The sequence below is a fragment of the Streptomyces sp. NPDC028711 genome, assembly GCF_055565415.1.
This window is the reverse complement of record NZ_JBVHUJ010000002.1, coordinates 678,098-790,629: the sequence shown is the minus strand read 5'-3', so window position 1 is coordinate 790,629 and position 112,532 is coordinate 678,098. Positions and strand designations below refer to the sequence as shown.

99 protein-coding genes and 1 pseudogene (2 of these 100 running past the window's edge) are annotated in these 112,532 nt (G+C 72.7%); 44 read left to right on the top strand and 56 right to left on the bottom strand.

From position 1 onward, the window contains the following. Positions 1-1,310: the 5' portion of an NAD(P)-binding domain-containing protein gene (locus tag ACZ4VK_RS09325; RefSeq protein WP_468350150.1), read on the bottom strand. The gene continues 103 nt to the left of window position 1, outside the view; only the first 1,310 of its 1,413 coding nucleotides appear in the window; it begins with the start codon at positions 1,308-1,310; its stop codon lies beyond the left edge, outside the window. 147 nt (positions 1,311-1,457) lie between these two features. Here ACZ4VK_RS09325 and ACZ4VK_RS09320 point away from each other — a divergent pair, with 147 nt between their 5' ends. Beyond that, entirely contained in the window at positions 1,458-1,820 is a 363-nt protein-coding gene (locus ACZ4VK_RS09320; protein ID WP_468350148.1) for an ArsR/SmtB family transcription factor, read from the top strand. Between the two features lie 17 nt (positions 1,821-1,837). Then, on the top strand, positions 1,838-2,317 hold the full coding sequence (locus tag ACZ4VK_RS09315; RefSeq protein WP_468350810.1) for a GNAT family N-acetyltransferase: 480 nt from the start codon (positions 1,838-1,840) through the stop codon (positions 2,315-2,317). 30 nt (positions 2,318-2,347) lie between these two features. On the opposite strand, the gene arsB is transcribed toward ACZ4VK_RS09315, so the two are convergent. Further along, the gene (gene arsB / locus ACZ4VK_RS09310) at positions 2,348-3,430 is read right to left on the bottom strand and encodes an ACR3 family arsenite efflux transporter (protein WP_468350146.1); all 1,083 of its coding nucleotides are present in this window, start codon (positions 3,428-3,430) and stop codon (positions 2,348-2,350) included. After that, the gene (locus tag ACZ4VK_RS09305; RefSeq protein WP_468350144.1) at positions 3,427-3,735 is read right to left on the bottom strand and encodes an ArsR/SmtB family transcription factor; all 309 of its coding nucleotides are present in this window, start codon (positions 3,733-3,735) and stop codon (positions 3,427-3,429) included. Before ACZ4VK_RS09305 ends, arsB begins: the two co-directional genes overlap by 4 nt. A gap of 71 nt (positions 3,736-3,806) precedes the next feature. Between ACZ4VK_RS09305 and ACZ4VK_RS09300 the strand changes: the two genes are divergently transcribed. The 3 genes from ACZ4VK_RS09300 (at position 3,807) to ACZ4VK_RS09290 (ending at position 6,588) form a co-directional block, all read left to right on the top strand. Continuing rightward, the gene (locus ACZ4VK_RS09300; RefSeq protein WP_468350142.1) at positions 3,807-4,220 is read left to right on the top strand and encodes an arsenate reductase ArsC; all 414 of its coding nucleotides are present in this window, start codon (positions 3,807-3,809) and stop codon (positions 4,218-4,220) included. Positions 4,221-4,348: 128 nt separating this feature from the next. Next, complete coding sequence (locus ACZ4VK_RS09295) at positions 4,349-5,695, top strand: nicotinate phosphoribosyltransferase (RefSeq protein ID WP_468350140.1); 1,347 nt, start codon at positions 4,349-4,351, stop codon at positions 5,693-5,695. Next, positions 5,692-6,588, top strand: coding sequence for a potassium channel family protein (locus ACZ4VK_RS09290; RefSeq protein WP_468350138.1), 897 nt, complete (start codon positions 5,692-5,694; stop codon positions 6,586-6,588). Before ACZ4VK_RS09295 ends, ACZ4VK_RS09290 begins: the two co-directional genes overlap by 4 nt. Before the next feature lie 17 nt (positions 6,589-6,605). On the opposite strand, the gene ACZ4VK_RS09285 is transcribed toward ACZ4VK_RS09290, so the two are convergent. Further along, a complete protein-coding gene (locus ACZ4VK_RS09285; protein WP_468350137.1) occupies positions 6,606-7,814 on the bottom strand; it encodes an acyl-CoA dehydrogenase family protein in 1,209 nt (402 codons plus the stop codon). 204 nt (positions 7,815-8,018) lie between these two features. Further along, positions 8,019-8,219, bottom strand: coding sequence for a hypothetical protein (locus tag ACZ4VK_RS09280; RefSeq protein ID WP_317874403.1), 201 nt, complete (start codon positions 8,217-8,219; stop codon positions 8,019-8,021). 329 nt (positions 8,220-8,548) lie between these two features. Here ACZ4VK_RS09280 and ACZ4VK_RS09275 point away from each other — a divergent pair, with 329 nt between their 5' ends. Both ACZ4VK_RS09275 and ACZ4VK_RS09270 read left to right on the top strand, forming a co-directional pair. Further along, a complete protein-coding gene (locus ACZ4VK_RS09275; RefSeq protein ID WP_468350134.1) occupies positions 8,549-10,633 on the top strand; it encodes a SpoIIE family protein phosphatase in 2,085 nt (694 codons plus the stop codon). 11 nt (positions 10,634-10,644) lie between these two features. Continuing rightward, on the top strand, positions 10,645-11,670 hold the full coding sequence (locus tag ACZ4VK_RS09270) for a PHP domain-containing protein (RefSeq protein ID WP_468350132.1): 1,026 nt from the start codon (positions 10,645-10,647) through the stop codon (positions 11,668-11,670). Positions 11,671-11,750: 80 nt separating this feature from the next. On the opposite strand, the gene ACZ4VK_RS09265 is transcribed toward ACZ4VK_RS09270, so the two are convergent. Both ACZ4VK_RS09265 and ACZ4VK_RS09260 read right to left on the bottom strand, forming a co-directional pair. Continuing rightward, on the bottom strand, positions 11,751-13,148 hold the full coding sequence (locus ACZ4VK_RS09265) for an NADP-dependent succinic semialdehyde dehydrogenase (protein ID WP_468350130.1): 1,398 nt from the start codon (positions 13,146-13,148) through the stop codon (positions 11,751-11,753). Positions 13,149-13,275: 127 nt separating this feature from the next. Next, positions 13,276-13,959, bottom strand: a complete 684-nt coding sequence (locus tag ACZ4VK_RS09260; RefSeq protein WP_468350129.1) for a ThuA domain-containing protein — start codon at positions 13,957-13,959, stop codon at positions 13,276-13,278. Between the two features lie 127 nt (positions 13,960-14,086). On the opposite strand from ACZ4VK_RS09260, the gene ACZ4VK_RS09255 reads away from it, so the two are divergent. Continuing rightward, positions 14,087-14,911, top strand: coding sequence for a DUF3626 domain-containing protein (locus ACZ4VK_RS09255; protein ID WP_468350127.1), 825 nt, complete (start codon positions 14,087-14,089; stop codon positions 14,909-14,911). A 184-nt stretch (positions 14,912-15,095) separates the two neighbouring features. Further along, entirely contained in the window at positions 15,096-15,902 is an 807-nt protein-coding gene (locus tag ACZ4VK_RS09250) for a class II aldolase/adducin family protein (RefSeq protein ID WP_468350125.1), read from the top strand. On the opposite strand, the gene ACZ4VK_RS09245 is transcribed toward ACZ4VK_RS09250, so the two are convergent. Continuing rightward, positions 15,866-16,522 (bottom strand): TetR/AcrR family transcriptional regulator, encoded by a 657-nt coding sequence (locus ACZ4VK_RS09245; protein ID WP_468350123.1) that lies wholly within the window; start codon positions 16,520-16,522, stop codon positions 15,866-15,868. The two genes, ACZ4VK_RS09250 and ACZ4VK_RS09245, sit on opposite strands and share 37 nt — an antisense overlap. Positions 16,523-16,624: 102 nt before the next feature. On the opposite strand from ACZ4VK_RS09245, the gene ACZ4VK_RS09240 reads away from it, so the two are divergent. The 3 genes from ACZ4VK_RS09240 to ACZ4VK_RS09230 are packed head-to-tail and all read left to right on the top strand — an operon-like array spanning position 16,625 to position 21,181. Next, positions 16,625-19,369 carry an FHA domain-containing protein gene (locus ACZ4VK_RS09240; protein WP_468350121.1) on the top strand — a complete coding sequence of 915 codons (2,745 nt, stop codon included), beginning with the start codon at positions 16,625-16,627 and terminating at the stop codon, positions 19,367-19,369. Between the two features lie 4 nt (positions 19,370-19,373). After that, positions 19,374-20,186, top strand: a complete 813-nt coding sequence (locus tag ACZ4VK_RS09235; protein ID WP_468350119.1) for an SH3 domain-containing protein — start codon at positions 19,374-19,376, stop codon at positions 20,184-20,186. Next, positions 20,186-21,181, top strand: a complete 996-nt coding sequence (locus ACZ4VK_RS09230) for a serine/threonine-protein kinase (protein ID WP_468350117.1) — start codon at positions 20,186-20,188, stop codon at positions 21,179-21,181. Before ACZ4VK_RS09235 ends, ACZ4VK_RS09230 begins: the two co-directional genes overlap by 1 nt. A 9-nt stretch (positions 21,182-21,190) precedes the next feature. Here the strand turns inward: ACZ4VK_RS09230 and ACZ4VK_RS09225 are convergent, their stop codons facing one another. Next, positions 21,191-22,564, bottom strand: a complete 1,374-nt coding sequence (locus tag ACZ4VK_RS09225) for a streptophobe family protein (RefSeq protein WP_468350115.1) — start codon at positions 22,562-22,564, stop codon at positions 21,191-21,193. 158 nt (positions 22,565-22,722) lie between these two features. Here ACZ4VK_RS09225 and ACZ4VK_RS09220 point away from each other — a divergent pair, with 158 nt between their 5' ends. Then, complete coding sequence (locus ACZ4VK_RS09220; RefSeq protein ID WP_468350114.1) at positions 22,723-24,003, top strand: DUF6777 domain-containing protein; 1,281 nt, start codon at positions 22,723-22,725, stop codon at positions 24,001-24,003. A gap of 64 nt (positions 24,004-24,067) precedes the next feature. Here ACZ4VK_RS09220 and ACZ4VK_RS09215 read toward each other — a convergent pair whose 3' ends face one another. The 3 genes from ACZ4VK_RS09215 to ACZ4VK_RS09205 form a co-directional block, all read right to left on the bottom strand. Continuing rightward, on the bottom strand, positions 24,068-25,237 hold the full coding sequence (locus tag ACZ4VK_RS09215; protein WP_468350112.1) for a hypothetical protein: 1,170 nt from the start codon (positions 25,235-25,237) through the stop codon (positions 24,068-24,070). Between the two features lie 38 nt (positions 25,238-25,275). Continuing rightward, positions 25,276-26,340, bottom strand: coding sequence for a ferritin-like domain-containing protein (locus ACZ4VK_RS09210; protein WP_468350110.1), 1,065 nt, complete (start codon positions 26,338-26,340; stop codon positions 25,276-25,278). Positions 26,341-26,425: 85 nt separating this feature from the next. Further along, positions 26,426-27,133: an AfsR/SARP family transcriptional regulator gene (locus ACZ4VK_RS09205; protein ID WP_468350108.1), complete on the bottom strand. Its 708-nt coding sequence runs from the start codon at positions 27,131-27,133 to the stop codon at positions 26,426-26,428. A 315-nt stretch (positions 27,134-27,448) separates the two neighbouring features. Between ACZ4VK_RS09205 and ACZ4VK_RS09200 the strand changes: the two genes are divergently transcribed. Beyond that, positions 27,449-28,159 carry a hypothetical protein gene (locus ACZ4VK_RS09200; RefSeq protein WP_468350106.1) on the top strand — a complete coding sequence of 237 codons (711 nt, stop codon included), beginning with the start codon at positions 27,449-27,451 and terminating at the stop codon, positions 28,157-28,159. Here ACZ4VK_RS09200 and ACZ4VK_RS09195 read toward each other — a convergent pair. Both ACZ4VK_RS09195 and ACZ4VK_RS09190 read right to left on the bottom strand, forming a co-directional pair. Continuing rightward, positions 28,146-29,264 (bottom strand): NAD(P)/FAD-dependent oxidoreductase, encoded by a 1,119-nt coding sequence (locus tag ACZ4VK_RS09195; RefSeq protein WP_468350104.1) that lies wholly within the window; start codon positions 29,262-29,264, stop codon positions 28,146-28,148. The two genes, ACZ4VK_RS09200 and ACZ4VK_RS09195, sit on opposite strands and share 14 nt — an antisense overlap. Before the next feature lie 20 nt (positions 29,265-29,284). Next, on the bottom strand, positions 29,285-32,266 hold the full coding sequence (locus tag ACZ4VK_RS09190) for a LodA/GoxA family CTQ-dependent oxidase (protein ID WP_468350102.1): 2,982 nt from the start codon (positions 32,264-32,266) through the stop codon (positions 29,285-29,287). A gap of 259 nt (positions 32,267-32,525) precedes the next feature. Here ACZ4VK_RS09190 and ACZ4VK_RS09185 point away from each other — a divergent pair, with 259 nt between their 5' ends. Next, positions 32,526-32,873, top strand: coding sequence for a hypothetical protein (locus ACZ4VK_RS09185; RefSeq protein WP_468350101.1), 348 nt, complete (start codon positions 32,526-32,528; stop codon positions 32,871-32,873). A gap of 499 nt (positions 32,874-33,372) precedes the next feature. Here the strand turns inward: ACZ4VK_RS09185 and ACZ4VK_RS09180 are convergent, their stop codons facing one another. From ACZ4VK_RS09180 to ACZ4VK_RS09170, 3 genes are read right to left on the bottom strand one after another with little or no spacing between them, the layout of a single operon-like run. Continuing rightward, complete coding sequence (locus ACZ4VK_RS09180; RefSeq protein WP_468350099.1) at positions 33,373-34,218, bottom strand: ABC transporter ATP-binding protein; 846 nt, start codon at positions 34,216-34,218, stop codon at positions 33,373-33,375. A 1-nt stretch (position 34,219) separates the two neighbouring features. Continuing rightward, positions 34,220-35,275: a FecCD family ABC transporter permease gene (locus tag ACZ4VK_RS09175; protein ID WP_468350097.1), complete on the bottom strand. Its 1,056-nt coding sequence runs from the start codon at positions 35,273-35,275 to the stop codon at positions 34,220-34,222. Beyond that, positions 35,272-36,345 (bottom strand): FecCD family ABC transporter permease, encoded by a 1,074-nt coding sequence (locus ACZ4VK_RS09170; RefSeq protein ID WP_468350808.1) that lies wholly within the window; start codon positions 36,343-36,345, stop codon positions 35,272-35,274. The genes ACZ4VK_RS09175 and ACZ4VK_RS09170 overlap by 4 nt, the downstream gene beginning before the upstream one ends. A gap of 209 nt (positions 36,346-36,554) precedes the next feature. Between ACZ4VK_RS09170 and ACZ4VK_RS09165 the strand changes: the two genes are divergently transcribed. Together ACZ4VK_RS09165 and ACZ4VK_RS09160 are read left to right on the top strand one after the other, a co-directional pair. After that, positions 36,555-37,556 carry an ABC transporter substrate-binding protein gene (locus ACZ4VK_RS09165; protein WP_468350094.1) on the top strand — a complete coding sequence of 334 codons (1,002 nt, stop codon included), beginning with the start codon at positions 36,555-36,557 and terminating at the stop codon, positions 37,554-37,556. 58 nt (positions 37,557-37,614) lie between these two features. After that, positions 37,615-38,118, top strand: coding sequence for an FBP domain-containing protein (locus tag ACZ4VK_RS09160; RefSeq protein WP_468350092.1), 504 nt, complete (start codon positions 37,615-37,617; stop codon positions 38,116-38,118). Positions 38,119-38,152: 34 nt separating this feature from the next. On the opposite strand, the gene ACZ4VK_RS09155 is transcribed toward ACZ4VK_RS09160, so the two are convergent. Then, positions 38,153-38,941, bottom strand: a complete 789-nt coding sequence (locus ACZ4VK_RS09155; protein WP_468350090.1) for an alpha/beta fold hydrolase — start codon at positions 38,939-38,941, stop codon at positions 38,153-38,155. 103 nt (positions 38,942-39,044) lie between these two features. Next, positions 39,045-40,172 carry an acyl-CoA dehydrogenase family protein gene (locus ACZ4VK_RS09150; protein ID WP_468350806.1) on the bottom strand — a complete coding sequence of 376 codons (1,128 nt, stop codon included), beginning with the start codon at positions 40,170-40,172 and terminating at the stop codon, positions 39,045-39,047. 241 nt (positions 40,173-40,413) lie between these two features. Here ACZ4VK_RS09150 and ACZ4VK_RS09145 point away from each other — a divergent pair, with 241 nt between their 5' ends. From ACZ4VK_RS09145 to ACZ4VK_RS09135, 3 genes are all read left to right on the top strand, one after another. Further along, complete coding sequence (locus ACZ4VK_RS09145; RefSeq protein ID WP_468350088.1) at positions 40,414-41,619, top strand: CaiB/BaiF CoA transferase family protein; 1,206 nt, start codon at positions 40,414-40,416, stop codon at positions 41,617-41,619. Positions 41,620-41,687: 68 nt separating this feature from the next. After that, positions 41,688-42,359, top strand: a complete 672-nt coding sequence (locus ACZ4VK_RS09140; protein WP_468350086.1) for a GntR family transcriptional regulator — start codon at positions 41,688-41,690, stop codon at positions 42,357-42,359. 141 nt (positions 42,360-42,500) lie between these two features. Further along, a complete protein-coding gene (locus tag ACZ4VK_RS09135; protein WP_468350084.1) occupies positions 42,501-43,391 on the top strand; it encodes an alpha/beta fold hydrolase in 891 nt (296 codons plus the stop codon). A 209-nt stretch (positions 43,392-43,600) separates the two neighbouring features. On the opposite strand, the gene ACZ4VK_RS09130 is transcribed toward ACZ4VK_RS09135, so the two are convergent. The 6 genes from ACZ4VK_RS09130 to ACZ4VK_RS09105 all read right to left on the bottom strand — a co-directional run bounded on the left by ACZ4VK_RS09130 (position 43,601) and on the right by ACZ4VK_RS09105 (position 47,494). Then, complete coding sequence (locus ACZ4VK_RS09130) at positions 43,601-44,368, bottom strand: SDR family NAD(P)-dependent oxidoreductase (protein ID WP_468350082.1); 768 nt, start codon at positions 44,366-44,368, stop codon at positions 43,601-43,603. After that, positions 44,365-44,523, bottom strand: coding sequence for a hypothetical protein (locus ACZ4VK_RS09125; RefSeq protein WP_468350080.1), 159 nt, complete (start codon positions 44,521-44,523; stop codon positions 44,365-44,367). Before ACZ4VK_RS09125 ends, ACZ4VK_RS09130 begins: the two co-directional genes overlap by 4 nt. 196 nt (positions 44,524-44,719) lie before the next feature. Beyond that, positions 44,720-45,250 (bottom strand): cyclophilin-like fold protein, encoded by a 531-nt coding sequence (locus ACZ4VK_RS09120; RefSeq protein ID WP_468350078.1) that lies wholly within the window; start codon positions 45,248-45,250, stop codon positions 44,720-44,722. 20 nt (positions 45,251-45,270) lie between these two features. Further along, a complete protein-coding gene (locus tag ACZ4VK_RS09115) occupies positions 45,271-45,936 on the bottom strand; it encodes an SDR family NAD(P)-dependent oxidoreductase (RefSeq protein WP_468350076.1) in 666 nt (221 codons plus the stop codon). 104 nt (positions 45,937-46,040) lie between these two features. Then, positions 46,041-46,448: a (R)-mandelonitrile lyase gene (locus ACZ4VK_RS09110; RefSeq protein WP_468350074.1), complete on the bottom strand. Its 408-nt coding sequence runs from the start codon at positions 46,446-46,448 to the stop codon at positions 46,041-46,043. A 29-nt stretch (positions 46,449-46,477) separates the two neighbouring features. After that, entirely contained in the window at positions 46,478-47,494 is a 1,017-nt protein-coding gene (locus ACZ4VK_RS09105; RefSeq protein WP_468350072.1) for a zinc-dependent alcohol dehydrogenase family protein, read from the bottom strand. Positions 47,495-47,695: 201 nt separating this feature from the next. On the opposite strand from ACZ4VK_RS09105, the gene ACZ4VK_RS09100 reads away from it, so the two are divergent. After that, positions 47,696-48,580, top strand: a complete 885-nt coding sequence (locus tag ACZ4VK_RS09100) for a helix-turn-helix transcriptional regulator (protein ID WP_468350070.1) — start codon at positions 47,696-47,698, stop codon at positions 48,578-48,580. A 241-nt stretch (positions 48,581-48,821) separates the two neighbouring features. Here ACZ4VK_RS09100 and ACZ4VK_RS09095 read toward each other — a convergent pair whose 3' ends face one another. The 4 genes from ACZ4VK_RS09095 to ACZ4VK_RS09080 form a co-directional block, all read right to left on the bottom strand. Continuing rightward, positions 48,822-49,460, bottom strand: coding sequence for a P-loop NTPase family protein (locus tag ACZ4VK_RS09095; protein WP_468350068.1), 639 nt, complete (start codon positions 49,458-49,460; stop codon positions 48,822-48,824). After that, complete coding sequence (locus ACZ4VK_RS09090) at positions 49,457-50,497, bottom strand: DUF6083 domain-containing protein (protein WP_468350067.1); 1,041 nt, start codon at positions 50,495-50,497, stop codon at positions 49,457-49,459. Before ACZ4VK_RS09090 ends, ACZ4VK_RS09095 begins: the two co-directional genes overlap by 4 nt. Before the next feature lie 207 nt (positions 50,498-50,704). After that, the gene (locus ACZ4VK_RS09085; protein WP_468350065.1) at positions 50,705-50,908 is read right to left on the bottom strand and encodes a hypothetical protein; all 204 of its coding nucleotides are present in this window, start codon (positions 50,906-50,908) and stop codon (positions 50,705-50,707) included. 90 nt (positions 50,909-50,998) lie between these two features. After that, positions 50,999-51,445, bottom strand: coding sequence for an ATP-binding protein (locus ACZ4VK_RS09080; protein WP_468350063.1), 447 nt, complete (start codon positions 51,443-51,445; stop codon positions 50,999-51,001). Between the two features lie 161 nt (positions 51,446-51,606). On the opposite strand from ACZ4VK_RS09080, the gene ACZ4VK_RS09075 reads away from it, so the two are divergent. Further along, positions 51,607-52,473, top strand: a complete 867-nt coding sequence (locus ACZ4VK_RS09075) for a helix-turn-helix domain-containing protein (RefSeq protein ID WP_468350061.1) — start codon at positions 51,607-51,609, stop codon at positions 52,471-52,473. Continuing rightward, positions 52,470-52,655: a DUF397 domain-containing protein gene (locus ACZ4VK_RS09070; protein ID WP_468350059.1), complete on the top strand. Its 186-nt coding sequence runs from the start codon at positions 52,470-52,472 to the stop codon at positions 52,653-52,655. Before ACZ4VK_RS09075 ends, ACZ4VK_RS09070 begins: the two co-directional genes overlap by 4 nt. A gap of 27 nt (positions 52,656-52,682) precedes the next feature. Here the strand turns inward: ACZ4VK_RS09070 and ACZ4VK_RS09065 are convergent, their stop codons facing one another. Then, entirely contained in the window at positions 52,683-54,098 is a 1,416-nt protein-coding gene (locus ACZ4VK_RS09065) for a hypothetical protein (RefSeq protein ID WP_468350057.1), read from the bottom strand. Between the two features lie 170 nt (positions 54,099-54,268). Here ACZ4VK_RS09065 and ACZ4VK_RS09060 point away from each other — a divergent pair, with 170 nt between their 5' ends. The 3 genes from ACZ4VK_RS09060 to ACZ4VK_RS09050 all read left to right on the top strand — a co-directional run bounded on the left by ACZ4VK_RS09060 (position 54,269) and on the right by ACZ4VK_RS09050 (position 57,925). Beyond that, entirely contained in the window at positions 54,269-55,015 is a 747-nt protein-coding gene (locus ACZ4VK_RS09060) for a hypothetical protein (RefSeq protein ID WP_468350055.1), read from the top strand. Between the two features lie 115 nt (positions 55,016-55,130). Further along, entirely contained in the window at positions 55,131-55,724 is a 594-nt protein-coding gene (locus ACZ4VK_RS09055) for a TetR/AcrR family transcriptional regulator (RefSeq protein ID WP_468350053.1), read from the top strand. A gap of 137 nt (positions 55,725-55,861) precedes the next feature. Next, positions 55,862-57,925, top strand: coding sequence for a galactose-binding domain-containing protein (locus ACZ4VK_RS09050; protein WP_468350051.1), 2,064 nt, complete (start codon positions 55,862-55,864; stop codon positions 57,923-57,925). Between the two features lie 101 nt (positions 57,926-58,026). Here the strand turns inward: ACZ4VK_RS09050 and ACZ4VK_RS09045 are convergent, their stop codons facing one another. After that, a complete protein-coding gene (locus ACZ4VK_RS09045; RefSeq protein WP_468350049.1) occupies positions 58,027-59,325 on the bottom strand; it encodes a YncE family protein in 1,299 nt (432 codons plus the stop codon). Positions 59,326-59,491: 166 nt separating this feature from the next. Here ACZ4VK_RS09045 and ACZ4VK_RS09040 point away from each other — a divergent pair, with 166 nt between their 5' ends. After that, complete coding sequence (locus ACZ4VK_RS09040) at positions 59,492-60,121, top strand: CBS domain-containing protein (RefSeq protein WP_468350047.1); 630 nt, start codon at positions 59,492-59,494, stop codon at positions 60,119-60,121. A 199-nt stretch (positions 60,122-60,320) separates the two neighbouring features. On the opposite strand, the gene ACZ4VK_RS09035 is transcribed toward ACZ4VK_RS09040, so the two are convergent. Next, a complete protein-coding gene (locus ACZ4VK_RS09035; RefSeq protein ID WP_468350045.1) occupies positions 60,321-60,620 on the bottom strand; it encodes a DUF1876 domain-containing protein in 300 nt (99 codons plus the stop codon). Positions 60,621-60,782: 162 nt separating this feature from the next. Between ACZ4VK_RS09035 and ACZ4VK_RS09030 the strand changes: the two genes are divergently transcribed. The 3 genes from ACZ4VK_RS09030 to ACZ4VK_RS09020 all read left to right on the top strand — a co-directional run bounded on the left by ACZ4VK_RS09030 (position 60,783) and on the right by ACZ4VK_RS09020 (position 64,692). Further along, positions 60,783-62,570 carry an NlpC/P60 family protein gene (locus tag ACZ4VK_RS09030; protein WP_468350043.1) on the top strand — a complete coding sequence of 596 codons (1,788 nt, stop codon included), beginning with the start codon at positions 60,783-60,785 and terminating at the stop codon, positions 62,568-62,570. Positions 62,571-62,957: 387 nt separating this feature from the next. Continuing rightward, positions 62,958-63,656, top strand: coding sequence for a type 1 glutamine amidotransferase domain-containing protein (locus tag ACZ4VK_RS09025; protein WP_468350041.1), 699 nt, complete (start codon positions 62,958-62,960; stop codon positions 63,654-63,656). Positions 63,657-63,738: 82 nt separating this feature from the next. After that, positions 63,739-64,692 carry a LysR family transcriptional regulator gene (locus ACZ4VK_RS09020; RefSeq protein ID WP_468350039.1) on the top strand — a complete coding sequence of 318 codons (954 nt, stop codon included), beginning with the start codon at positions 63,739-63,741 and terminating at the stop codon, positions 64,690-64,692. Here ACZ4VK_RS09020 and ACZ4VK_RS09015 read toward each other — a convergent pair. Beyond that, positions 64,646-66,817 (bottom strand): HAD-IC family P-type ATPase, encoded by a 2,172-nt coding sequence (locus ACZ4VK_RS09015; RefSeq protein ID WP_468350036.1) that lies wholly within the window; start codon positions 66,815-66,817, stop codon positions 64,646-64,648. The two genes, ACZ4VK_RS09020 and ACZ4VK_RS09015, sit on opposite strands and share 47 nt — an antisense overlap. 97 nt (positions 66,818-66,914) lie before the next feature. Here ACZ4VK_RS09015 and ACZ4VK_RS09010 point away from each other — a divergent pair, with 97 nt between their 5' ends. Beyond that, the gene (locus ACZ4VK_RS09010) at positions 66,915-67,286 is read left to right on the top strand and encodes an ArsR/SmtB family transcription factor (RefSeq protein WP_468350034.1); all 372 of its coding nucleotides are present in this window, start codon (positions 66,915-66,917) and stop codon (positions 67,284-67,286) included. Positions 67,287-67,391: 105 nt separating this feature from the next. Here the strand turns inward: ACZ4VK_RS09010 and ACZ4VK_RS09005 are convergent, their stop codons facing one another. The 15 genes from ACZ4VK_RS09005 to ACZ4VK_RS08935 form a co-directional block, all read right to left on the bottom strand. Continuing rightward, positions 67,392-68,309, bottom strand: coding sequence for a DUF2382 domain-containing protein (locus ACZ4VK_RS09005; protein WP_468350032.1), 918 nt, complete (start codon positions 68,307-68,309; stop codon positions 67,392-67,394). Between the two features lie 161 nt (positions 68,310-68,470). Next, complete coding sequence (locus ACZ4VK_RS09000) at positions 68,471-69,178, bottom strand: class I SAM-dependent methyltransferase (protein ID WP_468350030.1); 708 nt, start codon at positions 69,176-69,178, stop codon at positions 68,471-68,473. Positions 69,179-69,260: 82 nt separating this feature from the next. Further along, on the bottom strand, positions 69,261-71,396 hold the full coding sequence (locus tag ACZ4VK_RS08995; protein WP_468350028.1) for a SpoIIE family protein phosphatase: 2,136 nt from the start codon (positions 71,394-71,396) through the stop codon (positions 69,261-69,263). A 287-nt stretch (positions 71,397-71,683) separates the two neighbouring features. After that, positions 71,684-73,672 (bottom strand): AAA family ATPase, encoded by a 1,989-nt coding sequence (locus ACZ4VK_RS08990; protein WP_468350025.1) that lies wholly within the window; start codon positions 73,670-73,672, stop codon positions 71,684-71,686. 256 nt (positions 73,673-73,928) lie between these two features. Beyond that, on the bottom strand, positions 73,929-75,923 hold the full coding sequence (locus ACZ4VK_RS08985; protein WP_468350023.1) for an ABC transporter ATP-binding protein: 1,995 nt from the start codon (positions 75,921-75,923) through the stop codon (positions 73,929-73,931). Continuing rightward, positions 75,920-77,659 carry an ABC transporter ATP-binding protein/permease gene (locus tag ACZ4VK_RS08980; protein WP_468350021.1) on the bottom strand — a complete coding sequence of 580 codons (1,740 nt, stop codon included), beginning with the start codon at positions 77,657-77,659 and terminating at the stop codon, positions 75,920-75,922. The genes ACZ4VK_RS08985 and ACZ4VK_RS08980 overlap by 4 nt, the downstream gene beginning before the upstream one ends. After that, entirely contained in the window at positions 77,656-78,855 is a 1,200-nt protein-coding gene (locus ACZ4VK_RS08975; RefSeq protein WP_468350019.1) for a SagB/ThcOx family dehydrogenase, read from the bottom strand. The genes ACZ4VK_RS08980 and ACZ4VK_RS08975 overlap by 4 nt, the downstream gene beginning before the upstream one ends. Before the next feature lie 168 nt (positions 78,856-79,023). Further along, positions 79,024-80,403, bottom strand: a complete 1,380-nt coding sequence (locus tag ACZ4VK_RS08970) for a YcaO-like family protein (RefSeq protein WP_468350018.1) — start codon at positions 80,401-80,403, stop codon at positions 79,024-79,026. Further along, positions 80,400-81,881 (bottom strand): CocE/NonD family hydrolase, encoded by a 1,482-nt coding sequence (locus ACZ4VK_RS08965; protein WP_468350016.1) that lies wholly within the window; start codon positions 81,879-81,881, stop codon positions 80,400-80,402. The genes ACZ4VK_RS08970 and ACZ4VK_RS08965 overlap by 4 nt, the downstream gene beginning before the upstream one ends. Further along, positions 81,878-82,804, bottom strand: coding sequence for a hypothetical protein (locus tag ACZ4VK_RS08960; protein ID WP_468350014.1), 927 nt, complete (start codon positions 82,802-82,804; stop codon positions 81,878-81,880). The genes ACZ4VK_RS08965 and ACZ4VK_RS08960 overlap by 4 nt, the downstream gene beginning before the upstream one ends. A 91-nt stretch (positions 82,805-82,895) precedes the next feature. Further along, the gene (gene amiA, locus ACZ4VK_RS08955; RefSeq protein WP_243900507.1) at positions 82,896-83,009 is read right to left on the bottom strand and encodes a streptamidine family RiPP; all 114 of its coding nucleotides are present in this window, start codon (positions 83,007-83,009) and stop codon (positions 82,896-82,898) included. 56 nt (positions 83,010-83,065) lie between these two features. Beyond that, on the bottom strand, positions 83,066-83,887 hold the full coding sequence (locus tag ACZ4VK_RS08950) for an ABC transporter ATP-binding protein (protein WP_468350013.1): 822 nt from the start codon (positions 83,885-83,887) through the stop codon (positions 83,066-83,068). Positions 83,888-83,905: 18 nt separating this feature from the next. Beyond that, entirely contained in the window at positions 83,906-84,913 is a 1,008-nt protein-coding gene (locus ACZ4VK_RS08945; RefSeq protein WP_468350011.1) for a FecCD family ABC transporter permease, read from the bottom strand. Beyond that, positions 84,910-85,938, bottom strand: coding sequence for a FecCD family ABC transporter permease (locus ACZ4VK_RS08940; protein ID WP_468350805.1), 1,029 nt, complete (start codon positions 85,936-85,938; stop codon positions 84,910-84,912). The genes ACZ4VK_RS08945 and ACZ4VK_RS08940 overlap by 4 nt, the downstream gene beginning before the upstream one ends. Positions 85,939-86,096: 158 nt before the next feature. After that, positions 86,097-87,074, bottom strand: coding sequence for an ABC transporter substrate-binding protein (locus ACZ4VK_RS08935; protein ID WP_468350803.1), 978 nt, complete (start codon positions 87,072-87,074; stop codon positions 86,097-86,099). Between the two features lie 83 nt (positions 87,075-87,157). On the opposite strand from ACZ4VK_RS08935, the gene ACZ4VK_RS08930 reads away from it, so the two are divergent. Then, positions 87,158-88,375: a YncE family protein gene (locus ACZ4VK_RS08930; RefSeq protein ID WP_468350010.1), complete on the top strand. Its 1,218-nt coding sequence runs from the start codon at positions 87,158-87,160 to the stop codon at positions 88,373-88,375. 234 nt (positions 88,376-88,609) lie between these two features. Next, entirely contained in the window at positions 88,610-88,960 is a 351-nt protein-coding gene (locus ACZ4VK_RS08925) for a hypothetical protein (protein WP_468350008.1), read from the top strand. A gap of 75 nt (positions 88,961-89,035) precedes the next feature. On the opposite strand, the gene ACZ4VK_RS08920 is transcribed toward ACZ4VK_RS08925, so the two are convergent. After that, positions 89,036-90,223, bottom strand: a complete 1,188-nt coding sequence (locus ACZ4VK_RS08920) for a S8 family peptidase (RefSeq protein WP_468350006.1) — start codon at positions 90,221-90,223, stop codon at positions 89,036-89,038. 501 nt (positions 90,224-90,724) lie between these two features. Beyond that, on the bottom strand, positions 90,725-91,369 hold the full coding sequence (locus ACZ4VK_RS08915; RefSeq protein ID WP_468350004.1) for a carbonic anhydrase: 645 nt from the start codon (positions 91,367-91,369) through the stop codon (positions 90,725-90,727). Between the two features lie 226 nt (positions 91,370-91,595). Between ACZ4VK_RS08915 and ACZ4VK_RS08910 the strand changes: the two genes are divergently transcribed. Together ACZ4VK_RS08910 and ACZ4VK_RS08905 are read left to right on the top strand one after the other, a co-directional pair. Further along, the gene (locus tag ACZ4VK_RS08910) at positions 91,596-92,285 is read left to right on the top strand and encodes a 2-phosphosulfolactate phosphatase (protein WP_468350002.1); all 690 of its coding nucleotides are present in this window, start codon (positions 91,596-91,598) and stop codon (positions 92,283-92,285) included. A gap of 164 nt (positions 92,286-92,449) precedes the next feature. Beyond that, positions 92,450-92,785 (top strand): hypothetical protein, encoded by a 336-nt coding sequence (locus tag ACZ4VK_RS08905; protein WP_468350000.1) that lies wholly within the window; start codon positions 92,450-92,452, stop codon positions 92,783-92,785. 111 nt (positions 92,786-92,896) lie between these two features. On the opposite strand, the gene ACZ4VK_RS08900 is transcribed toward ACZ4VK_RS08905, so the two are convergent. From ACZ4VK_RS08900 to ACZ4VK_RS08885, 4 genes are all read right to left on the bottom strand, one after another. Continuing rightward, positions 92,897-93,310 carry a VOC family protein gene (locus tag ACZ4VK_RS08900; RefSeq protein ID WP_468349998.1) on the bottom strand — a complete coding sequence of 138 codons (414 nt, stop codon included), beginning with the start codon at positions 93,308-93,310 and terminating at the stop codon, positions 92,897-92,899. Then, a complete protein-coding gene (locus ACZ4VK_RS08895; RefSeq protein WP_468349996.1) occupies positions 93,307-93,891 on the bottom strand; it encodes a dihydrofolate reductase family protein in 585 nt (194 codons plus the stop codon). The genes ACZ4VK_RS08900 and ACZ4VK_RS08895 overlap by 4 nt, the downstream gene beginning before the upstream one ends. Before the next feature lie 238 nt (positions 93,892-94,129). After that, positions 94,130-95,272 carry a lytic polysaccharide monooxygenase auxiliary activity family 9 protein gene (locus tag ACZ4VK_RS08890; RefSeq protein WP_468349995.1) on the bottom strand — a complete coding sequence of 381 codons (1,143 nt, stop codon included), beginning with the start codon at positions 95,270-95,272 and terminating at the stop codon, positions 94,130-94,132. 524 nt (positions 95,273-95,796) lie between these two features. Continuing rightward, entirely contained in the window at positions 95,797-96,819 is a 1,023-nt protein-coding gene (locus ACZ4VK_RS08885; protein WP_468349993.1) for a LacI family DNA-binding transcriptional regulator, read from the bottom strand. A 348-nt stretch (positions 96,820-97,167) separates the two neighbouring features. Here ACZ4VK_RS08885 and ACZ4VK_RS08880 point away from each other — a divergent pair. Together ACZ4VK_RS08880 and ACZ4VK_RS08875 are read left to right on the top strand one after the other, a co-directional pair. After that, positions 97,168-99,405, top strand: a pseudogene (locus ACZ4VK_RS08880) (glycoside hydrolase family 9 protein); the annotation flags it as partial. Between the two features lie 62 nt (positions 99,406-99,467). After that, the gene (locus tag ACZ4VK_RS08875) at positions 99,468-100,859 is read left to right on the top strand and encodes a cellulase family glycosylhydrolase (RefSeq protein ID WP_468349991.1); all 1,392 of its coding nucleotides are present in this window, start codon (positions 99,468-99,470) and stop codon (positions 100,857-100,859) included. Between the two features lie 124 nt (positions 100,860-100,983). On the opposite strand, the gene ACZ4VK_RS08870 is transcribed toward ACZ4VK_RS08875, so the two are convergent. Then, positions 100,984-102,264, bottom strand: a complete 1,281-nt coding sequence (locus ACZ4VK_RS08870; protein WP_468349989.1) for a glycoside hydrolase family 6 protein — start codon at positions 102,262-102,264, stop codon at positions 100,984-100,986. A gap of 94 nt (positions 102,265-102,358) precedes the next feature. Beyond that, positions 102,359-103,324: a glycoside hydrolase family 6 protein gene (locus tag ACZ4VK_RS08865; protein ID WP_468349987.1), complete on the bottom strand. Its 966-nt coding sequence runs from the start codon at positions 103,322-103,324 to the stop codon at positions 102,359-102,361. A 361-nt stretch (positions 103,325-103,685) separates the two neighbouring features. Here ACZ4VK_RS08865 and ACZ4VK_RS08860 point away from each other — a divergent pair, with 361 nt between their 5' ends. The 7 genes from ACZ4VK_RS08860 to ACZ4VK_RS08830 all read left to right on the top strand — a co-directional run. Beyond that, on the top strand, positions 103,686-104,699 hold the full coding sequence (locus ACZ4VK_RS08860) for a LacI family DNA-binding transcriptional regulator (RefSeq protein ID WP_468349985.1): 1,014 nt from the start codon (positions 103,686-103,688) through the stop codon (positions 104,697-104,699). 370 nt (positions 104,700-105,069) lie between these two features. After that, positions 105,070-106,380: an ABC transporter substrate-binding protein gene (locus ACZ4VK_RS08855; RefSeq protein ID WP_468349983.1), complete on the top strand. Its 1,311-nt coding sequence runs from the start codon at positions 105,070-105,072 to the stop codon at positions 106,378-106,380. 116 nt (positions 106,381-106,496) lie between these two features. Continuing rightward, the gene (locus tag ACZ4VK_RS08850; protein ID WP_468349981.1) at positions 106,497-107,501 is read left to right on the top strand and encodes a carbohydrate ABC transporter permease; all 1,005 of its coding nucleotides are present in this window, start codon (positions 106,497-106,499) and stop codon (positions 107,499-107,501) included. Between the two features lie 13 nt (positions 107,502-107,514). Next, a complete protein-coding gene (locus tag ACZ4VK_RS08845) occupies positions 107,515-108,432 on the top strand; it encodes a carbohydrate ABC transporter permease (protein ID WP_468349979.1) in 918 nt (305 codons plus the stop codon). A gap of 64 nt (positions 108,433-108,496) precedes the next feature. Next, on the top strand, positions 108,497-109,942 hold the full coding sequence (locus ACZ4VK_RS08840; protein WP_468349978.1) for a GH1 family beta-glucosidase: 1,446 nt from the start codon (positions 108,497-108,499) through the stop codon (positions 109,940-109,942). Positions 109,943-110,038: 96 nt separating this feature from the next. After that, positions 110,039-111,589: a sigma-70 family RNA polymerase sigma factor gene (locus tag ACZ4VK_RS08835; RefSeq protein ID WP_468349976.1), complete on the top strand. Its 1,551-nt coding sequence runs from the start codon at positions 110,039-110,041 to the stop codon at positions 111,587-111,589. Between the two features lie 292 nt (positions 111,590-111,881). Next, positions 111,882-112,532, top strand: partial view of a non-reducing end alpha-L-arabinofuranosidase family hydrolase gene (locus ACZ4VK_RS08830; protein ID WP_468349974.1) — the 5' end (the start) only. The gene runs 1,713 nt beyond the window's last position; only the first 651 of its 2,364 coding nucleotides appear in the window; its start codon is at positions 111,882-111,884; its stop codon lies off the right edge, out of view.

Genomic DNA, 112,532 nt, shown 5'->3' with positions numbered 1-112,532 from the left:
GCGTCCGTCCCCGCGTCCGTCCCCGTGTCGTCGCCGGGCTCGTCGAAGAGGCCCGCGCCGCCGCAGACCCCGGTCTCGGGGAGTACGAGCTCGACGCGTTCCGCCGACTCGCGGTCGCCCGCGAGGGCGGCGACGACGGAGCGGACCTGCTCGTAGCCGGTGAGCGCCAGGAAGGACGGCGCACGGCCGTAGGCCTTCATGCCGACCAGATACACGTCCTGCTCGGGGTGGGACAGTTCCTTGACGCCGTGGGGGTAGACGGTGCCGCAGGAGTGCTGGTTCGGGTCGATGAGCGGCGCCAGCACGACCGGGGCCTGGAGCCGCTCGTCGAGGCCAAGGCGGAGTTCGTCGAGGAACGTCAGGTCGGGGCGGAAGCCGGTCAGGACGATGACCTCGTCGACCGGGTCGAGCCGGCGCCCGTCCTCGGAGACCAGGACGAGGCGCTCGCCGTCGCGCTCGATCGCGTCCGTACGGAATCCGGTGACGGCGTCCGCGTACCCCTCGTCGACCGCGGCCCTCGCGGCGAGCCCGAGCGCGCCGCGGGCGGGCAGCTGGTCGGCGGCACCGCCGCCGAACGTGGAGCCGGAGACGCCACGGCGCAGGATCCAGAAGGCGTGCGTGCCGGCCCCGTCCTCGGCCGTGGCGACGCCGGCGAGCGAGGTGAGCGCGGTGAAGGCGGAGGCCCCTGAGCCGATGACGGCGGTGCGCCGGCCCGCGTAACGGGCCCGCACGGCGGGGTCCTTGAGGTCGGGGACGCGGTACGAGATCCGGTCGGCCGCCGCGCGTTCGCCGAGGGCGGGCAGGCCGTCGCCGCCGGCCGGGCCGGGCGTCGCCCACGTACCGGAGGCGTCGATGACGGCGCGGGCGAGGACCCGCTCCTCACGCCCGTCGCCGTACCGGATGTGAACGGTGAAGGGCTGCTGCTCACGGTCGGCGTCGACGATCCGGTCGCGGCCGGCACGGGAGACGCCGGTGACCCGCGCGCCGAGGCGGACCCGGTCGCCGAGGACGTCCGCGAGCGGCTGGAGGTAGTCGGCCGCCCACTCCCCTCCGGTCGGGTAGGTGCCCGCGGCGGGCCTCACCCAGCCGGTCGGTGCGAGCAGCTTCTCGGCGACCGGGTCGGTGACCTCGGCCCAGGCGGAGAAGAGCCGCACGTGGGACCACTCCCGGACGGCCGCGGCGACGACGGGGCCGGCTTCCAGGACCAGCGGCTCAAGGCCGCGGTCGACGAGGTGTGCGGCGGCGGCCAGGCCGGTGGGACCGGCCCCGACGACCACGACGGGCAGCTGGTCGGCGGTGGTGACGTTCACGGGGATCCCCTTTTGATTCGACGTTCGTCGATCTCTTGAGCCCTCAGCCTCGCATCTGATTAGACGCGCGTCAACATAGACATTCATCTAAGTTGAGAAAACAGAGAGCCACTTGGGGGCTGGTTCGACATGTGTCAACATAGATGGATGTCGAACGTGAAGGCGCTGCCGCTCCTGGAGCCCGTCGTCGAGCCCTGCTGTCCGCCGCTGAACGAGCGACCCCTGACGGCGGAGGAGGCCGAACGGACCGCCCTCATGTTCAAGGCTCTGGGCGATCCGGTCCGGCTGCGGCTCTTCTCCGCCGTCGCCTCGCACGAGGGCGGAGAGGCGTGCGTCTGCGACATCTCCGACGTCGGCGTCTCCCAGCCGACCGTCTCCCACCACCTGAAGAAGCTCAAGGAGGCCGGACTGCTCTCCTCCGAGCGGCGCGGCACCTGGGTCTACTACCGCGTCGAGCCCGCCGTGCTGGCCGCCATGGGAACCCTCCTCACCAAGGCGGCCACCGCGTGACGGCGTCCGCCCTGGTGATGCCGCTCACCGACGCCCACGCCGACGAAGTGATCGCGATCTACCAGGCCGGGATCGACGAGGGCAACGCCACCTTCGAGACCACCGCTCCCACCTGGGCGGAATTCGACGCGGTCAAGCTGCCCGAGCACCGCTTCGCGGCCGTCGACGAGACCGGCCGGGTACTCGGCTGGGTCGCCGCGACCAGGGTCTCCGACCGGTGCGCGTACGTCGGCGTGGTCGAGCACTCGGTGTACGTCCACCCCGACGCACGCGGGCGGGGCGTCGCCTCCGTCCTCCTGAAGGCACTGGTCGATTCGACCGAGGCGGCCGGGATCTGGACCATCCAGTCCGGCATCTTCCCGGAGAACACCGCCAGTCTCGCCGTCCACGCGCGCGCGGGGTTCCGGGTCATCGGCACGCGTGAGCGCATCGGCCGCCACCACGGCCGCTGGCGGGACACCGTCCTCGTCGAACGCCGCAGCCCGCTCGTCGGTTGACGGAACGGGTACCGCGCGGGCGCCGCCCGCCTACCGCTCGGCCGGCGCGAACCTCCGGCGCCAGGCCAGCGACACGTACACGAGCGCGACCAGGACGGGGACCTCGATGAGGGGGCCGACGACGCCGGAGAGGGCCTGGCCGCTGGTGACGCCGAAGGTGGCGATGGCGACGGCGATGGCCAGCTCGAAGTTGTTGCCGGCGGCCGTGAAGGCGAGGGTGGCGGTCCGGTCGTAGTTCAGGCCGATGGCCTTGCCGAGGGCGAAGGTGCCGAACCACATCACCGCGAAGTACACGAGGAGCGGCAGCGCGATCCGCGCGACGTCAAGCGGCTGAGAGGTGATCGTCTTTCCCTGCAGCGCGAAGAGGATGACGATCGTGAACAGCAGTCCGTACAGCGCCCACGGGCCGATCTTCGGCAGGAACGTCGTCTCGTACGTCTCCCGGCCCAGCTTCTTCTCGCCGATGCGGCGGGTCAGGAAGCCGGCGAGCAGCGGGACGCCGAGGAAGATGACGACGTTGAGCGCGATCTTCCCCATCGAGATGTCGAGCGTCTCGCCGTCGCCGAGGCCCAGCCAGCCGGGCAGGAGGTCGAGGTAGAACCAGCCGAGCAGGCCGAAGGCGATGACCTGGAAGACCGAGTTCAGCGCCACCAGGACGGCCGCGGCCTCGCGGTCGCCGCAGGCGAGGTCGTTCCAGATGATGACCATGGCGATGCAGCGGGCGAGGCCGACGATGATCAGGCCGGTGCGGTACTCGGGCAGGTCGGGCAGGAAGATCCAGGCGAGGGCGAACATGAGCGCCGGGCCGAGGATCCAGTTGACGACGAGCGAGGAGACCATCAGCCTGCGGTCGCCGGTGACGGCTTCCAGCCTGTCGTACCGGACCTTGGCCAGGACCGGGTACATCATGATCAGCAGGCCGACGGCGATCGGGAGCGAGATGCCGCCGATCTCGACCTTGGCGAGCGCGTCGTTCAGCCCGGGGATCAGCCTACCGAGCCCCAGCCCGAGGCCCATGGCCAGGAGGATCCAGACGGCGAGGAAGCGATCGAGCGTCGACAGCTTCGCGACGACCGAGGGCTCCTCGGTCGTCGCGGGAGCGGTGGGGGTCACGGACAGGCCCTCTTGTTCTCGGCGGCGGTACGGGCGGTGGCGGCCAGGACGGCGAACTGACCGGCGAGCTGCTCGATGACGTCCGGCTTCAGCCGGTAGTAGGTGAAGCGGCCGCAGGGTTCGGTCTCCACGACCCCGGCCTCGCGCAGCAGGCGCAGGTGGTTGGAGAGGTTGGTCTGCCGGGCGCCGGTCTCCTCCACCAGGTGGGTGGTGCACAGCGTCTCGTGGGCGAGCAGGGTCACGATCCGGAGCCTGAGGGGGTCCGCGAGAACCCGCATCAGGTCAGCGTCGACTGACGTCATCATGGACTGATACTGTCACATCACGTGACGCTGATACCAGCCAGGGCTGACCTCTTGGCAGCAGAGGAGAACCGATGACCACCGCTCCGCTCGCCACCGTGCTCTTCGTCTGCGTCCACAACGCGGGCCGCTCCCAGATGGCGGCCGGCTTCCTGGACCACCTGGCCGGTGACCGCGTCGAGGTCCGCTCCGCCGGCTCGGCCCCGGGCGACCGGGTCAACCCGGCAGCCGTCGAGGCGATGGCCGAGGCCGGGGTCGACATCTCCGCCCGGAAGCCGAAGGTGCTGACCACCGAGGCGGTCCAGGCCTCGGACTACGTCATCACCATGGGCTGCGGCGACGCCTGCCCCGTCTTCCCCGGCAAGAAGTACCTGGACTGGGCCCTGGAGGACCCGGCCGGTCAGGGCGTCGAGGCCGTCCGCCCCATCCGCGACGAGATCAGGACCCTCGTCGAGGGACTCATCGCCGAGATCGACGCCGGGCGCTAGAGGGCCCTTGCGACAGGCCCGGCCCGCGACGCCTGGCCTGATCGCAGGACACCCTCAGCCGGACGCGGTACACACCGCACCCCCACGGCCCCCGTGCGGGGCACCCGTCGGGCGTGCATGCTCGAAGCATGTCCGAGGTGACCAGCACCGATCTGTACGAGGTCACGACGGCGCTCTCGTACCTGCGGGAGGACATGCGGGCCCCCGCCACCTTCAGCCTCTTCGTCCGCGATCTCCCGCCGGGGCGTGGGTTCCTCGTCGCCGCCGGGCTTGAACCGGCCCTCGACTACCTCTCCCGCTTCCGGGTGGGCCGCTCCGACCTCCAGGCGTTCGCCGAGGCCCTCCGGCGGCCCGTCGAGGATCTCGAACCCCTGCACGGCCTGTCCTTCGACGGGCAGGTCAGGGCCGTCCCCGAGGGGCGTCTCGTCCTCGCGGGCGAACCGCTCCTCGAGGTCACCGCCCCCCTGCCGCAGGCCCAGCTGGTGGAGACGTACCTGTTGTCCCTCGTCTGCCATCAGACGGTGATCGCCTCGAAGGCGGCCCGGTGCGTGCTCGCCGCCGGCGGACGACCCCTCGTCGACTTCTCGCTACGGCGGAGCCACGGCCCCGAGGCCGGCCTGCGGACGGCCCGGCTGTGCGCCCTGGTCGGCTTCGCGGGCACCAGCAACGTCGCCGCCGCGAACCGGTACGGGATTCCGGCCGCCGGCACGATGACCCACGCGTACGTCGAGGCCTTCCCCTCCGAGGAGCAGGCGTTCCGTGCCTTCGCCCGCACCCACCCGGGTCCGGTCACCCTCCTCGTCGACACCTACGACACCGATCACGGCGTCACCGTCGCCGCGCGCGTCCTCAGGGACCTGGGGCTCGGGCAGGGGTGCGCGATCCGGCTCGACAGCGGCGACCTGGGCGCGCTGGCCCGCCGGGCCCGTACGGCCCTCGACGCGGCGGGCCTCGCGGACGTGCGGATCATCGCGAGCGGAGGCCTCGACGAGTACGGCATCGACCGGCTCGTACGGGAGGGCGCGCCGATCGACGCGTACGCCGTGGGAACGAAGGTGTGCACGTCCGCCGACGCCCCGTATCTGGACGCGGCGTACAAGCTCGTCGAGTACGACGGGCGGCCCGTCATGAAGCTCTCCCCCGCGAAGGCGACGGCGCCCGGCCCGAAACAGGTCTTCCGCCGTCCCGGCCTGCGGGACGTCGTCGGCCTGGCGAACGAGGAACCGCCCGAGGGAACGGAACCGCTGCTGCGGACCGTGATGCGCGGAGGGCTGCGGGTGGAGCCGCCCGACACCCTGGCCGCGGCCCGCGCCCGCTTCGAGGCCGACCTCGCCGCGCTGCCGGAGGAGGCGCGGCGCGTCGAGAGCCCGGTGGCGCCCGTACCCGGCGCGTCGACCCGGCTGACGGTCCTGACCACCGTCGTCCGCCACCGGATCGAGGCGCGGACGGGCGCCGGACGGACGGTGCGGGGATGACCTGGCTCCCGGTGCTCGCGGGAGCCTTCCTGGTGCTGGTCATCCTGCGGGACGTCTTCCACACGCTCTGGCATCCGACCCGGCACGGCGGGCTGAGCGGTCTGGTGATGCGGAGCGTGTGGCGGCTCTCGAGCCACCGCGGGAGGCGGTGGCGTCCGGCCGGGCTCGCGGGCCCGGTCGGCATGATCACGGTCGTCGGCGTCTGGGCGCTGACCGTGGCCGTCGGATGGGCCCTCGTCTACTGGCCGCACATGCCGGACGACTTCACGTACGCCACGGAGCTCACCCCCGCCGAGCACGCGGGTCCGATCGACGCGCTGTACGTCTCGCTCGTCACCCTGGCCACGCTCGGTCTCGGAGACATCGCACCGACCTCGGGGCCGCTGCGGGTGCTCGCCCCCCTGGAGGCCCTGGTGGGCTTCGTGCTCCTGTCGGCCACCGTGGCCTGGATCCTCGGCGTGTATCCGGCCCTCGCCCGCCGCAGGGCACTCGCCCTGCGCCTCTCCCACGTACGCCGCAGCCGGGCCACCGCGGGGGCGCTCGACTCCGCCGGCGGGGCGGCGCTGCTCGACGGACTCGCCTCCGCCCTCTCCACGATCACGGTCGACTTCCTGCAGTACGCGGAGTCGTACTACTTCTTCGACGGGGACGAGAACACGTCCCTGCCCGGGCAGCTCGGTCACACCGCGGGTCTCGCGGACCAGGCCGCGGAGGCACGCCATCCGGACGTCCGGCTCTCCGCCTCGGTGCTGCGCATGGCGCTCCGGGACCTCGCCACCGTGCTCGACGAGCGGTTCCTCCACACGGGAGGACCCCCTCAGGTCGTCTTCACGGCCTACGCCCACGACCACGGACGCTCTCCGGCCGTGGCGGCTGAGGCCGAAACGGATTGACGTGATCAGGCCAACCCCTACCGGCGGACCCTGGGCATGCCCAGGCCGAGCCAGGAGATGATCTCGCGCTGGATCTCGTTGTTGCCGCCGCCGAAGGTGAAGATGACGGCCGAGCGGTAGCCGCGTTCCAGTGCGCCGTGGAGGACGGCGCCCGCCGAGCCCTCCTTGAGGGCGCCCGCCGCGCCGACGACCTCCATGAGGGCCGCGTAGGCGTCGCGGCGGGCCTCGGAGCCGTAGACCTTCACGGCCGAGGCGTCCTGGGGGGTGAGGGTGCCGTGCTGGACGGCGCTCACCATCTGCCAGTTGAGGAGCTTCATCGCGTCGAGCCGGGCGTGGGTGCGGGCGAGGGAGCGGCGGACCCAGGGGAGGTCGAGGACGCGGCGGCCGTCGGTGAGCGGGGTGGCGGCGGCCCAGCGCTGCGTGTCGTGGAGCGCGCGAATCGCCATCGTGCCGTGGGCGGCCAGGGTGACGCGTTCGTGGTTGAGCTGGTTGGTGATGAGACGCCAGCCCTTGTTCTCCTCGCCGACCCGGCGGGAGACCGGGACCCGGACGTCGTCGTAGTAACTGGCGGTCGTGTCGTGCGAGGCGAGGGTGTTGATGATCGTGCAGGAGTAGCCGGGGTCGCTCGTCGGGACGAGGAGCATCGTGATGCCCTTGTGGGGCGGGGCGTCGACGTCGGTGCGCACGGCGAGCCACACCCAGTCGGCGGTGTCGCCGTTCGTGGTCCAGATCTTCTGGCCGTTCACCACGTACGTGTCCCCGTCCCGCACGGCACGGGTCTTCAGGGCCGCGAGGTCGGTGCCCGCGTCGGGCTCGCTGTAGCCGATGGCGAAGTCGATCTCGCCGGAGAGGATCCGGGGCAGGAAGTACGCCTTCTGCTCGTCGGTGCCGTACCGCATGATCGTCGGTCCGACCGTGTTCAGGGCCATGAGCGGCAGGGGCGCCCCGGCCTGCGCCGCCTCGTCGAAGAAGATGAACTGCTCCATCGGGGTCAGCCCTCGGCCCCCGTACTCGGTGGGCCAGCCGACCCCCAGCCAGCCGTCGGCTCCGAGTCGGCGCACGGTCTCGCGGTAGAAGCGCTTCTGCGCTGCCGGGTCCGCGCCGGGGGCACCTCCCATGCCCTTGAGGCCATGGGGGGTGTGGACGTCGTCGGGGACCAGCTCGGCGAAGTACGCCCGCAGCTCGGCGCGCAGACGGTTCTGGGCGGGCGTGTACTCGAGGTGCATGGGGCCTCCCGTGACGGCGGGTCCTGCGGCGGTCCCGCGCCACCCGGGGTGCGGTGCGGCGCGTGACGGCGGCCACGGTAGAACGTGTTCCATAAATGCGGAAGCCCCGGGGCGGCCCGGGCAGCCCTCGGCCCCGGATCGACAGCTGCGGATCCGGGGCCGACGGGTACTGCGGGAGGATTCCGGGACGGGGCTCGGGCCGGTCTACGGCAGGAGCTCGTCCATGGAGGCGCGACCCTTCTCCGCCATGCGGCGTTCCGCCCAGGCGAGATTCTTCGGATTCACGTCACGGCCGGAGGCGAGGACCAGGTCCTCGGCCGTGAACTCGCCCTCCGAACCGGCGTGCAGCAGCCGGTCGGGCGTCGGGAAGTCCCCCAGGGACGTCTTGTCGGGCTCAGCGTTCATGCCGCCTCCTTGTTCTTCCAGCACTGGCCATTCTCGTGTCCGGCCACCGGGAGCGCATCCGGGGCGGTCGCCGGGGGCCACGGGAGGGGCGCCGCGGAGCCCTGGGTGGGGCGCCGGGACTCGGCGGCAGGGGCGGGCCCTCCCGTACCGCCGTACCGCCTCCAGGAGAGGCCCGGCCCGCCTGCGCCCCCCGCGGCCTGCCACCTCACCCGCACCACCCGCCCCGTCCACCCCCTCCGCCCCGCGGTCCCCTCTCCCCCGGGGCGAACTCGCGCCACGCCGTGTCATCGCCATGGCGTCGGCGGGGTGCTGGTTCGACAATGGGGGCGATGACCGATGACGACCGGCATGAGCGCAATGGCGAGATCGGGCCCGCCGAGTGGCTCGCCATGAACCGGACCGGCAGCTTCGACTGGGATCTCGACACGGGCACCATCGATGTCGACGAGTCCGGGCTGCTGATCTTCGGGCTGACCCCGGACGCCCACGACGGCAGGCCGGCGACGCTGGTCGAGCGCCTCGCCCCCGACGAGCGGGCCAAGCTGGAGGACGTCGTACGGCAGGCCGTGCGCGGCGGGGAGGTCTCGTACACCGCGCACTTCCCCATTCCGCAGGCCGACGGGCCACCCCATTGGACGCATGTGCAGGCGCGGATCCTGCGCTCGCCCGACGGATGGGCCCGGCGGATCGTCGGCATCGTGCGGGACACGACCGCCGAGGTGACCCGTTTCGCCTTCGTCCAGGAGCTGGAGAAGCGGCGTGAGCTCCAGACGAGCATCGTCGAGCGGACGACGAACGCCCTGTCGCGCGCGGTGACGGTGGACGACGTGACGGCCGCGCTGACCGGCGCCGGCGGTCTCGCCCGGCTCGGCGCGGACGGGCTCGCGCTCGGACTCGTCGAGAACGGCTCGCTCAACATCATCGCGCTCAGCGGCGAGTCCCTCGACGTGCTCAACGACCTCCGTGTCCGCCGCCTGGACCGGGAACTCCCGCTGGCGGAGGCCGTACTGAGCGGGCGGCCACGCTTCGTCTCCTCGTTCGAGTCGCTGGGGCGGGACTTCCCCGAGCTCGCCCCCTATCTCGGGCGTCTGCGCTTCCGCGCCGCCTGCTATCTGCCGCTTGTGGCGCAGGCGCGGCCCCTGGGCGGGATGGCACTGTTCTACCGGGGCCGTACCTCGTTCAACGCCGACGAGCGCAACCTCGCGCTCGGTCTCGCCGCGATCGTCGCCCAGTCGCTCCAGCGGGCGATCCTCTTCGACGAGGAGCGGGAGCTCGCGACGGGGCTCCAGGCGACGATGCTGCCCCGCCGCATCCCGCAGATCACGGGCGGTGAGATCGCCGTCCGCTACCACGCGGCGTGGAGCGGCCGGCAGGTCGGCGGCGACTGGTACGACGTGATCCCGCTGCCCCGGGGCAGGGTCGGGATCGTGGTGGGCGACGTGCAGGGACACGACACCCACGCCGCCGCCATCATGGGCCAGCTGCGGATCGCCCTGCGCGCGTACGCGGGCGAGGGGCACGCCCCGTCGACGGTCCTGGCCAGGGCCTCCCGGTTCCTCGCCGAACTGGACACCAACCGCTTCGCCACCTGCACGTACGCCCAGGTGGATCTCGGGAGCGGCACGCTGCGCGCGGTGCGGGCCGGGCATCTGGGGCCGATGATCCGGCACATCGACGGCCGTGTCGGACAGCCCAAGCTTCGGGGCGGGATGCCGCTGGGGCTCGCGACGGTCTTCGGGGACGAGGAGTTCCCGGAGACCCGGCTCGACCTCGTGCCCGGGGAGACGCTCGTGCTGTGCACGGACGGTCTCGTCGAGCAGCCGGGTTCCGACATCGAGACCGGTCTCGCCGCGCTCTCGGAGGCGATCAGGAGCGGCCCGCCGCAGGCGGAGGCGCTCGCCGACCACCTCTCCGAGCGGCTGTGGGAGCGCTGGGGCTCGGGTGACGACGTGGCGCTCCTCGTGCTGCGCCGGAGCCCGGACCCGGGTACGCCGAAGGCGCCGCGCATCCACCAGTACATCCACCAGGCCGATCCGCAGGGCCTCTCGGACGCGCGTGCGGCGGTCGGGCAGGCGCTGCGGGACTGGGGCATGCCGGAACTGGCCGACGACGCCGAACTGATGACGGGTGAGCTGCTGGTCAACGTGCTGCTGCACACGGAGGGCGGTGCGGTCCTCACCCTCGAAGTGCTGCCCGAACCGGTCCGGCGGGTACGGCTCTCGGTGCAGGACCGGTCGAGCGCCTGGCCCCGGCGGCGTACCCCCGGGGAGGCCGCCACCTCGGGGCGGGGGCTGCTGCTGCTCGACGCGCTCGCCTCCCGGTGGGGCGTCGAACCGCGCGGCGAGGGCAAGGCGGTGTGGTGCGAGATCGGGCCGGTGCAGGTGCCGGCCGACTCCGCTCCGAACGGTGCCTGAGGAGGTACGTCATGGATCCCGTGGCCGCGCTGAACCGGATCGCCTACCTCCTGGAACGTGCCCAGGCGCCGGGCTACCGGGCGAAGGCCTTCCGTACGGCCGCCGACGCGGTCGCCGCCCTCCCCGAGGGCGAGGCGGCACGGCGGGCGGAGGCGGGCACCCTGGAGTCGGTGAAGGGGCTCGGGCCGAAGACGGCCGCAGTGGTGCGGGAGGCGCTGGCCGGGGAGGTGCCCGGGTATCTGGCCCGGCTGGAGACGGAGCTCCAGGAGGCGCTGGCGTCCGGGGACCCGGCGGCCGGGGGTGACGCGCTGCGGGCCGCGCTGCGCGGCGACTGCCACCTCCACTCGGACTGGTCGGACGGCGGCGCCACGATCGAGGACATGGGCCGTGCGGCGGCGGCGCTCGGCCACGAGTGGGCCGTGCTCACCGACCACTCGCCCCGGCTCACGGTGGCGCGGGGTCTTTCGCCGGAGCGGCTGCGGGAGCAACTGGACGTGGTGGCCCGGCTGAACGAGGAGTGGGCGCCGTTCCGTCTGCTGACCGGCATCGAGTGCGACATCCTGGAGGACGGTTCGCTCGACCAGGAGCCCGAGCTGCTCGACCGCCTGGACCTGGTGGTCGCCTCCGTGCACTCGAAGCTCCGGATGGACGCGAGGCCGATGACCCGGCGTCTCGAACGGGCGGTGCGCAACCCGCTGATGGATGTGCTCGGGCACTGCACGGGCCGTCTTGTGGCGGGCGGGCGGCCGCGGCCCGAGTCCGAGTTCGACGCGGAGCGGGTGTTCGCCGCGTGCGCGGAGGCGGGGACGGCCGTCGAGATCAACAGCCGCCCGGAGCGGCTGGATCCGCCGCGCCGGCTGCTGCGGCTCGCGGTGGCGGCGGGCACGTACTTCGCGGTGGACACGGACGCGCACGCGCCGGGCCAGCTGGAGTGGCAGATCCTGGGCTGCGCGCGGGCCGAGGAGTGCGGTGTGCCGGTGGACCGGGTGATCAACACCTGGCCGGCGGAACGGCTGTTGGAGTGGACGCGGGCCTGAGCCCCCGACGGGCCCCGCCGCCGGGATCAGGCGCGCCGCCGGGATCAAGCCCGCCGCCGGAATCAGGCGCGCTGCCGGGATCAGGCGCGCTGCCAGACGGTGGTCGCGTTGCAGAACTCGCGGATGCCGTGGCCGGCGAGCTCGCGTCCGTATCCGGAGCGCTTGACCCCGCCGAAGGGCAGCGCCGGGTGCGAGGCGGTCATGCCGTTGACGAAGACGCCGCCGGCCTCCAGGTCCCGGACGAAGAAGGCGAGGTCCTCCGGGGAGCGGGTCCAGACGTTGGAGCTGAGGCCGAAGGGTGAGTCGTTGGCGACGGTCACGGCCTCCTCGATGTCGTTGACGGGGTAGACGGTCGCGACCGGGCCGAAGGCCTCCTCCCGGTGGATCCGCATCTGCGGGGTGATGCCGGTGAGGACGGTGGGCCGGTAGTACCAGCCGTTCGCGAGGGCGGGGAACTCGGGGCGGTGGCCGCCGCACAGGACGGTGGCGCCGCGCCGTACCGCGTCGTCGACGAGGTCCTCCAGGTCGGTCCTGCCCCGCTCGGTGGCGAGGGGGCCGACGTCGGTGGACTCGTCGAGGGGGTCGCCGACGGTCAGGGCGTTCATGGCGGCCGTGAACCGCTCGGAGAAGTCGTCGTACACGTCCCGGTGGACGATGAACCGTTTGGCGGCGATGCAGGACTGGCCGTTGTTCTGTACGCGCGCCGTGACGGCGGTCTTCACGGCACCGACGATGTCGGCGGAGGGCATGACGATGTACGGGTCGCTGCCGCCGAGTTCCAGGACGGTCTTCTTCACCTCGTCGCCCGCGACGGAGGCGACGGCACGGCCTGCCGGTTCGCTGCCGGTGAGGGTGGCGGCGACCACCCGGGGGTCCCGCAGCACGGCCTCGACGTCGCGGGAGCCGATGAGGAGGGTCTGGAAGCAGCCCTCGGGGTATCCGGCGCGGCGGAAGAGGTCGCCCAGGTAGAGGGCGGTCTGCGGCACGTTGGAGGCGTGCTTGAGGAGGCCGGTGTTGCCGGCCATGAGGGCGGGCGCGGCGAAGCGCATCACCTGCCAGAGCGGAAAGTTCCACGGCATGACGGCGAGGATCGGGCCGAGGGGCCGGTAGTGGATGCGGGCCACGTCCGCGCCGGAGTCCTGGACGTCGCTCTCGGCCGGGTGCTCGTCGGCGAGGAGTTCCTCGGCGTTGGCCGCGTACCAGCGCATGGCCTTGGCGCACTTGCCGGCCTCCGCGCGGGCGGCGGCGATCGGCTTGCCCATCTCGACGGTGATGGTGCGGGCGATGTCCTCGGTGTCCTCGTCCAGGAGGGCCGCGGCGGCGCGCATGAGGCGGGCGCGCTCGGCGAAGGAGGTGGTGCGGTACTGGCGGTACGCCTCGTGGGCGGCGGTGATCCGCCGCTCGACCTCCTCGGGCCCGTGGGCCTCGTAGGTCCGCAGCGTCTCGCCGGTCGCGGGGTTCACGGTGGCGATGCCCATGACGTGTCTCCTCCTGCCATCGGCCCCCGTCTGCAACCTTCCGCCAAGCACGGCGGAACGCAACAGGGGCGGGGCGGTGGGGTGACCCGGGGCGGGGGCCGTGGGGCCGAGGGAACGCGGTCGCGTGTCAGGCGGTCAGCCAGGACAGCGCGCCGGAGAGGTGGGCGCGGAAGACGGGGTCGCGGTACGTCTCCGAGGCGTGGCCCAGGGCGGTGAAGAAGACGCGCCCCCGGTCCACCTCCCGGCACCAGACGAGCGGGTGGTCCTCGCCGTGGGTGCCGCCCCGGTACGTCGACTCGTCGGCCCGGGCGAGGACCCGTACGGCCCCGGTGCCCGGCGGCGTCGCCCCGGTTCCCCGCAGGTCGGAGGTGAAGTTGTACCACTCGTCGGTCCAGTCCCAGCGGGCCGGGAGCGGGGCGGTCGCGGGGTGGTCGCGGTCGTCGACGAGGACGAGGCCCGGCTGGATCTCGGGGTGGCCGTCGAAGCGGGTGCCGAGCAGTTCGCCGTAGAAGGGCCAGTCCGGCTCGGCGTTCGCCGCCGCGTGGACGGCGAGGAGGGCCCCGCCGCCCCTCAGGTACGCCTCGAAGGCGACGCGCCCCTCGGGCGTCAGGACGTTCCCGGTCGTGGACAGCAGGACGACGGCGGCGCGGCCGGCGAGGCTCCCCGGGGTGAAGACGTCCGGGTCCTCGGTGACCTCGGCCGAACGCCCGAGGTCATGGGCAAGCTCCGTGAGCGCGGCGGCGGCGTCGGGGATCGAGTCGTGGCGATAGCCCGCGGTGCGGGTGTAGATCAGGACGTCTGCGGTGGGCACGCGGTGGACTCCAGGGGAGGGCCGGTCGGGGCGGAGCAGCGGGACGGCAAGCGCTTTCCGCCCGGCGCCGACCGTAGCCACCGAAAACCCCGGGCCGCAACCCCGGCCGCTCCGGCACACTGCCCGGATGACGCCGCTCGACGCCGCCCACGCCCACGCCCGGAAAGCCCTCGCCCACGTGGCCGACCGTTCCGCCGGGGACCCGCTCGACCCCTCCCTGCGGGTGACCCTCAACTTCCATCCGCACTTCCTCCACCGGCTCGCGGACGAGGGCGTCTACCGCTCGCAGTTCGTCACCGGCACCGGCAACGGCGGCCTCACCGCGCACCCCGGCGGGGACCGCTGGCGCTGGGAGAGCCGCATCTTCGGCGGGGTGTACGACGAGGCCCCCGCGTACGCGCGCCCGGTCTACGGCGCCCTGAACTTCCGCCGCCGCCCCTTCGGCGCCGCTCCCCGCTTCGGCTCCGCCCATCTGCGACTGACGGCCGCCGCCCTGGAGCGGGCGACCTTCTGCTACCCGGACAGCTTCCTGGAGCCCACCGACTTCGGCGTGGCGTCCCGCATGGGCCTGATCGCCCTCGCCGAGGCCGACGACGCCGACCCGATCGACGACTACATCGAGGCGCAGATCCACGGCCCGGTGGCCATCGCACGGGATGTGGAGGCGCTGGTGCTCGACCCGAGCCACCGGGGGACGGAGGTGGAGGCGGCGGCCGCGCGGCTGCCGTGCCCCGTCGAGTGGCACGGCGGGTTCCGGCTCTCCGTCGCCGAGCTGCGGCGACACCCGGGCTTCCGGGGCCCGGAGTACGTGGAGCTCGGCGCGCTGCTCGCCGTCGACGGGTGGCTCGATCCCCGGATCGTGCAGGAGGCGGCGGGTTCGGGGCGGTACGACCCGCAGGACGTGAAGAAGGTCTGGCACTACCTGGCCCGGTTCGGCGCGCCGGCCGTCTGAGCCGGTTCTGGGCGGCGTGTGGCCCGGTTCGGTGCGGCGGCCGTCTGAGCCGGTCGGGCAGACCTGGCTCGGTACGGCGCGCCGGCCGACCGCGCCGAATTCTTCGGCGGCCGTGATCCGTTGTCGTATCGGATACGCGCCTGTATCTTTTGGCGCCGCCCCACCCGCTCACCGAGGAGCCGCCATGAGCACCGTGCCTCCCGCGCTCGCCGCCGTCGTCGGGCCGTTGCCCGACGGGGTCGTCCTGCCGCTGCCGCCCACCTTCGGCTCCGTCGAGGAGGAGCGCCGGTACCGCAAGGAGCAACTCGCGGCCGGGTTCCGCATCTTCGGAAGGTTCGGCTTCTCCGAAGGCGTCGCCGGTCACATCACCGTCCGCGACCCCGGCGACCCGAACGCCTTCTGGGTCAACCCGTTCGGGATGAGCTTCGGTCAGATCAAGGCCTCCGACCTGATCCTGGTCGACCACGAGGGGACGGTCCTGGAGGGGCGCCGGCCCGTGAACCGGGCCGCCTTCGTCATCCACTCCCGGGTCCACGCCGCCCGGCCCGACGCGATCGCCGCCGCGCACTCCCACTCCCTGCACGGCAAGGCGTTCTCCAGCCTCGGCATCCCGCTCGACCCGATCACCCAGGACGCCTGCGCGTTCTTCGAGGACCACGGGATCTACGACGACTACCGGGGCGTGGTGAACGAGACCGACGAGGGCGAGCGGGTCGCCAAGGCCCTCGGCGACCACAAGGCGGTCATCCTCAAGAACCACGGGCTCCTCACGGTCGGCCACTCCGTCGCCGAAGCCGTCTGGTGGTTCGTCACGATGGAGCGCTCCTGCCAGGCGCAGCTCCTCGCGATGGCGGCGGGCACCCCGCAGCTCATCGACCGCGAGACGGCACTGCTCACCCGGGGCCAGGTCGGCGGTCACCTGGCCGGCTGGTTCCAGGCGCGTCCGCTCTGGGATCAGATCACCGCGTCGGACCCGGACCTCTTCGACTGACCTTCGGTTCCGGGGATCGGCCGCGTCGACGCCTCCAGGAGCGGGGCGAGGAACTGCCGTTCCAGACTGCCGGGCGGCAGGACGTCCGGTTCCACGTAGCTCTGCGCGAGGCCGCCCTCGCGCAGGGCGATGAGGAGCCGGGCGAACCGGTCGGCGTCCACGGTCAGTTCGCGCCCCGCGCGGCGCAGGACGAGGGTGATGCCGCGCGCGATCTCGGCCCGCAGCCGCTCGTCGTGGCGCGCGAGGACCCAGGCGGCCTGCGGGTCGCGGATGGCGTGCAGGGTGAACTCGGTGGTGACCAGGTACCAGTCGCGCTCGTCCGGTTCGACGCGGGCGGCGAGCTCCGCGAGCCGGCTCAGGGTGTACTCCTCCGCCGACAGCGCGTCGATCGACTCGGCAAGGCGCCGCACGGTCCGGTCGCTGTGCTCGTCGAACAGGGCGAGGAAGAGCTCCTCCTTGCTGGCGAAGTTCGAGTAGTACGCGCCCCGCGTGAAACCGGCGCGCTCGCAGATCTGCTCGATCGTCGTCGCGTGGAATCCGTGCTCCGCGAAGGTCTCCAGGGCGGCCTTCAGGAGCGCCGCGCGGGTACGGGGCCGCCTCCTGGTGACACCTTTCGGCACGGGCACTTCCTCCTTCGTCGGGGCCGCGTCCTGCGGCGGACGCCCACCCTACCGGCGCCCTCATCCCGGGCACGGACGAGCACCGGCGGATAAAATTCAGCCATGGGAGAGCGACCCGTCGCGCCCGCGGCGCCAGATCTGGTCCTCGAGATCGAAGGGGACGCGACCCGCATGGACCCGCACCGCGTCTACCGCGTCGGTCGGGACCCCACCAGCGACATCGTGCTCTCGGACGCGCGGGCGTCCTGGCACCACGCGGTGCTGAGCGCCGCGGACGGCCATTGGACCCTGGTGGACGAGGGCAGTACGAACGGCACCTACGCGGACGGCCTGCGGATGGCCGGGCGGCGGGAGGTGGGCCCCGGGACGGTCGTACGGTTCGGACATCCGGAGGAGGGACCGCGCGCGGTGTTCTCCGCGGTGGCTCGAACGGACCGGGAGGAAGGCGCGGGCCCGGCGGACACCGGCCCGGCAGGCCGTGCCGAACCCCCGGCCGCCCCTTCGAGCCCGGAACCCCCGCCCCTTGCGGAACCTCCGGTCCGGCCCGAGCCGCCCGCCGCACCGGAACCCCAGCCCGTCCCGGAACCGCCCGCCGTCCCCGAATCGCCTGTCGTCCCGGTCCCCCTGGCCGTACCGGAACCCCCGCCGTCCCGGCCCGAGCCCCCGCTCCCCCGGCCGGAACCTCAGCCTCAGCCTCAGGCGGAGCCCCACACAGAGCTTCAGCCTCAAGGTCAGCCCCCACCGGACGCCCGGCCGGACCCCGGACCCGCCCCCGTAACCCCGGACGCCGCCGCCCCCGACCGCCTGCCCCCCTCCGGGACCCCGCGGCCCCCCTCCGTCTCGTATCCCGCCGCCACCGGCACCTTCCGGCAACCGACCTCCGTGCGGCCGCTGCCCGCCCACAGCATCCGGATCGGCCGCGCCCCCGAGAACGACGTCGTCGTCCCCGACCTCATCGTCTCCCGGCGGCACGCCGAGCTCCGCGCCCATCCCGACGGCACCTACTGGATCCACGACCTCGGCAGTCACAACGGCACCTTCCTCAACGGCGCTCCGGTCGTCGACGCCCGGGTCACACCGGAGGACATCGTCGGCATCGGCCACTGCGCGTTCTGCCTGATCGGCGGGCAGCTCGTCGAGTTCACCGACACCGGCGAGGTCTCCCTCGACGTCCAGTCGCTCGCCGTCACCGTCGACCACGGCCGCAAGACGCTCCTCGACGAGGTGTCGTTCCCGGTGGGTCAGAAGTGTCTGCTCGGGGTCGTGGGGCCGTCCGGCTCCGGGAAGTCGACGCTCCTCGGCGCGCTCACCGGCCAGCGCCCCGCCGACCGGGGCACGGTGTTCTACGACGGCCGTGACCTGTACCGGGACTACGCCGAACTGCGCCAGCGCATCGGGCTCGTCCCGCAGGACGACATCCTGCACCTCCAGCTCACCGTGCGACGGGCCCTCGGTTACGCCGCCGAGCTCCGCTTCCCCGAGGACACCGTGCCGGCCGAGCGCCGGGCCCGGGTGGACGAGGTGATCCGCGAGCTGGGTCTGGTGGAGCGCGCGCGGCAGCCGATCCACAGTCTCTCCGGCGGCCAGCGCAAGCGGGTCAGCGTCGCCCTCGAACTCCTCACCAAGCCGTCGCTGCTCTTCCTCGACGAGCCGACCTCCGGTCTCGACCCGGGCATGGACCGGTCCGTGATGCACATGCTGCGCGGGCTCGCGGACGACGGGCGTACGGTCGTCGTGGTCACGCACAGCGTGCTCAGTCTTGACGTGTGCGACCGGCTGCTCGTGCTCGCGCCGGGCGGAAGGGTCGCCTACTACGGGCCGCCCGGGGAGGCTCTCGGCTTCTTCGGTTTCGCGGAGTGGCCGGAGGCCTTCGAGGCCTTCGAGAACGACCGGGACCGCGACTGGGCCGGACAGTACCGGTCCTCGCGCTTCCACCGCCGGTACACCGCGGAAGCGACGGCCCGCCCGAACGTCCCCGTCCCCGCCGGCGCCTCCGCGCAGCCCGCGCCGGAGCCGGCCCCGCCGCCGAAGGCGCAGAGCTGGGGCTCCCAGCTGCGGACGCTCGTACGCCGGTACGCGGCGGCACTCGCCGCCGACCGCACCTTCCTCGCCATCATGGTCGCCTTGCCGTTCGTGATGGGCGCGATGGCGCGGGCCCTGTCGGAGGGAAGTCTCAACCCCGAGTCGACGCTGAACGTCCTGCTCATCCTCTGTGTCGGCGGCGTCCTCACGGGCGCGGCGAACGCCGTGCGCGAACTGGTCAAGGAGCGCACCATCTACCGGCGCGAGAGAGCCGTGGGCCTGTCCCGCTCCGCGTACCTCGCCTCGAAGATGGTCGTCCTCGGCCTGATCACGGTGGTGCAGGCGGTCGTCCTGACCCTGGTGGCCCTGATCGGCGTGCCGCTGAACGTGCCCGGCGGCAAGGGCGTCCTGCTGCCCCCGCTCGTCGAGATCACGCTCGCCGTCGCGCTGCTCTCGTTCACGGCGATGATGCTCGGTCTGCTCGTCTCGGCACTCGTCCGCAAGGAGGAGGTGACGATGCCGCTGCTCGTCCTCCTCGCGATCGTGCAGGTGGTGTTCTGCGGGGCGCTCCTGACCGTACGGGGCACCCTGGTCCTGGAGCAGCTGGCGTGGCTGGTGCCCTCGCGCTGGGCGTTCGCGGCGATGGGCGCGACGATCGACATCGGGAAGGTCGCGCCGAGCGACAAGACGACGGATCCGCTGATGCGTCACACGGCGGAGGCCTGGCTGTTCGACATGGGCATGATGGTGCTGCTCTGTCTCGTCCTCGGGCTGGTCGTGGCCCGGCTGTTGCGCCGCCACGAGCCGGTCGTGATGCGGAGGTAGGTCCGTGACCGTTCCCGTACCCGAGTTCGTGCCGGACTTCCGGCCCACCCACGTCGTGCCGCGTGACGGGCTCGCCGCGTGGGAGGCGCCGGACCCGGCGCTGCCCACGGTGCCGCTCGACGCGTTCCTGCCGGTGCGTCTGGAGGAGCGGGCCGGTGACTGGGGGCGGGTCCTGTGCTCCAACGGCTGGACGGCGTGGGTCGACGCGCGGCTGCTCGTCAGCGTCCCCGAAGACCCTCCGGCGGCGGGCGGCCCGCTCACCAGGACCGCCGATCCTCGCCCGCTGATCGCCCGCGCCGAGGACGCGCTCGGCCGCTACCGGCGGGCAGCGGAGGAACTGGGGTCGGGGCGCCTCGACGGCGAGCACTTCCGGCTGCGGACGCGCGGCCTGCGGGTGGGCATGGTCGTCGACGGCGAGTCGGTGTGGCTGTACGACGCGGAGCACGAGCGCTGGGTGTACTGCGACGGGGTGGGGCTCAGTACGTACGCCGCTTCGGCCGCGCCCTCGCTCGCCGCCGCCTCCCCCGCCTCCCCCGCCTCCCCCGTCGGCGCGGCCGCGCGCCCCGGGGAACGCGCCGAAGCGCGGCCTGAGCAGCCCGGTGGCGCACGGCCCGACGAGCACGGCCACGCACGCCCCGATGAGCAGGGCGACGCGTCCGCGCGGCCCCGGGAGCACGGTCGCGAAGAGGCCGGTCCCCCGCCCCCCGGGCACGAGCCGACCCAGGTGGTGGTCCTCGGCGACCCGTCCGCGGCTGCCGGGCCACCGCCGCCGACCCAGGTCGTGGAACGGCCGCCCGGCCCGGCCGGTGAGGACTGATGGCCGGCGGACCGCTCGACGACCCCGACCTCCCGGCAGGCAGGCCCTCGGGGCTCCTCGGCAAGGAGATCGCGGGCTACCGCGTGGAGGGCGAGATCGGGCGCGGCGGCATGGCGGTCGTCTACCGGGCCCGTGACCTGCGGCTCGGCCGGACGGTGGCGCTGAAGCTGCTCGCCCCCGAGCTGGCCCGCAACGACACCTTCCGCAAGCGCTTCGCGCACGAGTCGCGGGTCGCCGCGTCGATCGACCACCCCCACATCGTGCCGGTCTTCGAGGCGGGCGAGACGGAGGGCGTGCTGTACATCGCCATGCGGTACGTGGCGGGGCAGGACCTGGTGGCCCTGCTCGACCGGGAGGGCCCGCTGTCGCCCGTGAAGGCGGGGCGGATCGCCGTACAGGTGGCCTCGGCCCTGGACGCGGCGCACGCGCACGACCTGGTGCACCGGGATGTGAAGCCCGGCAACATCCTGGTCGCCGAGGGCACCGACCGCGACCACCCGGAGCATGTGTACCTCACGGACTTCGGGCTGACGAAGAAGTCGCTGTCGCTCACCGGCTTCACCACGGTGGGCGAGTTCGTCGGCACGCTTGACTACGTGGCGCCTGAGCAGATCTCCGGGAAGCCGGTGGACGGCCGCTGTGACGTGTACAGCCTGGCGTGCGTGGTGTTCGAGACCCTGGTGGGGGCGCCGCCGTTCCGCCGTGACACCGACTGGGCGGTGCTCTGGGCGCAGCAGTACGACCCTCCGCCGCCGCTCTCCGAGGTGCGGCCGGGACTGCCGGAGGCGGCGGACGCGGTGTTCGCGAAGGCGCTGGCGAAGACGCCAGAGGAGCGGTACGGGACGTGCCTGGAGTTCGTCGCCGAGCTGCGCGGTGCGCTGGGCGCGGGCGGCGGCGGGAGCGGTCCGGGGCCTGTGGTGACGAAGGGTCCGGAGCCGCTCGGTCCGCCTCCGGACCCACCGGCGTGGGCGCGGCCGGTCTTCCGCGAGCTGTAGGGACTCGCTCTATCCGCGGGGCGGCGAGGACGGCCGGGACGGCGGCGGGGGCGGCGATTCCTCGACCTCGCCCCTGCGGCGGACCCGGGTGGCCAGGAGCCCGCCGAGGAAGCCGAAGAACAGGCCCCAGAGGAGGGCCAGGCCGACCGTCTTCCAGATGTGCGGGCGCAGGAGCACCTCGCCGCCGAGGGAGCCGAGATCACCGATGCCGAGGATCGAGAGGCCGAAGCGGGCCTCGACGAGCGTGAGGGGGGCGATGACCAGCACGGTCAGCGCGAACGCGACCCCCAGGTGCACGGCGTGCTGCCACGGCCGGATCCTGGCCGGTGTGCGGACCGCCGCGGCGAACGCGACGGCGAGCACCAGGACGGCGGCGACGGGGAGCAGCCACCAGGCGCGCCCGTCCCGCGCGGCGAGCGAGTTCAGGTCGACGGTCGAGAGGTCCGGGGTGTCGCCCGTGCCCCCGCCCCCGCGCAGGACGGCGTCGAGGATCTGCGGCATGGGCAGGCCGAAGGGGCCTTCGGCCCGGCCCTCCCAGGAGCCGCCGATGCCGACGCCGAGGGCGAGCCAGGTGACGTTCGGCAGGCCGAGCAGGAGGACGGCGAGGGTCTCGGCGGCGTGGCCCCTGGTCGCGGCGACGACCAGGCCGATGACCAGGCCGACGGCCACGTACGCCAGGAGCAGCTGGAGCATCGCGTGGGCCGCGGGCCGGACGGGTTCCTGGTAGCGGACGAGCCGGGGCGGCAACGGGGTCCTGCGGGAGACGAGGAGCGCGACGACGAGCACGCCCAGGATCCACAGGAGGCCGTAGAACAGCGTGGGCGCGAGATCGGTGCGGAAGCCGACGGTGGGGTTCACGGCGTCGAGGAGCTCGCCGAAGAGGTCCTCGAGGCCGCCCTGTTCCTCCCCGCCGCCGAGGGTGATCCGGAAGTCGTGCCGGGCGAGCGCGGAGGTCCCCGCGAGCGCGATCAGCCAGAGGACGACGGTGGCCGCGGCGCGCAGCAGGAGTTCACGGGTGCTGGTGACGGCGTGGTGGCGCAGCGGGCGGAGAAAGCAGTAGCCGGTGACGAGTGCGCCCACGAGGGTGACGGTGAGCGGCATGGCGGTGAGGTCGGCCTGGGTTCCGGCGAGGGCTCCGGCGTCGCCGGAGAGTTCGACCTTGCCGCCCGCGGCCATGACGACGACGGCGGCGAGGACGGCGGCGAACCCGCCGGGCAGGTCGGCCGCGCCCGCGGCCCAGAGGCCGAGGCCGGCCGTGACGCCCATGGCGAGGTACCCGGCGACCACGGCCGCCAGGGCCTGGAGGCAGATGCGGGCGAGGAGCCCGCTGGAGGTCGCGGCGGGTCGCGTGGAGGTGGGGAGCTGACTGCTCACGCTGACCACGCTAGTACCGGTGCGGGTCGGCCGCTTGCGGACGGTGGAGCTGCCGTACGCGTACGTCCACCGGAGGGCTGCCGCGTACGTCCAGTGGTGTTCCTCCGCTTGCGGGAGGGCACCGCCCGACGCACACAATGGGCGCGGAACGGAAGAAAGGGAAAAACGTGACTTCCCACCCGCCGTCCGGCCCCCCGTCGGTTCCCCCCGCAGGTCCCCCCTCAGGCCCCTTGTCGGGCCCGAGTACACGCCCCGGGACCGCCGGCCCCCCGCCTCCCCCCGGACCGCCCCACGGCGGTTCGGGGGGAGGCGGGGGCGGCGGCGGTCCGTCCGGCGGGAGCGGCGGCGGAAGCAGCCGTGCGGAGCCTCCCGGCAACGGCGGCGGCGGGGGCCCCTGGTGGCGCTCCGTCCCGAAGGTCGCCTCGGTCACCGCCGTCGTGGTGGCGGCCGCGGCCCTGGCCGTCGTCCTCACCAACCGCCCCGACGGCGGCGGCTCCGCCGGGTCCGGCGGGGGCGAGGTCTTCCTCCAGAACGCCGCCGCGTCGGGCCCCGACCCGTTCACCAAGTCGACGGCCCGCAACGGCGACGCCTCCGCCTCACCGGCCTCGCTGCCGCCGCGTACCGCTCCGGCGACGACCGAGCTGTCGGGTTCGACGCCCGGCCTGTACGGCGGGACGCGGTCCGCGGCCAGCTGCGACGTGGAACAGCAGGTGCGCTTCCTCTCGGCCGCGCCCGCGAAGAACGCGGCCTTCGCCTCGGTCGCGGGCGTCTCCGCCGGCGACGTACCGCGCTATCTGCGCTCCCTGACGCCGCTGCAGCTCCGCGTCGACACCCGGGTGACGAACCACGGCTTCCGGGACGGCTCGGCCACCTCGTACCAGGCGGTGCTCCAGGCCGGGACGGCGGTGCTCGTCGACGGCCGGGGGCTGCCCCGGGTGCGCTGCGCCTGCGGCAATCCGCTGACCGACCCGGTGCCGCAGAAGGCCCCGCGGACGACGGGGACGCCGTGGCAGGGGTACAGCTCCTCCCGGCAGGTCGTGGTGACACCTTCCGTGACGGTCGTGAACGTCTTCGTGGTGTACGACCCCGAGGACGACGGCTGGTTCGCGCGGAAGCCGGGCGACACCGGCCGGCACGACAAGCCGACCCCGCCGCCTCCCCCGCTGCCGTCCGTGTCCCCGTCGACCTCGGCGACGCCGACCTCGCTGTCCCCGTCCACCTCGGCCTCCCCGTCGACGCCGACGTCCTCGCCGCCGACGTCGCCCTCCGACACCTCGCCGTCGACCGACACGTCCCCGCCCGATTCGTCACCCTCGACGGAGACGTCGGCGCCTAAGTCGGCGCCCGAGTCGGCGCCGGAGTCCGCGCCGGTGACGGACGGCACGAACGGCCCGGCCTCGGTGAGCTCCCCGGCGAGCATTTCGCCGTTGTCTCCCCCGGCGGGCTAGGGCGCGTCTTGTCGGCGCGCTGCGGGGTGACGTCGCTGCCGCTGGACCCGGAGGAGCGGGGGGTCTAGAGCAGGTTGAGGTCGAGGTAGTCGAGAACCCAGGAGATGGGAGTGGCGAAGGATATCTGGGTGAGGGGGTGTCCTCCGACCAGCAGACCCACCGGGTTGACGGTCGAGTCGTAGGCCCAGACGACCGCACCCGAATCGCCGTGCGTGGAGAAGGTGTAGCCGGGGTTCCTGATGGCGATCTGCCCGTCGAAGGGCAGTCCGTTGATCAGGCCGCCCCAGTAGGTGTCCTCGACCTTTCCGTGGGTGGTCTGTGTGATGCAGCCGGTCTTACCGACCCACATGTTCATCGTGGCCGCCTGGGCTACGCTCCCTATGCCGTAGAACTGGGGGCCGAACCCGGGCACCATGTGCACCTGGAGCTGGCTCTGCACCACCTGATCGGGGTAGCACCAGGCCCGGGCGCAGTCGGCGTAGTTGTTGACCGTGAACGTCAGGTCGAGGCGGTAGACCTTGTCCAGTATCGCGATCCGGTCGTCAGGGCAGCGGCCACCGTCGGCACCGGAGGGCTGCACGATGCAGGAACCGCTGGCGGCAGAGTTCACGTTGGCGATGATGTGGTTGTTGCTGACCAGGAAGATCTTGCCGGCATCCGCCGGGGAGCGGCCCCGGCCGAAGAACCCCAGAGTGCCCTGCACCCCGGAGTGATGGCTGATGGAGACTCCGCCCCCGGCCTTCCGCTGCCGGTGCGTGAGGTTCTGCAGGCTGATGATCCCGCTGTGGACGACGTGCAGGGGTAGGTCTCCGGCCGCGCGGACCCCGAGGCCGTCGACGACGAGTGCCCGTGCCGTATCGGCCGACACCGGCTCCGCCACGTAAACGCGCAGCACCTCCGTGCCCGGCACGACCTCGTCCTCCGGCTCGCTCAACCCCCAGCCGAGCCCCTGGACGTTCCCCACGCCGACCAGATGGTCGGCGGGACGTGGCTGCCCCGGTCGCTGCCGGCTTCTCGCCCCGGCGAACAGCGCCTCCACGGCTTCGTCCCGCACGCTGCGGATTCTGAAGTCGCTCAGACCGCTCGCCCGTTCCACCGCCGCCCTGCTCGCCTCCGACGGCGGGTACGGTGCCACCTGGAAGCTCTCCGGTTCCTGGCCAGGGCTGCCCTCCGGAGGCAGATCCGGCGGGACCTCGAAGGGCCGTTCACCCGAGCCCAAGCCCTGCTCACTCATGGCACTCGTTCCTCACCGGGCCGGCCTGCCGGTCGGTCCTAGTCGTCGATGTACCGGAACTCCGGCCCGTAGGTCTTGCCGTCGCCGCCCGGGACTTCGCGGAGCATCAGGGCCCGAGCCGGTCCCTTGAGACCGACCATCTTGAAGACGGCTTCGTCGAGGAGGCCGGTCGCCGTGTCCGGGTCGTTCGCCCGCCAGGCGTCCTCCAGCAGGTCCAGCATCCGGCTGTACGCCTGGTTGCCCTGGTCCAGCAGGTCCTGTGTCCCGGCGTCGGGGGTCGGCTGCCCCGGCGCTCCCCAGCCACCGTCGGGCACCGTGCCCATCGGGCGGGTGCCGGGCATCGCGATGACGTCCCCGGTGAACTCCCACCGGTCCGGGTTCTCGGCGACCTTGACCAGCTTGCGGCCGTGGAAGAGCTCCCGGAAGACGTAGAAGTGGGCGAGCTCGTCGGTCACTCCGGGGTGCGGGTTCTCCGGCGAGGCGGAGGTGCCCTCCCCCTGCTCCTTGATCACCTCGATGGCCGCCTCGACATCGGCGAGCGAGTTGAGTGCCACGAGGCTGTTTCCCGCGCCATGATGCTGCATGTCCCGTTCGAGCTGGTGAGCCCCGGTGATCAGCTCCGCGTGGTCCTGGAACGCCTCCAGGATCGCGGTGTAGAACGCGCCGATGGAGGTGTGCGACCGGGCCTCCGCGATCGGGTCGTCGGGCTCCTCGATCTGCGCGAACAGATCCAGGGACTCCTTCGACAGCCCGCTCAGGAAGACGGTCAGCGACGGACGTACGCCGCCGGGCAGCGGACCGGGGTACTTCGGCACCGCGTGCACGTCGCCGAGGCGAGGGACTCCGCCGATGCTGGTGAGCATGTTCCCGGCGAGGCCGAGGTGGGACATCTCGTCGAAGACGATCCGCTTGAACGCCTTCAACACGTCCCCGCTCTGGGGCTCGATGGACCACATCGCGGACAAGTACGGGGGAAGGGTGGCGAGTTCCAGCATCATCGCCTGCTGAAGCGACTCCTTCAGCCAGTCGGCGTCGCGGCGCTCGGCGGGCTCCTCCATCAGTTCGACGATCCGGTTGCTCCGGTATTCGAGAAGCGACGTCATGGATAGCCCCTTCTGTGCCGCTTTTGCACCTTTTTTCCCATGAAAAAGGGTAGACCGGTGCCGTCAGCGCCTTGTCATTGCGTCGTCATCGGTGGGCCGCCGGAATCATCCGGGCGAGCTGAGCGGACGGCTCCAGGCCCAGCTCGTCCCGGAGCAGCAGCCGGTACGCGCGGTAGTGCCGTACGGCCTCCATCACATTGCCCTCCGACAGGTGCGCCGCCACGACCGCCCGGTGCGCGCTCTCCCGGAGCGGCTCGATCCGTACGCTCGCAAGCGCCGCCTCCAGGGCCAGAGCCGGGCTGCCCTGCCGGGTCAGCCCGTCCGCCAGGGCGTCCAGCGCGTGCAGCCGCAGCTGACGCAGCCGCTCACGCTCGAGGAGCACCCACTCCTCGTCCCAGCCGGGCAGCAGCTCACCGCCGCCCAGCAGGACCGGTGGCGCGGGGCCGCGTGGGGGCGGAGCCTCCGCGCGCACGACGCTGAGCGCCGTCTCGGCCATGGCGTGGGCGTCCACCCGCAGGGCATCGGTGAGCGCCACGGACTCCCCGGTGCACCGCACGAGCGGCCGGTCGCCGTGCGGCAGCTTCCACAAGGTGGTGCGCAGGCTGCCCCGAGCATGCTCCTCGGTGACGTCCGGCCACAGCGTCCCGGCGAGGACGCTGCGACTGACGCGCCCGCGCAGCCCCACGAAGGCGAGGAGCCGCTGCGCGTTGCCGCACAGATCGACCGGCCCGGCGGTGGACTCCAGACGGAACTGGCCGAGCAGTCGCAGCTGAGGAAGAGTGACGGTCGACATCTGCCCTTCTCCCAGGGTGCGTTGGCGGGCACGACCGAGCCGAGCAGGCGTCTTCCACAGTATGACAGGAGACCGGTGGCGGCGCGCCGAGCCCGGGCGGCGCCCCGCGCGGACCGCGTTTGCGGGCCCCGGCGCCCAGGGCGAGACTGGGAGTGACCGCACCAGGAGCGCCCCAGCGCAGGCCGCCGCCGTAGACCTCAAGTCGGCCGCCCTGCCCGGCCCTTGGCGCGTCCCCGCCCGGCCCGCCTCGGACGACCGCCGCGCGCCCGGGCCCCTCCTCCTCCAACCGGTACACCTTTCAACCAGGAGCTGGCGATGGTGAACCAGAACGCCGGCGCGTTGCAGGGGTCCTTCGAGGCCCGGCTGCTGACGGCCCACCCCGAGACCGCGCTCATCTACGAGCTGGGTGCCCAGCTCCGCGGCCTGCCCATGCCCATCGTGGACTGGGAGGACCTCCTCAAGAAACTGCAGACCCAAGAGATGGACCCCGGCACGCTCGGGTTCCCGCCCCTCGACAACCTGCCGGACGAGCCATGCGTGCCCCCCGAGCTCTTCCCCGTCCACGACGAGGGCGACCTCGCCGTGAAACTCACCGCGTTCGTCCGGATCTCCCTGCGCCAGGCCGAGGGCCACGGCTCGACCGCGCGGCTGCGGAACCCGATGCACAAGCGGTTCGCCGCGGTCGCGGAACAGGCCACCGGCAGCGGGCGCAGGAGCGGAGTCTTCGAGGAGGGATCCCTGCTGGGGGCCCAGCGGGGCGACACCACCGACGTCCACTTCCCCTGGGTCGTCACCCTGGTCCTGCGGGACTGCGCCAACGAGCAGCTGCTGCCGTGGTCCTGGATCACGGACGGGTTCAACACCTACACCTTCGACGCGAACGCCCAGTTCATCGCCCTCATCGACGGCATGTGGGTGGCCTACTCTCTGCTCGTCATGCGCGAGGGGTACATCAACCGGCTCGTCGTCCTGGACCAGGCGACCATGGCCGGCACCACGCAGAACATCTGCCTCAACCCGGCGTGAGGACCCCGGACAGGGCCGTCACCGCCGGGCGGCGCCGCGCCCAGAACGGCGACGACACCCAGCGGGCTTCGTCGGCGTAGGCCCGGGCGTGCAGGGCGAGGTAGCGCGCCGCGATCCCGTCGACGAAGGCGCAGTACGCGGCCAGGGCGCCCGCCTCGCCGCGGAGGGAGCCGTCGACAGCCGCGGCCGCGCGGGCGCCGGTGTGCAGGGCCGTGAGGATCCCCTGGGAGGAGAGCGGGTCGCAGGCGAGCGCGGCGTCCCCGGCGGCCACCCAGCCCGGCCCGGCCGGCGGGGCGAGACGCTGCCCATGGGCCGGCGCCCATCGCGGTTCCGGCAGCCGCCCGGCGGCGTAGCCGTCCAGCCGGGTCCGTACGTGCCGGGTGCCGGCCGCCCCCTTCAGGAACCCGGCGGCGGTGCGTAGCCAGGGCTCGACCAGGTCGAGGTCGGTGAGGTGGGCGACCAGCCGCCCGGTCGGCACCCGCGCGGTGTACCACCAGCCGCCCGGCGCCGACTCGACGAGCGTGCGCAGGTCCTGGTCGGCCGGTACGGGGCCGGTCAGCAGGGCGTACGCGGCGACGAGCCGGTCCTGCCGCAGCCGTACGGCGCCCTGCCGGGCGATCACCGCGCGCCGGCCGGTGGCGTCCACCAGCCACGCGCAGGGCAGCTCCCGCTCCACCCCGCGCTCGCGGACCACCAGCCGCCACGCTCCCGGCCGGCCGGTCCGGCGCACAGCGACGCCGCACTCGGGCCGGGCCCCGGCGTCCTCGGCCGCGCCGCGCAGGAACGCGTCGAAACGGACGCGGTCCAGATGCCAGCCGTGGCCGTGCGGGTCCATGACGTGACCGCGCCCGTGCAGCTGCTCCGAGCCCCAGGCGGCGTCGGTGCCGGTGCAGGGCAGGTGACCGTCGGCGTCGAGCCCGGCCAGCAGCCCGAGGTCGCGCAACAGAGGCCGGGCGGCGGGCGGCAGGGTCTCGCCGATCCGGTACGGGCCCGCTCCCCGCGACCCAGGGAGGTCCCGCGGCCGGGGATCGAGGAGCAGGACCCGGCGGCCCGCGCGGGCCAGGCACAGCGCCGCGACCGACCCGGCCGGCCCGGCGCCCGCCACGACTGCGTCGCAGCCGCCCGTCACCGGCGGCCCGGGAAGCGGGTCATCTTGTTGATGAAGCCGGCCGAGACCTCCTCGTCGGGCGGCTCGGCCATCGCTACGGCCGCGGCCACGGCGTCGGCCCGTACCTCCGGATCGGCGGCCTCCGGCACGTGCACGGTGATCAGATTGCGTTCGCGGGGCGGTGCGGGCTCGGGAGCGAAGGTCACTTCGGACTCCACCAGCATGGTCTCCGGGAGCCCAGGGGCGTCCTGCGGTCCGGGACGGCGTTCGACGATCCCGAGCTTGCCGAAGTCCCGGACCATGTCGTTCATCTGGGTCTCGTAGCCGGTGGGCAGCCAGCGCAGCCACACGGACCTGCGCTCGAAGGCGAGCCGGCGTTCCTCCTGAGGCCGCGCGGGGTCCATCGCGATCGTGTACTCCTCCTCGGCCAGGACGTGATTGGGAACCTTGGCCGGCCAGAACGTGGGCAGGTACGGGTCGTAGCGGGGCCCGAAGCCCTGGTCGTAGCCGGAGCGGCAGCTCGCCGTGTCGGTGTGCCAGGGGACGGCCATCCACCGGGTGAGGTGGCCGGGCCCTTGCGCGTACAGCGGGCCGTCGACCCCGAGCGCGGCCTGGGGCGTGAGGACTCGGCCGTAGCTCTGGTCGGGCAGACCCGGGTCGCGGTGTTTGATCCGGAAGGGCGCCGAGTACATCGTGGCGTGCCGCATCGGCCAGGTGAGCTCGCAGCCGGGGTGGAAGGCGTCGGCGAGGCAGAACGACAGCGCGGCCCGGTCCAGCGTCGCGGGGCGCTCGGCGAGCGGAACGTCCTCCAGCCTGGTCACCGGCGTGGCGGCCGGATCGAAGTCCTCGACGAAGGCGCCGTCCATCCAGCGCGTCAGCAGGTCATACTGCAGGGGCGAGAGGGCGAGGTGCTGGCGCGGGGAGACCGGCGGCAGATTCACGGCGTCGCCGTACACCGAGGGCCAGGGGACGGTGGACAAGCCGTCGCGGTCGAGGTGCCGCAGCGATGCCCAGACCTGGCGCCGCAGCTCCTTGTGGACCGGGTCCTTGCTCGCCAGCCGGGTGAGCCGCTCGGGCGCCAGCAGATGCTCGCGGCCGCCGTGGCCGAACTGGACGGCGAGTCCGCGGTTGACCCACTGCAGGTCGCACAGCCGCCTCAGCACCGGCAGCACGTCGTGGGTGAAGGAGACCCGCTGCGGGCGTGGCAGCAGCCCGGCTGTCACGTAGGTGTCGCGGAGCAGGTCGTGGAGCGTGCGGACGGACTTGAGGCCGGGCGCGTAGTCGGGGGGCGCGACGACGACCCAGGCGGGCTCGACGGGGATGGTCCGGCCTTCGATCCGGACCTCGGCCCGCACCGGCCCGTCGGCGATGTCGTCGTGCCAGCCGTCGTTGTTGGCGTAGTCGGTGGCGGGGAGGTTGTCCGCCGAGGCCGCCTTGCCGCGGCCGCCGAGGAAGAGGAGCCGGCCGGCCCGATCGGTGCGCAGTTCGCCCAGGTAGACGGGGGTGCCCATGAACGTGCCGGTGTCGAACCGGAGCTCGGGCAGCCCGGCCCGGTCGCGGCCGCGCACCGACCGGGAGCCGGGGTCGATGACCAGCCGGCTGCGGGGCCGGACGGTGGCGTTGCGCAGTCTGCTCTCCGGTGCCTGGGCGGCCTCCGGGATGTCCAGGGCGAGCTGGAACTGGTACCAGGCGGCCTTCTTGTTGGCGACATGCACGGTCCACCGCAAGTCGGCGTTCTCCGCGGTCAGCTCGGCGACCGGCTCCCCGGCGGCGTTGAAGCCGTACACCCGGAAGCGGACCGCCTGCCGCTTCAGGGCCCCGGTCGCGTCCTTGTACGACGCCTCGGTGGGCGCGTCGTCGACCTCGGGGGCGAGGAAGAACCCCTCGGCGCTGTCGCCGACCCGGGCCACGCCGATCGCCGGGTGGATGGCGGCGCGGACGATCCGGGTGTCACGGCCGGGCGGCTCAGTGGAGGCCGGCCGGGCGGGGCCGGGCTCGGTCGCGGGGACGCCGTTGGCGTCGCGCCGCCGGGCGGCCGAGGCGAGGTACACGACCCGGCGGGCCTCGGCGATGCTGCCGGCCGGGCGGTGCTCGGGCAGGGAGTGCCAGGGGTTGAAGGCGAGGTTCTCGCCGTACGCGGCCTGGCCGCGCGCCTCGGTGTTCTGCTGATGCAGGGTCAGCCTGGCCACCCGCACCGGAGCGCTCGCCGCCTCCTCCCAGCGGACCGTGGCCCGGTCCAGAGGCATACCGTCCGGGTCGGTGCGCAGCTGTACGAAGAGGTCGAAGGCCGCCTCCCCGGCGGCCAGCCGGTGTCGCAGGTCGCCGCGGAAGAAGGATGGGTCCTCGTCGGGCGGCACGGCCTGCGGATCGCCGTCCGGGCAGCCCGCGGGGACCAGCTTGTACTTGACGTGCCGCTCGTCCCCGAAGCCGTACGGAAGCACGCTCCAGTACGTGGCCGTCAGCGTGCTCTTCTCGGCCTTGGCCATGTCCTGGAGGACCGTCCGGGTGACCGGATGGCTGTCCAGATAGGCCTGGAGGGTGTTGTCGACCACCCCGGCCCGGGTGAAGTCGCACATGTCGCGGGCGGTGTCGACGAAGAACACGTCGTGGTTCTGGAGCAGCAGGTCTTGGGTGTCCGCGGCGCTGTCGTCCGCCAGGAGCTTCACACCGGGCACCCCGAAGAGCTTGATCCCGATGCCGAGGGTGGTGCGCAGGTCGGACCGGGTGGGCACGGTGTCGCTGGAGAACCGCACCCAGGCGGTCAGCCCGCCCTGGGCGCGGGCGGCCTCCAGGAAGCCGACGCGCAGCTCCTCGGGCATGTCCGCGTCGACGGTGAGGACGCCCCGGGCGGAGCCGTGGGCCTTGAGGAAGACGGGCCGCAGCGCGGGTTCCTGCCCCTGTGCGATCCGCCTGCCCTGCACGAGGTCCACGAACATGGCGCGCAGTGCGCCGGTGGGGTCGTCGGCGCAGTCGGGCAGGGGTTCCATGGGTCCGGACATGGGTGGCAGGCCTTCCTGGGCAGGGTCTTTCTGCCACTGTCCGTGGGGGGCCGCGAGGGCCGCCAGCCCGCCGGGCCCAGGGGAGTGAGGGACGGCTTCCGCCGTGCGGGGCAAACGAGTTGCGCATACGGTGGAACAGGGGCAAGAAGGAAGATTCGGGTCTGTTCATGGCCGGCTTCCCCGCACCGGTTTCTCCGTCGCGTCCGACGTAGGCCGCTGTGCGCCCAGCCATCCGTCCCATGGGCTTCGAGGAGACACCATGGCCACGTACGCCAAGCCCGCGCTCAATCCGCAGACCTTCGAGGAGCTGATCCAGCGGCTGAAGCAGGACGAGCAGGAACGCCGCAGGGCGATCGGGATCGTCCAGGACGACGGCGTCCTGGCGTTCGGGGACGAGTACTTCGCGCTCACGGACAAGCAGCGCGACATGCTGGTGGAGGTCATCTCCGACCCCGCGCAGGCCTTCCGGTGGAAGGCGCTGATCAGCCAGGGACTCGCCGACGGCATACCGATCTCCATCGTCCCGGTGGAGACGGAGTCGTCCATCGACATCGGCATCCACACGGGGGGCGTGGACATCGACATCCACATCGAGTGCCCCTTCTGAGCCGCCCGCCCGCCACCTGGCCCCGTGGGGCAGACTGACCCACGGCCATCCACGAGATCGTGGTGTTCGCGCCAGGGGTCTTCCAACCGCTGCCGATCCCTCGCGAGCAACACCCTGTAGCGAGTCCTCCGGTCTGCAAGATCATCCCGTGGCAGGCTTCTGGCGTATCTGGGTCATGCCCCCAGCCTTGGCGCTGCCACCATCCGATCCCGGCAGCACCGGGTCGTCGTACCGCCGTAAATGCGTACACCTCGCCCCGGCGGCCGGATTCGTCCGCCGCGTCGCGGTGATCACGGGGGGCCGCTGCCGCGCGGTAAATCCGGTATTTACTGCGGCAGTTGTGAATACGTCTCCGCGATCGAGTAACCGCCCGAATGCGCCGACCGGCGGGTGGTGGAAGGCGTGCAAGGCGCCGCCGTAGACCGCCAGGGACGAACTCGGCCTCGGGCTCCGTCTCGTTTCCGGCACCGGTCCTGAGGCCGCGCCGGCGGTCCGGCCGTCAGCCCTTGGTCTGAGGGCCGGGGACACGCGGCCGGCGTCCTCCTTCGGGGATGACGAGGGGCGTCCCGGCCACCGGGCAGGTGATGACGGTGGCCGGCAGGTCGAAGACCTCCTGGACGAGGTCCGGCGTGACGATCTCGCCGGGCGGCCCCGTGGCGACCACCCGGCCCTCGCGCATCGCGACGAGGTGGTCGGCGTACCGGCAGGCCAGGTTGAGCTCGTGCAGCACCATCACGACGGTGCGTCCGTCGGCCCGGTTGAGCGAGGCGACGAGTTCGAGCACATCCACCTGGTGGGCGAGGTCCAGATAGGTGGTCGGCTCGTCCAGGAGGAGGACGGGGGTGTCCTGGGCGAGGGCCATGGCGATCCAGACGCGCTGGCGCTGGCCGCCGGACAACTCGTCGAGGCCCCGCTCGGCGAGCTCGGTGGTGCCGGTGGCGTCCAGGGCCCGGTCGACGACGGCTTCGTCGGCCGAGGACCACTGGCGCCACCAGCGCTGGTGCGGGGTGCGGCCACGGGCCACGAGGTCGCGGACGGTGATGCCGTCGGGCGCCGCCGGGCTCTGCGGCAACAGCGCGAGCTTGAGGGCCAGGTCGCGGGAGCCCAGCTCCGCGATGTCCTCCGAGCCGAGGTGCACGGTCCCCGCGGCGGGCTTGAGGAGCCTGGCGAGGGCGCGCAGAGCGGTCGACTTGCCGCAGGCGTTGGGCCCGACGAGGGCGGTGACGCGGCCCGCCGGGATGTCGAGGTCGAGGTGCTCCGCGACGGTCCGCTCGCCGTACCCGAGGCGGAGCGCCGTGCCCGTGAGGGCCGCTCCGGTCGTCGCGGGGGTGGTGGTGGCGGTCATGTCAGCCTCCCTGGCCCGAGCGGTTCGCGCGGGCGAGCAGTAGCAGGAGATAAGGGGCTCCGACGGCGCCGGTGATGATGCCGACGGGCAGTTCGACGGGTGAGAAGAGGAGCCGTCCGGCGAGGTCGGCGAGGAGGAGCAGGGCGGCGCCGGTGAGTCCGCTGAGGACGAGCGGGACCCCGGCCGTGCCGGCGAGGCGGCGGGCGATCTGCGGGGCGCCGAGCGCGATGAAGGCGACGGGTCCCGCCGCGGCGGTGGCGAGCGCGGCCAGACAGGTGGCGAGGACCAGGAGCCCGACGCGGGCGCGGTGCAGCGGGACGCCGAGGCCGCGCGCGGTGTCGTCGTCGAACTGGAGGAGCTGGTACGGCCTGGCGAGCGCGAGGGTGAGCGGTACGAGGACGAGGAGGGCGAGTCCTGCCCAGCGGACGTGCTCGTCACCGCGCCCGTTGAGGCTTCCGGTGAGCCAGACCATGGCGCGCGAGGCCTGGTCGATGTCCGCCTGGGCGAGCATCCAGCGGGTGAGGGCGGCGAGGGCTCCGTTGGCGGCGATGCCGACGAGGACGAAGCGGTAGCCCGTCACGGTGCCGCCCCGGTAGGCGAGGACGTAGATGACGGCCGCGGTGGCGAGCGCCCCGGCGAGCGCGCCGAAGGGGACCGCCCCGAAGCTGCCGGCACCTGCGGCGGTGGCGCCGCCGACGAGGATGGCGCCGACGGCGCCCGCGCCCGCACCGGCGGAGATCCCGATGAGGTCGGGGCTGGCGAGGGAGTTGCGGGTGACCGCCTGGTACACGGCTCCGGCGACGCCGAAGGCGGTGCCGACGAGGAGGGCGGTCAGGGCGCGGGGCAGCCGGAGTTCCCGCACGATGAGGTCGGCGTCGCCCGAGCCGGTGCCGAGGAGCGCGCCGAGCACGTCGGGGACGGGAATCGCGTACGTACCGAGGGAGACGGAGGCGACGACGCCCGCGAAGGCGACGAGGGCCAGGCCGGTGACGGCGAGGACGACTCGGGTCCTCAGGCGTGTCCCGAAGGGGCCGAGTTCGATGCGGAGGCCGCTCATCGGGTGTGCTCCTTGAGCTTGCCGCGCTTGACGAGGAAGGCGAGGAAGGGAGCGCCGATCAGGGCGGTGACGACGCCGGCCTGGAGTTCGCCGGGACGGGCGACGATCCGGCCGACGACATCGGCTCCGAGCATCAGGACGGCTCCTCCGAGGGCCGAGCAGGGCACGAGGAAGCGGGCGTCGGGCCCGGTGAAGGCGCGGACGACATGCGGAACGACCAGTCCGACGAAGGCGACGAGACCGCAGGCGGCGACCGCGGAGCCGGTGAGCACGAAGACGGCGAGTGCGCCGAGGGCGCGGGTGGCGGCGACCTTGGTGCCGAGGGTGGCGGCCAGGTCGTCGCCGAGGGCCAGGGCGTTGAGCCGGCCGCTGAGGGCGAGGGCGAGGAGGAGCCCGGCGGCGATGAACGGCAGGAGTTGGAGGCCGAGTCCGGCGTCGCGTCCGGCGAGGGAGCCGACGGCCCAGGAGCGGTACTGGTCGAGGGTGCGGACGTCGAGCAGGACGAGGGCGTTGGTGCCCGCCTCCAGGAGGACCGTCACCGCGGCTCCGGCGAGGGCCAGTTTGGCGGGGGTCGCGCCGCCGCGGCCGGTGCCTCCGACCAGGTAGGCGAGGAGCCCGGCGAGGGCTCCGCCCGCGAAGGCGAACCAGATGTACTGGTAGGAGTTGGTGAGGCCGAACACCCCGATGCCGGCGGCGACGGCGAAGGCGGCTCCGGCGCTGACGCCGATGAGTCCCGGGTCGCCGAGGGGGTTGCGGGTGATGTCCTGGGCCACGGCCCCGGCGGCGCCGAGGGCGAGCCCCGCGAGCAGGCCGAGGAGGGTGCGGGGCATCCGCAACTCGCGGACGACGACGGCGTCTCCGTCCGTCGAGCCGCCGAGCGCGGCCAGGACGTCGGCGAGGGGCACGGACTTGGCGCCGATGGCGAGGGAGGCGGCGAGCGCGAGGACGAGGAAGGCGGCGAGGACGAGCGGAACGAGGAAGGCACGACGGCGCGCCGCGTCGGAGCGGGACGGTCGGGGCGGCGGGGGCGGGCCGGGCGGTGTGGCGGCGGACGCGGCCGAGGACTTCACAGGCACGCGCCTCAAGCTAAGGGATGCCTAACCTCATCGGCACGCCACCCCCCGTGTTCACGCCGTGGCGCGATGCCGTTATCCTCACACAGGATTTACCAAGGCAAGCCTTCCCTAAGTGCCCTTTGCCTTGGGCTTCGCGCGTGCCATGTCACCCCGTTCGGGCGCGGTTCCGCCCGGACGTCGCCCCGCTCAGTGGAGGAACCCCCGTGACCACCCTCAATCGGAGCCGCCGCACCCGGCGCCTCGGCGCCTTCGTCCTCGCGGCGGCCCTCGCCGCCGGACTCACCGCGTGCGGCGGCGGGTCGGGCGAGAAGCCGGCCGCTCCGGCCTCCTCCGACGCCAAGGCCGAGGCGGGCTTCCCCCGCACGATCGAGCACGACAAGGGCAAGACCGAGCTGAAGGCCAAGCCGCAGCGGATCGTGGCCCTCGACAACAGCCTGGTCGAGGCCGTCGTGGCGCTCGACGCGCCGCTGGTCGGCGGCATCGGCTCGTACCGTGACCAGAAGGGCTTCCCCCCCTACCTGGGCGACGCCGTCAAGAACACCAAGGACGTCGGCCCGCTGGAGAGCCCGAACCTGGAGCAGATCGCGCTGCTCAAGCCCGACCTCATCGTCTCGGCGACCGTCCGCCACGAGGATCTGTACGAGAAGCTCAGCCAGATCGCGCCGACCGTCTTCGTGAAGACCACCGGGCCGATCTGGAAGGAGAACATCGGGCTGCTCGGCAAGGCGCTGGGCGAGGAGAAGGCGGCGACCGAGAAGGTCGCCGCGTACGAGACCCGCGCCAAGAAGATCGGTGACGCGGTCAACGCCAAGGCGGGCAAGCCCACCGCCTCCGTCGTCCGCTTCCTCGACGGACCGACCCGCATCTACCTCCCGGCCACCTTCACCGGCGTCATCCTCTCGGACATGGGCATCGCCCGGCCCGCCAACCAGCGGGACCCGAAGGAGTTCAACATCGAGATCAGTGAGGAGCAGATCGCCCAGGCGGATGCCGACGTGATCTTCTACACCACGTTCTCCGGCGGCGAGGAGCGCAAGGCGAAGTTCCTCGCCAACCCGCTCTGGAAGCGTCTCAAGGCGGTCCAGGAGGGCAACGTCCACGAGGTCAAGGACGAGATCTGGATGACCTCGGTGTCCCTCCAGGGCGCGCACATGGTCCTCGACGACATGGCCCGCGTCTTCAAGGTCGACCCGGCCAAGGCCTGAGAGCGCGCACACGCTTATTCGGATGCCCGACCGCAGGGATCCGTGTACGGTCCACCGAGTGGAACCATTGACCGACAAACAGATCCGCTCGTCCTTCGTGAACTGCACCAAGGGCGAGGCGGCACGCCTCAAGCTGCCGCTCGACTTCGCGGAACTCCCCTGGGAGGACCTGGACTTCCTCGGCTGGGTCGACCCGGGTGCGCCGCTCCGCGCGCACCTGGTCGTCCCCCGCCCGGACGGTCCGGTCGGCGTCAGCCTGCGCGTGCCGGCCTCGGGGCGGACCAGCGCCGTGAAGTCGAGCATGTGCCAGGTCTGTCTGACCGGTCACGCCTCGTCGGGCGTCACTCTCCTCGTCGCGCCCCTCGCCGGGAGCCGTGGGCGCGAGGGGAACACGGTCGGGATCTACCTCTGCGCCGATCTGGCCTGCTCCCTGTACGTCCGGGGCCGGCGGCAGCCGAAGCTGCGCGGCCGGCGCCATGAGGAGTCCCTCACGCTCGACGAGCAGGTCGCCCGTCTGACCGGCAACCTGGACGCGTTCGTCGCCCGGGTGACGACGGGCTGACCTCCTCGCAGCGCGTAGTGCTTCGATACACGCTTCAGGAGTGGGCGTGACAGAAGTCGCGTACCGAGCGGTTGAACTCCTCGGGCCGCTCCAGGTTGCTGACGTGCCCCGCGCCCGGGAACACGACCAGCTCGGCGTCCGGGATCGCTTCCTGGAACTGCCGTGCGACGGCAGGCGGCGAGCGCACGTCCAGCTCTCCCCAGAGCAGCAGGGTGGGCACCGAGACGGTGGGCAGCAGGTCCCTCTGGTCCGTCTCGGCCATGAGGGCCAGCTGCGTCCGCATGCTCTCCGGGCGTACGTCGGCCGCCATCGCCTCCAACAGCGGTCCGTACGCGGCGGGCGGCTCGCCCGCGAACAGTCCGGGCAGGGTCGGATCGAAGGCACCGGGCGGCGCCGCCAGCATCCGGCGCGCGCCCTCGACCCGGGTCCGCACCTCCTCCGCCGGCAGAGAGCCCTTCCAGCCGGCGTAGGTGTCGGCCAGGATCAGCGTCCTCACGAGGTCCGCGTGGCGGCGGTAGAACTCCAGGGCGAGCGTGCCGCCCCAGGAGAGTCCCGCGATGTGCGCCGGACCGAGCCGCAGCGACTCCACGACGGCGGCCAGGCAATGGGCGTAGTCCGCGAGCCCGAAGGACTCGGGGATGCCGGAGGAGCGGCCCGCCCCCGGCTCGTCCCAGGCCACGACCGTGAAAGCGTCCGCCAGGGCGTCGAGTTGGGGCCGCCAGACGCGCGCGTCGTACGCCGCACCGTGCAGGAACACCACAGGCGGCCCTTCACCCGCGCGGTCGTAAGCGACTCCCAGCCCCTTGACCCGCACCATGGCCATGACTTCAGGGTAGGCCCGCCACCCGGCGCTGTCGCGGGTGAGCTCGGGGGCGGTCGCTCGCCCCCGGAAAGCACCCGGAGGCACGCCCCCGTACGCCTCAGGATCAGCGGAAGGCCTGTTCGCCGGTGAGGGCCTTGCCGATGACCAGGGAGTGGACCTCGCTCGTGCCCTCGTAGGTGAGGACCGACTCCAGGTTGTTGGCGTGGCGCAGTACCGGGTACTCCAGGGTGATGCCGTTGGCGCCCAGGATCGTGCGGCACTCGCGCGCGATGGCGATGGCCTCGCGGACGTTGTTCAGCTTGCCGACGCTGACCTGCTCCGGGGTGAGCGCACCCGCGTCCTTCAGGCGGCCCAGGTGAAGGGCGAGGAGCATGCCCTTGCCGAGTTCGACGGACATGTCGGCGAGCTTCTGCTGCGTGAGCTGGTACGAGGCGAGGGAGCGGGAGAAGACGATCCGGTCGCGGGCGTACGAGATGGCCGTCTCCAGGCAGTCGCGGGCGGCGCCCAGCGCGCCGAAGACGATGCCGAAGCGGGCCTCGTTGAGGCAGCCGAGCGGGCCGGAGAGGCCGCGGGCCTCGGGCAGCATCGCGTCGGCGGGGAGGCGCACGTCCTCGAAGACCAGTTCGCTGGTGACGCTCGCCCGCAGCGAGAGCTTCATCTTGATCTCGGGGGCGCTGAAGCCGGGGGTGCCGGCCGGGACGAGGAAGCCGCGGACGCCTTCGTCGGTGCGGGCCCAGACGACGGCAACATCGGCCACGGAGCCGTTGGTGATCCACATCTTGGTGCCGTTGAGGATCCAGTCGGAGCCGTCGCGCTTGGCGTGGGTCCGCATCGCGCCCGGGTCCGAGCCGGCGTCGGGCTCGGTGAGGCCGAAGCAGCCGATGTACTCGCCGGCCGCCATCTTCGGCAGCCACCGCTGCTTCTGCTCCTCGGAGCCGTACTTCCAGATGGCGTACATGGCGAGGGAGCCCTGCACGGAGACGAGGGAGCGCAGTCCGGAGTCGACGGCCTCCAGTTCCAGGCAGGCGAGGCCGTACGCGACGGAGTTGGTGCCCGCGCAGCCGTAGCCCTCCAGGTGCATGCCGAGGACGCCGACGCCGCCGAGGGTGCGGGCGAGTTCGCGGGCGGGGATCTCGCCCTTCTCGAACCAGCCGGCGACGTGGGGGCGCAGCTCGCGGTCGGCGACGGCGCGTACGGTACGGCGGATCTCCCGCTCCTCGTCGGTCAGCAGTCCGTCGACGGCGAGGAGGTCGAAGGGGTGGACGGGAGCGGAGCTGGACTGCGACGGCTGCGACTGCGACTGCGACTGCGACTGCTTCGACTGCTGCGACTTCACGGACGGCCTCCTGGCGGCTGTGGCGACTCGGCGTGCCGAAGCGTAGCGCCAGATCGGATATTGGATCCAGTATTGAAAATCCGATGCCCTGGCCATACGGTCCGATCGGATCCGATCGCCAGCGAGGGAGAACGGAATGCGCGCAGACCAGCGACACACACCGACGCCGGAGGGCGGCGGCGCCCTCTCCGGGATCGTCGTCGCCGACTTCGGCCGGGTGCTCGCCGGGCCGTACATGACGATGCTCCTCGCCGACCTCGGCGCCGACGTGATCAAGATCGAGCGGCCCGGTTCAGGCGACGACACGCGCGCGTGGGGACCGCCGTTCGCCGGCGGCGAGGCCACGTACTTCCTCGGGGTGAACCGGAACAAGCGCTCCGTCGCCCTCGACCTCACGGACCCGGAGGACCTGGCCGCGGCGCGGGCGATCGTGGACCGCGCGGACGTCCTGGTGGAGAACTTCCGGCCCGGCACCATGGAGAAGCTCGGCCTCGGCTACGAGGACGTACGGGCGGCCAACCCGGGGCTCGTCTACTGCTCGGTGACCGGTTTCGGCACCGCCGAGGGCGCCCACCTGCCCGGCTACGACCTGCTCGTCCAGGCCATGGGCGGCCTCATGAGCGTGACGGGCGAACCGGGCGGCCAGGGGACGAAGGCCGGGGTCGCGCTCGTCGACGTCATCACCGGGCTCCACGCGGGCCTCGGCGTCCTCGCCGCCCTCCGCCACCGTGAACGCACCGGCGAGGGCCAGCGGGTCGAGGTCTCCCTCCTCGGCTCGCTCCTCTCGGCGCTCACCAACCAGGCCGCCGCACACCTCGGCGCGGGCGTCGTGCCGCGCGCGATGGGCAACCGGCACCCGAGCATCGCCCCGTACGAGGTGTTCGAGGCCCAGGACCGGCCCCTGGTCCTCGCGGTGGGCAACGACCGGCAGTTCGGTTCCCTCTGCGCACGGCTCGGTCTGCCGGAACTCGCCCAGGACCCCCGCTTCGCGACCAACACGGCCAGGGTCGCGCACCGGGAGGAGCTGGTCGCGGCCCTGGCCGCGCCGCTGGGGACCCGTACCGCCGACAGCTGGTTCGAGGAGCTCACCGCGGCCGGGGTGCCGTGCGGGCCGATCAACGACCTGGCCGCCGCCTTCGACCTCGCCGACCGGCTGGGGCTCGCCCCCCGGGTCCCGGAGTCCGCGGCCGGTCCCGGTCAGGTCGCCCACCCGATCCGGCTCGACGCGACGCCGCCCACCTACCGCGCCGCTCCCCCGCGCCTCGGCGAGCACACGGAGGGCCTGCTCGCGGAGCTGGGACGGGTTGTCCACAGGGGCTCAGCGGCGAACGGCCGCGCGTAGGAAGATGGTCGCCACCGGTGCGGAGACGCGCGACGGGTGGCCCACGAGGGAACGGAAGGTCACAGGCGATGAGCAGCGCGGTGCAGAAGAGGCGGCCGCAGACCGCCCAGCAGTTCGTCCTGGAGGAACTGCGGCGCGCCATCACCACCGGAGAGCTCCGGCCCGGCGGACAGATCCGCCAGGACGCCCTCGCGGCCCGCTTCGAGGTGAGCCGGGTGCCCCTGCGCGAGGCCCTGAAGTCCCTGGAGGCCGAGGGTCTGGTGGTGCATCACATCCACCGCGGCTACTTCGTGGCGGAGCTCTCGCTCGACGACCTGGAGGAGATCTACCGGATCCGGCAACTCCTGGAGACGGAGGCCGTCCGCATGGCCGTAGGGCGGATGCCGGACGGCACGGTGGCCACCCTCGAACGCATCCAGCGCACGGTGGAACGGGCCGCCGATGAGGGCGATGTACCGGCGATGGCGGCGGCGAACCGGCTGTTCCACTTCACCCTGATCGAGGCGTCGGGCATGCCGCGCCTGGTCCGCCTCATCGCGACCCTGTGGGACTCCACCGACGCGTACCGCTCGCTCTACTACACGGAGGGACCGCACCGGAAGCAGGCGGTGCGCGAACACCGCGCCGTCATCTCCGCCCTCCGCCACGGCGACGAGGAGGCCGCCGTCCGCTGGCTCGACGAACACCGCGCCCACGCGGTGGCGGCGCTCCGCGAGGTCCTGGACCTGGAGCGGGGCTGAGATGCGGTCGTGCACCGGCATCCCCGGGCCGGTCCCGCAGCTCAGCGACACGCCGCTGCATGGATGAAACCGGGCGCGGCACCGAAACCGGGCGCCCCGGGCGCCGGTTACGTAAGGATGAACCACGATCTCAGCGTCCGAATGACCGACCATCAGCTGGAGTACCACGGTTTCCGGTTCGTGGCCCGCACGGCAACCGCAGGTGCCGGCGCCATCGAGCCCATCGTGATCATTGGTGGCTCCTCCCAGAACCGCTTGTCCTGGGTGCGGTACGAGCAGCAGCTTCTGGCACACACCAGCGTGCTGACCCTGGAGCTGCCCGGCTACGCGGACGCCGACCCGCTGCCGGCCGAGTACGGCATGGACTTCCTGGCCGACGCCGTCGGCCACGCCATCGACACGCTCGCCCTTGGACGCGTCAACGTGTTCGGCGGCTGCTTCGGCGCCTCCATCTCCTTGCACCTGGCGAAGCGGCAACCGCACCACATCAGCCGACTGATGCTGTTGGGCTTTGCGGCGAGCATGTCACCCCAGTACGTCGCCTCCGCACAGCGATGGCGGCAGATGTGGCAGGACGGCCGGCTCGACGAGATGGTGCAGGACATGATCGAGCGGTTCATGGCACCGCCGCACCACGGCGTCGTCCGGCGACGGGCCGCCGTGGAACGCCTCATGCGCCGCAAGTGGACCACCCGCGGCGAACGTGCGCTGGCCATGGACTTCACCCACCGCGACCGGCTCCTGTCCCATCCCTGGTGCCCGCCCGGCCTCGCGGTCACCGCCCCGGTCCTCGTGGCCACCGGCGAGCACGACATCCTCACCCCGCCGGACGCGGGGCGGCAGGTCGCCCGTGCACTGGGAGCGCGCTTCACCACGATCAGGGAAGCCGATCACCTCGTGCACCTCGAACGCGACGCCGAAGTGGCCGACCTGATGGCCCGCTACTTCACTGATCAGCCCCTCGATGACCTGCCGTACCTCACCGCTATGGAGTCCATGGCACCACCGGCCGCGCAGGCGGCGCTTTGTTGACGGCGTCCTGGTCGACGCTGTGAGATCTCGCGGCTCTTGTCATGACGCAGCGTGCTGACCGCAGGTTCTGAGGCAGTTTCAGAGTGTGTGTCGGCAGCGTGTCTCAGATCCATGGTCGTCGTCACGCAGGCGCCCCACTCGGGTGAGCAGCCGAGGCGAGTGGCAACGGCCTCGCTCCCCCCATCCGGCTCGACGCACCCCTGGTCCGGTTACTGGGCGGTGTAGCCGCCGTCGACGGGCAGGGCGATGCCGGTGACGTAGCTGGATCCGGGGCTGCACAGCCACAGGACGGCCTGGGCGATTTCGTCGGCGGTGCCGAGGCGGTCGATGGCCTGTCCGCTTTCAGCTTGGGAGCGGTCGAGCTCTCCGCCTTCAACCATGGCGTCGACCATGGGGGTGGCGATGGTGCCGGGGCAGACGGCGTTGATGCGGACGCCGCGAGCACCGTATTCGAGGGCGGCGCTCTTGGTCAGGCCGATCACGCCGTGCTTGGTGGCGTGGTAGGCGGCGCGGCCGGGGTTGCCGACCAGGCCGCCGAGAGAGGAGCAGTTGACGATGGCGCCGCTGCCCTGGTCGCGCATGTGGCGCAGTTCGTGCTTCATGCCGGCCCAGATGCCGCGCAGGTTGATGTTCTGGACGCGGTCGAACTGCTCGGCGCTCTCGTCGGCGGCGTCGGTGGGCGCGGACATGATGCCGGCGTTGTTGTAGGCCATGTCGAGCCGTCCGAAGGTCTCCGCGGTGCGGTCGACGGCCGCGGCGACCTGGTCCTCGTCGGCCACGTCGCAGACCAGGGCGAGCGCCCGGTGGCCGGCGTCGGTGAGGTCCTTCACCGCCTTGGTGACGGCGGCCTCGTCGATGTCGGCGAGGCCGACAGCGGCGCCCGCTTCGGCGAAGGCGCGGGCGGTGGCCAGGCCCATGCCCGAGGAGGCGCCGGTGACGAAGGCGACCTGGCCGGTGAAGTCGTAGGTGGGGTTCATGGCGGTTGCTCCCCGAAGTCGTACGGATGTGGTGTTCGGAGTGTGGTCGTGGTGGTGACTGGTGTCTGCCGCGGGGCGTCGGCGTCGGTGGTGTGACGGGCGACGATCCGCGAGGGGCCGCCGGTGCCGCGCAGCGCGAGGGCGATCAGGGGCATCAGGGTGAGCGCGGCGAAGACCGCGCCGACCAGGGCCGGCCCGGTCGGGCCGAGGGAGGAGCCCAGGGCCCGCCCCGCGACGAGCGAGCCTGCGGCGATGCAGGTGGGGGCGTCGCCGGCGATACGGACGGCGAGAGAGCTGACAACGGGGTTGACGGTGAACCCGGCCTCTGGGGAGTTCGGGCAGCCGCCCGGGTCAGGGGGCGGCTTCGATGGTGATGCGCGTCGCCCGGCCGAGCTGGTCGGCGCTGACGTCGAGGTGGCCGAGGACGAGCAGGTCGGCGGAGGGGGCGGGCCCGTCCTGGTAGAAGAGGGCCAGGTTGCCCCAGGGGGCGTAGTAGGCGATGTCGCCGGCCTTGGCCGCGACCGGTTCGGGGGCACCGGAGGTGTCCAGCTTGCGCGGCAGGTCGGCAACCCGCTCAATGCCGTGGAAGTCCTCCAGGTCCAGGGTGAGCGGGAGCAGCCCGGCGAAGTCGCGGGCGGCGGGGCTGTCGTTCAAGGTGGCCTCGACAGGGCGGCCGTCGAGAGTGACCCGGATGCCCATGGCGGTGCTCCTCTCGGAGGGGGATCGCGGGGTGGAGGCCGTCGTCTCCTGCAGACCCGGGGAGGCGGAGGAGGGGGCGGCCGGGGTGGTTTCCTGCGCGTCGCTGGAGCAGGCGGCCACGGCCAGCAGCAGGACGGCTGCCGGAGCGGCGCGGAGCAGACGGCGACGGACTGCGGAGTTCATGGAAGGGATCCCCGGGATGGTCATGCGGGCATGGGCTCGGCGTAGTGCCGGAAGGGACCGCGCTCGCTGTGGATGGCGTGCAGGCGCTCGGCCAGGGCCTTCGGGCTGGAGTGCTCGGCGTCCGGGCGGATCGCGCCAGGGACGATCAGCTGCGCGACGTGGATGTTCTCCGGCGCGAGGGCGTCGTGGAGCATCGAGACGTAGGCGCTCTCGGCGGCGAACGCGATCGAGGTCCCGGCCCGCTCGGGGTGGGGGCGGACGGCGCTGCCGCCGTTGACGAACAACAGCGTGCCCCGGCCCAGCTCCCGCATCCCGGGCAGGACGGCGTTCACACAGGTCACTGGGCCCTTGACGGAGAAGGCCAGCGGGTCGTCCAGGTCGGCGGCGGTGGTGTCGAGCACCGGCTTCATGAAGTCGCCGCGGGGCACCGGGCTGAACTGGAGAATCTCGATGGGCCCCAGCGTGTCGGCGGCTTCGTGCAGGGCCGAGGTGAGGGAGGCCGGGTCAAGGACGTCGGCAGTGAACCCGCGGGCCTGGACATTCCCCCGGGCCAGTTCGGCCACCAGGTTGTCCTGGTGCTGGATGCTGCGCGAGACGAGGGCGACGCGGTGGCCGGCGGCGCCGAAGCGGCGGGCGGCCGCGAGGCCCAGGCCCGGGCCGGCTCCGACGAGGGCGAACGTGGTCACGGTGGTTCTCCTCAAGGACGACGTGAGCGGGGCAAACCGTTTTCGGGACCGCCCGAGCAAAAAAAGGGGGCAGGCAGATGGGCGGGGCCGAGGACCGTCCGAGGTCAGACGGCCGGGGCTGCGGCGTACTCCTCGTCGGTGACGGGGGCCAGCCAGTGCACGACGTCGTGGGTCTCGTCGCCCTCGTTGATGGCCACGTGGACCATCAGCCGGTTCGGGGCGGCACCATGCCAGTGCTCCTCGCCGGCCTCGAACAGCACGCGGTCGCCGGGCCGGATGACCTCGACCGGTCCGCCGCGGCGCTGGCACAAGCCGACGCCCTCGGTGACGAAGACGGTCTGCCCGAGCGGGTGGCAGTGCCAGTGGGTGCGCGCGCCGGGCATGAAGTGCACCAGGGCCGCGGTGACCCGGGACGGGGCGGGGGCCGCGGCGACGGCATCGATGTAGACGTCGCCGGTGAACCAGTCTGCCGGTCCCTTGACGGTGTCGATCGAGCTGCGGGTGATCTGCATGATCGCTCCTTCAGATGGGGGGGGACGGTTCAGGGGGTGAGGAGAGTCTTGATGGCGAGGCGCTCGTCCATCGCCTTGTAGCCCTGGGCCACCTCGGCCAGGGGGAGAGTGAGGTCGAAGACCTTGCCCGGGTCGATCCGGGCGGTCAGGACGCGGTCGATGAGGTCGGGCAGGTAGCGGCGTACGGGAGCGGGCCCGCCGCGCAGGCCGACGTGGGAGAAGAACAGCTCCTGCCCGTCGACGGCGACGTCGTGGGGGACACCGACGAAGCCGACGCTGCCGCCGGGACGGGTGGAGTGCAGTGCCTGGCTCATGGCCTCGGCGGTGCCGACGCACTCCAGCACGCTGTCGGCGCCGATGCCCCCGGTCATCTCCTTGATCCGGGCGACGCCCTCCTCGCCACGCTCGGTGACGATGTCGGTGGCGCCGAAGGCCAGGGCGAGCTGCTGGCGGGACTCGTGGCGCGACATGGCGATGATCCGCTCCGCGCCCATCTCCTTCGCCGCGATCACACCGGACAGGCCCACCGCGCCGTCGCCGATGACCACGGCGGTCGAGCCGGGCCTCACCTCGGCGGCCTCCGCCGCCCACCAGCCGGTGCCCATGACATCCGACAGGGCCAGCAGGCTCGGCCACAGCGACTCGTCTGGGGTCTCGTCGAGGGAGACCAGGGTGCCGGCGGCGTTGGGGATGCGGACGTACTCGGCCTGGCAGGTCGACATGAACTCGCGGTGCAGACAGTTCGACGGGAACCCGTTCTTGCAGTTCGCGCAGGTGTTGTCCGAGGTGGCGAACGAGCCGACGACGAACTGGCCCGTCCGCAGGCCGGTGACCTCGGGCCCGACCTCCTCCACGAACCCGACGTACTCGTGGCCCATCGGGTGCGGGTCGCCGATCGGCTCCGCGCCCCGGTAGGGCCACAGGTCGGAGCCGCACACACAGGTGACGGCCGTCCGGATGACCGCGTCGGTGGGCTTGAGGATCTGCGGGTCGTCCAGGGTCTCGAAGCGGACGTCGCCGGGGGCGTGGATCACTGCTCCGCGCATGAGAGGTCTTCCTTACGTACGAGAGGGCCGAACTGTCCAAGAACAGCCCGCGTGCCGGCGTTCCCGCCCTGCCGGAAGAGCAGGGGGAGGAACCATCACGTCATCCAGGTAACCGGTACTTCGAACCCGCAGCGAGTCACCGACAAGGGGTGTACCAGCAGTACATCCCTCCGGCGCCGACCAAGCCGTACCGTCGAAAGCGTGGACAACCAAGCAGATGTCCGCGAGTTCCTCACCTCGCGGCGAGCCAAGATCACCCCCGAGCAGGCCGGACTGCCCGCCGGCCCCCGGCGCCGGGTCCCTGGCCTGCGCCGCAGCGAGGTCGCCGCCCTGGCCGACGTCAGCGTCGAGTACTACGCCAAACTGGAACGCGGCAACCTCGCCGGGGTCTCACCGGCCGTCCTCGAAGCCGTCGCCCGCGCCCTGCGGCTCGACGACGCCGAACGCGCCCACCTGCTCCACCTGGCCCGGACAGCCGACGGCTCCGACGCCCTCACCCGCCGACGACGCCGCACCACCCGCCAGTGGAAGCCACACCCGAGCCTGCAGTGGACCCTGGACGCCGTCACCGGATGCCCCGCCTTCGTCCGCAACGGCCGCATGGACCTCCTGGCCACCAACAGCCTGGCCCGCGCCTTCCACCACGATCTCTACGCCAACCCGCACAACCAGGCGAACTTCGCCCGCTTCCAGTTCCTCGACCCCCTCTCACGCCGCTTCTACCCCGACTGGGACCTGGCCGCGGACATCACCGTCGCCATCCTGCGCACCGAGGCCGGCCGCAACCCGCACGACAAGGCGCTCCACGACCTCGTGGGGGAGCTGTCCACCCGCAGCGACGCCTTCCGCACGCGCTGGGGAGCCCACGACGTCCGACTCCACGGCACCGGCACCAAGCGCTTCCACCACGATGCGGTCGGCGACCTCACCCTCGCCTACGAGGGGCTGGACCTGCGGGCCGACCCCGGCCTCGTCCTGACCATCTACACCGCCGAGCCCGGCTCACCCTCCGACGAGAGCCTGCGCCTGCTCGCCTCCTGGGCGGCCACACAGTCCGCTTCCACCGCGGAACCGGTAACCCGCTGAACGGACGGGCACCGCAGTAAGGGTCCATGGGTGTACCCGCTCGGTATACGGGCTCGCGTGAGCCTGTCCCGAGGGGAGGCCGCGCTATTTCGCCGTCAACCCAAAGAGCGAACAGGCCAGCCGGGAAGTCTCAGCTTCGTGGCCAACCGGCCACGAGGTGGCCATGGGCCGTGAGATTTGGCCACGCCATTTGAGATCCCACAGACGCGACGCGAGGTGCCCGGAGGCCCTCGAAGCTCGCTCACGACTCCCACGGGATGGAGGCCTTGTACGGGACGGGCCCGAAGCGGTCCTTGACGACGAGGACGTCCGCGCTGTCGGGGCTCGTCCGCTCCAGCAGGGCCAGGACGTCCGCGTGGTAGACGAGTTCTGCGGAAAGCCCCAGGTCAGCGAGGCGCATGGGTTCCGCTGCCGGAGGCGTGCGGTCGATCGGGATGAAGAGGAACACCGTCCGGTCGTCGGCGAGACGCTTCAGGCGCCTGCCGGCATCATCGATCTGCTCGGGCTCGCGCAAACGATCGCCGTCGGCGTCGCAGAGCCGGCTGAAGTCCTCGACGACGACCAGGTCCACCGGTCGCCGAGTGCCTGCGAACGACTCGACGTCCTCGACGATCTGCTGCGCCGTCAAGGCGGAGCGGAGCACCCGTCTGGCTCCGAGCTCGTGCGACGTCGGGGAGCTGGGATAGAGCAGGGTGCGAGCGTCGTGGGCCTGGGCGTGGTCGGCGAGTGCCGTGCTCAGTCGCGCCTCGTCGTCGGCCGGCACCCCCAGGGCGATCAGATGACCTACCCGGAAATGCAGCAGGGGGATGAGCTGTGGCCAGGGCGCGGGGACTCGGCTGTCCGCGAAGGCGCCGTCGTCCCTGGTGAAAGCCATGGTCACGGCGTGTTCCTTGGGGCGCGGGGCGGGACGGGATGCTGTCGAGGGGGGTCCTCTTCCACCGGCTCGATGAAGTACTGCCAGCGCCGATGAACACGGGCGCGGCGCCTTTCCGTGCGCTCGCAGCTCCAGCACAGCCAGCCCTCGTCCATTTTCCCGAGCGTGGCGTTCCGGCAGCCGTCGGCCGCGCATGTCGTGACGTCCTTGGCGGGCCCATCGTGGATGACGAGCTGATCGCCTTTCGCGGTGCGCTCGTAGCCTTCCGGGCGGGTGGTGAGGATGTAGTCGGCGTGGATGAGCGGATGGAACTGCGCGAGCTCGAACTTCACGTGATCAGGCTGGGAGGACCGGAAGCAGTCACCGCAGCGCTGCTTCCACCACCGGCGCAGGAACTCGAAGTCGTTGATGGTCCAGACCCACATGCGGCCGCCCGTCATGGACAGGATCTGCTGGCCCTGCCGACCAGGGGCATGGGGGATGTCGACCTCCTCCCATTTCCCTTCGTCGAGGTCGAAGACGCCGCCTTCGCACCGCTGCCCGGTCCTCGCGTCGGTCGCGATGCACTGGAGATCGTGGACCTCACCCGGCGCGATCCTCAGCGTGCCGTAGTACGAGATGACGTGCCGGATGTCCTCGACAATGTCGGGGTCGGCGGTCTCCGCTTCCGCTTCCTCCACCGGTTCGAGATAGGGAGAGAACTCTCCCCGCTCGATCCGGCCGCGCATGCGCACCGCGAGCCGTGCCACCACATCCTGAAGCTCGTCCGGGAGGTCGGGATGAGTGACGGCCGGGCAGATCGCGGGATGCGGGATCCTGCAGAACGCCGTCTGAGGGTCCCCGCCGGGGTAGGCGACGCCCTTGCTGAGGTGCCACCGCATCTTCGGCGGGATCAGCGGCGCGGGGAACTCCGTGGTGAGGGGGATCCGGAGGGTGTCGTACCGCTCGAACCACTCGATCGGTGTACCGCAGTACTTGCACCTGTCCACGGCCTTGCGGCGCAGAAGTCTGGTCTGGTTCGAGCGGTGCAGATACAGCGACACGCCTCGTGCCTCGTTCCCTGGTGCCCGGTGGATCTGGTCGAACTCCCAGAATACGGCAGGCCCTTGGGGGACGAGAGGCGCGCGGGACGCTTGGTGTCGGAGCGTCATACATCTCCGCAGCCGACAAGGGTCGGTGGGCTTCTGCGATGCAAGCCTGACACGGCGCAGTCCTACGATCGGCCCCGCAGGCGTCACTCTTTCGTGGGCTCAAGGAGTCTGGCCCGGCTTGAGGGTGCGTACGTCATCGGCCGACGGGCTGGGCGCGGCCTGGACGGCGGCGGTACGGTCCGTGGCCCCGCCCTCCGTTCCGCCGGCGGCCCATTCCGACAGCAGTGCGGCACCTGTCGCCGCCGCGACACCGATGGCCGTGAGGCGTGCGAGCCCTTGAGGGCGACCCGGGTTTCCTCCCATGGCGACGGCTCCTTCCGCGCGCGCCGCCGCATCCAGCTTCCTCCCGGGCCACGCGGACCGCAGGTCGGCGGGGCGTCGGGCCGGCGGCCCTCACGGACCGGGGGGCAGGCCGGGGCCGAGGGTCGCCCATACCGTCTTGCCGCCGGGTGGGTACGGCTCGACCCCCCAGTCGTCGGCGAGGGCGGCGACCAGCGGCAGTCCCCTGCCGCCGTCGCCGTCTCCCCCGCCCGGCCGGACCATGGCGGGCAGCCGGTCGCCGCGTGCGTCGGTGACTTCGATGCGGAGGCCGCCGTCCGACGGGTCGAGCGCGAGACCGAGCCGGAAGTCGCGTCCGGGAAGCCATCCGTGGAGTACGGCGTTCGCCGCGAGCTCCGCGACGACCTGCTCCGCACGTTCCGTGACGTCCCCCGGGGCGTCCCAGGCGTGGAGCTGTGCCACCGCCAGGAGCCGGGCGAGGCGCGCGCCACGCCGCGTGGACGAGAGGAGCTGGCTGAACCTGTGAGTCGTAGGCCTCAGTTGAGGCTTCGTCGCGTTCATGAGGCCACAGTGACGCCGTCCCGCCGCGCTCCGCGAGAGCCACACCCCGTACGCGCTGTCAGCGTACGGGCACCCAGGGTGGACAGTACGGTCCCTCCGCCGTCACGCTGAGTAGGCCGAACCGCGGGAGCTGCCGCGGGTGTACGTGGAGGTGGCGGCGTATGAGCATGGTCGAGGCCGAGAGCGATGACGGCGTACGGGCCCAGGAGTGGGAGCGGGAACCCGATCCGTCGGACAGTCTGCGGACGTTCGGCGCCGTCGTCCAGGCCCTGCGCGAGCACGCGGGCCTCAGCCGGGTGGAGTTCGGGGCGCGGGTCGGGTTCTCCAAACACACCGTGGAATCCGTGGAGTTGGGTCGCCGCATGCCGGACGAGGCGTTCGTCGAGCACGCGGAGGAGGCCCTCGGGAACACGGGCGCCCTCCGGAAGGCGGCCCGGCACCTGACGCGCGGCGAACCGGGGCTCGCGGCGTGGTTCCGGCGGTGGGCGCGGCTCGAGAAGGTGGCCGTCAGCCTGTGCACGTACGAGTGCCGGCTCGTGCCGGGGTTGCTGCAGTCGGCGGCGTACGCGCGGGCGGTGTTCGAGGGCACGATCCCGTTGCTGACCGATCAGCAGCTGGAGGCACAGCTCGCCGCCCGCCTGGAGCGGCAGCAGATGATGCGCGAGCGGCCGACGGTCCCGTTCAGCTTCATCGTGGAGGAGCACGTCCTGCGGCGCCGGTTCGGCGATGCCGAGCAGATGCGGGAGATGCTCGATCGCGTACTGGAGCTCAGTGCTCCGCGCAATGTGACGCTGCAGGTGGTGCCGCTGGAGGCAGGGTTGCACGCGTGCCTGGACGGGCCGGTGCGACTCCTGGAGACTCTGGAGGGGAAGCGGCTTTGTTACTCCGAGGGCCAGCAGAACGGGCGCCTGATCACGGACCCGAAAGAGGTGAGCCTCCTCTGTCAGCGCTATGAAACACTGCGGTCGCAGGCCCTGAACCCCATGGAATCGCGGGGCCTGCTGGAGCGACTGCGAGGAGAGCTATGACCACCACGACGGAACTCGCCTGGTTCAAGTCCAGCTACAGCGGCAGCCAGGGTGATGACTGCGTAGAGGTCGCCGTAGCCGAACAGGACGTGCACGTCCGGGACTCCAAGGACGTGAGCCGCCCCGCCTTCGCGGTCGGACGCGAGGGCTGGGGCCGGTTCGTGCGGTACGCGGCGGAGTAGCAGCCGGGACTCGTCCGCCGCGCGCGGTCAGTCGGAGGTCGGGCCCGGTGTCCCCGTGCCCGCGCGGCGGGCGGCGCCTCCCAGGAGGAGGAGCGCCGACACGACGGCGATGGCCCAGGGGGCGCCGCCGGCCGAGTGCTCCGGGTCGACGAACATGCTCGCGGAGACCAGGCCCAGGAACACGCCCGAGACCACCAGGCCGGTACCGGCGGGCAGCGAGCCCGCCGTACGCCACCGCCTGCGTGGGACCCACAGGCGCAGCAGGTCCGCCAGCATGGCCAGGGCGGCGAGGCGGGCCGTGATCCTGAACCACAGGGGGTCGGTCGCGTCGGCGCCCGTGCCGAGGACGGCCGTCATGCCGAAGAACGCCATGGGGACGAGCCAGCCGAGTTTCGCCCGGACTCCGTCCAGAGCGGCATGGGCGTCCGGCGCGGCTGCGGCCGCGTCGGGGGTCGCGCTCGCCGGGTTCGGACGCGGAGCGGCCTCCGGAGCGCGGGGAGCCGGGATGGCGGGCGCCGCCGGGACCGGTCTGAGCGCACGGGAGCGGGCCCTCCGGTCGCGGAGCCCCAGGTCGCCGAAACTGTCCACGTGCGCCGCGAGTTCGGCCTGGAGGTCGCGCAGGCGCTCGGCCATCGTGTCGAACTCCGCCCTGCGCCGCGCTGCTTCCTCCGCCGCCTCCCCCTCGGTGACGGCAAGGCGTTCCAGGGCCTCGGTGTGTACGTCGACCGCTTCGGCGCGGGCCGTCGCCGCGAGCTTCGGGGCTTCGTCCAGTTCGGCCTTGAGCCGGGTCCGCTCGTTCTCGATGATCTCGGCGATACGGTGCCGCTGGTCCGCCGGCAGCTCGTCGGGCGCCCGGGATTCGGCGCGGGCGAGGGCCGCCTGGCGCCACTCCATCAGCGGGCGGCCGCGATGTTCGCCGATGCCGTTGATGTGGACCTTGCGGCCCTGTGTGCGGTGGATGTAGAGCACCTCCCCGCCCTTGCCGTTGGGGGCCTTGCCCCAGGAGACGCGTCGGAAGTCGGCGGCCGTCCTGACGCCCTGGGCGGCGAGGTCGCGGACGAGGCCGCTGCCGATGCCGTTCACCTGGCTCGCGGTGAGGTGCGTGCTCCGGAGCGCCTGGTCGACGGCCTCGCGCCGCAGCACGGCGAGCGCCCTGCGCTCCTGGCTCTCGCGCTTCCCGTCGAGTCCGTTCAGCTTCCCCGTGAGCGACCGTTCGCTCTTGACCTGCTTCTCGTGAATGCGCTGAAGCGCCTTCCCGTGACGCGCCTCGGCACGGTCGCGCTCCCTGGCCTCGCGGTTCAGTCGCTGCCGGTCCGCGACCTCGAACGCCCGCCGTTTCGAGAGGATCCGCCGGTGCGCCTGGACGGACTCGACGATCCGCCGGCGCTCGGCGCGTATCTCGGAGGGGGTGGTGTCATGCGGAGAGGTGGTGCTGTCGATCACGAGGAGCTCACTCAGCGGTTCGGTTGTGGTGGGGCCGGATACGCATGATGCCAGTGCGTCTTCACCCGTCGAAGGCGCGGGCCGGGCGTCCGCAACCGCGGTACCCGGTGGCGCGTCTTCGACCCTGCCGTTCTGCGCATGGACGGCGGACACACAAGGGGGAATCTGCGATGTTCGGAACCACCGGAACCACCGGTAGCACCGGAACCATCGGGACCAGAAGAGCGGCGGCGCGTGGAGCGGGGCTGGTCACGGCTCTCGCGCTGGCGTCGCTCACGGTGGCGTGCCAGGGCCCGGAGGACGGCGGCGAGGGGTCGGGCTCGAAGCCCCGGAAGCCCGCCGCCACCTCGAAGACTCCCGGCGGCAAGCCGACCGGGGGTAAGGAATCGGCCAAGCCCTCGCCGACCGGGTCGAAGAAGCCCGGGAAGGGCACCCCGGCGGGCACGCTCACCTGTGACCAGCTGCGGAACGCCCCGCTCCAGGGGCCTTCCCTGCGGCTGCCCGACGCCCCCGAGGGGGGCATCGCCCTGACCGACGGCCGGTGGGAGGGCGACGGTGTGGTGATCGAGCTCCAGCCGCAGTGCGGCATCGGCGATGTGACGGGCGATCCGGCGGCCGACGCCGTGGCCGCCGTGAAGGTCACCACCGGTGGTACGGGCCGCTTCTACGCCCTCGTCACCTGGCGCAACGAGGCCGGGACTCCCGTACCGGCCGCCGCCGCCTCGCTCGGGGACCGTACGCCCGTGGTGTCGATCGACGCCTCCTCGCCTGCGCCGCGGCAGGCGACCGTCGTCTACCTGACCCGCGGGGAGACCGACCCCGCCGCCATCGTGACCATCCGGCGCACCGCCGTCTACCGGGTCACGGAGCCCGCCATGACCGAACTGCGCCGCAGCGACACCCCCTACACCCCCTGACGCGTACGCCCGTCCCGCCCCCGCCGTGCGTCGCCGGGCTCGCGCGGCGGGCCGCTCCCGCGCTGTCACCCGGCGTGGCTCTCGCCTACCCTTGCGCCGGACGCGAGGAGGAACCATGGGGCGGATGCCGTCGGCCGAACGACGCAGGCAGCTGGTCGAGGCGGCGATCAGGGCGATGACCAGGGACGGTGTCACCCGGACCACCACCCGGTCGATCTGCGCCGAGGCCGGTGTCTCGCTGAGCGTCTTCCACTACTGCTTCGATTCCAAGCAGGCCCTCCTGGAGGCCGCGATCGAGACGATCACCGGGAACTACGTGGCGCGGGTGATGTCGGCGGTCGAGCCGGGTGCCACGCTGCGGGAGACCGTGCGGGGCGCGCTCCAGACGTACTGGGACCATGTCACGGCCCACCCCGGCGAGCACATGCTCACGTACGACCTCACCCAGTACGCCCTGCGGGAGCCCGGGTTCGAACATCTGGCGCGCGCCCAGTACGAGCAGTACGTGGTGTCCGCGGGCGCCCTGGTCGAACAGGTGCGGGCGCTGAGGGGCCTTGAGCCGAGGGTGCCGGTGGAGACGATCGCGCGCTACCTGGCGGCCGTGATCGACGGTCTCACGTTGCAGTTCCTCGTCCTCGGCGACGAGAAGGCCGCCGCCGGACAGCTTGATCTGACAGCCGATCAGCTGGTGGCGATGATCGAGGGCTGACCGTGGCACCGGTGGTGTGTCCGGCGTCCCTTCGAACCGTCAGCAGGTCATCCGTCCCGGACTCTTGACTCACAGCACCGACACCGCGATCCTCGGGGCGCCCGGTACACCCCCACCGACCGGAGGCATCGCTGACCATGACTCGACCCCATTCGCGCGGGACCGGCGGCCGATCCGCCCTCCTGGCGCTGTTCCTGGCCCTGGCCGCCGTGCTCTTCGGCTCCGGCCCCGTCCCCGCCGCCGACGCCACCGGTCCGTGGTGGGAGCCCACGGCCCGGCCGGCGGCCGACTCGCGGATCAACGTCACGGGCGCGCCGTTCACCGGGACGGACGCGCAGGGGAAGGTGCGCGGCTTCGTCGACGCGCACAACCACCTGATGTCCAACGAGGGGTTCGGCGGCCGGCTCATCTGCGGCCAGACGTTCGCCGCGGGCGGTGCCCCCGAGGCGCTCAAGGACTGTCCCGAGCACTACCCCGACGGTTCGGGCGCGCTGTTCGAGAACATCACCGGCGGCGCCGACGGCCACCACGACCCGGTCGGCTGGCCGACGTTCAAGGACTGGCCCGCCCACAACTCCCTGACCCACCAGCAGAACTACTACGCATGGGTGGAGCGCGCCTGGCGCGGCGGGCAGCGCGTGCTCGTCAACGACCTGGTGACGAACGGCCTGATCTGCTCGATCCTGCCCCGGGACCGCAGCTGCGACGAGATGACGTCGATCCGCCTCCAGGCCCGCAAGACGTACGAGCTCCAGGAGTACGTCGACGGGTTGTACGGCGGTCCCGGCAAGGGCTGGTTCCGTATCGTCACCTCGGCCGCGCAGGCCCGTTCGGTGGTCGAGCAGGGCAAGCTCGCCGTCGTCCTGGGCGTCGAGACCTCGGAGCCGTTCGGCTGCAAGATGATCCTCGACGTGGCCCAGTGCGACAAGGAGGACATCGACCGCGGCCTCGACGAGCTGTACGGGCTCGGCGTGCGGAGCATGTTCCTCTGCCACAAGTTCGACAACGCGCTCTGCGGCGTGCGCTTCGACTCGGGGGCCATCGGCACGGCGGTCAACATCGGCCAGTTCCTGTCCACTGGCACGTTCTGGGCGACCGAGAAGTGCGCGGGACCGCAGCAGGACAACCCCATCGGGCTCGCGGCCGCCCCCGTGATGGCCTCCAAGCTGCCGCCCGGGGTGAGCGTCCCCTCGTACGCCTCCGACGCGAAGTGCAACACCCGGGGCCTGACGAGGCTCGGCGAACACGCGCTGCGGGGCATGATGGACCGCGGCATGATGCTGGAGCTCGATCACATGAGCGTCAAGGCGGCCGGCCGGGCGCTCGACATCCTGGAGTCCGAGGAGTACCCGGGCGTCCTCTCCACCCACAGCTGGATGGACCTGGACTGGACCGAGCGGCTCTACCGCCTGGGCGGTTTCGTCGCCCAGTACATGCACGGCGCGGAGGGTTTCATCGGCGAGGCCGGACAGAAGGCGGACCTCCGCGAGAAGTACGGGGTCGGTCTCGGGTACGGCACCGACATGAACGGGGTCGGCGGCTGGCCGGGCCCGGTCGGTCCTGACGCGCCGAACGCCGTCACGTACCCCTTCCGCAGCTTCGACGGCGGGTCGGTGATCGACCGCCAGGTGACGGGCGAGCGCACCTGGGACCTCAACACCGACGGCGCCGCGCACAACGGCATGGTGCCGGACTGGATCGAACAGATCCGGCTCAGCGGCGGCCAGGGCGTCGTGAACGAGCTGGCGCGCGGCGCGGAGTCGTACCTCACCACGTGGGGGGCGACGGAGAAGCACGAGCCGGGCGTCAACCTGGCCGCGGGCGCCGCCGCTTCGGCGAGCTCATCGGAGTGGAACCCGTTCACGAGCTACGCCCCCGGCCGGGCCGTCGACGGCGACGTGGGCACGCGCTGGGCGAGCGACTGGTCGGACGACCAGTGGATCGGCGTGGACCTCGGGGCGGTCCGCCGGATCGGCCGGGTCACCCTCGACTGGGAGCGGGCGTACGCACGCCAGTACCGGATCGAGGTGTCCGAGAACGGCACGGACTGGCGGACGGTGTGGTCCACGGACGCCGGGGACGGCGGATACGACACGGCGGAGTTCGCGTCGACGCCGGCCCGGTACGTACGGATCCACGGCGAACGGCGGGCGACCGAGTGGGGCTATTCGCTCCACGAGGTCGCGGTCCACAGGGCCTGAGGGCCTGAATGGCTCTGACCTGAGGGCCCGAGGGCCTGAGGGTCTGCTGCGGCGGGACCGGGCGGGTCGGTACTCGATCCGGCCGGTCCCGCCGCCGTCGCTCAACTTCCCGCCGCTCCGGTCCAGTCGGCCGGGATGCGGGCGAGCCGTACGCGCTGGGGATGGTCGCCGACGTCCACGGAGGCCACGCGCCGGCCGGTGGCGAAGTCGATCGCGGTCACCCGGTCGGCACCGCTCTCGGAGATCACACAGGACCGTCCGTCGCCGCTCACCGTCGCCCAGTACGGCTTGGACGCCTCGACGAGCGGGCCCTCCTGGAGCGTGGCGCGGTCGACCACCGTGGCGTAGTCGTCCATCGTCCCCGCGACGCAGAGCTTGGTGCCGTCGGGGCTCATCGAGAGGCCGTGATGACGCGAGTCGTTGACCCAGGTGGTGCGGTCGGGGTCGGTCGCCGGGTTGCCCGGGAGGGACTTGACCCGGGTGATCCGGTCGGTGGCGAGGTCGTACTCCAGGAACCCGTTGAAGAACGACACCTGGAAGTACAGCTTCTTCTCGTCCGGCGTGAAGACGAGCGGGCGGACGGCGTCGGAGAGGTCGCCGCGCCCGAAGGCGTCGAGGCGCTCGCGCATGTCGATGACGCGGACGGTCTCGAAGGTGCGGGCGTCGACGACGGTGATGCGGCGGTCGCCCTTGGTCCAGTCGAGCCAGGGGGCGTCGAGGGCGGTGGTGACCTCGCCGATGGACATGTTCCAGAGGAGTCCGTCGGAGGTGAAGACGTTCTCGTGCGGCTTGTCGCCCGTCTTGAAGGAGCCGACCTCGCGGCCGGTGGTGATGTCGAGGACGTGGACCGTGTTCCCCGTGGACGCGGAGACCGCGACGCGGGTGCCGTCGGGCGACACGGCCATGTGGTCGGCGCGGAAACCGGCCACCGGGAAGCGCCAGTTGATCCGCCCGGTGCGCAGGTCGAGGGAGACGACGTCGGCGAAGCTGGGCCGGGAGACGACCATGGCCGAACCGTCGGGGGTCGCGTACATGTCGTCGACGAACTGGTCGTGGCCCTCCCCCGGTCCCGAGCGGACACCGAGGAAGAACGCGAGCTTGACCGGATTCAGGTAGATCTCCCGGAGGCGTTCCTGCTTGTCGGGGATCACATCGAGGCGGCCGATGCGGTGGAAGTCGCCCTGGGCGGCGATGACGTCGGCCGTTCCGTCCCAGTTGTTGCCGACGAACATCGCCTCGCGGAGCCCGGCGGAGGCCGGCCCCTCGGGTGCGGCCGCTCCCGTGCCGCCGGCGGTGGCGACGAGGGTGAGGGCGACCGCGACGGCCGCCGCGAGGTGGCGGCCGCGGCGCGGGCGGGTGGGGTGGCGGAGGGGGCTCGGCGTGGGCGTGGGAGACGGCATGCAGGGTCCTTCTTCCGGCTCGCGGGGCTGGGCTTACCCGAAGTAACCATGTACATGTCAATTCTTGCAAGCCCTTTCCCGCCCCTGGTTTCGCGGGCCTCCCGTCCCATTCCGGCGCTCGGTGGGGGATCATGGAATCCGGGACCCAGAAGGGACGGAACGGACGATGAGGCACCGCAGCGTGGCCGACCTGATGACGCCGACCGCGGTGGTGGTGCAGCCCGGGACCTCGTTCAAGGAGATCGCGCGGCTCCTCGACGAGTACGGCATCACCGCGGTCCCCGTCGTCGACGAGGAGAACCGGCCCGTGGGCGTGGTATCCGAGGCCGACCTCCTGCGGCGGCACACGGCGAAGGGCGGGCCGAGCACCGCGGAGGCCATGATGTCCAGCCCCGTCGTGACGGCCCGGCCCTCGTGGACGGCGGTCGAGGCGGCCCGGCTGATGGAGCGCCACCGGGTGAAGCGGCTGCCGGTCGTGGACTCGGACGGACGGCTGGTCGGGGTGCTGAGCCGGAGCGATCTGCTCCAGCTGTTCCTGCGGAGGGACCGCTCGATCCAGGAGGAGATCCGCGAGGACGTCGTCGTCCGCATCCTGCGCCTCTCCCCGTCCGCCGTGCACATCGACGTCGACGAGGGGCACGTCACCCTCAGCGGCACGCTGGACCGCCCGGGGATCGGGCCGATCCTCGTGCGGCTGTGCGAGACGGTGGACGGGGTGGTGGAGGTCGAGGACCGGCTGACGTACGAGCAGGCGGAGGGGGCGGAAGGGGTTGAGGGGGCCGAGGGGGTGGTCTAGGAGGCAGTCCCCGTCGGGCCGAACCAGACGCACTCGGGCCAGACGCACTCGGGCGGGCTACGACGCCATCCGGCGCGAGCTGTCCACGACGCCGTCCCGCGCGGGCCGCCCGCCGCCACACCGCGCGCGGACGCACACGGTTCGAGCCCGGCCGGTGCCTCACGCCCCGCCGGGCCCTCGCCTTCGGGTGGCGGTCCCGTCAGGTGACCGCCTCCGGCCAGCCGTATCCGGGTCCGGTGTGCTGGGGTACGGTCCCCGCGCCCACCGCCTCCATCTCCCGGTTGGCCTCCCGCATCAGCTTGCCGGCCAGGTCCTTCATCGCCCGGCTCGCGGCGAGCTCGTCACCGATCGCCGGCACGTCCACGTCCGCCGGGTTGCACCGCGCGGAGCCGTGGCCCGTGATCGTCGAGTGGCCGGTGCGCAACCGGGCCTCGGCCCTGGTCGTGCCGCTCTCCTCGACCAGTTCCACGCCGACCGTCCACTCCAGGGTGCGGGTCATGGCCTGCCTCCTCGTACACCGAGCCGCGCCGAAACGAACCGCGGCCCCTTTCGATACCTCCAGGATCCACCGGCCGGGACCGGAACGCACGGGGGAACCCACGGGGGCCGGAAGAGCACCCTGCCGCACGACGCGGGCAGGGGCGTCAGCATGATGTCTGTCATGATCCATACATCCCGCACCGCCGGCACCTCCCGGCGCAGCCTGCTCACCGCCCTGACCGCCACCGCGGCGGCCGTTCCCCTCGCGTCCCTGACCGCCACCCCCGCTCGCGCCGCGCAGGCCGCCGCCCCTGCCGCCGCTCCCGCCCTGGCGCCTCTCGCCGCCCCCCCGCACGGCCTCGGCACCCCCAGGTCCTCGGTGACCGTGGCCGGCCTCGGCGCCGACTGGTTCAGCGGTGTCACCCTCGGCACCCTCGGCGTCAGCGTGCTGCCCGGCACCCCCGCCCGTACCGAGGTCACCTCCGGCGGCAGACGCGTCGCCCTCCTGACGCACGGCGCGCGCACGGTGCTCCTCCCCGGCCCCGAGCGCACCTTCACCGAGAACAAGCGGCCCTTCGCCGACGACTTCCAGCGCACGCTGCCGAACCTCGCGCTCCCCGAGGCCGACCGCGTCTACTGGGGCACCGCCCCCGGCGGCGGTGGCTGGACCACGCTCGGCGGCTCCGCCACCGACTTCTCGGTGACCCCCGGCGCCGGCGTGATCAGCCTGACCACGGACTACGCGAGCCGCCACGCCAGCGTCCGCGACGGCGAGATCACCGACGTCGACGTGTACGCGGTGGCCAGGTTCGACAAGGTGCCCACCGGACAGGCGTGCTCGTACGCCCTGTCCTTCGGCTACCAGGACTCGCACAACAACTACCGGGCCCGGCTGTCGTTCACCACCGCGGGCGCCGTCGAGCTCCGCGTCGAGAAGGAGGTCGCCGACGCCGTCACACAGCTGGCACCGGCCGTCTCCCTGGCCACCGGTGTCGCCGCCGGCACCGACTGGACGATACGGGTCCGCCGCGAGGGCACCAGGATCCAGGCCAAGGCCTGGCGCACGAGCTCCGCCGAGCCCTCCGCCTGGACCACCGAGGCCACCGACGCCACCTTCGTCAAGGGCCGGGTCGGCCTGCGGGCCCTCGCCAACGACGGCTGCACCAATCTGCCCGTCAAGCTGACCGTCAGCCGCTTCGAGGTCACCGAGGCGACCTGGGAGGCCCCGCCGACCGTCACCCACAGCGACTGGGTGCGCGTCCTCGACCAGCCGTTCGACGGCACCTGGACCGCGGCCCTGGAGAGCCAGATCCGCGCCTGGGCAGGCTCGACCGCGCCCGACGTGCTCGCGTACGCGGCGATGTTCCTGCCTGGCGCGCCGGCCGTGACCGCCGGTGCGGGCGCCGCCGCGGGCAAGCAGGTCCTCGGACGGGCCGGCTACGGCTACCTCGACCCGCAGGGCAACCGCTACGAGGGCGCCGACTTCCACGAGTACATGAACCTCGGCTGGACCTTCCCCGACGGTACGTACACCGGCCCGTCCAGCAAGCAGGTGGGCAACCTGGACTGCTCCGGCTACACCCGCATGGTGTTCGGCTACCACCACAAGGTCCCGCTCGCGGCCGGCGCCGACACCTCGGGGACGCGGCTGCCGCGCAAGTCCCGCGACATGGCGGACCACGCGCCGGGCGTCCGCATCGACCGGACCGCCGGTGGCACCCCGCCGGCCGCGACGCTGCTGCAGCCCGGCGACCTCGTCCTCTTCAACGCCGACTCGGGCGACGACGGCACGACCGTCACCGTCGACCACGTGGGCATCTACCTGGGCGAGGACACGAACGGCAAGCGCCGCTTCCTCTCCAGCCGCAAGACCGGTAACGGCCCGACCATGTCGGACCTGGGCGGCTCCTCGACGCTCGACGGCACGGGCACGTACGCCACGAAGCTCCACACCGTGCACCGCATCTGACGCCCCGCAGGACGTCACGCGGGACCACGCCGCGCCGGCCCGGCCGTACGCCCATCGGGGTCACTCCGCTCCCCCATGGGCGTACGTTCCCGGGCCGGCGCCGGCGGCGGTGGCGGGTAACGGCGGGCGTCCCCGTCTTCCCGGTCCTTCCCGGTCCTTCCTGGTCCTTCCCGGTCCCCCGGGCTTCTCGCAGTGCGGCGGCGGGCGTCTATTCCCCGGGACCCATCGGAGTTCCCATGGCAGCCATTGGATTCCTCATTGGAAAGCTCTCCGGCGCGGGACTACGTTCGAGGACATCGCCACACCGACGGTCTCGGACCGAGGCGCCGGGTGAGCGATCACGCCCTGAGGGCCGTACCCCGGCCCGTACCTCCCGGGAGAGACCACATGCGCAAGATCCTTTTCGTGATGACCGGCGCCGACCACTGGACCCTGGCCGACGGTACGAAGCACCCGACCGGCTTCTGGGCCGAGGAGGCCGCCGCCCCGTACGAGGCGTTCACGGCCGCCGGGTACGAGGTCGTCGTCGCCACCCCCGGCGGTGTCGTCCCGACCGTCGACAAGAGCAGCCTCGCCCCGGAGGTCAACGGCGGTCAGGAGGGCGCGGACAAGGTCGCCGCCACCCTCGACGCGTTCACCGGGCTCCGGAATCCGCTGCGGCTCGAGGACGTGACCCCGGGCGACTACGCGGCCGTCTTCTACCCGGGCGGTCACGGACCCATGGAGGACCTCGCCGTCGACGAGACCTCCGGCAGGCTCCTGATCGACGCCCTGAACTCCGGCAGGCCGCTGGCCGTCGTCTGCCACGGCCCGGCCGCGCTCCTCGCCGCCACCGTCGCCGACGGCACGAACGCCTTCGCCGGGTACCGGATCGCCGCCTTCACCAACGACGAGGAGACGCAGTCCGGCTTCGCCGACAAGGCGAAGTGGCTCCTGGAGACCCGCCTCGTCGACGCCGGTGTCGACGTCCAGGTGGGTAAGCCGTGGGTGCCGAACGTGGTCGTCGACCGCAACCTCATCACCGGCCAGAACCCGGCCTCTTCCGCTCCGCTCGCCGCCGAGGTCCTCAAGGCGCTGGACGCCTGAGGCGACCGCGCGTCGCTGGGCGCCGGACCGTACCGGTCCGCGCGCCCGGCACCCTGCCATAGGCGAACCGTAGGATTTCCGTGTGAGACATACGGATCCTGATGGGCTCGGTCCGGTCGGCGGGACACGGTCCGGCGCGCCCGTCGCGGACCTCAATCTGCTGCGTACCTTCCTCGCCGTGTACCGCTCCGGGTCCTTCACCGCCGCCGCCGGGCTCCTGGGCCTCTCGCAGCCCACGGTGACCACCCAGATCCGCGCCCTGGAGCGGCAGACCGGCCGGGAGCTGTTCGAGCGCCTGCCCCGCGGTGTCGCCCCCACCGCCGTCGCCCACGACCTCGCGGCCCGCGTCGCCGCTCCCCTCGACGCCCTCGCCGCCGCGGCCGGCCACGAGACCGCGCCCCACGAGCGGGCGGCGCCCGTCCATCTCGCGGGCCCCGGCGAACTGCTCTGCACCCGTGTCCTCCCGGCCCTGGCCCCGCTGACGGCGGAAGGGGTACGGCTCCGCGTCACCCCGGGGCTCACCGAACCGCTCCTCGACGAACTGCGCGCCGGACGCCACGACTTGGTGATCGCCACGTTCCGGCCGCGCGGGCGCGCCCTGACGTCCGTACCGCTGATGGACGAGGAGTTCGTCCTTGTCGCCGCCCCCGTCTGGGCGGAGCGGGTGAAGGAGCGACTGGCCGAGGAGGGGCCTGCGGCGCTGCACGGCGTCCCTCTGGTGACGTACGCCGAGGACCTGCCGATCGCCCGCCGTTACTGGCGTCATGTCTTCGGCACCCGGTTGTCCTGCCCGGCGGCGGTCACCGTTCCCGATCTGCGCGGTGTCCTGGCGGCGGTGACCGCCGGAGCCGGTGTCACCGTCCTGCCGCGCTACCTCTGCGGAGCGGAACTGGCCTCCGGCGCCCTCGTCCCCCTCCACCGCCCGGACGATCCGCCCATCAACACCGCCTACCTCGCCCAGCGCCCCGGGCGCCCGGCCAACCCGGACGTCACCCGCGTGCGGGATCTGCTGATCGAGACGGGACGGGAGTGGTGACCCGCCCGCCGACGGCTTCGGCGGCGGCGCGGCGCCAGGCGGCGTCGCGGAGCAGCCGCAGCCCGTTGAGGCCGACGAGGACCGTGGAGCCCTCGTGGCCGAGGACGCCGAGGGGCAGCGGCAGGGTGCCCAGGAGGTCCCAGAGCACCAGGACGGTGATGAAGAACCCGGCGATGGCGAGGTTCTGGACGACCAGGGCGCGGGCGCGGCGGGAGAGCGCGACGACCGTGGGGACGGTGGCGAGTTCGTCCCGGACGATCACCGCGTCGGCGGTCTCCAGGGCGAGGTCGGATCCGGCGCGGCCCAGGGCGATGCCGGTGTGGGCGGCGGCCAGGGCGGGCGCGTCGTTGACGCCGTCGCCGATCACCATCACCTTGTGTCCGGCCCGTTCCTGATCCTGGACGGCGGCCACCTTGTCCTGCGGCAGGAGGCCGGCGCGGACGTCGGTGATGCCGACGGCGGCGGCCAGGCGGGCGGCGGCGCGCGGGTTGTCGCCGGTGAGCAGCATCGGCGGGGTGCCGGTGAGGCCGGTCAGGGCGGCGACGGTGGCGGCGGCGTCCGGGCGCAGCCGGTCCTCGATGCCCAGGACGCCGGCCGGCACCCCGTCCACCACGACCAGGACGGCGGTGTGTCCGGCGGCCTCGAGTTCGGCCGCCGCGTCGGCGGCGCGGGCGGAGGCCGGGTCCTCGGCGCCGTGCAGGAGCCGGGCGGGGGCGCCGACCTGGACGGACCTGCCGTCGACGGTGGCGGTGACGCCGACGCCGGGGGTGGAGCCGAAGTCCTCTGCCGCCGCGAGGCGGTGGCCGCGGGCCTGGGCGGCGAGGACGACGGCGCGGGCCAGCGGGTGTTCGCTGGGGTGCTCGGCGGCGGCGGCGAGCGCGAGCAGCCGGTCCTCGTCGAGTCCCGCCGGGTACGAGCCCTCCGACCGGCTCCCGGGGTGTCCGTCCTCGTCGTCGGCCGCCGTGTACGAGCCCTCCGGGCCGCTCGCGGCGCGACCGTCCCTGACGTGGTCTCCCGGCCCGCTCCCGACGCGCTCCTCCTGGGCTGATCCGGGCAGCACGCGGACGGCGGTGACGCGCGGGGTCCCCTCCGTCAGCGTGCCGGTCTTGTCGAGGGCCACCGCGTCGACCTGTCCGAGGCGCTCCATCACCACGGCGGACTTCACGAGGACGCCGTGCCGGCCGGCGTTCGCGAGGGCGGAGAGCAGCGGCGGCATGGTGGCCAGGACCACGGCGCACGGCGAGGCGACGATCATGAAGGTCATCGCGCGGAGCAGCGAGGCGGTCAGTTCCGCCCCGAACGCCAGCGGGACCAGGAACACGGCCAGGGTCGCGGCGACCATGCCCAGCGAGTACCGCTGCTCGATCTTCTCGATGAACAGCTGCGTGGGCGCCTTGGTCTCGGAGGCCTCCTCGACCATCCGTACGATCCGGGCGATCACCGAGTCCGATGCGTCCCGCCCGACCTCGACCCGCAGCGCTCCGGTGCCGTTGAGGGTGCCGGCGAAGACCTCGTCGCCGGTCTCCTTGAGCACCGGAAGCGGCTCGCCGGTGATGGTGGCCTGGTCGACCTCGCTCGCCCCGGCCAGGACACGGCCGTCGGCCCCGATCCGCTCGCCGGGACGGATCACGAGGACGTCGCCGACCACGAGGTCGCCGGTCGGCACGCTCTCCTCGGTGCCGTCCTCCCGGACACGGGTGGCGGTGGCCGGGGCGAGGTCGAGGAGCCCGCGCACCGAGTCCTCGGTACGGGCGGTGGCCACTGCCTCCAGGGCGCCTGAGGTGGCGAAGATGACGATCAGGAGGGCGCCGTCGAGGACCTGCCCGATGGAGGCGGCGCCGAGCGCGGCGACGACCATCAGCAGGTCGACGTCGAGGGTCTTGTCCTTCAGCGCCTTGAGGCCCTCCCACGCCGGCTCCCAGCCGCCGGTGAGGTAGGTGGCGGCGAAGAGCGGTCCCCAGGTCCACGCGGGGGCCCCGAGGAGGTCCAGGGGGAGGGCGATCAGGAACAGCACGAGGGCGGCGAGGGCCCAGCGGGCCTCCGGCAGCGCCAGGACGCGGGTGCGCCGCCGGGCGGCCGCGGTGCCCCCGGGGGCGGGTGCGGGCTTGGTCAGGGTGGTGGCCATGACAGAGGGAGTCCTTCACGGGGAGGAGACGACGCCTCACACCGTACAGGAACACTTGAACATCCATTCATACGTCTACTTCCGTAGGATGCTCCTCATGGGCCACGGAGTGAACGCACCGGACAGCAGTACGACACCGCGCACCCGGCTGACCACGGAGAACGCGCAGCAGGTCGCCACCACGCTCCAGGCGCTGTCCACGCCGTCGAGGCTCCTGATCCTGGCCCGCCTCCGCGAGGGCCCCTGCGCGGCGACCGAACTGGCCACGGCCGTCGGCATGGAGCAGTCCGCCTGCTCCCACCAGCTGCGCCTGCTCCGCAACCTCGGCCTGGTCACCGGCACTCGCGAGGGCCGCTCGGTCGTCTACGCGCTCCATGACGACCACGTCGCCGGTCTCCTCGACCAGGCGCTGTACCACGTGGAACATCTCCGACTCGGCGTCACCGACACGGCCCCCGGGACGCGCTGAGCCGCGCCGCCAGACCGTCATCGCCTGGCGGCGCGGTCGTCCCGCTCCGTTGTTCTGCCCGGTTCCGCCCGGCTGTTCCGCCCGGCCGGCAGATCTGCCGAGCGGTCAGATGCGGCCCTCGTCCGTGCGGCCTCGGCGCTCGGAGAGTTCGTCGGTCATGTCGGCCTCGTCGGTCTCGATGTCGATCCGCTCCTTGCGGACCTGGCCGGTGACGGTCTCCTCCTCCGTGACCTCGTCCGTACGCAGGCTCACCCGTTCCTTGGGGACGGCCCGGGTCTCGACGACGGGGCGCTCCTCGTGGAGGGTGACCTCGTGCTCGGCCTCGGAGATCTCGGGTCCGGACAGGGCCTCGTCCCGGTTCGCCTCGGTGATGGGCTCGCGCTCCAGGCGGACTTCCTCGTGCCTGACCGGCACGGTCTGCTGGACTTCCTCGGTGACGACGTACTTGCGCAGCCGGATGCGGCCGGTCTCCACCTGCTCGGTGCCGACGTGCATCTCCTCCTCGGAGCGGGTCATGGCGTCGTCACCCGTACGCGACATGGTCTCGTCGCCCGTACGCGCCATGCCCTCGCCGCGCGTGCCGCCCATGCCTCGGGCGCGGTCACCCTCGCCGAGCCCCGCGGCGCCCGCTGTGCCCGCTGCGCCGGCGGTGCCGTGCGCCCAGCCGCCCTCGCCGGGCTGGTTCGCCCGCTGCCAGGCCTCGTCCCAGGCGATGCCGTAGTACTCGTACAGCCGCCGCTCCTCCTGGTTCGACAGATGGCCGCCGCCGTCCACGTCGACGTGGGGGGCGTCCTTGATCCGGTCCTTGGGATACGGGACCTCCAGGTGGTCGTCGACCATGGACGCGTCCTTGATGGGCACGAACGACTCGCTGGTGCCGAACAGCCCGGTCTTGACGGTGACCCATTCCGGGCGGCCGGTGACGTCGTCGATGTAGACGTGCTTGGCGTCGCCGATCTTCTTGCCCTGGGCGTCGTACACGGGGTGGTCCACCACCGCGGGGATCTGTTCCTGGGCGATCATGATGGCCCTCCATATTCTGTCGCGGTACTCGCGCGACTTACCGCCTCCCCGCGAGGAAAACGCGTGGATATCGGAGGGATTGCTTTGATTCTTGACCGGTTGAGCGCTCAACTCCCGCCCCGGGTACGACCGGTCGGTTCACAGGCCGTCGGTCGGAGCGCTCAGCGCAGTCGGCGCGCTCGCAGTACCAGGTCGTCGGTGTGGTGCGCGCCGGCGCCGCCGTCGGGTGCCACGCGGGGCCGCTGCTCGTCCACCTCCACCACCCAGTCGTCGTCGAGGAGAGCCCTGACCATCGACGGCCAGACGTAGTCGGCGGGGTCGAAGCCGCTGTCGTGCGCCTGCGGACTGTCCATCCCCGCGTGGTGGACGAGCAGCAGCACACCGCCGGGCGCGACGGCCGCGAGCAGCGCACGCTCGGCCGCGGCGTCGGGGGTGCGCAGCAGGGCCGGGTACTGGGCGGAGACCAGATCGAAGGAGGCCGGCGGGAGCGCCGCATCCGTCAGGGCGGCGTGCACCCAGCGCACGTCGACGCCGGCGTCCCGCGCGTGCCCGGCCGCCCGCTCCAGGGCCACGCCCGACACCTCGAGCGCGGTCACGTCCCAGCCGCCGCGCGCGAGCCAGACGGCGTCCGCGCCCTCGCCGCAGCCGACGTCGAGCACGCGTCCCGGGGTGAGGCCGGCGACCTCGGCGACGAGCGCGCCGTTGGGCTCCCCGCTCCAGAGCTGTCGCCGCTCGGCGTACCGCTCGTCCCACTCCGCTCGCACGGCGGGGTCTCCGACGTAATCGTCGGGGGTAGGGCCTCGGCGGTGGCCGTCGGTGGGTGAGGGGGCGTCGGACGCGGGCGGTCCCGCTGCGATGTCGTCTGTCACGGGCCCACCGTCACCCACCGCGGCCCGCTCACGCCACCGCTGTTGCCGGACCGGCAAAACCGACGCCCCTGACCGTGCGGCATCAGCCGCTGTCAGGGCCCCGGGCTTCGACGAGGAGCAGGGCGACGTCGTCCGGGTCGTCGGGCCTGCGCATGGCGTCGACAAGGCGGGCGCAGGTGGCGTCGAGGTGCGGGGAGGCGGCACCGAGCGTTCCGAGGAGCAGGGTGAGGCGTTCGTCGATGGGGTCACCGCGGGTCTCGACGAGGCCGTCGGTGTACAGGAGGAGCTGGTCGCCGGGGTCCAGGGGGACGGTGGTGGTGGAGAAGGCGACACCCCCGACGCCGAGCGGGGCTCCGGTGGGCAGGTGGAGCAGTTCGGGCAGGTGTCCGGGGCGGGTGAGGACCGGCGGGAGGTGTCCTGCGTTGGCGATGCGGCACTGCCCGGTGGCGGGGTCGTAGGTGGCGTAGAGGCAGGTGGCGATGTAGTGCTCCAGGCCGTGGGTGAGCCGGTCGAGGTGGTGGAGGATCTCCTCGGGGGGCAGGTCGAGGGCCGCGTAGGCGCGGGCGGCGGTGCAGAGCTGGCCCATGGCGGCGGCCGCGTCGATGCCGTTGCCCATGACGTCGCCGATGACGAGGGCGGTCCTGTCGTCGGTCAGGGGGATGACGTCGTACCAGTCCCCGCCGACCTCGTTGGCCGCCCGGGCCGGCTGGTAGAGGGAGGCGATCCGCAGGCCGGGGCGCTGGGGCGTGGCGGGCGGCAGGAGGCTGCGCTGGAGGGTCTCGGCGGCGGTGCGCACGTTCTGGTGCCAGCGGGCGTTGTCGATGGCGACGGCGGCCCGTGCGGCGAGTTCGCGGGCGAGGAGGACGTCGTCCGCGTCGAAGGGGTGGGGGTTGCGGAAGCGCAGGAGGTCGAAGGCGCCGAGGATCTCGTCCCGGGCGATCAGGGGAACCGCGAGGTAGGAGTGGGCGCCGGCGCGGGCGAGGGTCTCCGCGGCCTGCGCGTCGCGGGCGATGCGCCGCAGGTCCTGTGCGTCGCAGTGGGCCACGAGGACGGGCTGTCCGGTGCGTACGCACTGAGTGATCAGCCGGTCGGGGCCGTACGCGGCGACCTCGCCGACCGGGTCGGCGGCGGCGGTGATGTCGGTGGGGAAGGCGGAGGCGACGGCGAGCGCCCGGAACAGCTCCGGGCCGTTCGGGTCCCGGGTGGACGTACGCCAGGACAGCACGTCGTTCAGGACGTCGACCGCGGTCAGGTCGGCGAGGTCCGGGACCGCGACCTCGGCGAGTTCCCGGGCGGTCTGCTCGACCCCGAGCGTCGTGCCGATCCGGGCGGAGGCGTCCGCGATCAACGCGAGCCGTCGCCGGGCCCGCTCGGCCTCGGAGGCGGCCAGGTGACGCTCGGTGACGTCCACGACCGAGGAGGCCACCCCGATCACCCGCCCCCCGGGCCCGTGGATCCGGTAGTACGACACCGACCAGGCGTGGTCGTGATCGGGGTCGGCGCGGGTGCGGCCCAGGATGTACTGGTCGACGAGCGGCGTGCCCGTCGTCAGCACGTGGCGCAGGGCCCACTCGACCGTCTCCACCCCGTCGTAGGGGTGGATGTCCCGGGGCCGGCGGCCGATGTGCTCGGCGGCCGGCACTCCGTTGATCTTCTCCAGGGCGGGGTTGACCAGCCGGTAGCGCAGATCGGTGTCGAGGAGCGCGAAGCCCACCGGCGCCTGGGACACCAGCTGCTCCGACAGCGCGAGCCGGCTCTCCACCTCGTGCAGGGTCGTCTGGTCGACCGCCATCCCCAGCGCGTACACGTCGCCCAGATCGTCCAGGAGTCGCACGTTGCGGAACTCCACCTGCCGCGTCGCGCCGTCCCGGTGCCGGACGGGGAACACTCCGGCCCAGCTCTGCCCGGTGGCCATCACCCCGGCGAACAGCTCCGCCGCGAGCTGGCGGTGCTCCTCGCTGAGCAGCAGCCGCGCCGCGTACTGCCCCAGGGCCTCCGCGGCGGTGTAACCGAAGGTGACGGTGGCCTGCGGACTCCAGAACACGATGCGCCCGCCCGCGTCCACCACGACCGCCGCGACGTTCAGGAAGTCCAGGAGGCTCCCCGGGCCCTGCCGGCCCGCGCCGGCGTCGGCCTCGGCGGTCCCGGCACCGTCGGCGGCCGTGCCCGTCCCGGGGGGCTCGGCGCCGCCGGCTTCGGGCGGTGCGTCCTGGGCCATCGCCTGCTCCCTCCACCCCCGGACCCCGGCGGTGCGCGGAACACCACCGGCTGGACGTTTCCCTCCATGCTGCGCCCTGGACGGGGCGGTGGGCATCCCGGAGGGGCGGAGGGTCCGGTGCCGCGCTCCACCGGCGACGGGCTGATGCCTGGGCTACGGGGCACGCCGGGGCTCCGGTGTCCGTGGCCCGCCGGCAGCGGTCCGACGCCCTGGCTCGTACGGGGCACGCCACGGCTCCGGTGTCCGTGCCCCGCCATCAGCGGCCCGATGCCGGGGAGCCCGGCCGGTCACCCCGTCGGGCGTCCCTCCTGGCGGCGGTGTTCGCTCGGGGTGCCGGGGTCCGTGCGCGGGGCGGGCAGGCGTACCCGGGGACGTGGAGAGGGCGGAGTACCCGGGTCGACGAGGTCGAGCAGGCTGCGCAGGGCGGTCCGTGCCTGAGGGGCGTCGAGCCGGGCGTCGAGGTAGCCGAGCGCACGGCGTGCCCGGTGGCGGGCGCGGCCGGTGTGTCCGGCGCGGTGGTCGGCGACGGCCAGGGCGTAGTGGGCGAGGGCCGCGGCCCAGCTGTCGTGGCCCCCGGCCCGCTGGGCGAGGGCCCTGCGTGCGGTGCGGGCGGCCAGGGCGGGGGTGGAGTGGGTCCGTACGACGGCCAGGGCGGCGAGGCTGACCATCGGACCGGGACCGCCGGGGGCGTCCTCGGGGATGGTGTCGGCGGCCTGCCGGTAGTGCTCGGCGGCCGTGGCGAGGTCGTGCCGCCTCCAGGCGAGTGTGCCGTGGGCGTGGGCGATACGGCCGACGAGGGCGTCGTCGCCGGCGAGGACAGCGGCGGGCCAGGCGAGGTCCAGGAGGCGATGGGCCGTGGCCGGGTCCTGGCCCGCGGCGAGCCACGCGGCCAGCCACTGGCCCCGTGGGGTCAGGGGGCTGTCCGCGGGCAGGAGGGGCAGCAGGGCGAGGAGATGGCGGGCGCCCTCCTCGCCGCGGTTGCGGGTCGCCCACCAGAACCACAGGTGGAGGAGCGTCTCCAGGGCGATCTCGGCGTGGTCGCGGGGGTGGGCGGCCCGGCGTACGAGGTCGGTCAGGTCGTCGTACGCGTCCTGGACGAGCTGTACGGCCTGCTGCTGCAGTCCGGTGTTCCAGAGCGTCTCGGCGACGGCGGCCACGCTCCGGCAGTGGCGGGCGTGCCGCGCCCGGGCCGCGAGCGGTTCACCGGCCGCTTCGAGGCGTTCGGCGCCGAAGTCGCGGGCGGCCCGGGCCATCCGGTAGCGCGGCTCACGTACCTCGCCGGGTTCGCCCCGCCGCACGAGCACGCCGATCGCGGTCAGCTCGGCGAGCGCGGGAGGGATCTCCGTGGCGGCGAGGTCGGTGCCCTCGCAGACGAAGGCGGCGGCCTGCTCGGTGAAGGTGTCCGCGAACACGCTGAGGCGTCGCCAGACCTTGCGTACGGCCGGCTCGCAGAGGGAGTGCACGGCGCCCATCGACGCCCTGACCGACCGGTGGCGTCTGATGGCCGCACCGGGAGCCGGGCCGGTCAGCCAGCACTGGCCGCTCTCCAGGCGGGCGAGGAGCCGGCTCATGGTGCTGTCCTCCAGCTGGGCGGCGGCGAGTTCGAGGGCGAGGGGCACGCCCTCGACCAGCGCGCACACCCGGTCGACCGCCGCCCGGTCGGCTGCCTCCCGGTCGAGCGGCTCCCGGTCGAGCGGCTCCCGGTCCGCCGCCGTAGTCGGGCCCCGCCGGGCGGTCAGGGCGTGGAAGAGTTCGGCCGCCGGTGACAGCCCGTCGGGTGGGGTGGCGGTCGCCAGGGGTGCGAGCCGCAGCACGTGCTCGTGACCGAGTCCGAGCGGGCGGCGCGCCGTGACCAGGACCCGCAGGGTCGGCAGCGTCGTCAGCAGGGACTGTGCCAGCCGGGTGCAGTCGGCGTGCACGGGGTCCATGTCGTCGAGGAGGAGGAGCAGTTCGCCGTCGGGCAGGGACCGCATCGCGGTGGCGAGGTCCGGGGTCGCGGAGCGGCCGTCCACACCTGTCGCGGCGTCCAGGGCCCGGGCGATCCGCGCCGCGAGGGCCCAGGGGCCGGCGGGGACGCCGTCGTGCCAGCGGACGCGGACCATGGCCTGCCACGGGCTGTCCTGCGGGCAGGCCACGGTCGCCAGGGCTAGGCGGCTCTTGCCGACGCCGGCCGCGCCCGTCACGGTGACGAGCCGGTGCGTGGCGAGGGCGGCTCTGAGGGCGGCGAGTTCGGCGTCCCGTCCGACAAGACCGGGGTGCCCGCGGGGACGGTCCATGAGCCGGACACCGTCTCCTTGGCCTGCTGCCCGCACGTTTGTCGCTCCCATCGGTCGGTTCACCTTCTCGGCCGCGACGCCACGAGCCCGGCCCGGCAGGCACCGCTTCCGGAAACCCGCAGGTCCTGGTTGCAGAACCGTCACTGCACTGACGTCACCGCACCTCAACGTCGCAAGGGGGCCCGAGGTAGCGCCGGCACCCCGTACATCACCCGTCACGGTGACGAGGAGACCGGCCTGATCGGCAAGACACCCCCTAGGGGGCGATGTCGGCGAGGCTGCGGTTGAGCGCGCTGTCCGGGCGGCCGGTGAGCTCCTCCCAGGTGCCCTCCTCGACGATGCGTCCGGTTTCGAGGACGGCGATGCGGTCGGCCCGGCGGATGGTGGCGCGGCGGTGGGCGATGACGACGGTCGTACGGCCCTGCTTGCGGAGCGCGGCGGCGAGCTGGGCGTCGCCCGCGTTGTCGAGGTGGGCGGTGGACTCGTCCAGGATCAGGACCCTCGGCTGCGCCAGGAGGGCGCGGGCGAGGGCGATACGGGCCCGCTGGCCGCCGGAGAGGGTCGCGCCGCGCTCGCCGACCAGGGTGTTCAGCGGGGCGATCCGGTCGACGCCGCACGCGCGGGCCGTCTCGGCGAGGAGGCCGTCGTCGGCGTCGGGGGCCGAGAGCCGCAGGTTCTCGGCGAGGGTGCCGTGGAAGAGGGGCGTCTCCTGGCCCACCAGGGCGACGGCACGCCGGAGTTCGGCATCGTCGACCTCACGCAGGTCGACCGGGGACCCGTCGTCGGGTACCAGCTGGATCTCGCCCTCGGACGGGTCCCAGAAGCGGGCCAGGAGGTGGGCGCAGGTGGACTTGCCCGCACCCGAGGCGCCGACCAGGGCGAGCGTCTGCCCCGCGCTGACGGTCAGGTCGACGCCGTCGAGGACGGGACCGCCGCCGTAGGCGAACCCCACCCGGCGGAGCCGGACGCCCAGCGGGCCGGCGGGAAGCGGGCGGGGCACGGCGGGCGGCGGGGCGAGCGCGGGGGCCTTGACGGCCGCTCCGACCCGCGAGGCGGCGGCGCGCAGGGACACGGCCTGACTCAGGGACCTGGCCGACTCCGCGACGGGGCCGAGGACGGCCAGCGCGAGCGCCATCGCCGCCGGGGCCCACGCGCCGTGCAGCCGCCCCGAGGCCACGGACTGTGCCGCCCCCGCCACGACGCCGAGGACCGCCACCACGATGAGCAGATCGCGGGCCGCGGCGGCGCCGGCCTCCCAGGTGGCCTCGGCCCGCTGGGCGTCGCCCACCTGCCGTCCGCGCTCCGCGAGCCGGCGCCTGCGTCCGGCGAAGGTGCCGAAGGCGAGCAGCTCACGCAGTCCGTCGACGGTCTCCACCGTGTCGGCCGACAGCGTGGCGCCTGCCGCCCTGGTGCGGGCACCTCGTACGGCACGTCCGCGCGCGTCGGCGAAGGGCGCCGCGGTGAGCAGGGCCGCGACGGGCAGCACGGCGACGAGCAGCCACGGCTCCACGGTGGCGAGGAGCGCCGCACCGCCGGTGAAGACCGTTCCCGCCGCGAGGAGCTGGGCGGTGGTGTGGGCGTAGAAGAACTCCAGTGCCTCGACGTCGGCCATGGCGGTGGCGGCGAGGTCCCCGCTGCGCCGGCCCGCCACGCGGGCGGGCGCGCTGCGGGCGAGCCCGTCGAAGACGCGTACGCGCAGCGCGGCGAGAACCCGGTAGGCCAGGTCGTGCGAGAGGTCCATCTCGCGCCAGGTCGTCAGGGCCCGTACGAGGACCAGGACGACGAGCGCGGTGACGGTGCCGGCCGACGGGGCCCGCGCGTCGATGACGGCGGATCCCACGGTGTGGGCGGCCAGCGTGACGAGCGCGACGAGCGAGCCCTGTTCGAGGAGCGCGGCGGCGCAGGTGCGGGCCGTCATGGCACGGTGCCCGGCGAGGGCGGGGAGCAGAGCGCGCAGGGCGCCCCGCTCGGGCACGCCCGGGTCGGTGGCGGTGCCGACGTGTTTCGAGCCGAGGGCGTCGGTCAGCGCTGGGGCGGCGTTCGTGGCGGCGTTCGTGGCGGGGGCGCCGATCGTGGCGGGGGTGTCGGTCGCGGTGGGGATGCCGGTCGCGGTGGGGATGCCGGTCGTGGTGGCCGGGTCGGCCGCGGCGGGGGCTCCCATCGGGATGGAGGTCATGCCGACGGTGTCCGTCCGGGTGGCGGCACCGATCGGGGTGGAGGTGGTGGCGGTGGGGTCGACGGCCTTGCTCATGCGGCGAGTTCTCCTCGGTGGGTGCGGCCCGCCTCGACGAGTCGCGTGTAGACGCCGCCGGCCTCGGCCAGGCCGGCGTGGTCGCCGATCGCGTCCACGCGTCCCCCGTCGAGGACGACGATGTGGTCGGCGTGCCGGACGGCGGCGAGCCGGTGGGCGATCACCAGGACGGTGCGGTCCCCCGCGGCCTTCAGCAGTTCGCGCACGATGTCCGCCTCGCGGCGCTCGTCGACCGAGCTGGTCGCCTCGTCGAGGACGAGCACCGGGGCGTCCGCGAGCAGCGCACGGGCGAGAGCGAGCCGCTGCCGCTGCCCGCCGGACAGGGTGGCGCCGCGCTCGCCGAGGACGGTGCCGTACGCATCGGGGAGAGCGGTGATCTCGTCGTGGATGCCCGCGATCCGCGCCGCCGCCGTCAGGTCGTCCTCCGTGGCGTCCGGCCGGGCCATGCGCAGGTTGTCCGCGATCGTGGCGTGGAAGAGGTACGTGTCCTGCGACACCACCGCGACGCCCTGCCGCAGCGCGTCGAGGGAGTACTCGGTGGTACGGCGCCCGTCCAGGGTGATCCGGCCCTCCTGCGGGTCGTGGTGGCGCAGGAGCAGGGCGAGGAGGGTGGACTTGCCGGCGCCCGACGGGCCGACGATCGCGGTGGTACGTCCCGCCGGTGCGGCGAAGGAGACACCGTGGAGGGCGGGCTCCGGTGTGCCGTCGTAGGTGAACCGGACGTCCTCGAAGCGGAGTTCCGGAGGTGTCGGCCAGTGCGCCGGTGCCGTTCCGGTGTCCCGGACGGACGGTTCGGCGGTGCGCAGCGCGGCGATCCCGTCCGCGGCCGACACGCCCAGGTATCCGGCGTGCCACTCGCGGGCGAGGTCGCGGACCGGCCGGAAGCACTCGGAGGCCAGGAGCAGCATCAGATAGGTGCCGGTCGCCGTGGTGGAACCGCTGACGGCCGACCAGCAGGCGAGGAGCGCGGCGGCGGCGATGCCGCCCTGGACGGCGAGGTCGGTGATGCCGGTGTCGACCAGGGAGACGCGGAGTTTGGCGACGGTCGCCCGGTGCAGCGCCGCCGAGCGCTTCTCCAGGCGTTGCCGGGTGCGGCCGACCGCGCCGGCGGCCCGCAGGGCGGGCATGCCCTGCAGGGCTTCCAGGTAATCGGCGCCCAGCCCTTCGTACGTGTCCCAGTGCTCCTTGCCGCGGGCGGCGAGGAGGCGGTCCCAGGCGCGCGGGCCGAACAGGGCGAGCAGCAGGGCGGGGGCGAGACCGAGCAGCGCCGCCGGTTCCACCACCGCGAGGGCGGCGAGCACCAGGGGCGGCACGGTGAGGGTGATCAGGAGCTGCGGCAGATAGCGGGAGACGTAGGCGTCGACGCCTTCCACGCCGTCGACGAGCGTGGTGCGGACGGCTCCGGCGCGCGCGGTCGTCAGGTGCGCGGGGCCCAGGCGACCGAGGTGGGCGAGGAGTTCGTCGCGCAGCGCCACCCTGACCTCGGCGCCCGCACGGGTGGCCGTGCGCCGCTGCCAGGTGCCGAGTGCGGCGCGGGCGGCGACGACGGCGAGCACCGCGGTGAGCAGCCACGGGAGCTGTCCCGTGTGGCCCCGGGCCAGGTCGGCGAGCGCGACGGCGAGCAGGACCGCCTGCCCCAGGTGGGTGAGGGTGACGGCACCTTGCAGAAGGGTGGCGGTGAGCAGCGGGCGCCGGGCACGGCGGGCGGCGCGGCGCAACTCGGGGTGGACGATCATGTGGTGTTCTCCTCGTCGGCGTGGAGGGTGCCTGGGGGGTGTCTTGTCGACGAGCCCGGCCTGATCGGCAAGACACCCCCCAGGGCCAGTCCGTGGACGATCCAGTCCTGGCCGGGTGGGGCGCCGAGCGCGGCGCCGAGGTCCGCCTGCTGCCAGGAGCCGACGGGCCGGGCGGCCAGCCCGTGGCGCCGGGCGGTGACATGGGCGAGATGGACGGCGAAGCCGGCCCGCAGGTGGGTGCGGCGGATGAGCGGTGCGTCGGCGTCCGCGGGGCAGCCGCGGGCGAGCAGGACGGCGCCCGCGTCCGCGATCCACGCCTGCCCCGCCGCCCAGGCCGCCAGCGTCGGGCGGGCCTCGCCCGCCGCGCACCGGCGCAGTGTCGCGCCGTCGGGGGCCGGTTCGACCAGACCGGGCCGCGGGAGCCCGACGGCGGCGCACCACCGCAGGTCGCCGCCGCCCGCCCGGGCGGCGGCGGCGAGGACCGCGCGCAGCGCCTCCGGGGACGGGGTGCCGGGCAGCGGCGGCGGGGTACTGCGCCGGGCCAGGAGCTCCTCGGCCGTGGGGGCGCTCTCTGACGGTAGGTCGCGCGGGAGGCCGTCGCGCCGGTGATTCGGGTCGGGCGGGGGGACGCGTACGGCCGCGAGAGGGGTCCCGGCACGTCCGTCGAGCCGTAGCTCGGGCTCCCCCGAGTCCAGCGGGTCGAGCCGGAGCTCGGGCTCGCCCGCGTCCAGTGCGCGGGCCGCGAGGTACAGCGCGGCGGCGGCGTGACCGGTGTCGAGGAGCAGCAGGGGCCAGGCGCGGTGTCCGTAGTGGGAGACCGTACGCCGGGCGGTGACGGAGAGTTCGACGGTCACGCCCGGCGGCGTACCGTCGGGCTGCCCGCCCAGGCGGTGGACTCGGTGGCGCAGCGGGTCGTAACCGTAGCGGCCCGGCGGCAGGGAGCAGCCCGTGCCCACGACGAGTACGGCGTCCACCGGGTGCAGCGCACCGGCGGACGCCGCGGGCCGCAGCCGCCCGGAGTCGTCCGATGCCGCGAGGGAGAGGCGCAGCAGGGCCCGCAGGTCGAGCTCCGCCGGGCCGGCTTCCGGAATCGCGCGCGGCGGCCCCGGCCAGGGACGGACGGCCGGGCCGGCGGGCGTGTCGAGGCCGGGGCGCAACGGGGAGCGGGCGTGGGCGAGCGCGGCGGGGAGGTCCACGGGGCGCCCCTCCAGGTGCCGCGGGCCGTCCACCGGACGGTCACCATCGAGGTGTGGCGGGACCATCAAGGGGTCCTCCCCATCGGGTGTTCCACGTCCATCAGGCAGGCCCCGCCGAGCCGTTCGGGTCCATCGGTCGGTCCCCATCGGAATGTTCCACGGCGGTCCTCACATGTGCGGCGGGGGCGCCAGGGTGAAGTCCTCCGGTGCCTCCGGTGCGGTCGTGCGCCAGCCTCGCCGGACGGCTGTCTCGGCGAGACGGGGGCAGCCGAAGTAGCCGAAGGCGGCGGGGGCGTTGGGGAGGAGGCCGGAGACGAGGACCCGGGCCACGCGCAGGGACGTTTCCGCCACGTCCTCGGTGGTCAGGTCGAACGTCATCACGCGGTGGCCGCCCGCGTGCAGGGCGCGTTCGAGGCGTTCGCGGCTGCCGGGCTCGACCGCGTCGACGGACACGGTCCCCTGGGCGGGTTCGGTGAACCGCCTGGCCTCGGCCGCCATCCGTTCGTCCAGCCAGACCTGCACGTGCGCGCCCAGGTCCCGTACGTGCTCGAACCGCTCGCCGCACGCGTCGAGATACCGGCCGTCGGCGCGGTGCTCCAGGTAGAGCCCGCGGGCGAGCAGTCCGGCCTCGACGGCCTGGAAGACCCAGCCGTCGGGGTCGGTCAGGCCCTGGGTGAAGACCCAGGTGTGGACGGCTTCGAGGACGGCCTTGCGGGCCGCGTCGGCGGGGTCGTACTTGCAGGCGAACCCCGCCGCGTACAGGCCGAGCTTCGGGTCGTGGACGAGCGCGGCCATGCAGGGGGCGAACTCCGACGGCATCTCGACGAGATGGACGTCGAGTGCGCATCCGGCCAGGTCGTCCAGGAGGCCGGGCACGCTGGCGAGGTCGATGCCGCGGGTGGGCCCGTCGAGGTGCCACCACAGTTCCAGGGCGTCGCGTTCGACGATCTCGAGGAGGCCGCGTTCGACGGCGTCGTCGAGCCCCTGGCCGGTGGCGATGCCCGCGTAGTTGAGGTGGTGCGTACGGGGCAGGGTACGCAGATCGCCCTGGCGCCAGTTGAGGTGGGTGAGGGCGACGGGTGCCCAGACCTCGGCGGTGCGCCCGTCGGGCAGCCGCTCGGTGCCGCGCGTCCACAGGGACGGAGTGTCGGCGGTGAGGCGGCGGTAGGGGAACCTCTCCCGGTCGTACTGCCACGGCGCGTAGGCGGGCAGGTCGTCGGGGCCGTAGAGCCGCAGGCCCTTCTCGGCCAGTTCGGCGGCGGTGGCGCGGAGGGGGGCCCCGGGGTGGCCGGGCGGCGGAACGCGGTTCCCGCAGTACCGCTCGATCCCCTCGGCTATCGCGGCGATGCGGGCCTGCTCGGGGTCGCCGAAGGTGGTGCCGAGGGAGACCCGGTCGGCGGGCCACAGGCCGAGTCTGCGGGCGTCGGATATCTCGGCCGTGAGCGCGGTGTAGCGGGGCGGGGCCCCGGCGGGGTGTTCCACGGGCTTGACCTTGCGGACGATGCCGCAGACGGGATCGACGAGTGCTTCGAGCGGCAGCGCCGTCATCGCAGGATCTCCTTGGCGGGATCGGTGGAGGTGGGACGGGACGGAAGGACGTGCAGGCTCAGCTCCACGCTCTTCGGGTCGACTTCCCGCCGGGAGGCGAGGAGCCGTTCGGCCGTGACCGGGTCGTCCCCGGTGTGGGGATGCCGGGCGTGGGCCGGGAAGTGGTGTCCGGCGATCTCGAGCCGCAGCCGCGTACCGGCCCGTAGCCGACGCGCGAGCCGGCCGAGTTCGACGGTGAACTCCGCGTGGCGGCCCGCCGGTTCCTCCCGCCGCAGGACGCCGAAGGCGAGCCGCTCGGCGGTCCCTTCCGGTGTGAGGGCGACGAGGCGGGCTGCCCAGTCGGCGTACGGGGTGTCCGCGGCGGCCCGCAGTCGTAGCCGGACGGGCCCCACGGCGTCGAGCGGCCGGGGCAGCGGCGGGGTGGCGAGGAGACAGCGGTCGGGTACTCCCCCGGTGGGCACGGTGAGGTCGTCCGAGCGGGCCGGGCGGTCGGGGTCGGCGGTGAAGACGGCTCCGCGCAGCAGCCGCATCCGCTGGGTGCGCGGTGCGCCGTCGGTGCCGGCGGGCAGCCACAGGTCGGCGCCGCCCAGGGCCGCCGCGCCGTGGCGGCCGGGAGCGAGGTCGCCGGTCAGCGCGCGGCGGGCCCACCGCACGTACAGCTCGCCGAGGCTGACGCGGTGGGCGGGACCGGCGTCGGGTCCCGGTGCGGCGACGAGTCCGTGGCCCCAGGGGCCGAGGAGCAGCCGGGCCGAGGGCCCGCCCCAGGTGCGCCAGAGGGCGACGGTGTCCTCGATGAAGTGGTCGTGGTGACCTCCGACGGCCAGCAGGGGCACATCGGCGCGGGAGGCCAGCGAGGCGAGCCGTCCGCGCTCACGCCGCTCCCAGAGCGCCGGCCAGGAGGGGAGGCTCCGGCCCAGTCGCTCCGGAAGGCCGGTGAGGGGCAGCTGGGTGAGCAGACCGGGGTCCACGGCGAGGGCCTTGTCGAGCGCGCTCTCGTCGGAGTCCCGCCGGTCGCCGTGGGCGGCCCACCACCCGGCTCGGGCCGACAGCCGCTCCACACCGGAGGGTTCGCGCGCCGTCTCGGCGGCGCCGAGCGCGGGCACGGCGGCGATGACGGCGTCCGGCCGGGCTTCCCCGGGCGCTTCGAGGGCGAGGACGAGGGCGCAGTGGGCGCCGTAGGAGGCGCCGACGGCGACGTACCGTCCGTCGCTCCACGGCTGCCGCCTGATCCATCGGGCGGTCACCGCCCCGTCGGCGGCCTCGTTCTCGTACGGGCGCCACTCCCCCGGCGAGGCGAACCGCCCCCGCACGTCCTGGACGACGGCGGCGAACCCCCGGCGCGCCCAGCCGTGCGCCTCGGCCCGGTGCCGGGCGCGGTCGTACGGGGTGCGGATGAGGACGGCGGGGAAGGGGCCGGCGCCGTCGGGAAGTCGTACGTCGGCGACGAGACCGTCGACAGCCGAGCGGAAGGAGGTCATCCGTCCTTCTTGGGCGTGGGAAGGGTCGGGGTGGAGGCGGTCGGGGTGGGCGCGATCGGCGTCGGGGTCACCTCGGGGACCGGCAGGACGGGGTGTTCGGTGACGGTCAGCGTGCGCAGGTCCACCTGTCGGAGCCGGCGCCGGGCCGGGAACCCGGCGGTATGGGGCGCGTCGGTGGCCCACCGGCTGAGATCGTCGGCGAGCAGGGCGGTGAGCAGCGCGGCGGCGGGAACGCCGAGCCGGACCGGCGCCCCGGACGTACGGGGCCCGCTCCAGTAGGCGGTCAGCTCGCGGTGGGCAGGGGTGGCGGCGAGCCTGCGGGCCCGGACGTGGGCCGCGGTGACGTCCCCGGGACCGGCGGCGAGGGGCTCGACGTACGCCTGCCAGCCCTCGCGGTGGCAGCGCAGCCAGGCGACGCCGTGCCCGGGCAGCCGGTCGGCGGCGTCCCAGAGCCCGTCGGGTACGGGTCCGTCGAGGCACCACACGACGGCGGCGGGGTTCCCGTCGAGGAGGTCCTCGATCGCCGCCGGCGAACCGTCGGGAACGGTCAGGGCAGGGGTCGTACGGGGCTCGGCGCCGAGCGCGGCCAGATGCGTGGCCAGCGGACGGGTCAGTGCCGGGTCGCCGAGGAGCCGGACGGTGCGGCGGGCGGCGGGCCACGGCGGGCGCTGCGGCTCGTCCGCCAGGTATCCGGCCTGCTCGAAGGCGCGTACGACGCGGTTCAGTTCCTCGTCCGGCACGGCCTCTTCGGCGCCGGGGAGCGGGGACACGTCGTCATCGCCGGAGAGCAGGGACAGCAGGGAGCCCTCGTCCACGTCGGGAGTCCTGACGCTCAGGAACTCTCCTTCGGCGGTGCGGACGGCGAGGCCCCGACCGGGCACGGTGACGACTTCGACTCCGGGGACGAGCCGGTTGCGGGACACGACGTTCCTCCTGACGAAAGGGCGTGGGATGGGCGTGGGCCCGCCCGAAAGGCAACGGGCGGGCCCACGGCGAGGGTGGTGATTCCCTCGCTTACTCCTCGGTGTCCTCGAAGGGGTTCTCGACGAGGGCGTTGGAGTGGGAGGCCGAGTCGTGAGCCAGCTGACCCGGGTCGGCGATCGGGGCGAAGATCTGCTCGTTGTCCATGAACTCTCCTTGTGTGTAAGGGAGATGCGGCGTTCGGTCGAGCGCCGTGATCGACACTAATGGAATTGATTTTCATTTTCTAGATCAGGGAGGGGGTGATCTGGGTAACACACCGGCCAGCCTCCCTCCGGGTCCGTGCCGACCCGGCCGGCCACCTTGAGCACGTCCGCGAGGAGCCCCGGCGTGACGACCTCCTTCGGCGCTCCGTCGGCCACCACACGGCCCTCGCGCAGGGCGACGACACGTTCGGCGAACCGGGCGGCGTGGGCCAGGTCGTGCAACACCATCACCACGGTCAGCCCCCGCTCCTCGCGCAGCCGGACCACCGTCCGCAGCACGTCCAGCTGGTGGTGCAGGTCCAGGTAGGTGGTCGGCTCGTCGAGCAGCAGCACGCGGGTGTCCTGGGCGAGCGCCATCGCGAGCCGTACCCGCTGCCGCTCACCCCCGGACAGCGCGTCGACGTCCCGGTCGGCCCACCCCTCCACCCCGACGTCGCACAGCGCCCGGTGCACGACGGGGTCGTCGCCCTCGCGCAGCATGCCCAGCGGGCCCCGCGCCGCGTACCGTCCCTGCCGCACCAGGTGCCGGACCGTCATCCCCGGTACGGCGGGCGCCGACTGGTGCAGGAGGGCCACCCTGGCGGCCGTGGCGCGCCGCGAGAGCCCCGCGAGATCGTCCCCGCCGAGCAGCACACGCCCCCGGTCCGGCCGGAGCAACCCGGCGGCCAGCCGCAGCAGGGTGGACTTGCCGCAGCCGTTGAGGCCGATGAGCGCCGTCAGTTCGCCCGGCCGTACGGTCAGGTCGACACCCCGCAGCACGGGTCGTGTGGGGTAGCCGAAGTGGACCCCCTCGACCTGGATGCCCATGGAGTCGGTCATGCTGTGTCCTCCGTCGATTCAGAACGTTCGGCCCGGCGCGCGGCGCACCACGACCAGCAGCAGGGCTGCACCCAGGCAGGCGGTGAGCGCGCCGACCGGAAGCGTGAGCCGCCCGGCGTCCAGCACGTCGGCGAGGAGGCGCGAGGACAGCTGCGCCGCGGCGTCCGCCCCGCACACCACGACCGCGCCGAGGAGCGCCGCGCCGGGGAGGCTCGCCCGCAGGTCCGCGCCGAAGAGGCTCAGGGCCAGATGCGGGACGAGCAGCCCCACGAAGCCCAGCGCTCCGACGGCGGCCACCGCCCCCGCCGTCAGCGCGACCGCGCACGCCAGGGCGAGCATCCGGGCCCGCCCGGCGGAGAGGCCCGCGGCCAGGGCGATGTCGTCACCGCAGCGCAACAGGGTCAGCGGCCCCGCGAGGAGCCAGGCCGCGGCCCCCCAGACCAGGGCCCAGGGCCACAGCAGGTGCCAGTGCTCCCACACCCGGCCCTCGGTGGTTCCCACCAGCCACTGCACGACGCTGCCGAGTTCACCCGGCTCCACGAGCAGCACCATGGCCGTGAGTCCGCCGAGCACCGCCGACACCAGCACTCCGTGTACGGCGGTCTGGGCGGGGTCACCACCCGCACGGCCGGCGAGCAGCCAGAGCAGCAGCGCTCCGGCGCAGCCGCCCGCGCACGCGGCCAGGACGACGGCGAGCGGCGAGTCCCAGCCGGCGATCCCCAGGGCGGTCGCGGTGACGGCACCGAGGACCGCCCCCGGTGTCACGCCCGTCACCTCGGGTCCGGCGAGGGGGTTGCGCAGCGCGGACTGCAGGATCAGACCGGCCACGGCGAGGGACGCGCCCGCGCCGAGGGCCACCAGCATCCTGGGCAGCCGCAGCTGAAGGAGGATGTGCCGTTCCGTCGCGTCGCCGCCACCACCGAGGACGTCGAGGACCGCGCCCGGGGACATGCCCCGGCCGGCCACGAGTTCCACCCCGGCGCAGACGACGGCCAGCGCCGCGAGCACCGCGAATCGCCGGTTCACCGCGTGTCCCCCGTTCCGGTCGTCACAGCCACCGGACCTCTTCTCCCGACCGTCCGGCCACGGCGGCCTGATCGCATCAGGGCGACGCCGGCCGGAACCCCCAGCAAGGCCGTCCACGCGCCGGCCGGTGTCTCCACGGGCGCCAGCGCCAGCCTGGCGGGGACGTCGGCGACCGTCACGACGACGGCACCCCACGCGGCGGACCACGGAAGCCAGGACACCGCTCCCGAGGTGGGGTTGAACCACCGGGCCAGATGGGGCGCGAGGAAACCCACCCACGCGACGGGCCCGCACATGGCGGTGACGGGCGCGATCAGCACGACGGCGATGGCCAGCGCGGCCAGCCGGGCCCGCTGGGCGCGCACGCCCAGGGCCTCCGCGTCCTCGTCGCCGAGACGCAGCACCGAGAGCACCGGCGCGCACAGGACGAGGGCGGGGACCGCGACGAGGAGCCACGGCCACAGCCCAGAGACGTCGTCCCAGGTGCGGGCCGAGAGGGACCCCAACAGGTAGCGGTAGATGAGCTGAAGGTCGAGCTGGTCCGCCATGACCATCAGGACGAGCAGCGCGGCCTGCAGCGCCGCCGCGACCGCGGCGCCGGTGAGCAGCACCGCGGAAGGGCTGCGTCCGAGCCCGGCGGCGAGCAGGGTGAGCCCGCCGCCGAGCGCGGCGCCGCCGAGGGCGAGCAGGGGCTGCACGGCGGCGGGCAGCGACAGGGCGAGCACCAGCGGCGCGGCCACGCCGAGGGCCGCCCCGGAGGAGACGCCCAGCATCTCCGGCACCGCCAGGTGATTGCGGAGCGCCTCCTGGAGCACGAGCCCCGCCGCGCCCAGACAGGCGCCGGCGATCAGCGCCAACACCAGGCGCGGGATGCGGAGTTCGGTTACGACGATCCCCGCGAGCGTGGCGTCCCCGTCGAGGACCGCGCCGACCAGCCGGTGGGGCGGGACGTTGGGAGTACCGAGACAGAGCGCGCAGAGCGACGCGGTGATGAGGACCGCGACCACCAGGAGGGGCTGCCACACCCGTGCGCGGGGCGCGGGCCGCCGTACACCGTCCGTCGCGACGGCCGCCGTGACGGCCGCCGCCTGAGGTTCCGGTGAGGGCTCCGAGCCGGGCGCCGTGGAGGGCTCTGCCCCGGGCGCCGCGTCGGGCGTCGAGCCTGGCGCCGAGGAGGGGGTCCTCACCGCAGCGCGGCCGTGGCCTCGTCGAGGACGAGGCCCAGTGAACGGGTTCCTCGCCCCTTGGCCCACAACTCCGAGTTCACCTCGTGGACCTCGCCGTTCCGCACCGCCGGGATCTTGCTCCAGAGGGGGTTCTTCGCGAGCTTCTCCGAGAGCTTGCCGTCCCCGCCGCCGAAGCTCATCGTCTCGACGAACAGCACGTCGACGTCCCGGGCGAGGATCTCCTCGAGGCTGTAACTCCCCTCCACGCCACGGGACTTCCAGGGGTACTGCGCGATCTTGGGGAACAGGCTGGCGGTGACGTCACCCTCGGGCGTGGCGACGCCGAAGTTCTCGTCACTGCCGTAGATGATGAGCGCGGTCCTGCCGCTCGGGGCCTTCTCGGCCGCCGCGAGCTTGGTCCTGAAGGCCTTCTCGGCCTTCTCTCCCTCTGCCGTGCGGCCGGTGAGGGCCGCGGCGTCGCGCAGGTAGCCGACGCTGTCCTCCCACGTCTCGGGCTGCATGGCCCAGAACGTCGTGGCGCCCTTCAGGGCGGGTGCGAGCTTGCCGTGGGTGTCCCCCAGACCGATCACGAGGTCCGGCTTGTGGGAGAGGATCGCCTCCACCTCCGGGGCGATGAACCCGCCGGGGATCACGTCGACCTTCCCGGCCTTCTCCTCCCCGAGGAAGCGGGGGTGGGCGAGCAGGGCGCTGTTGGTGGCCGTCGGGACCATGCCGAGCTCGGTCAGGATGTCGTCGCAGAGCGCGAACAGACAGACGATCCGCTCCGGCGCCTTCTTCAAGGAGACCTTGACGCCGTTCACGTCGGTCAACTCGGTCGCCGGCTTGATGGGTTCGACGGTGACGTCGGTCTTCGCGGTGGCACCGGGCTTGGCGTTCGCGGGCTCGTCGGGGGTCGAGCCGCAGCCGACCAGGACGGAACCCACCACCGCTGCGGTGACACAACCACGGACAAATCTGGACGGTGCGCGCAGCATCGTCGGCCTCTCTTCCTCAAGGACCTGGAACGCACCGAACATACATGATAATCGTTTTCACTAGACAGGCCCCTGGAGGACCCATGACCGCTGCCGATTCCCATACCGCTACCGCTACCGCGCTCCTCGTCTCCGACCACGTGGACGGATCCGTGTACGTGCTGTCCGTGCCGGACGGAACCGTCACGGGACGCCTCACCGGACGCCACCTCTCGGAGCACGCGGGGTTCTTGGCGCTGCCGGAGGGACGGGTGGCCTGTGTCGACGACCGTCGGGGAGAACTCCTGGTGCTCGACCCGTTCGGCGAGCGGCTCGTGGAGCTCGCCGTGCCGGTCGCCGTCCCGGCCGAGCATCTCGCCTGCGATCCGTCCGGTCTCCGGCTGGCCGTCACGACCGGCCTGGGCAGGAACACCGAGCCGTGGTCGGACCTTCTGACGGTCGTCGACCTGGGTACGGGAGAGACCGCTCGGGTCCGCACCCGCGTCGGGGAACCGGGCGTGACGGTCCTGGGCGGCGGCGATCCGCTCGTCGTCCTGCGGCACCGGGAGCCGGGGGCGCTGGCCGTCCACCGGTTCGCGGACCTCCTCGCGGCCCCGCCCGGCTGCCCGGTGGCCGCGCCGCACGCGCTCCTGCCACTGCCGGACGACGGGCACGGCGACGCACAGGACCCGCGCTCGGGCCGGGTGTTCGCGGCGACGGGCGAGGGCGTGCACGCCGTACGGCGAAAGGGCGACTCGGTCGTGGCCGAGACGGTGATCCCCTGGGAATCGCCCGCCCGCGGCTGGTACCTCCGCCTCGACACCCGTCGGCGGGCGCTCTGGTCCACGCTGCGCGGCGGCGACCCGGACCCGCTGCGGTGGCCGGAGTGGACGAACCAGGCGTGGTGCCACGAGCTGGAGACGGGCCGCACGCACCTCACCGAACTCGGCCCCGGCCTCGTCTTCCGGCTGGCCCTCGCCCGGCACCACACCGCGTTCAGCCGCGTCCACCCCGACGGCGACGAGCTGGTGCTCCTGGGGGCCGACGGCGCCCTTCACCGCGTCGCCCTCCCCGGCATGGACGGTGCGCCGAGGCGCGGAGGCACCCCCTGGGAGGGCGTCCAGCGCCGAGCGGTGGCCGCCTCGCCGGGCTCCGACTGGGTGGCCGTCACCCGCGGCGGTCACGCCGAAGTACACGTGATCGACGCGCGGACGGGCCACGAGGAGAGTCGTCCGCGTCTGGACACACCGCTGCATCACGGCGGCCACGTGATGCTGCTCAGCCGGAACGACGGCGCGGCGGGCGACCCCGTGGGCCGCTGACGGGCCGGTGGCCACACGGGCAGCCCGGCAAGCGTTCGGGCAGCCGCAACCCGCTTTCACTCCCCGGCGTTTCCGGCGGGATTCACTCCTTCGGTGACAGGTGTCTCCCGCCCGCGGACGGCCGGTGACCGGCGTGCGGTGCGCCGACGAGGAGCCGGACGTGGCTGTCCCGCTCGTCCACGTCGTCATCGCCGATATCGTCACCCCGGCCGACGATCAGGAGGGCCAGGTCCCATGACCCAGGACATCACCCGAGTCACCCTCACCGAGGAGATCGCCCGGGCCGTACGGGACGTGCCGGGAGCGGCCTCGTTCCGACCCGGACCCTCCGATCCGCCGCGCGCCACACCGAGCGGTCCCGAACCCGGCGCGGGACGCTCCGGCTCCGCCGCGGACGTCCGGGTGCACGGCGGAGCCGGTGACGCGCCGTGGCACGTCGAGGTGCGCCTCGTCGCGCCGCTCGGCGACCGCACCATGGACGTCGCCCGCGCCGCACGCAGGGCGGTGGAGGCGCGCCTCACCGCCCTGCTGGCCGGGGACGCGGCCCGGGCTCACGTCAGCGTCACCGTCACCGGTCAGGTCTGAGCCGCGTGGGGCGGCGACGGACGGCCGGAACCGCGTGAGCGGATCGGGCATCAGTACGAGGCCTGTCGCCGCATCTCAGAGGTTGCCGGTGAAGAGCAGCCGGTTCGGGGAGGTCCCGCTGATGGCCGTGATCACGTCCTTGGTGGACGTGTTGCGGAGCCAGGTGGAGACGTCGCCGCTGGTCGCCTTGGGGTTGGCCGCGAGGTAGAGGGCGGCGGTGCCCGCCACGTGCGGGGAGGCCATGGACGTACCGTCGAGGGCGGCGCTCCCGCCGCCCATCTTGGCGGAGAGGATGTTCTGGCCCGGCGCGTAGAGGGAGAGGCAGGGGCCCCAGTTGGAGAAGTGGGTCTCCTCGTCCTCCTGGTTCGTGGCGCCGACGGTGAGCGCGCCGTCCGCACTGGCCGGCGAGATGGTGCAGGCGTCGGCGGCGCTGTTGCCCGCGGCGACGACGGGCAGAACGCCCGACATGTAGAGGGAGTCGGTGGCCGCGTTGACGGCGGGGGACCTCTCGCCGCCGAGGGAGGCGTTCATGACGGCGGGCTTGACGGCGTTCTTGGCGATCCAGTCGATGCCGGCGATGATCCCGGCCCAGTCGCCCCTGCCGTCGCAGCCCAGCACCCGGACACTGACCAGGGACGCCTTACGGGCGACGCCGTAGGTGCTGCCTCCGACGGTGCCCGCCACGTGGGTGCCATGCCCCTGGCAGTCCGCGCCGTCCCGGCCGTCGCCCACCGCGTCGAACCCGAAGGAGGCCCGCCCGCCGAACTCCCTGTGCGCGTAGTCGATGCCGGTGTCGAGGACGTACGCCCGCACACCGGCCCCGTTGCCCGCGGTGAGGAACTGCTGGTCGAGCGGCAGGATCCGCTGGTCGATCCGGTCGAGACCCCAGACGTCGGTGGCGGCGAGCGCCCGTCCTCCGCCCTCGTACACGGCGGCTTCGGCGTTCTGCTCGACGGCGCCGACCAGCGGCGACTTGCGTACGAAGGCGAGCTGGGCGTCCGTCAGTGTCGCCGCGAACCCGTTCAGGACCGTGCCGTACGTGAAGGTCGGCTTCCGGAGCAGCGGGACCTTCGACACGAACCCGGCCGCGTCCGCGCCCCCCTTAAGGGTGACGATGTAGCTGTTCGGGACGGGAACGCCGGACGAACGGGTCACCGGAACCGGCTCCTGCCGCTCCGGCGCGGCGGACGCGCCGGGCGTGGTCATCAGCGGGGCGAGGATCAGCGGGACGGCGGCTGTGGCGCAGCGCGCGAACAAGCGCATGGGGGTGCTCCAGAGGTGGGTGGGACGGGGCCGGCCACCGGCACCGGTGCATCCCGGCACACGACGGCTACTGACCGCTTCGGCACTCACGCGCTCCCGCCCAAGCACCCGCCCCGCCACTCGGCCCACACTCGTCCGAACGGGAAACCGCAGCTCAGGTGGAGGGCGTCAGCCGGGGAGAACCACCGCAGAAAGGATTTCCCACAGCCGCCGGGGCACCTGGTCCCTGTCCTGACAACCCGCCGTTCGATTTCACCCGGGCAGGGGGCGCGCCCGGGTCGGGTCAGCCCGCGTCAGCTCGGCTCAGGTCAGGTCGGCCCGGGTCAGGTCGGCCCGGGTCGGCTCGGTGCGGGTCAGGTCGGCCCGGGTCGGCTCGGTCCGGGTCGGCTCGGTCCGGGTCAGGTCACGGGCGGGGCCGCCCGCCTCGACGCACCGGCGGCCGGCATCCCTTCCCGGACGTGACCGGGGCCGAGGACCACCCCGGTCACCTCGACGAGGCGATCACGCCTCTCCCCCGGTCGGCACGGCTCCGGCGGAGACGGCACCACGGGACGTCACGAGCCGGGCGCTGCCTTCGGCGAGCTGGTACGCGAGTCCCACGACGGCGGCTTCACCCGACTCCACCTGCTCGGAGAGCACCCGGGACCGCTCCAGGAGCAGACCGACGGTGTGCCGGATGTGCTCGTCGACGATGTCACCGTCCTCGGTCAGGCCGGCGGCCCGGGCGGCCAGCACGCTGGGAGTGACCCGCTCGACGACGTCACGGACGAAGCCGTTCGCCGCGAACCCGTCCTCCACCGCCGCCCGGGCCGCCCCGACGGCTCCGCACGAGTCGTGCCCGAGGACCACCACCAGACGGCAGCCGAGCACGCTCGTGGCGTACTCCACGCTGCCCAGCACCTCCGCGCCGATCACGTGCCCAGCCGTTCGTACGACGAAGAGGTCCCCGAGCCCCCGGTCGAAGATGATCTCCGCAGCGAGCCGGGAGTCGGAGCATCCCAGGACGACGGCGAAGGGATCCTGGCCCGGTGCCAGCTCGGCCCGGCGGACGGCGTCCTGGTTCGGATGGTCGGGCGTCCCCGCCACGAAACGCCGGTTTCCGGCGAGGAGGGCATCGAGGGCGACCGCGGGGGAAGTTCTGGGCATGCGCCCAGCCTACGATCCGCGGTCGGGCCCGCGCCCGGGAGGGGGTGCGGCGCGGGCAACACCACCCGACCGCTCGCCGGGCGCGGCGGGTCCTGAGCGGCTTCGGTCCGCATGGCGCCACGACGGCCGGAGGGCCGCGCCGCGCCCTCGACCGACTCCGCGACTGCCGATGTGACGCGTACCACTGTCGGCGTGCTTCGGGGCGGGCGCGCGTGATCATGGCCGTATGGACACTCGTTTCCTTGGCATCGCCGAGCTGGTCGACACCCCGCGCGTGGCGGTCGTGGTGGACGTCATGCGGGCCTACACGGTGGCCGCCTGGGCGTTCGCCCAGGGGGCGGAGAAGATCGTGCTGGCCGAGTCGCTCGAGGACGCCCTGGCGCTCAAGGCCCGCCACCCGGACTGGGTGGCGCTCAAGGACGGTCCGCCGGCGCCCGGGTTCGACGCCGTCAACTCGCCGGGGCTGCTGCGCTCCGTCGACCTCGGCGGGCGGACCGTCGTGCAGAAGACCACGGCGGGGACGGTAGGCGCCCTCGCGGTCAAGGAGGCGTCGCTGGTGCTGTGCGCCGGCTTCGTGGTGGCGGAGGCGACGGCTCGGCTCCTGCGGGCACGCGCGTGCGACAGCGTCACGTTCGTGGTCACGGGCGAGGACGGGCGGGCTGACGAGGACCTGGCGTGCGCTCAGTACATCGCACGGAGGGCCACCGAGGCCGCGACGGACGCCGTCGGCTACCTCCACCGCGCCGGCGAGTCCCGCGCCGCCGCCGAACTGACGGAAGGTGTGCGGGAAGGAGCCCACCCTGATGACGTCGCACTCTGCCTCGAACTCGACCGGTTCCCCTTCGCCATGACGGCCACCCTGGAAGCCTCGCTCATGGTCCTCCGTCCGTGCGCCGTGCCTTCAACGGACGGCTAGGCCTGGACAGTTGCCGGCCTACGGCAACTTCGGGGCACGAAACTGGGTGCGCTGAAGCCGAAGAGCTGTCGTGAACTCAGTGCGTAGGGTCCCTGAACGGCAGGTCGGGGCTCCCCGAAGGGGAGCCATGCGCCTCATGCCCTGCCACAACCGAGGAGGACGCCATGCCTGATCCACTCAGCGGGAGAGAGAACAGGATCTCGGGCTCTGACAGCTCGCGGGGCGAAATCCGCTACCTGAGGAGCGCGTTTCGTTCCCTGGACCGGGCTTTGGGCGGAGAGAAGCGTCCCACCTCGATCCAGAAGTGGGTGGCGCACCATCCGCTCGCTACCGGGTTCGGTGTCGCTGTTGCCGTCGGGCTCTTCCTCTCGGTGTTCGACACCGGTCTCCTCACGCCGGCGTTCGCCCTGTTTGCTGGACTGATCTACGGCTTGACAGCGGCTGCGGAGCGGCGTCGGCAGCGGCGTCTCCAAAGCAAGGGCCTGTGGGACGGCGTGTAGGCGCCTTTTGGATCATCTCGCATCCCCTCTCACGGGGAGTCTCAGCCATGGACTGGGTGGCGTTGGCGCTGGTCGTGCCGCGAAGCTCGTCGAATCCGCTCAACGGGCGGCTCAGGAGAAGTCCGCTGCGGTGATGCCGTCGGGGTGTCCGGGCGGCCACTCCACCAACTCGATCCGGTAGCCGTCCGGGTCGGTGAGCCACGACGTCTTCGGGCCGTGAGGGCCGCCCGGGTACTGGACAGGTCCGGGCTCCAGACCGGCGTCGGTCAGCCGCTCCAGGGTGGTGGCCAGTGTGTCGACCTGGATCGCGAGATGGTCGACACCGCTGCCCACGTCGACGCGACCGCCGACAGGGCGGTGGACCAGTTCGAGCGAGGCCGCCGGTTCGCCGGGAAACTTGAGGATCACGAGATGACTCCCGTCGCCGGGCTCGACCCTGCCCAGCTCGGCGTAGCCAAGGGCGGTGTAGAAATCGAGCGATCGGTCCAGGTCGGTGACGCGGTAGGCGACGAAGAGCGTCTTCACGCGGCATCCTCGGGTCGGCACACCCGGTAACGGAGGTGCGTGACGTCCCGGTCGTCGAGCCGTCGGACGAGGTCGAGTTCGATAGGTGCGCCACCGAGGTGGTCGAAGAGCCGTCGGCCGTCTCCGAGGAGGACCTGAACCAGGTGGATCTCCATCTCGTCGAGGTGCCCGGCTCGCAGGAGCGCTTGGGCCGCTCCCGCCCCGTGGACCATGACCGGCCGGTCCCTGGCGGCCGCGCGAGCCTGCCGGACGCACTCCTCGACATCGGTGACGAAGCGCGCGTGGCCGGGTGGCGCGTCCCCGTCATCCACGTGGTGGGTGAGGACGAAGATCGGCACTCCGTCGTGGTGGTCGCCCTGCCAACGACCGGCGAGTTCGAAGGTCCGACGGCCGGAGATCACCGCGCCGGTCGCCATCGCCTCGCGATAGACCTGTCCACTGGGACCGTCGGATTCCCGGTCGTCGAGCCAGTTGAAAAGACGTCCACCGGCGCGTCCGAGCTCCTGGCCCGGCCGATCGTCAGGGCCGGCGACATAGCCGTCGAGCGACATCGACATGTACAGCCGAATCGGATGGCTCATTCTGCTCTCCGTCTCCCCTCCATGACAGGGGGATGCTCCGCTTCTCGCCCCGTCGGGCGGGGCTGTCACAGGGGAAGACTTCAGGCGGCAGGCAAACTCATCGCCTTGGCGAGGCGTGAATCCGGAGCAGTCGATCAGGTGCGGTCGGCAGTACCGGGTAGCCCGTCGATCATGCTCTGTGCAGGGGGCAGCGCCGCCTCCCGCGTGTGGCGGGAAGCGGCGCTCCCTTCCTCAGCTGTTACGGGGTGACGCAGCCGATCGAGCCGACCGGGTAGTCGTTGCCGGTCGAGGTCGCCGTGAAGCCGAACGTGACGCTGCCGTCCGGCGGGATGGTCCGGTTGTAGTCGAGGTTCGCGACGGTGAGCGTGCCGTCGGATCCGGTGGTCAGAGCTCCGTTCCAGACGCTGTTGACCTTCGTTCCGGCGCCGGGCTTCCACGTCACCGCCCAGCCGTCACGTGCCGTCGTGGCGTGGTTCATCACCTCGACGGAGCCTTGGAAGCCACCGCTCCAGGCGTTGGTCACGTTGTAGACGGCCATGCACCCGGTGTGCGGATCGGTCGGGGTAGGAGTCGGAGTCGGGGTGGGAGTCGGGGTGGGCGTGGGAGTCGGGGTGGGCGTGGGAGTCGGGGTCGGGGTCGGGGTCGGGGTCGGCGTGCCGCCCGAGCCGCGGATGCCGGTGACCTCGCCGTTGCCGCCGTCGAAGACGATGTCGGAGCAGGAGAAGAAGTTCTCCTGGCTGTCCGAGCGCACCCACTGGATGAACATCACCGCGTCGCCGGAACGGCCCGACGGCAGGTTCAGGTTCCAGTAGTAGTGGCCACCGTCCGTGCCGGGGGATCCCGTCTGCGGCGGGTCGGTGACGGTCTGGATCAACTCCAGGTCGTCCCAGCCCAGTTCGGTGCTCGGCGAGTATCCGGGCTTGGATATGTAGACCCGGAAGGAGCCCGGGTGCGCGGCCCAGTTGCTGTGCTTGACCTGGATCGCCTTCCCGGACGTCAGGTGCGTGCGGGGCCAGTCGGCGCGGGCGGCGTTGTACCCGGTGAAGTTGTACGGCGACCGGTCACCGGCGCTGCACAGCTTTCCGTCCGGGACGTAACCGGCGCCCCGTCCACCCGCGTTGGAGTCGAGCACGGCGAACCAGTTGTAGAGCGACGAGGCGCCACTCTCGTTGAGCGCCGCCCGGCAGGCCGGGTTGGTCGGATCCAGCGAGCCGGTACTGGTCTTGGCGTCGAGGTAGCAGAGGTAGGTGCGCGATCCGGGCGTCATCGTGACGCCGTGTGCCTGGGCGCTGCTCTGACCCAGCAGGGCCAGACCGATTCCGCCGAGCAGGGTCGCGAAGACCGCCGCCAGCGAGAGCAGTCGCTTCTTGCGTCGAGCCATGGATGTCTCCTGTGCCTGTGTGGGAGTGGTTCAGGGCCTTGCTTCCCTCCTTGCGGTTCGCTTTCCGGACGTGGGGACCCCACCCGCCCGGGGGCGGGCCGCCGGATCGGGCAGGGGTTATGGCCCCGGCGAACGGGTTGTCGACGTGCGTCCCCGCGCTGTCGGTCGTACGTACGGTTCAGGGGCCGGTGCCGAACGATCAAGAGTCGGGAGCGCTCCCGGATCCGCCAATCTGGGAGCGCTCCCACACGCTGGTTTCGGAGGGGACTGTAGGAGCGTCGCCGTGTCCTGACAACCCATCGGACATCGAACGGGTCCAAGGAAATTCAGAGGAGCAGGTCAGGGACCGCTGAGAGTTCCGAGCGCGACCACCTCGGGGGCCGGGAGATGTGGGAGCGCTCCCGAAACCGCCCCCGCCCGTACGCGTTCAGAGACGCCGCCCTTACGGACGTACCGGGGCCGCCCCGAGTGGCGACCCCCGCCGGCCACCCGGTAACCACCGGCGGGGCCCGACCCCAACGCCCTCAGGCCGATCCGCGCACCATCAGCCGGGTCCGCAGGATCACATGGCGCCAGGCCACCTCCGGCTGCTCCATCTCCTCGAGCAGCAGCCGCACCATGGTCCGGCCGATCTCCTCCATCGGCTGACGGACGGTGGTCAGCTGCGGCTCCGTCTGCTCGGCCAGCTCGAAGTCGTCGAAGCCGACCACCGCCACGTCCTCCGGCACCCTCCGCCCCGCCGCGAGCAGGGCGGTCAGCGCGCCGGCGGCCATGCTGTCGGACGCGGCGAACACGGCGTCGACCTCGGGGTGCCGCTCGATGAGCCCGGCCATCGCCCGCCGCCCGCTGGCCTCGGTGAAATCGCCCTCCGCCACCAGGGACGGCACCTCATGGAGCCCGGCATCGGCCAGCGCCTCCCGGTAGCCCCGCAGTCTGCACCGGGCGACGTACATGTCGGGCGGTCCGGTGATCGCGGCGATGGCCTTCCGCCCGCCGCCGACGAGGTGGGCGACCGCGGCGCGCGCGCCGCCGACGTTGTCCGTGTCCACGTACGTCACCCGCTCGTCGCCCGAGCGTCTGCCGAGCAGCACCGTGGGCAGTCCCGCGTCGGCGAGCATGTCCGGCAGGGCGTCCTCGGCCCGTACCGACATCAGCAGCACCCCGTCGACCCGGCCTCCGCGCACGTACTCCACGAGCCGCTGCCGCTCGTCGTCCGTGCGGACGAGGGTGAGCAGCAGCTGCAGGCCGGCCTCGGACAGGGCGTCTCCGACCGCTCGTACGACCTCCGAGAAGAACGGTTCTCCGAACAGTCGCCAGTCCGTCTTCGTCATCACCAGCGCGACGGCGCCGGCGGGTCGCCCGGCCAGGGAACGCGCCGCCAGGTTGGGCACGTAGCCCAGCTCGTCGATGGCACGTTGCACGGCACGGCGGGTGGACTCCCTCACACCTGACGCTTTGTTGATCACCCGGGAGACCGTGCCCCGCCCCACTCCCGCGAGGGCGGCCACTTCCTCCAGCGTCGGTGTGCCCGAACTGCGTTTCAGCATATTGACACCCCCAAGAGCCCCTGATCTTACGGCCCGTGGCGCGCTCGACCGCTACGTCTCCGTTGTCGGCCCGTACGCCTTCCGCAGTCGGCCGGTACGCCTCCGCGACCGGAGCGCGGACGGGCGGGCCGAGCGGAATCCGCATCTCCTCACCAGCGGGAACTCGGATCGCGAGGACCTCTGTCGACCCCAACGCACTTGCCGGTGAGCCGAGTTGCTCGCGCAGCCTCGTGCAGCGGGTCTTGTCCGAGTCGTTGACGGCGCGCACTCCAGCCACGAGTATGACCCCCGCCCGATGGGAGCGCTCCCATTTCTGAGCGGTCCCTGTCTCCTGTGAGGAGCCAAGACGTGAACAAACGCAGAACCGCCCTGCTGTCCCTGACAGCTCTGCTCGCGGCGGGGCTCACCGCGGTCCCCGCCGGCCCGGCGGGAGCGGACGAGGTCGAGCAGGTCAGGAACGGCACCTTCGACACCGGCACCGACTCGTGGTGGACGGACAACGTCACCGTCGGACCTGCCGACGGCAGACTCTGCGCCGACGTGCCGGGGGGCACGGCGAACCGCTGGGACGCCGCCGTCGGCCAGAACGACCTCACGCTCGTCAAGGGAGAGTCGTACCGCTTCCGCTTCAGCGCGAGCGGCGCCCCCGAAGGCAACTCCGTCCGCGCCGTCGTGGGCCTCCAAGTGGCACCGTACGATGCGTACCACGAGGTCACCCCGCAGCTGAGCGTCTCCGGCAACACGTACACCTACACGTTCACCTCGCCGGTCGACACGCCGCAGGGCCAGGTCGCCTTCCAGCTCGGCGGCGGCGCCGACCCCTGGCGCTTCTGCCTCGACGACGTGTCGCTGCTCGGCGGGGTGCCACCGGAGGAGTACAAGCCCGACACCGGCCCCCGCGTCCGCGTCAACCAGGTCGCCTACCTTCCCGGCGGGCCGAAGAACGCCACCCTCGTCACCGAGGCGACCGAGCGGCGCCCCTGGCAGCTGCGGAACGCCACCGGCGCCGTCGTCGCGCGCGGCTGGACCACACCGCGCGGCGTGGACCCCTCCTCCGGGCAGAACGTCCACTCGATCCACTTCGGTGACTACCGCCGGGCCGGCGAGGGCCTCACCCTGGTCGCCGACGGCGAGACCAGCCGGCCCTTCGGCATCGGCACCGCCGCGTACGAGCGACTCCGCCTGGACGCCGCGAAGTTCTACTACACCCAGCGCAGCGGGGTGGAGATCCGTGACGACCTGCGACCCGGTTACGGCCGCGAGGCCGGTCACGTCGACGTCGCCCCCAACCAGGGCGACGGGAACGTGCCCTGCCAGCCGGGCGTCTGCGACTACACGCTCGACGTGACCGGCGGCTGGTACGACGCCGGCGACCACGGCAAGTACGTCGTCAACGGCGGCATCTCCGTCTGGCAGCTCCTCAGCACCTACGAGCGCGCCCGGCACGCCCGCACCGGGCAGGCCGAGAAGCTGGGCGACGGCACCCTGAACATCCCCGAGAGCGGCAACAAGGTCCCGGACATCCTCGACGAGGCCCGCTGGGAGCTGGAGTTCCTGCTCAAGATGCAGGTGCCGGACGGCAGGCCGCTCGCCGGCATGGCCCACCACAAGATCCACGACGAGCAGTGGACGGGCCTGCCCCTGATGCCCTCCGCCGATCCGCAGAAGCGCGAACTGCACCCGCCGACCACGGCGGCCACCCTGAACCTCGCGGCGACCGCCGCCCAGGCCGCCCGCCTGTTCAAGCCGTACGACCCCCGGTTCGCCGCCACCGCGCTCGACGCGGCCCGCAAGGCCTGGGCCGCGGCCCTCGCCCACCCCGACGTCCTCGCCTCCGAGAGCGACGGCATCGGCGGCGGCACCTACGCCGACCGTGACGTCAGCGACGAGTTCTACTGGGCGGCCACCGAGCTGTACCTGACCACGGGCGGGAGGGAGTTCCGGGACCACGTCCTCAACTCCCCGGTCCACACGGCCGACATCTTCGGTCCGATCAGCTTCGACTGGGCTCGTACGGCCGTCCCCGCCCGGCTCGACCTGGCCACCGTCCCGAGCCGGCTGCCCGGCCGGGACAAGGTCCGCCAGTCCGTGCGCGAGGGGGCCGACCGCTACCTGGCCACCCTGAAGGCCCACCCGTACGGCATGCCGTACGCCCCGGAGGGCCACACGTACGACTGGGGATCCACGCACCAGATCCTCAACAACGCCGTCGTCCTGGCCACCGCGTACGACATCACCGGCGGCGCGAAGTACCGCGACGGGGCCGTCCAGAGCATGGACTTCATCCTGGGCCGCAACGCCCTGAACATCTCGTACGTCACGGGGTACGGCGAGGTCAGCGCGCAGAACCAGCACAGCCGCTGGTACGCCCGCCAGCTCGACCCGAAGCTGCCCGCGCCACCCGCCGGCTCGCTGTCGGGCGGCCCGAACTCGGGCATTCAGGACCCGCTCGCGCAGAGCAAACTGCGGGGCTGCACCGGGCAGTTCTGCTACATCGACGACATCCAGTCCTGGTCGACCAACGAGCTCACGATCAACTGGAACTCCGCCCTGACCTGGATGGCCTCCTTCGTGGCCGACCAGGGCACACCGACGGCCCACGGGAGCGCTCCCAACGGCTCCTTCCGATCCGTACGAGGAGAGACACCGTGAAGCGCCTCCTGGCCTTGATCGCGACCGGGGCGACAGCCCTCGGACTCATGGCCCTGTCGAGCCCCCCGGCGGCGGCCGCCGTCGGCTGCAAGGTCGACTACACCGTCACCAGCCAGTGGCAGGGCGGCTTCCAGGGCGGAGTGAAGATCACCAACCTGGGTGAACCCGTCAACGGGTGGACGCTCACGTTCGCCCTGCCCGACACCGGGCAGAAGGTCGTCCAGGGCTGGAACGCCACCTGGTCGCAGTCCGGTTCGACGGTCAACGTCACCAACGTCGACTGGAACCGCGCGCTGGGCACCGGCGCGTCGACCGACCTGGGATTCGTGGGCTCCTTCACGGGCGCCAACCCGAAGCCGACGGCGTTCACGCTCAACGGCGTCGCCTGCACGGGCACGGTCGAAGAGCCCCCGCCGGGAGGCGGGGAGCCCACGCCCGGCCCGGGCACCGGCACCCCCGTGGACGTCAACGGAAAGCTCCACGTCTGCGGCGTCCACCTGTGCAACCAGTACAACCGCCCCATCCAGCTGCGGGGCATGAGCACGCACGGCATCCAGTGGTTCAGCAAGTGCTACAACACCGCGTCCGTGGACGCGCTGGCGAAGGACTGGAAGTCGGACCTCCTGCGTATCGCCATGTACGTCCAGGAGAGCGGTTACGAGACCGACCCGGCCGGCTTCACCAGCCGCGTGAACAGCCTCGTCGACATGGCCGAGGCCCGGGGCATGTACGCGATGATCGACTTCCACACCCTGACGCCGGGCGACCCGAACTACAACCTCGACCGCGCGAAGACGTTCTTCGCGTCCGTCGCGGCCCGCAACGCCGACAAGAAGAACGTGATCTACGAGATCGCCAACGAGCCCAACGGCGTGAGCTGGACGGCGATCAAGAACTACGCCGAGCAGGTCATCCCGGTGATCCGGGCCGCCGACCCGGACGCCGTCATCATCGTCGGCACCCGCGGCTGGTCCTCGCTGGGCGTCTCGGACGGCTCGAACGAGAGCGAGATCGTCAACAACCCGGTCAACGCCACCAACATCATGTACGCGTTCCACTTCTACGCCGCGAGCCACAAGGACAACTACCGCGCCACGGTGAGCCGGGCGGCCTCGCAACTGCCGCTCTTCGTCACCGAGTTCGGCACGGTGACCGCCACGGGCGGCGGAACACTGGACCGGGCGAGCACCACGGCCTGGCTGGACCTGCTCGACCAGCTGAAGATCGGCTACGCGAACTGGACCTACTCCGACGCACCCGAGTCCAGCGCGGCACTGCGCCCCGGCACGTGTAACGGGACCGACTACAGCAGCAGCGGCGTGCTGACGGAGTCGGGGGCACTGATCAAGAGCCGGATCAGCAGCACCGACACCTTCCCCACCAGCTGACCCCCGACGGGGCTCCGGTCGACCCGGAGCCCCGTCCGCACAGATCGACAGCACTCACCGGCGCACCGCAGGTCAGGCCACGAGAGAGAGACCGCCCGGGGCCGGACGCGGGCGCGGGCGGAGCTCAGCGGTTGAAGGTCAGCCGCGGTGCCGCATTGCGAGCCAGTGTGTGGGCCTGTTCGGGCCACCAGGTGCCGGCCGGCGGGTCGACGATGCCGTACTCGGGGTCGATCGTGCCGCCGGTGTTGCGGGTGCAGCTGCCGTCGGACTCCCCGGGGATCTTGATCCACAGGTAGGCGTCGACGAGGGGGACACCGGTGTCGGCGGTCGGGCGCGCGCCGAGGCCGCGGCCGGGCGCGTTGCACCAGATCTCCGGGTCGCCGCTGTACTTGCCGGGCTCCGGGGTCCAGGCCCCCAGGCCGTTGCGGCTGGTGTCGATGACGAAGTGGTGCAGCGCGTCGTTCGGCGGGGTGCCCACGGTCTGGTCGAACCAGGCGTCGGTCCAGCGCCAGGTGGCGGGGTCGGCGGAGTCGACCGCGTTGCCCGGGGCGCCGTCATTGGGCGCGGCGGGCGAGTAGTACTGGGTGGCGCACCAGTCGGTGTGGCCGCGGGCGTGCTCGGGCCCTTCGGTGGCGTACCACATGCACGTGGCCACCCAGGTGCCGTAGCGCGCGTTGTGGTCGGTGGGGTGGGTGTTGGACACGTTGAGGGCGAAGCCGTCACTGTCCCGGACGCCCGCGTCGAGCAGTCGCCGCGCCATCTCGCCGACGGGCCGCCACAGGACGTTGCCCGCGTCGAGGTAGACCGCCGTGCGTGCCTTGGACTTGATGGTCCTGACGGCGTACGCGAGGTCGGCGACGCGGGCCGCCGTGAGTTCGCCGGTGGGGTCCACGCCCGGACCGCAGTCGCTGGGGAGGAGGGCCAGGCCGTCGGGCTCGACCACGACGACGGCCTTGCTGTCGCCGATGCCGGCGGCGAAGGCGTCGATCCACTGCCGGTAGGCGGCGGATGACGCGGCACCGCCGCTGGAGTACTGGGTGCAGTCCCGGCCCGGCACGTTGTAGGCGACCAGGACGGGGGTCCGGTTCACCGTCCGGGCCTCGCGGACGAGGGTTCTCACCTTGGCCCGGACCTCGTCGGGTGTGCCCTCGGTGAACCACTCGGCCTGCGGCCAGCTCGCCAGCCTGGCCATGTTCACGGCGTTCGCGAGGTCGCCGTTCCTGAGGTCGGTGAGCGCCTGCTCGGCGGCCTTGCTGTGCGGGTCCACGTAGAACCTCGTGGCCGGGGTGAGCGCGTCCGCGGCGGGCGCGGCCTGCGCCTGCGCCTGCGTCGCGGTGAGGGCGGCACAGGCCGCGAGCACCGCGACGGCGGTGGTCGCACGGCGCCGTAGGCTGCGTGGATTCATGAAGGCTCCTGGTCGGAGGGATGGGGTGAGGAGGGCCGGTGGTACCTGTGGCCCGGTCGCGGGATGGCGGACACCGGGCCACAGGAGTCCGGGGTCAGTAGCCGTAGATCATCTTGTAGGCGACCTCGGGGAGGAACTGTCCGGCAGTCGAACCGGTCCCGACGCCGCAGTTGCCGTCGGACTCGCCCGGGGCCTTGATCCACAGCAGCATCTCGGCGCCGCCGCCCAGCTGGGTGGGCGTGCCGATGCGGCGGCCCGCCGCGTTGCACCACTCGCCGTTGGCGCCGTTGCCGTTGCGGCTGGTGTCGACGACGAACGGCTTGGTGTAGCCGTAGCGTGCGGCCAGTTCGCTGTTGACGGCGTTGCCGTAGGCGGTGTTCTGGGCGGTGGTGTAGTAGTTCGAGACGTTGAGGGAGAAGCCGTGGGCCTGGCGGAGGCCGGCTTCGTGGAGGCGCTGGGCCATCGTCGCCGCGCTCACCCAGCCGGGGTTGCCCGCGTCGAGGTAGACCCAGGTGTTGGGCGCCTGACGGTTGAACTCGGCGAGGGCGCCGCTGATCATGCCCTGTCGTTCGCGGATCTGGGTCTGGTTCAGGCAGCCGTAGTCCGCGAGGGAGTCGGGTTCTAGGACGACGACGGCCGGACGGTTCGAGATCCCGCCGGCGAACTGCGCGATCCAGGTCGCGTAGGCGGAGGGCGACGAGGCTCCGCCTCCGGAGTGCCCGCCGCACGAGTCACGGAGGTAGATGTTGTAGGCGACCAGAACGGGCAGCTTGTCCGCCTGGTCCGCCGCACCGACGTACGCGCCCGTGGCGGTGCCGATGGTGCCGCTCCAGGCACCGAACCAGCGGGCCATCGGCCTGTTGGCCAGGGACGCGCTGATGGCGGGCGCCCGGCCGTCACCGGGGTTGGCGGCGACCCACTGCTTCGCGCTGGAGTTCGGGTCCACGTAGAACCCGCTGGTCATGGTGGTGGGGTCCGCCGCGTGGGCGGACGGCGCGACGGCGAGCGCCAGTGGCAGCGCGAAGAGGGCTGTGACGAGAGCGCGGATTCTGCGGCGCATGGCTGTACCTCGGTTTCCTGACGGTGGATGCGTCGCGCGGTCTCGTCCCGAGCGGGCGACGCGGTGAGGAAGTGCGGTGGTACGAGGTTCCCGTGCGGCGGCGCACGGGGGCGGCGCCCCGGCGGAGACACCGTCACACTCCGGACGTACAGGAATCGGTGGAAGCGCTCCCACTGGAAGCGTTCCCAGGCGGCGATTCATGGGCCCGAGGTGTGGCCGTATCGTGTGACGCACCGATCGGCACTGTCAAGTGCCGTCACTTGACCAAGACTTCACACGAGGGCGGGAAGGGTTTACAGTCCTGCAACTGGAAGCGCTTCCAGTCTTCCAGGCGTTCAGAGAAAAGACAGGAAGGCAGGCCATGGCGCAAGCTGTGCCGCACCGGCAGTCGACACTCGACGAGGTGGCCGAACTGGCCGGGGTCTCGCGGTCGGTGGCCTCGCGTGTGCTCAACAACGCCCCGCACGTCAGTCGCGCGAAACGCGAGGCCGTCGAACGGGCCGTCCATCAACTCGGGTACGTGCCGAATCCGACCGCCCGGGCGCTGGCGACCCGTCAGACCGGTGCGGCCGCCCTGGTCGTCTCGGGCGAGGATCCGTCGATCTTCGCGGATCCGTTCTTCGCCCAGGTGATCGTGGGCGCCTCGGCCGCGCTCGAGGAGGCCGACCTGCACCTGATGCTGTGTCTGGCCGCCTCCGACCGGGGGCGCCGGCGCGTGGAGCAGCTTCTCCGGTCCAAGGGGGCCGACGGGGTGATGCTGATGGCGCTGCGCGAGGATGATCCGCTGGCCCGCATGGCGGAAGAGGCGGAGATGCCCGTGGTGTTCGGCGGACGTCCGGTCGGTCTGGATCCGCGGTGGTACGTGGACGTCGACAACCTCGGAGGAGCGCGCGCGGCGACCGAGTACCTGATCTCGCTCGGCCGGACCCGGGTCGCGACGATCTGTGGGCGGCTGGACACGGAGGTGGGGCGCACCCGCTACCGCGGCTACCAGGACGCCATGCTGGCGGCGGGCCTCGAACCGTACCCACCGGAGGCCGGTGACTTCACCGAGCCCAGCGGAGCGGCCGCCATGGCGGCGCTGTCGGCGCGGCACCCGGAGCTCGACGGAGTATTCGCCGCCAGCGACAACATGGGAGCGGGGGCGTTGCGCTCGCTGCGTGACGCCGGCCGCCGCGTCCCCGCCGACGTCGCCGTGGTCGGCTTCGACGATCTGGCCGTGGCCAGGATCGCCGATCCGCCGCTGACCACGGTGCACCAGCCCATAGAGGGTCTCGGTCGTGAGATGGCGCGCATGCTCGTCGCGCTCATCAACGGGCAGGCCCCCACTCCACTGATCCTCCCCACACGTCTGGTCACCCGCGCCAGCGCCTGACGGACCGCCTCGCGACCGGCCCGGCGACCCCCGCGCGCCGGCCCGCGCTGTGGCCGTACGCCGGCCCCGTCCGCCGGCCCGCGCTCTGCCGTGCGCCGGGCGCCGCGCTCACCCTTGCACCGCGCTCGCCCCTGCGCAGCGCTCACCCCTGCGCCGCCGTGCACAGCCTGTCCCTGCAGCCACCTTGACAGGCCGTCAAGGTGACCGGCAGGGTTTCGACGCCACCATTTGGGAGCGCTCCCAATCTGGGAACAAGCCCCCATCGCGAGGCTCCACCCCGGCCTTCGAAGGCCGCCTCTCCACGTCGACCGCCGTCGAGGTGACCTGTCGGTGTACCCCCACCCCCTTCTTGACGCATCGAGGAGATGCCATGCCCCGCTCGTCCGTGCCGCGCGCCCGTATCCGCTCCGTCGTACTCGCCTCCGCGGCGGCGACACTCGCCCTCACCCTCGCCGGCTGCTCGTCCTCCGACTCCGGCTCCGCCTCCGCCGACGGGAAGATCACCCTGACCGTCGGCACGTTCGGGACCTTCGGATACAAGGAGGCCGGTCTGTACGACGCGTACATGAAGCAGCACCCCGGGATCACCATCAAGGAGAACCCGACCACCGTCGAGGGAAACTACTGGACCGCCCTGCAGACCCGGCTGTCCGGTGGCGGTCTCGACGACGTCCAGGCACTCGAGGTCGGCCGCATGGCCCTGGCCACCTCCGAGGACCTCGCCGACGCCTTCGCCGACCTGTCCGACGCCCCCGGCGTCGACAAGAAGGACTACCTGCCCTGGAAGTGGGACCAGGCCACGACCGCCGACGGCAGGACGATCGGCCTCGGTACCGACGTCGGCCCGATGGCCATCTGTTACCGCCAGGACCTGTTCAAGGCCGCGGGCCTGCCCTCGGACCCGGAGTCGGTCGGCAGGCTGTGGGCGGGCGACTGGGCGAAGTTCGTCGAGACGGGCAAGCGGTACCAGGCCAAAGCCCCCGAGGGCACCCACTTCATGGACAGCGCCAGCGGCCTCTTCAACGCCGTCGTCTCCAGCAGCCCCGTCCAGTACTACAAGGACGGCAAGCTCGCCTACAAGGACTCCCCCAGCGTCAGGAACGCCTGGGACCTGGCCGTCAAGGCCGTCCAGGGCCGGACCAGCCAGGGCCTGAAGATGTTCGACACCCCCTGGCAGACCGCGTTCTCCAAGTCCACCTTCGCCACAACGGTCTGCCCCTCCTGGCAGCAGGCCAACATCCAGCAGTTCTCCGGCCCCTCCAACAAGGGCAAGTGGAACATCGCCCAGCCTCCGGCGGCCGGCAACTGGGGCGGCTCCTTCCTGGCCGTGCCGGCCTCCGGCAAGCACGTCGACGAGGCCAAGAAGCTCGTCGCCTGGCTGACCGCGCCCGAGCAGCAGGCGAAGGTCTTCCAGAAGGTCGGCAACATCCCCGCCAACCAGGCCGCCTATGACCTGCCGGGCGTCGTCGACTACAAGAACGCCTACATCGGCCCCGGAGCCGCCACCGGACGGATCTTCTCCACCGCCGCCCAGGCCATCGAGCCCGCCGAGTCCGGCCCGCGCGCCGGGGACCTGACCGGGGCGTTCGGCACCGGCGTCCTGCTCATGGAGCAGAACGGCAAGAGCCCGGAAGAGGCCTGGAACGCCACCGTCCGCCAGATCGACAGCACCATCCAGTAGCCCTTCCCGCCTCTCCCGGCCGTCGTCGCGAGGGGAGGGGGCGGCCGGTCACCGGGGAGCCGGCCGCCCCTCCCCCTACGGGACCGTCCGGCCATGACCACCGAAGGAACCCGCCCGTGGCCTCCACGACCGCACCCAGCCGCAACGGCCCCGCAGACCGGCGGGACACCCAGCCGCCCCCGGCCCGCCCCGCCGGACCCTCGGCCTGGCGCAGCCGCCTGCACCGCTGGGACACCAAGGGCACGCCGTACGCCCTCGTCGCCCCCTTCTTCCTCGTCTTCGCCGCCTTCGGCCTCTTCCCGCTGCTCTACACCGGCTGGCTCTCCTTCCACCGGGTGAGCCTCTACAACGTCGACCGGGCCGAATGGGTCGGCCTGCGTAACTACGCCGACCTGTTCACCGGCCAGGTCAGCCACTACTTCTGGAACGCCCTGCTCAACACCTTCACCCTCGGGGTCCTGTCCACCGTTCCCCAGCTGCTCATGGCGCTGGGCCTCGCCCACCTGCTCAACTACCGGCTCCGCGCCCGCGGCTTCCTCCGTACGGCGCTCCTCGCCCCGTACGCGACGTCCGTCGCCGCCGCCACCCTCGTCTTCGCCCTGATCTTCAGCCCCGAGGGCGGCATGGCCAACTGGCTCCTCGGCCTGTTCGGTGCCGGTCCCGTGCACTGGGAGGCCGGCCGCTGGAGTTCGCAGTTCGCGATCTCCGTGATCGTCACCTGGCGCTGGACCGGCTACAACGCCCTGATCTTTCTCGCGGCCATGCAGGCCGTACCGCGCGAGCTGTACGAGGCCGCCGCCCTGGACGGCGCCAACCGCTGGCAGCAGTTCCTGCACGTCACGGTCCCCGCCCTGCGCCCCACGATCCTCTTCACGGTGGTCGTCTCGACCATCGGCGCCACCCAGCTCTTCGGCGAGCCCTACCTGTTCGGCGGCCAGAGCGGCCACCAGGGCGGCACCGACCACCAGTACGAGACCCTCGGCATCCTCATGTACGACCAGGGATTCCACTCCAGCATGCTCGGGCGCGCCAGCGCGGTCGCCTGGATCATGTTCGGCCTGCTGCTGCTCATCGGGCTCGTCAACGCGCTGATCACCCGCCGCCTGCGCGCCTCCCAGTGACGTGGAGTACGACATGACCACCACCACATCCGTCTCCGACCGCCGGCACCCCGCGGCGGCACGACCGTCGGCCGGGGCCGCCAAGGCCGGCAGGGCCGGCGGCCAGCACCGGGCCGGGCGGCTCTCCCACATCGTCCTCGGCCTCGCGGCCCTGGCGTCGCTGTTCCCGCTGTACTGGACGCTCGTCGCGGCCTCCACCGACAGCCACGCGGTCGTCTCCAGCCCGCCGCCGATGCTGCCCGGCGGCAACCTGTTCAAGAACCTCACCTATGTGTGGCACAACGCCGGCGGGCGCGGCATGGGCATCGCCCTGCTCAACTCCACGCTCGTCGCGGGGGCCGTCACCGTCAGCACGGTGACGTTCTCCGTCCTCGCGGGTTTCGCCTTCGCCAAACTCCGCTTCCGCGGCAAGAAGGTCATGCTCGGCCTGGTCCTGTCCACCCTCGCCGTGCCCGCGCAGCTCAGCGTCGTACCCCTGTTCATCCTCACCAAGAACCTGGGGCTGAGCAATCACCTCGGGGCGCTGATCCTGCCCGTGCTCGTCACCGCCTTCGGCGTGTTCTTCATGCGGCAGTTCCTCTCCCAGGCACTGCCCACCGAACTCCTGGAAGCCGCCCGCGTCGACGGCGCCAACTCCCTGCGCGTGATCTGGCACGTCGTCTTCCCCGTCGCCCGCCCGGCGATGGCGGTCCTGGGCATGCTGACCTTCGTCCAGTCCTGGAACGACTTCCTGTGGCCGATCATCGTCATGAACGGCTCCACCAATCCCACGGTCCAGGTCGCCCTCGCCGGTCTGGGCACCGGCTGGTCCACGGACTGGTCCGTCATCACCGCCGGAGCACTCATGGGCACCCTGCCGCTGCTCCTGGTGTTCGCCCTCTTCGGACGCCACATCGTCGGCGGCATCACCCAGGGCGCCATCAAGGGCTGACCTCCTCAGCCCTCTCCCTCCTGACCCCTCTCCCCCACACCCTCCGCCGAAGGAGCACTTCGCCATGCCCGCGACTCCCGTCACCGCCCGCGTCCCCGCAGCCCTCGACCGGCTGCACTTCCCGCCCGGTTTCCTGTGGGGCGCCGCCACCGCCGCCTACCAGATCGAGGGCGCCGCCGCCGAGGACGGCCGTACCCCCTCCATCTGGGACACCTTCGCCCACACCCCCGGCAAGGTCGCGAACGGCGACACCGGCGACATCGCCTGCGACCACTACCACCGCTACCGCACCGACGTCACCCTCATGTCCCACCTCGGCCTCCAGGCCTACCGCTTCTCCCTGTCCTGGCCCCGCGTCCAGCCCGACGGCCGGGGCCCCGCGAACCCGGCCGGCCTCGACTTCTACCGCCGGCTCGTCGACGAGCTCCTCGACGCCGGCATCCAGCCCGTCGCCACCCTGTACCACTGGGACCTCCCCCAGGCCCTGGAGGAGGGGGGCGGCTGGACGGTACGCGAGACCGCCGAACGCTTCGGCGAGTACGCGGCCCTGGCCGCCGACGCCCTCGGCGACCGGGTCGCGCTCTGGACCACCCTCAACGAACCCTGGTGCTCGGCCTTCCTCGGCTACGGCTCCGGCGTCCACGCCCCCGGACGCACCGACCCCGCCCTCGCCCTGCGCGCCGCCCACCACCTGAACCTCGCCCACGGCCGCGCCACCGCCGCCCTGCGCGCCGCACTGCCCGCCCACGCCCAGGTCGCCGTCACCCTCAACCTCCACCAGGTCCGGGCGCTCACCACCGCCCCCGCCGACCTCGACGCGGCCCGCCGCATCGACGCCGTCGGCAACCGGATCTTCACCGGGCCGATGCTCTCCGGCGGCTACCCGGCCGACCTGCTCGCCGACACTGCCCACCTCGTCGACTGGAACACCCTCGTCAAGCCCGGGGACGAGGCCGCCATCGGTGCCCCCATCGACCTCCTCGGCATCAACTACTACACGCCCACGGTCGTCTCGGCCCCCACTCCGCACGCCGCCGCCGTCAACCACGCCCACGGCGAGAGCGACCACTCCCCGTGGCCCGGCTCCGAGGACGTCAAGTTCCACCTCCCGCCCGGCGACACCACCGACATGGGCTGGGCCATCGACCCCACCGGCCTGTACGACCTCCTCATGGCCACCTCCCGGGCGCACCCCGGCCTGCCCCTGGCCATCACCGAGAACGGCGGAGCCTTCCCCGACACACCCACCGCCGACGGCCAGATCCACGACCACGACCGGATCGACTACCTCCACGGGCACCTCGCCGCCGTCCACCGGGCCCTCGCCGACGGCGCCGACGTACGCGGCTACTTCCTCTGGTCCCTCCTCGACAACTTCGAGTGGGCATACGGGTACGAGAAGCGCTTCGGCGCCGTCCACGTCGACTACGCCACCCAGCTGCGCACCCCGAAGCGCAGCGCCCGCTGGTACGCCAGGGCCATCGCGGCGAACGCGATCCCGGGTCTCTGAGCCTCAGGCCGGCGTGAGGGCGGCCGAGCGGGTGCGGGAGCCGGCGCTAAGGTAGCCCTTCGTACCCGGCGGATCGCTCCCCTGAAGAAGGTGGGAATGGGGCTCATCGATGTGGACCACGCGGGCCTTGTCGTCGCGGCGCAGGCCGGTGACGACCGGGCGCGCGAGGAGCTGATCGCCGCGTACCTCCCGTTGGTCTACAACATCGTCGGGCGGGCACTGAGCGGGCATGCCGACGTCGACGACGTCGTCCAGGAGACCCTGCTGCGCGTCGTGCGCGACCTTCCCGCCGTGCGTACGCCGGAGAGCTTCCGCTCCTGGCTCGTGTCGATCACGCTCCGCCAGATCAATACCCACCTGCACCGGAAGCACGCCTTCGCCGACCGGACCACGGTCATCGACGAGGCACGCCAGATACCGGACGCAGGCGCCGAGCCCGTGGACGTGGCGATCCTGCGGCTGCACGTCTCGGACGAGCGCCGTCGGGTCGTCGAAGCAAGCCGGTGGCTTGATGAGGACCACCGGGTGCTGCTGTCACTCTGGTGGCAGGAATGCGCCGGTCTGCTCAGCCGTGACGACATCGCCGCCGCGACGGGGCTCACGGTCGCCCACGTCGGAGTGCGCCTGCAACGCATGCGAGAGCAGCTGGACCTGTGCCGGACGATCGTCGCCGCCCTTGAGGCCGACCCGCGCTGTCCGCAGCTGGACGAGGCCGTCGTCGGCTGGGACGGCCTCCGTGGGTCGGTGTGGCGCAAGCGGATGGCACGGCACACCCGTGGCTGCCCGGTCTGCGCGGAGACGGCGTCGACACGGGTTCCGGCCGAACTGCTGCCCCTCAGTCTCACGACGCTGGCCGTCCCGGCCGGACTGATCTCCGCGCTTGCGGCCAAGGGCCTGCTGTCGGGTACCGCCGCGAGCACCGCCGGGCTGGCCACGGCGCACGTCGCCGTCGGCACGACGACGGGGGGAGGCGGTCTGCACAGTGCGCTGAGCGCCAAGCTCCACGCGGTGACCGCTCATCCGCTGGTGAGCCTCGCCACCGGCGCGGTGCTCATCGCCGGGACCGCCACCTACGCGACCTGGCCCGAACCGGCGCCTCGGACGCCCGTCGTCATCGCCGCTCCCACGGTCGGCACGCCCACGCCGGTCCCGTCGCGCACCACCCCATCGGACAAGCCGTCCCCGGTGAGTCCGTCGGCCGTCGCGGGCACGGTTCCGCTGGGCGCGCGGTCGCTGGAGTCCGTGGACCGACCCGGTCTGTTCGTCACCCATGCCGGCGACTTCGCGACGCTCGGCCGCGTCTCCGGGTCCAGCGGTGCGCAGGCCCGGCAAGGGGTCACCTTCACGGTCGTCGAAGGGTTGGCCGACACGCGGTGCGTCACCTTTCGCGCCGCGGACGGTCGGTATCTCCGCCACCACTACCTCCGTCTGCGGCTGAGCGCCGACGACGGCGGCGAACTGTTCCGTGAGGACGCGACCTTCTGTCCGCGCCCCGGGGCGGTCGCGGGGTCGGTGACCCTGCACGCGCACAACTATCCCGGATCGGTCCTCCGCCATCGTGATGGTGGCGTCTGGCTCGATGGCTCCGACGGCACGCGGACCTTCGCCGGCCAGGCTTCCTTCATCGTGCGCGGGGCCTCGGCCTGAGAACCGCCGGTCACCGGTCACCGATCACCGGTCACCGGTTCGGCGCGCCTACCGCAGGGACGACCGGACCGCGGGGCTCGGCATAACGCTTTCCGCCCGCGAGATCCATCACTGAGCGAATTTCAGGACGTCGCGACTTTTCTGTTACGCGACCGCGTGTTCCGCAGCCTCCACTTCAGGGGTGCCCTTCCCGCCGCTCACCATGACGTGCCGGCGTGGCGGGTTCCCGACTTCCCCCGCTGACGTATCCCCTGAAGAAAGTGCTCCGATGACGCGACACCCGAGGAGAACCATGAAGGGCCTGCACCGGCTGCGCCGAAGCCGCCGGACGTGGGCGACAGGACTGTCGTCCGCGGCGGTGGTGGCCAGTGTCGTGACGCTCCTTCCCAGCTCCGCCGGAGCCGCGGCCCTGGGTGCACAGGCGGCCCCTTCCGGCAGGTACTTCGGTACGGCCGTAGCCGCAGGCAGGCTCGGCGACGCCGCGTACACCGCGATCGCGGACCGGGAGTTCACCATGATCACCCCGGAGAACGAGATGAAGTGGGACGTCGTCGAGCCGTCCCGCGGCCGTTTCGACTTCGCCCCCGCGGACCGGATCGTCGATCGTGCCCTGGCACGCGGCCAGCGCCTGCGCGGCCACACCACGGTCTGGCACTCGCAGCTCCCCTCCTGGGTCAGCTCCATCCGCGACGCGAAAACGCTGCGCAGCGTGATGAACCATCACATCACCACCCAGATGACCCACTACAAGGGCAAGATCTACGCCTGGGACGTGGTCAACGAGGCGTTCGCCGACGGCGGCACCGGCCGGCTCCGCAGCTCGGTCTTCCAGAAGGTGCTGGGCGACGGCTTCATCGAGGAGGCGTTCCGCACCGCCCGTGCGGCCGACCCCTCGGCCAAGCTCTGCTACAACGACTACAACATCGAGAACTGGTCGGACGCC

What these genes read in the sequence shown, in the direction of transcription:
- ACZ4VK_RS09045 (WP_468350049.1), bottom strand. Translation starts at nt 59,325, where the DNA reads ATGCCGTCTCCCACGCCCACGCCGAGCCCCCTCCGCCACCCCACCCGC.
- ACZ4VK_RS09180 (WP_468350099.1), bottom strand. Translation starts at nt 34,218, where the DNA reads ATGACCGCCACCACCACCCCCGCGACGACCGGAGCGGCCCTCACGGGC.
- ACZ4VK_RS08930 (WP_468350010.1), top strand. Translation starts at nt 87,158, where the DNA reads ATGACCGCTGCCGATTCCCATACCGCTACCGCTACCGCGCTCCTCGTC.
- ACZ4VK_RS09280 (WP_317874403.1), bottom strand. Translation starts at nt 8,219, where the DNA reads ATGAACGCTGAGCCCGACAAGACGTCCCTGGGGGACTTCCCGACGCCC.
- ACZ4VK_RS09130 (WP_468350082.1), bottom strand. Translation starts at nt 44,368, where the DNA reads ATGAACCCCACCTACGACTTCACCGGCCAGGTCGCCTTCGTCACCGGC.
- ACZ4VK_RS09205 (WP_468350108.1), bottom strand. Translation starts at nt 27,133, where the DNA reads ATGTCGACCGTCACTCTTCCTCAGCTGCGACTGCTCGGCCAGTTCCGT.
- ACZ4VK_RS09190 (WP_468350102.1), bottom strand. Translation starts at nt 32,266, where the DNA reads ATGTCCGGACCCATGGAACCCCTGCCCGACTGCGCCGACGACCCCACC.
- ACZ4VK_RS09140 (WP_468350086.1), top strand. Translation starts at nt 41,688, where the DNA reads ATGAGCAGCGCGGTGCAGAAGAGGCGGCCGCAGACCGCCCAGCAGTTC.
- ACZ4VK_RS09120 (WP_468350078.1), bottom strand. Translation starts at nt 45,250, where the DNA reads ATGAACTCCGCAGTCCGTCGCCGTCTGCTCCGCGCCGCTCCGGCAGCC.
- ACZ4VK_RS09060 (WP_468350055.1), top strand. Translation starts at nt 54,269, where the DNA reads ATGTTCGGAACCACCGGAACCACCGGTAGCACCGGAACCATCGGGACC.
- ACZ4VK_RS08970 (WP_468350018.1), bottom strand. Translation starts at nt 80,403, where the DNA reads ATGACGGCGCTGCCGCTCGAAGCACTCGTCGATCCCGTCTGCGGCATC.
- ACZ4VK_RS09155 (WP_468350090.1), bottom strand. Translation starts at nt 38,941, where the DNA reads ATGGCCATGGTGCGGGTCAAGGGGCTGGGAGTCGCTTACGACCGCGCG.
- ACZ4VK_RS09145 (WP_468350088.1), top strand. Translation starts at nt 40,414, where the DNA reads ATGCGCGCAGACCAGCGACACACACCGACGCCGGAGGGCGGCGGCGCC.
- ACZ4VK_RS09085 (WP_468350065.1), bottom strand. Translation starts at nt 50,908, where the DNA reads ATGGGAGGAAACCCGGGTCGCCCTCAAGGGCTCGCACGCCTCACGGCC.
- ACZ4VK_RS09200 (WP_468350106.1), top strand. Translation starts at nt 27,449, where the DNA reads ATGGTGAACCAGAACGCCGGCGCGTTGCAGGGGTCCTTCGAGGCCCGG.
- ACZ4VK_RS09305 (WP_468350144.1), bottom strand. Translation starts at nt 3,735, where the DNA reads ATGATGACGTCAGTCGACGCTGACCTGATGCGGGTTCTCGCGGACCCC.
- ACZ4VK_RS08870 (WP_468349989.1), bottom strand. Translation starts at nt 102,264, where the DNA reads ATGAATCCACGCAGCCTACGGCGCCGTGCGACCACCGCCGTCGCGGTG.
- ACZ4VK_RS09075 (WP_468350061.1), top strand. Translation starts at nt 51,607, where the DNA reads ATGAGCATGGTCGAGGCCGAGAGCGATGACGGCGTACGGGCCCAGGAG.
- ACZ4VK_RS08985 (WP_468350023.1), bottom strand. Translation starts at nt 75,923, where the DNA reads ATGAGCAAGGCCGTCGACCCCACCGCCACCACCTCCACCCCGATCGGT.
- ACZ4VK_RS09255 (WP_468350127.1), top strand. Translation starts at nt 14,087, where the DNA reads ATGACGCCGCTCGACGCCGCCCACGCCCACGCCCGGAAAGCCCTCGCC.
- ACZ4VK_RS09110 (WP_468350074.1), bottom strand. Translation starts at nt 46,448, where the DNA reads ATGCAGATCACCCGCAGCTCGATCGACACCGTCAAGGGACCGGCAGAC.
- ACZ4VK_RS09175 (WP_468350097.1), bottom strand. Translation starts at nt 35,275, where the DNA reads ATGAGCGGCCTCCGCATCGAACTCGGCCCCTTCGGGACACGCCTGAGG.
- ACZ4VK_RS09185 (WP_468350101.1), top strand. Translation starts at nt 32,526, where the DNA reads ATGGCCACGTACGCCAAGCCCGCGCTCAATCCGCAGACCTTCGAGGAG.
- ACZ4VK_RS08965 (WP_468350016.1), bottom strand. Translation starts at nt 81,881, where the DNA reads ATGACCTCCTTCCGCTCGGCTGTCGACGGTCTCGTCGCCGACGTACGA.
- ACZ4VK_RS08910 (WP_468350002.1), top strand. Translation starts at nt 91,596, where the DNA reads ATGGACACTCGTTTCCTTGGCATCGCCGAGCTGGTCGACACCCCGCGC.
- ACZ4VK_RS08980 (WP_468350021.1), bottom strand. Translation starts at nt 77,659, where the DNA reads ATGATCGTCCACCCCGAGTTGCGCCGCGCCGCCCGCCGTGCCCGGCGC.
- ACZ4VK_RS09005 (WP_468350032.1), bottom strand. Translation starts at nt 68,309, where the DNA reads ATGATCGCCCAGGAACAGATCCCCGCGGTGGTGGACCACCCCGTGTAC.
- ACZ4VK_RS08860 (WP_468349985.1), top strand. Translation starts at nt 103,686, where the DNA reads ATGGCGCAAGCTGTGCCGCACCGGCAGTCGACACTCGACGAGGTGGCC.
- ACZ4VK_RS09125 (WP_468350080.1), bottom strand. Translation starts at nt 44,523, where the DNA reads ATGCCCCTGATCGCCCTCGCGCTGCGCGGCACCGGCGGCCCCTCGCGG.
- ACZ4VK_RS08990 (WP_468350025.1), bottom strand. Translation starts at nt 73,672, where the DNA reads ATGGACCGTCCCCGCGGGCACCCCGGTCTTGTCGGACGGGACGCCGAA.
- ACZ4VK_RS09025 (WP_468350041.1), top strand. Translation starts at nt 62,958, where the DNA reads ATGCGCAAGATCCTTTTCGTGATGACCGGCGCCGACCACTGGACCCTG.
- ACZ4VK_RS09215 (WP_468350112.1), bottom strand. Translation starts at nt 25,237, where the DNA reads ATGAGTGAGCAGGGCTTGGGCTCGGGTGAACGGCCCTTCGAGGTCCCG.
- ACZ4VK_RS08890 (WP_468349995.1), bottom strand. Translation starts at nt 95,272, where the DNA reads ATGGCTCGACGCAAGAAGCGACTGCTCTCGCTGGCGGCGGTCTTCGCG.
- ACZ4VK_RS08915 (WP_468350004.1), bottom strand. Translation starts at nt 91,369, where the DNA reads ATGCCCAGAACTTCCCCCGCGGTCGCCCTCGATGCCCTCCTCGCCGGA.
- ACZ4VK_RS09230 (WP_468350117.1), top strand. Translation starts at nt 20,186, where the DNA reads ATGGCCGGCGGACCGCTCGACGACCCCGACCTCCCGGCAGGCAGGCCC.
- ACZ4VK_RS09300 (WP_468350142.1), top strand. Translation starts at nt 3,807, where the DNA reads ATGACCACCGCTCCGCTCGCCACCGTGCTCTTCGTCTGCGTCCACAAC.
- ACZ4VK_RS09210 (WP_468350110.1), bottom strand. Translation starts at nt 26,340, where the DNA reads ATGACGTCGCTTCTCGAATACCGGAGCAACCGGATCGTCGAACTGATG.
- ACZ4VK_RS09290 (WP_468350138.1), top strand. Translation starts at nt 5,692, where the DNA reads ATGACCTGGCTCCCGGTGCTCGCGGGAGCCTTCCTGGTGCTGGTCATC.
- ACZ4VK_RS09250 (WP_468350125.1), top strand. Translation starts at nt 15,096, where the DNA reads ATGAGCACCGTGCCTCCCGCGCTCGCCGCCGTCGTCGGGCCGTTGCCC.
- ACZ4VK_RS09285 (WP_468350137.1), bottom strand. Translation starts at nt 7,814, where the DNA reads ATGCACCTCGAGTACACGCCCGCCCAGAACCGTCTGCGCGCCGAGCTG.
- ACZ4VK_RS09295 (WP_468350140.1), top strand. Translation starts at nt 4,349, where the DNA reads ATGTCCGAGGTGACCAGCACCGATCTGTACGAGGTCACGACGGCGCTC.
- ACZ4VK_RS08885 (WP_468349993.1), bottom strand. Translation starts at nt 96,819, where the DNA reads ATGCTGAAACGCAGTTCGGGCACACCGACGCTGGAGGAAGTGGCCGCC.
- ACZ4VK_RS08905 (WP_468350000.1), top strand. Translation starts at nt 92,450, where the DNA reads ATGCCTGATCCACTCAGCGGGAGAGAGAACAGGATCTCGGGCTCTGAC.
- ACZ4VK_RS08865 (WP_468349987.1), bottom strand. Translation starts at nt 103,324, where the DNA reads ATGCGCCGCAGAATCCGCGCTCTCGTCACAGCCCTCTTCGCGCTGCCA.
- ACZ4VK_RS09055 (WP_468350053.1), top strand. Translation starts at nt 55,131, where the DNA reads ATGGGGCGGATGCCGTCGGCCGAACGACGCAGGCAGCTGGTCGAGGCG.
- ACZ4VK_RS08895 (WP_468349996.1), bottom strand. Translation starts at nt 93,891, where the DNA reads ATGAGCCATCCGATTCGGCTGTACATGTCGATGTCGCTCGACGGCTAT.
- ACZ4VK_RS08950 (WP_468350013.1), bottom strand. Translation starts at nt 83,887, where the DNA reads ATGACCGACTCCATGGGCATCCAGGTCGAGGGGGTCCACTTCGGCTAC.
- ACZ4VK_RS09040 (WP_468350047.1), top strand. Translation starts at nt 59,492, where the DNA reads ATGAGGCACCGCAGCGTGGCCGACCTGATGACGCCGACCGCGGTGGTG.
- ACZ4VK_RS08935 (WP_468350803.1), bottom strand. Translation starts at nt 87,074, where the DNA reads ATGCTGCGCGCACCGTCCAGATTTGTCCGTGGTTGTGTCACCGCAGCG.
- ACZ4VK_RS09010 (WP_468350034.1), top strand. Translation starts at nt 66,915, where the DNA reads ATGGGCCACGGAGTGAACGCACCGGACAGCAGTACGACACCGCGCACC.
- ACZ4VK_RS09270 (WP_468350132.1), top strand. Translation starts at nt 10,645, where the DNA reads ATGGATCCCGTGGCCGCGCTGAACCGGATCGCCTACCTCCTGGAACGT.
- ACZ4VK_RS09105 (WP_468350072.1), bottom strand. Translation starts at nt 47,494, where the DNA reads ATGCGCGGAGCAGTGATCCACGCCCCCGGCGACGTCCGCTTCGAGACC.
- ACZ4VK_RS09035 (WP_468350045.1), bottom strand. Translation starts at nt 60,620, where the DNA reads ATGACCCGCACCCTGGAGTGGACGGTCGGCGTGGAACTGGTCGAGGAG.
- ACZ4VK_RS09080 (WP_468350063.1), bottom strand. Translation starts at nt 51,445, where the DNA reads ATGAACGCGACGAAGCCTCAACTGAGGCCTACGACTCACAGGTTCAGC.
- ACZ4VK_RS09320 (WP_468350148.1), top strand. Translation starts at nt 1,458, where the DNA reads ATGTCGAACGTGAAGGCGCTGCCGCTCCTGGAGCCCGTCGTCGAGCCC.
- ACZ4VK_RS09275 (WP_468350134.1), top strand. Translation starts at nt 8,549, where the DNA reads ATGACCGATGACGACCGGCATGAGCGCAATGGCGAGATCGGGCCCGCC.
- ACZ4VK_RS09315 (WP_468350810.1), top strand. Translation starts at nt 1,838, where the DNA reads ATGCCGCTCACCGACGCCCACGCCGACGAAGTGATCGCGATCTACCAG.
- ACZ4VK_RS09265 (WP_468350130.1), bottom strand. Translation starts at nt 13,148, where the DNA reads ATGGGCATCGCCACCGTGAACCCCGCGACCGGCGAGACGCTGCGGACC.
- ACZ4VK_RS09240 (WP_468350121.1), top strand. Translation starts at nt 16,625, where the DNA reads ATGGGAGAGCGACCCGTCGCGCCCGCGGCGCCAGATCTGGTCCTCGAG.
- ACZ4VK_RS08840 (WP_468349978.1), top strand. Translation starts at nt 108,497, where the DNA reads ATGCCCGCGACTCCCGTCACCGCCCGCGTCCCCGCAGCCCTCGACCGG.
- ACZ4VK_RS08995 (WP_468350028.1), bottom strand. Translation starts at nt 71,396, where the DNA reads ATGGCCCAGGACGCACCGCCCGAAGCCGGCGGCGCCGAGCCCCCCGGG.
- ACZ4VK_RS09135 (WP_468350084.1), top strand. Translation starts at nt 42,501, where the DNA reads ATGACCGACCATCAGCTGGAGTACCACGGTTTCCGGTTCGTGGCCCGC.
- ACZ4VK_RS08835 (WP_468349976.1), top strand. Translation starts at nt 110,039, where the DNA reads ATGGGGCTCATCGATGTGGACCACGCGGGCCTTGTCGTCGCGGCGCAG.
- ACZ4VK_RS09050 (WP_468350051.1), top strand. Translation starts at nt 55,862, where the DNA reads ATGACTCGACCCCATTCGCGCGGGACCGGCGGCCGATCCGCCCTCCTG.
- ACZ4VK_RS08920 (WP_468350006.1), bottom strand. Translation starts at nt 90,223, where the DNA reads ATGCGCTTGTTCGCGCGCTGCGCCACAGCCGCCGTCCCGCTGATCCTC.
- ACZ4VK_RS08855 (WP_468349983.1), top strand. Translation starts at nt 105,070, where the DNA reads ATGCCCCGCTCGTCCGTGCCGCGCGCCCGTATCCGCTCCGTCGTACTC.
- ACZ4VK_RS09015 (WP_468350036.1), bottom strand. Translation starts at nt 66,817, where the DNA reads ATGGCCACCACCCTGACCAAGCCCGCACCCGCCCCCGGGGGCACCGCG.
- ACZ4VK_RS09070 (WP_468350059.1), top strand. Translation starts at nt 52,470, where the DNA reads ATGACCACCACGACGGAACTCGCCTGGTTCAAGTCCAGCTACAGCGGC.
- amiA (WP_243900507.1), bottom strand. Translation starts at nt 83,009, where the DNA reads ATGGACAACGAGCAGATCTTCGCCCCGATCGCCGACCCGGGTCAGCTG.
- ACZ4VK_RS08845 (WP_468349979.1), top strand. Translation starts at nt 107,515, where the DNA reads ATGACCACCACCACATCCGTCTCCGACCGCCGGCACCCCGCGGCGGCA.
- ACZ4VK_RS08925 (WP_468350008.1), top strand. Translation starts at nt 88,610, where the DNA reads ATGACCCAGGACATCACCCGAGTCACCCTCACCGAGGAGATCGCCCGG.
- ACZ4VK_RS09030 (WP_468350043.1), top strand. Translation starts at nt 60,783, where the DNA reads ATGATCCATACATCCCGCACCGCCGGCACCTCCCGGCGCAGCCTGCTC.